The sequence below is a fragment of the Sanguibacteroides justesenii genome, from assembly GCF_003204205.1.
Lineage (GTDB): Bacteria > Bacteroidota > Bacteroidia > Bacteroidales > Marinifilaceae > Gabonibacter > Gabonibacter massiliensis.
In genome coordinates this window covers 1-115,343 of the sequence record NZ_QJPL01000006.1, presented here as the reverse complement: position 1 = coordinate 115,343, position 115,343 = coordinate 1, and the positions used below count along the sequence as shown (strand labels likewise).

Sequence of the window (115,343 nt, the reverse complement as noted above, 5' to 3'; positions counted from 1 at the left end):
CGTCGGAGAAAAGGATATTGTCTATTTTGATGTTATAGGCTTTACTTAAGGATTCGACAGCGTGTCCCAATGCCCTGACTTGTCCGATACCGGTCGCCGGTCTGAGGTATTTTCCCGTGTTCGTTTTGGTGGATGTTGCCGTACAAATAATCAGCTCTTGCGGATGCGAGATCCGCCAGAGTTTTTTAACGGGTCTGACGGTGTTGACCGTACGATATACCCAGGAAGCAAGGCTTCCCAAAAAAACAAATGCAATGCTTGAACCGAAGTTGACCAAAAAATCTTCTATCATTACGCGTCGGTTTTATGATACAAGATCACGTCCTATTCCCCGTGTTTATAAACCATCATAGTAAAATTTTCCGAATTCACTGATAATGGTGAGCTCATTCTTTTCACTGTCGTAGCAACGTCCTACGATTTGTGCGTCGATATGGAAGCTTTGGGAAATAGCGATGATTTCATCCGCGATCTCTTCATTTACATATATTTCCATCCGGTGACCCATGTTGAATACCTTGTACATCTCCTCCCATGGCGTGCCGGATTGTTCCTGTATCAATTTGAATAGAGGCGGAACGGGGAAAAGATGATCTTTTACGATATGCATTTTTTCGACAAAGTTCATCACTTTGGTCTGGGCTCCGCCGGAACAATGCACCATGCCGTGTATCTCTTTCCGGTATTTATCCAATACCTGCTTTATGACCGGAATATAAGTCCGCGTTGGGGATAATACCAGTTTTCCGGCATCTATTCCTAACTCTGCTATTTTATCCGTTAGTTTGCATTTTCCGGCGTATACCAACTCCTCGGGAACGGCATTGTCATAACTTTCCGGGTACTTGACGGCCAGGTATTTGGCAAAAACATCGTGTCGGGCGGAAGTAAGTCCGTTAGACCCCATGCCGCCATTGTACTCGCTTTCGTAAGTCGCTTGGCCGTAAGAGGAGAGGCCTATAATGACATCTCCGGCTTTTATCCGGTCATTCGAAACAACATCTTTCCTCTTCATCCGGCAGGTAACCGTGGAATCCACGATGATAGTCCGTACGAGATCTCCCACATCGGCGGTCTCTCCTCCCGTGGAGTAAATATTTACTCCTAATTTTCGATACTCTTCGATTAATTCTTCCGTTCCGTTGATGATAGCGGCGATGACTTCACCGGGGATCCGGTTTTTATTTCTTCCGATGGTAGAGGATAACAAGATATTGTCCACGGCTCCAACGCAGAGAAGATCATCAATATTCATGATTAAAGCATCCTGCGCGATACCTTTCCATACCGAAATATCTCCGGTCTCCTTCCAATAGAGGTAAGCCAAAGAGGATTTCGTACCGGCTCCGTCCGCATGCATGATGTTGCAATAGCTTTTTAAACCGCCTAAATAGTCGGGGACAATTTTACAGAATGCCTTTGGAAATAGGCCTTTATCCAAGTTTTTGATAGCATTATGAACATCTTCCTTAGAAGCTGAAACTCCCCTCTTATTGTATCTTTCGTCTTTTCTCATAACGGACAGAATCGATAATTTATGATGTTAATGATATTATTATCAGGAAATTAATTCTCCTTACTTGCACGTGCGTACAATCTTTTTGTCTTTTGCAAAGTTAGGATAATTTTCAATAATAATCGAAACTATGTTTAGAATTTACTCGATGGATACTTCCGGGAATTGCTCTTAATTTAAGGCTCTTCGTTCCAATAATTCCGTAAAATGGTCTTTATATGAATCCGATACGGGAATATAGAGTTTACCGAAAACGATCCGATTGCGTTCGATTGTTTTGATCTTGTTTATATTGACGATATAAGAGCGATGTACCCGGATAAAAGTATCGGAGGGAAGATATTCTTCGATTGTTTTCATGCTCATCAGGGTAAGAATACCTTTTTCCGAATCGTCGGTTTGTATTTTAATGTAGTCTTTCACTCCCTCGATGTACAAAATGTGTTGTACTTCTATTTGGATGAGTTTATAGTCGCTTTTTACAAATATGCTTTCCGGATTTTTGCGGGGTACGGAGCCTCGAGTCATTTCATACCAGTGCAATGCTTTCGTGGCGGCTTTTAAAAACTCGGCATAATTGAAAGGTTTTAACAGGTAATCCAACGCGTCGACCTTGAAGCCTTCTATGGCATATTGCTCGAAGGCGGTAGTGAAAATGACTTTTGTTTTATTTCCGATAATACGGGAGAGTTCCAGGCCGTTCAAGTCGGGCATCTGTATATCCAAAAAGGCTACTTCTATCGATTCTTTCTCCAGTAAAGAGATGACATCCAAAGCATTATCGTATCGTCCGACAAGGTGCAGGAAAGGGGTTCTCCGGACATAACTTTCCAACAGATCCAAAGCTAAAGGTTCATCGTCTACGATAATACAATTTAATGTCATATCAGTTGAATATTAGAAGTTAATAATGAGTCGGGCCATGAAACGGTCGTCTGCCCTTTCGATTTTTAAAATGTATTTTCCCGGATAGAGTAGTTGCAAACGTCGTTGTAAATTTTGGATTCCGATTCCGGAACCGCTTCTGTCTTCGTCATTTTTAGGAAAATAACTGTTTTCCACGATGCAGCTTACTCTTTGTGACTCCTGCAATTCCATTCGTATACGGATAAAAGAATCTTGAGTATTGCTTATCCCGTGTTTGAAGGCATTCTCGATCAATGTGATAAAAAGTAACGGGGCAATCATGACGCCTTTCCCCTCTTCCGGTATGTTTACTTCCAGTCGGGTGTGTTTGGGGAGGCGCAGGCTCATCAGTTCGATATAGCTTTTCATGAATATGAATTCCCGGTCTATGGAGACGAGATTTTGGTTGTTATCATACAACACGTGACGTAACAATCGGCTCAGATCGTGAACCGCGAGCTGGGCCCGTTCCGGGTCGATGGCAATCAACGAGTAGATGTTATTAAGCGTATTGAATAAAAAATGAGGATTTAATTGACTCTTCAGGTTTTTTAATTCCGCTTCTGCCTTTGCTTTTTCCAACTCTCTTTTTTCACCCTCCGTTTTATACCAGTTACTGGTCATTTTGATGGCCATGCTTAGGGCAACCGTGAGCCCCATTAATAGCATGTCCCGACTTAAAAAGAGGAAACGGGGTGGTTTGGGGAGTACTTTTCGTAAGGCTACCACTTCTTCCGGTTCGGGAGGGCTGATGTAGGTACGATAAAACTCTTGCCAAAAATGTAAAAGTAGTCCGAGTAGTATGATAACTAACAGGTTGATCACGATAAAACGGAAAATCTTTTTAGGGAAAAGAATATTATCGATAAAGTAGAAATAGTTGGTATAGAAAACGATCATGCAGGATAGCGGTAAAAGAAAATATCCTAAATACCATCTTAACGTGACGATGAACTGATGATCGTTTCTGGTAAAGAATAAGGGAAAAGCGAAGAAGATTCCCCAGCCGATCACGTGAATGGCTGCTAATAAATGCTTCCGATTACCGATTTTCTGCATATCGTCTTTATTGAACATAAGCAAAGCTACTGATTTTACGCTATATGTTTTGCTATTTACGGTTAAAAACTTTCGTTTTGCCCTTATTATTCGTATCGGATGGCATCTATGGGATCCAAGTTAGAAGCTTTCTCTGCCGGATACCATCCGAAAAATATTCCGGTGGCCGTACAAACCAAAAAGGATAAGACGACCGAATAGATTTGAATGTAAACGGGCCATCCGATAACGTATTTAATGACCATGGAAGAGCCGATACCAAGGATGACACCGATAATTCCTCCGGTAACGCTAATGATAACTGCTTCTATGAGGAATTGGAAAAGGATATGTCGTCCTTTGGCCCCTATGGACATCCGGAGACCGATCTCCCGCGTGCGTTCGGTAACGGAGACGTACATGATATTCATAATGCCGATACCTCCCACTAACAGGGATATTCCCGCGATACAGGCCAGAAGTACGGTCATTAAATCGGTCGTCGTGCTAAGCATGGAGCTGAGTTCTTCCTGTGAACGGACATGAAAATCCTCCTCTTCTCCGGCAGGAATCTTGTGATTTTGACGGAGAACTGCCGAGATCTCTTCTATGGCTTCTTCCGAGTCTTCTTCCGTAAGTGCGGAGGCGAATATACCGTGTATGTATGTAATGGCCAACAGTCGTTTTTGAATGGTGGTATAGGGGGCTATAATCATGTCGTCCTGGTCTTGTCCCATGGAGTTATAACCTTTGGGTGTCAATACTCCGATGATCCTGAACGGTGTTTTATTGAAACGGATGGTCTTGCCTAACGGGTCTTCTCCTTTCGTGAAAAGATTATTGACGACCGTTTTTCCTACGATACATACTTTTGCCGAGGTTTTAATGTCATGGTCGGTAAACATCTCTCCTTCACCGATAGAAAATTTCCGGATATCTAAATAGTCCTGGTTGACCCCGTATATGGTTGTCGGTGCATTGTTCGCACCGTAGATAACTTGTCCGCCGGTATTGACCGTAGGAGTACATTTGTTGATGAGATCGACGTCTCTTACGATGCTTTGATAGTCTTCCAGCTTTAAGGTTTGCATATCGCTGGCACTTTGGCGTACACCTCCGAATTTTCCGTTACCCGGATGAATCATGATCATGTTGGAGCCCATTTCGGATATTTGGGCGCGGATACTGCGTTTGGAACCTTGGCCGATGGCCAGCATGGAGATCACCGAGGCAACCCCGATGATGATTCCCAACATGGTTAAGAATCCTCTGAATTTGTTGTTATTCAGAGCTCGGAGGGCAATTTGTATCAGATTACCGTAATTCATTGTGAGCTGTTATTAAATTAGTCGTTTTCTTTAGGAAGAGCTTCCAATGCTTCTTTGGCGGAAGCAACATGTCGGTTTGTTTTGTCTTCGATGATATGACCGTCACGCAATACGATGTTTCTACTGCTGAATTGGGCAATCTCGGGGTTGTGGGTAACGAAGATGATCGTTCTCCCTTCCGAGTGGAGTCGTTGAAACAGGGTCAATATCTCGTAAGAAGTCCTGCTGTCCAAATTTCCGGTCGCTTCGTCGGCCAGCAAAATGACCGGATCGTTTACGATGGCGCGTGCGATGGCGACACGTTGTTGCTGACCTCCGGACATTTGATTGGAACGGTGATTGAGACGATCCGACAATCCTACGTCTTCCAATGCTTTGATCGCTTTTTCCTTACGCGCTTTAGAGGATACGGCCGGATTGTACAGGAGCGGAAGTTCCACGTTTTCCAATGCCGTGGTTTTGGGTAATAAGTTGTAAGATTGAAAAACGAATCCGATTTTACGGTTTCGTAATGTGGCCCGTTCGTTTTTGCCCATTTCGCGAGCAGATATGCCGTCTAAAAAATAGTTTCCCGAGGTGGGAGTGTCGAGGCATCCCAAGATATTGAGTAGAGTGGATTTCCCCGAACCGCTCGTTCCCATTATCGTGACGAATTCCCCTTCCTGGATGGAAAATGAAATTCCCCGTAAAGCGTGTACCGTTTCCGATCCTACTTTAAAATCCCTCCTCAGGTCTTCTATTTTTATTATTGTATTCATGAGATCCTATTTTGTTGTATTTATTTCTTTTTACTGCCTGGGCGTTGTGGCATGAACGGATTGGAAGAGTTATCCCCGGGTGCACCCATGGCGGTTTTGTCTCGGGTTATTTCGACAATTACTTTATCGCCCTCTTGTATACCCTCTTTGATTTCCATGTTGATGCCATCCGAAACACCGGTTTTAACGACTTTGGGAATGATCCCTCCGGCCGTTTGTATCCATACCTTTTTTTCTCCTCCAATGGCTACAGCCGGGGCGGCAGCGGCCGGGTTAGCCGTCTCGGGAGTAAAACGGAAGGCTTTTAAAGGGACGAGCATAACATCGTGTTTCTCCATCGTGTAGACCGTAATATTGGCTGTTAGGCCCGGTTTCAGTTTTAAATCCGGATTCGGCGCATCGATAACGACTTCGTAGGTAACAACGTTGTTGGTCGTGGTAGATTGTAGCCGGACCTGGGTGACGTCCCCTTCGAATATATCGTCCGGAAAGGCATCTACGGTAAAAGTTACGCGTTGCCCCTCTTCGACCTGGCCGATATCGGCTTCATCTACATCCGCGATCACTTGCATCTTGCGTAGATCGTTGGCAATGGTAAACATGGTGGGTGTTTCGAAACTTGCGGCAACGGTTTGTCCTTCTTCTACTTCTCTGGAAAGAACGACGCCGTCGATCGGGGAATAGATGGTTGCATAACTTAAGTTGGATTTTGCTTTGACAAGATCGGCGATGGCTTTCTCGTAGGATAGTTTTGCTTTTTCATACTCGTACTGGGCTGTTTCGAATTCCGTATCACTGATCAATCTCTTTTCATGCAAACCGGATAGTCTGGCGAAATTCTTTTTCTGGTATTCGTATTCGCTCTTGCTGGATTCCATGTTGGCCGAGTCGGAAGCCATGGCCGCTTCCAGTAACGTACGATCGAGCTCTGCAATCAGTTGTCCTTTTTTTACGACGGAATTATAATCCACGTAAAGGCGGGAAATCGTGCCGGATACCTGCGTACCTACATCTACTTTCGTAATGGGTTCGATGGTTCCGGTAGCCGTTACTGTCGTGTTGATGGAACCCTTTTTTATCGTGGTCGTTTCGTATGTGACTGTTTTATTCTCTCCTGAACGGAAGATAAAGAAAAGGCCCGCGATAACAGCCAAGACAATGATGATGATCGCTATTTTTTTCATTCTATTTCGGTTTTACGTTATAATTCAATCGGTTGATTTTGGTAGAAATTCAGTAATTTGATGGATAATATCGCATCGTATTTAGCCTGTATTTGTTCTTGTATTGCTGATAAGAAATTATTTTTTTCCGTTAATAATTCAACGGTATTTTTCATTCCTGCATCGAATTGTGCTTGTACCAGACGGTAACTTTCAGAAGCTGATTTTACGCTATTCGTTGCCGCTATGTACCGGCTTTGTGCCGAAATAGCATTTTGGTATAAAGTTTCGATGGTTTTCAGTAGTGTCTTACGGGTATTTATCTCCTCTAACTGGACCGTTTCTGTTTGGAGTTTTGCTTTTTCTACGGCTGATTTTACCTGTCGGTTTTGCGCAATCGGAATGCTGATGTTGATTCCGATATTTTCATTTAATCGGTTATTCAGCTGTTTCCTGAAAGAGTAATCCGAGTCGGAATCGTGGTCGGTTCCTACCGAAGCATTAAACGTGATGCTGGGCAGGCGGTCGGCCGCCGCGATCTTTTCATCCAGATAAGCCGCATCAACCTTTAATTTGCTGCTTTTCATTTCCGGCATAACTTTCAAAGCCGTTTCGTACACCTCTTTCAAAGAGGGAACGAGTGTAAGAACATCGGCATCGGACAGCTCCGGAAAATGGATTTCAAAAGATTCGTCCAATTCTAATTCCAGTAATTGTTTTAATTGTAATTTCGCTAATGCTAACGTGTTTTCCGCTAACGTGACTTGGTATTGATCGTTACTGTATTGAGCCCTGATCTGAGAGCGGTCACTGACAGCGATAGAGCCTGCCTTGTATAATTCTTCGGCTCGGTCTAACTGTGCCTTGGACGTCTCGAGTGTCTGTCTGTTGGTTTTGAGAGCCTCGTTAGCATATAAAATCTGTAAATAATCTTCGGTTACGGAAATTTCAATATCGTTTTCGGCAACGGAAGTTTCATATTCCAATGCTTCTGCCGCAATCTTTTGTTTTTTCACGGAACGAGTCAGTTTACTTCCGTTATACAGGGTCATACCGGCATTTAACGAATAGCTTCCGGTATAAGCACTTCGAGAAGTGAATTTATTACCGGTGTCTTGTGTTTTTTGATGGGACCAACCTTGTGTGCTGGAAAAAACCAATGACGGGAATAATTGGGCTTTGGACTCTAACAAGTTGACAACTCCTGTTTGATTGTTGATGCGGGATGATTGCACCTGAATATTATTTTTTCTGGCATAGTCAATGCATTCCCGGAGAGTCCAAAGGGCCGGCCTTTCTTGGGTAAAGCCGGCCGTGGATGAAATGACTATGAAAAAAGTGGTAAATAATCGTATGTAATTCATGTTATTCATACCTTAATTGTTTATTTCTGAGACGAATTTAGGTATGTCCGGAAAAGGAAACAACTGAATTAGACAAACGGGACGGTTTTGTCGACCACCAGACGTTATTTACCGATGAAATAAAAAAGCCTTACAGCTCTGCTGTAAGGCTTGGGAGCTCCTCAGGTAGGACTTGAACCTACGACCTACGGATTAACAGTCCGCCGCTCTAACCAACTGAGCTACTAAGGAATTTTTCAAAAGCGATGCAAATATAGAAGTTTGTTCGAATTATACCAAATAAAAATGAAAGTTTTTCTTGAAAAACTATTATTGAACGAGGATGGATAAATCCATTCAGAAGATTGCGGCGTGCTGAAAATCTCAAAGTAGGATATGGGCGGAACAGATACCTGAGTGTACCGTTTATACATGCGACTATCGTTGTGAAAGACGATAGGGAAGTTAAAAAAAGCTTTGGAATACAGGTAAATCGGCGATTCTAAATTGCATAGACAGGAGAAATCGAAAAGATTCTTCGTTTTGTCTTTAGTTGTATACCCATAGACGTCAATAAAAATAATTTGTACAATCGATTTATATCCTGTATATTTATATGCTTAAAAATGTTGTAAATATTTGGGGGATTATGTATAGATGTCTGTTGTTGTTATTATTTGGTTTTCAGGTTGTTTGTGCGCAAGAGAAGCCGAATGCTGAATGGTTGAATCAGAAATTTTCCATGTTTATTCACTGGGGATTGTATTCTGAACTGGGAGGCGTGTGGAAGGAGAAGCCGATCATGACCGGATATAGCGAGCAAATCCAATCTTTCGCCTCTATTCCGGCGGATGAATACGAAGCTGTCGCCGCTCGTTTTAATCCTGAAAAATGGGATGCGGAGGCTGTTGTGCGGTTAGCCCGGTTGGCCGGAATGAAGTCTGTTATTTTTACTTCGAAGCATCATGACGGATTTTGCATGTATCATTCGAATTATACGGACTATAACGTGGTAGATGCCACTCCTTTCAATCGGGATGTCATGAAGGAGTTGTCTGAAGCTTGTAGGAAATTCGGGATAAAGTTCGGTGTGTATTTTTCATTGATAGATTGGCATTTTCCCGGTACGAAAATAACTTCGCATAACGCGGATCCGGTTTCACCGGAGCACCATGCTTTCAATATGAAGCAAGTGGAAGAGATTCTGACCAACTACGGCCCCGTCTCGGAGCTTTGGTTCGATATGGGATCCTTGACACCGGAACAGAGTAAGGAGTTATACGATTTGGTCAACCGTTTACAACCGGAATGTATGGTTAGCGGACGTTTGGGAAATAATCAAGGTGATTTCTGCGTGATGGGAGATAATCAGTATCCGGATTATAAAATCGGGATCCCCTGGCAAACTCCCGCATCTTTCTTTCCGGAAACATGGGGATACCGTTCCTGGCAGGAGAGGGGAGATCTGGAGCAAAAGATAAATGAAAAATTACTCGGATTGGTAAAGGTGGTCAGCCGGGGAGGAAATTATTTGTTAAATATCGGTCCCCGGGGGGATGGCTCTATCGTGGAGTACGAGCGGGATGCTTTGTTGAAGATGGGAAGATGGTTGAATAGATACGGTAGAGCTATTTACAATACGCGAGCCAATCCTTTTGAACATGCCGGAGAGTGGGGAGATATGACGATGAAAGGAAACAGGCTCTATTTATTCATCGAACGAATGCCGGACGATCGTTTGATTCGTTTGTCCGGAATTCAGGGAGAGGCCGTTAGGGCTGTTCTTGTCGGAAGGGAAGATCCGTTGCGATTGGATCAGCACGGGAATGACATAACTCTTTATATTCCGGAGACGGTATATCCCGACCGGCATATGATTGTGGCCGAAATCGCATTTGCAGAACCGTTTCAGGTTCTTCCTGTCCGTATGGTCCCTGCAGAGCGTTTAATCGCCTCGAATGCCGTTCCCGCGTACGGGTATTCCAGCATGGATTATTATTCCAGTTTCAGATGTATTGTCGGAAGATCATGGGGATTTCTGTTTGATAAACCATACGCAGAACCGGTTGTCGTTTATACCGATAACGATCGATATAAGACGATAAAATTAACGATCGACAATATAGAGCAAGAGCTCCTTTTGCAAGGAGGAGAGGTAAAACATTTACAAGTTCAGCCGGGTTCGGTACGCTGGGAATCCGTTTATCAAACCAAAATTTCCGATGATCGTTTCGGGAGTTTTTGTTTGGGAGAAAATCATCGTGTTGATCCTGCCCGGGAAGAGAATGGGGTGATTTGGAAAAAAATACCTCGTTTCGGTTTCGGTACTCATTATGTTGTCGCGATGACTCCGAAACAATCTCTTTATTTGTTGTGTTCGATTGAGAGCGATACCGCTCAGTCGATTTTGGTTGAATTGTCTAACCCGGAAGGATTACAGGTCGTGTTAAATGGAAAAACGCTTCGTAAACAAATTTCTGTGGGGGATAAATTCAAGGAGCGGGAAATAGTGATGTTACCTTTGGATAAGGGTGATAATCAGTTAATCGTGAGGTATTATAATCGGAGTGGGGAAACCATGGAATATGGAGTTAACCCGGATGTTCCTCAAATAGTTTATCAGCTTCGATTGAAGCCGCTTCCCCTGTTACCGAGGGAGGTGCACTTTTGTGAACTCAGGTTGCTTAAACCGGAAAACCGGAATTGCGATATGGGATTACAGGATGTATGGATCAGCATGGATTAAATTGTAATGATAAAGAGATGAAAAAGAGATTGCGGAAAAAATTGCATAAAGCAGAATTTCAAGAGTTAGGATTTTCGTTTGAGATAAGATTTAAAGAGAAGGGAGAAGATGCAAAAACTTTTTTGAAGGAGTTTATCGAATTGTTGCGCAGCCATCATCTGGAAATGGGCGGCGGGTGGAATGCGGAAGTCTGCGGCGGATTTGTTACGAGGGAAAAAGGTAGTGTTACCTTGGAGGAATACCATGCTGTAAAGAGTTGGTTGGAGGCTAAAAGCTCCGATATTTACGGCTTTACGATAGGTGAACTGAGGGACGCCTGGTATGGATGGGCATAAGCATAGGAGTAAAAGACAGATTCGTATTCGTTTGAAAAAGATATTTCCTATTTACGTTTTATATAAGGGGTAAAATATTAATTTTGCCGGTCTTCGTGCGAATGGAGTTCGACGGGAGTGAGTTATTTTAAAGAATTGATATATTACGTATGAGAACAAAATGTTATTTATCTTTTATTGCTTTAGCATTGATGATTACAGGTTGCAATAGTAAAAAAGAGACCGTACAAAAAGGAGGTATCGTTATCGCCAATCTTGATACGGCAGCAACGCCTAATGCTGATTTTTATCAGTATGCATGTGGCGGCTGGATGAAAAATCATCCTTTGACCGACGAATACGCCAGATTCGGTTCTTTTGACCTTTTGGCGGAGAATAACAGACAGCAGATAAAAGGTCTGATTGAAGAGTTGGCTGTACAGAAATCCGCTCCCGGAAGCATAGCCCAAAAGATAGGCGATTTATACAATATGGCGATGGATAGTACGCGGCGGAATGCAGACGGAATGAAACCGATTAAAGCCGAATTGGAAAGAATCGCTGCTATTAAGGACAGGGGAGAGTTATCGAAAACGATTGCCGAAATGCGTCGTGACGGTTTTGATCCCTTTTTCGGACTTTACGTGGGTTCCGACGATATGAACAGTGCCATGAATTTGATTATCCTGTATCAAAGCGGTATCAGTTTGGGAGAACGCGAGTATTATTTGGATGATGACGATCACACGAAAGAGATACGGGAAAAGTATCGGCAGCACGTTGCCAAGATGTTTCAGTTAGCCGGTTTTTCTGCATCGGAGGCGAATAAGGCGGCTTCCGACGTTATGACCGTGGAAACACGCTTGGCCGAGAGTGCCAAGAGTGCTGTCGAATTGCGCGATCCGCATGCCAATTATAATAAGATGTCGTTAGCGGATTTGAAAAGAGAGATTCCCGGTATTCAATGGGATCTTTATTTCTCGACATTGGGACTGAAGGAGGTGGAGGAGCTGAATGTGGCGCAAATGGCTGCGGTTAAGGAGAGTGCCGATCTGATGAACGAGATGGATATGAATGTATTGAAGTCTTATTTGGAATGGAAGGTGATTGATGCGGCGGCAGCTTATTTGAGTGACGATTTTGTGGCCCAGAACTTTGAATTTTACGGGAAAACGCTTTCCGGTAAAAAAGAGATGCAACCTCGTTGGAAGAGTGCGGTAAGTGCGGTCAATGGCGTACTGGGAGAAGCCGTGGGACAAATGTACGTGGAAAAATATTTTCCGGCAGAGGCTAAAGAACGTATGTTGAAGCTGATTTCCAACTTGCAAAGTGCTTTAGGAGAACGGATTCAAAATCTGTCATGGATGAGTGATGAAACAAAAACGAAGGCCTTGGAAAAATTATCTACCATATACGTGAAAGTCGGTTATCCCGACAAGTGGAGGGATTATTCCGGTTTGGAGATTAAGAATGATTCCTATTGGGATAATATTGTACGTTCCAATAATTTTGATTACGATTACCTGCTTGCGAAAGCTGGGAAACCGGTCGACAAGGACGAATGGCATATGACCCCTCAAACGGTAAATGCCTATTACAATCCGACGACGAATGAGATATGCTTTCCAGCCGGGATTCTTCAATATCCTTTCTTTGACATGAATGCTGACGATGCCTGCAATTATGGAGCTATCGGTGTGGTTATCGGTCATGAAATGACGCATGGGTTTGATGATCAGGGACGTCAGTTTGATAAAGATGGAAATCTAAAAGATTGGTGGACGGAAGAGGATGCTAAAAACTTTGAAGAGCGTGCTCAGGTTTTAGTGGATTATTTCGATGGTATCCAAGTATTACCCGATTTGAAAGGTAACGGGAAATTGACGTTAGGAGAAAATATTGCCGATCACGGAGGGCTACAAGTGGCCTATGCGGCTTTACAAAAAGCGATGAAAACCGACCCTCTTGGAGTAGATGCGTATGGTTTTACTCCGGCGCAACGTTTCTTCCTGTCTTACGCAAATGTTTGGGCGGGTAATATCCGCGACGAGCAGGTTCGTTTGCAGACAAAATCTGATCCTCATTCTTTGGGTCGCTGGAGAGTGAATGGGGCTCTTCCTCATATCTCAGCCTGGTACGAGGCTTTTAATGTGAAAGAGGGAGATCCTTTGTTCATTCCGGTAGAAAAACGGGCTTCTATTTGGTAAAAAAGAGTTGTATTGTCATAAAAGGGCTGTCCGTCGATTTCGAGGATAGCCCTTTTTGCTGTAAATGGCGGGTCAATAGGATTCCGCGATTCCATGATTCAATTTTAATCCTGCAATCGTCAATCTTTCTATTGTAAATTTTAAATTGTAGATTTTAAATTGGACGTAGTTTTTTAATTTACAATTTACAATCTACAATCGTCAATCCCTTTAATCTCTTAATCTCAAAATCATTTCACCTGTGCTATTGGTTTAATCGAAATAATCTGTAACTTTCGGAAAAATGGAGTAGAAGTTGACCTATGGATGTTGTTAAGCGAGACCGATTTATAGCTCTTTGGCGTCGTTTTTTTAATGATGCGGAGTTACCGATTACTTTTTATTATTCGAAGGATAATTGCCGGATACCCTTAGTGCGGGAGGCAAAAGGACACACGTGTATCATTGCCCAGTTGTTGAAAGTCCGTCGGGGAGAATCGCTCTGTTTCTCGGAGTCTTCTATCGGCTGTGGCGGGGGAAAACATTATTTGGGATATAAGGAAGTTGTAAATGGACGGTTTAATTATTTTTTGTCCCATGGAGAGGATTGGGAATGTGGAGAGCGCTATAAGCGTACTCCGGGGCAAGTCGAGGCAATCATGAAAGAATTACCCTTGCTTCCTCGGGAAGGAGATTTTATTGTGTTTAAGCGATGGGATAGATTGGAAGAGGAAGATTGTCCGGAAGTCGTTGTTTTTATGGGTAATCCGGATGTGATTTCGGGGCTTTTTACCTGGGTTAACTTTGATAGTACGGTGTCAGATGCTGTCATTGCTCCTTTCGGAGCCGGGTGTACTTCCATAATATATCACCCGTATCGGGAACAGATAGAAGGGCGTAAACGGGCCGTGATCGGAATGTTTGATCCTTCGGCTCGAAAATGTATGGATGCCGATTTGCTTTCGTTAGCTATTCCGATGAACAAGTTTATGGAGATGATCGATCAGATGGATGAGAGTTTTTTGATTACGGATACCTGGATGAAAATACAGCGGCGTATTTAATATCGTATGATAAAAAAAAGTGTGAATAAAAAACGGATTATTAGATGGTCCGTATTGGTTTTGCTTATTGCCGGAATCGGATTGGTACGCGGAAATTCTTCTTGGGGGGAGTGGTATGCTCTTCATTTATATCCTGTTGTTTCGGCTTTTTTCTCTTTCTTTTCTTCATGGGTCCCGTTTTCTTTGGGGGATCTTTTTATTTTGCTGATTGTTTCGGGAGGAGTCGGTTATGCGGTATACGGTTTATGGAAAGGCAGGTCTGTAAAACTTATGTTTGTGCGCTTACTTGAGGGGGCGGGGTGGATATACGTGTGGTTTTATATGGCATGGGGAATGAATTATTTTCGTGAGGATTTTTATACTCGATCGGGTGTAGGGCAAGTGCGTTATAATCCTGCGAATTTTCAACAGTTTTTGGAAAACTACCTGACGGGTTTGAATGCGGCCTATGAGTCGGCCGGAGATACGGTGACTCTTTTTTATCCGACGATAGAGTTGCAGGAGGTTGCGGCAGAGATAAAGAAGGGCTATAGCGAGGTGGATTCTTGCTTCGGGTTACTTTCTCCTCGAGAGGAAATGTTACCTAAACCGATGTTGTTTAGCCGTTCCATGTCAAAGATGTCGATTCTGGGGTATATGGGACCTTTTTTCTCGGAATTTAACCTGAACACCGAATTGCCTTTTATACAGTACCCTTCGTGTTATGCTCATGAATTGGCCCATCGATTGGGAATCTCGAGTGAAGCGGAAGCAAATTTATATGCTTATATGATCTGCATACGTTCATCTTCCCCGATAGTTCGTTTTAGCGGGTATTTCTCTCTATTGGGTTATGTAATGCAGAATGCCCGGAATCTATTACCTGAATCAGAATTTCAAAAAGTGGTAAAGCAATTGAATCCCGGTATTGTCGCTTTATACAAAGAGGAGAGTGCTTATTGGCGTTCACGGTATAGTGCTCGGATCGGAAATGCGCAGGAATATCTGTATAATCTTTTTTTAAAGGGAAATCGAGTTCAAAGCGGGGTAAAGAATTATTCGGAGGTTATAGGATTATTAATCTCTTACGAACAATATCGAATCGGGGAAACCGGATACGCGGATCTGAAAAGATTAGAGAAGGAGTATTTGAAAGCAGTTGAAGATGCCCGGATGGTTGATTCTACAAAATTGTGGAATGGTTTGGTTCCTATTATAAGAAAACAGGGTGACTCTCGGATTCAATGGCGGGATCTGGATACGAATCAGATGTTACTGGTCGTATCTATGATGGGGAAGAACGAATTGAAGTACTGGCCCGAGGGGGATGAATTTAAGACTTCGTCTCATGTTAGCTGGGTCGTATTGCCTTTTGAATTAAAGCAGAGAATGGGGGCTCGGTTACTAAAAGATTCTTTGGAGGTTCGGATGCGAATGCTTCAACTTTTGGGGTTGCCACCGACCCGTTCGTATGACATGCTGGTATTCTTTTGGGTAAAAAAGGAGGGACTTCGCCGACCTTCCCGGGATCCTGAGATTGACGATACCGTGGCTTCTTTGGATTATACGATTCGTGCCGATAAAAATTACAGGGAATGGTTCGAGCAAAATAGGCTTCGTTCTTATACGGGTAATCCTCCTTATCCTTGGACGCAGATGGGATATACGTATGATTGGAATCGTTCTGCCGATCGTTATGGAATAAGCGAGTTTATTGTATGGCCGGGGTCATTGGTGAAGGTCGAGCAGATTTTAGGCTGCTGGCAATACTATAAACGATTGAGGCAGGAGGAGAGGGATAATTTGGATGTTGTTGAAATTGCAGAAAAAAATCATTAATTACATCCGGTAAGTTTGTTATTTTTCAGAATAATCTGTACTTTTGTAAAGTAAATGTTTCTTCGGGGCAGGGTGCAATCCCCTACCGGCGGTAATAGTCCGCGACTCTCCTTTAGGAGACTGATTTGGTGCGATTCCAAAACCGACGGTTAAAGTCCGGATGATAGAAGAAATGTAGATTAGGATTATAATAAATTATAGTAATAATAATATATGCCCCGAATATACGATATTCGGGGTTTTTGTATGATGGGAAAAGAGGATTTGATTTATATGAGGCGGGCAATTGAGCTTGCGGATCGGGGATGCGGATTTGTGAATCCGAACCCGTTGGTAGGTGCTGTCATTGTAAAAAACGGAAAAGTGATAGGAGAAGGATGGCATGAGCGATTCGGACAATGGCATGCCGAACGAAATGCACTGCATGCAGCCGAAGAAGACACGACGGGAGCAACGATGTATGTAACACTTGAGCCCTGTTGTCATTATGGGAAAACTCCTCCTTGTACGGAAGCGATCATAGAACATAAGATTGCCAAAGTTGTTGTGGGCATTGCCGATCCCAATCCTTTGGTTGCGGGAAAGGGAATGGCGCTTCTCCGAGAAGCCGGTATCGAGGTCGTTTGTGGTGTGGAGGAGGAACGTATTCGGGAACAGAACCGGATATTTTTGAAATATATTGAAACAGGAATGCCTTGGGTCGTTTTAAAGACGGCATCGACTTTAGACGGGAAGATTGCTACCTATACGGGAGATTCAAAGTGGATCACGGGGGAGGAGTCCCGGGCGAAAGTGCAGGAGATGCGGGCTTGCCTGATGGCAGTTGTGGTAGGTATCGGTACGGTTTTGGCGGATGACCCCATGCTAAATTGCCGGATCGTCGACCGGGAAGTGCGGCAACCCGTCCGGATTATCGTGGATAGTAATGCCCGTGTTCCATTGAGTAGTAAGATTGTACGGACGGCAACGGTTTATCGGACTGTCGTGGCTCATACCCGATTTGCAAAGGAAGAACGATTGCGGCAATTGAGAGCGTGTGGTGTGGAGACTTTGTTGTGTGACGAGGAGAAAGGATTGGTACGGATAGGGGATTTATGTAGAAAATTGGGAAAATCAGGCATTGACTCTGTTCTGTTGGAAGGAGGCGGTTCGTTGAATTTTTCTTTTTTAGACGAGGGGTTTGTAGATGAGGTTTATGCTTTTATCGCTCCGAAAATGATAGGAGGAATGAATGCCAAAACAGGGGTTGAAGGAGAGGGAGTTCCCAAGATGGCCGATGCGATCGATTTGAAGATAACCGATGTGCAGCATGTGGGGCAGGATGTGCTTTTCAAATTGAGAATAAACGGGAAAATAAGATAGATAATTGTAAAGGTGGTTATGATGCATCTAAGGTGCTAAATATAAATTGAAACTGCTATGTTTACTGGAATTATAGAAGAAATAGGCACGATAAAAGGGGTGAAAAGAGGAGATCGTAGCGTCGTACTCGAGGTGGAGGCGCGGAAGATATTGGAGGATGTAAAAATCGGGGATAGTATCGCCACGAACGGAGTTTGCTTGACTGTGGCTGCCATAAAGGGAGATCGTTTTTTTGCAGATGTTATGCCGGAGACCGTTACGAGGAGTAATCTGGGGTGTTTACGGGCCGGAGACCGGGTAAATCTGGAGCGGGCATTGTGCTTGAACGGTCGTTTGGGAGGGCATATTGTATCCGGACACATAGATGGTACCGGAAAGATTGTAAACCGGGAGAAGGATGAGAATGCGATCTGGATAACGATAGAGGCTTCCGCGGCTTTGTTGCGATATGTCGTGGATAAAGGTTCGATAACGATAGATGGGATCAGCTTGACGGTTGCCGGTGTGTTTGAAGACCGTTTTCAAGTGTCGATCATTCCTCATACGCGGGATGAGACTACTTTGGTCAAAAAGGCAATAGGCGAGGTTGTTAATTTAGAAAATGATATTGTTGCGAAATATATTGAGAAATTGTTAAAGTCGACCTCTCCCTCGGATGAAAGGAAGCCGGGGTTGACATTGGACTTTTTGTTGGCTAATGGTTTTTAGAGGTGTAGTTTATTTACAGATAAAGATATGAAAGAATTTGAATTTAGTACGATTGAAGAGGCTGTCGCAGACCTAAGAGCCGGAAAGATGATTATTGCTGTTGATGATCCCGATCGGGAAAACGAAGGGGATTTGATATGTGCGGCTGAACATGCTACGTTGGAAAATGTAAATTTTATGGCTTCCTATGCCAAGGGGCTGATATGTATGCCGATGAGTCGTGAATTAACGACCAAACTGGGGTTAGAGCAGATGGTGGCTACGAACACGGACAATCACTGTACGGCTTTTACTGTTTCGATAGATCATGTTTCTACAACAACGGGAATTTCTGCTTTGGAGCGTTCCGTGACGGCGATGAAATGTGTGGAGGAGGGGGCGAAACCGACTGATTTCCGTCGTCCCGGCCATATGTTCCCTTTGGAGGCAAAACCCGGAGGAGTGTTGGAACGTATGGGACACACGGAAGCGACAGTCGATCTGATGCGTATCGCCGGATTGAAAGAGTGTGGATTGTGTTGCGAGATTATGCGGGAAGACGGGACTATGATGCGGACTCCCGAATTAAAAGAATTTGCCCGCAGGCATGATATGAAAATGATTACGGTATCGGATTTGATTACCTATCGCCGCCGGACTGAAATTTTGGTAGAACGGGTAACGGAAGCGGAAATGCCCACAAAATACGGTTACTTTAAGGCATACGGTTACGTGAATAAAATCAATGGAGAACATCATGTCGCCTTGGTTAAGGGAGACGTGACGGATGGCGAACCCGTGTTGTGCCGAGTACATTCGGAGTGTTTGACGGGAGACGTTTTCGGTTCTCTGCGTTGTGATTGTGGAGATCAGTTGGCTGAAGCTATGAGAAGAATAGCCGAGAATGGACGCGGAGTTTTATTATATATGCGACAAGAAGGAAGGGGTATAGGTTTGATCAATAAATTGAGAGCCTACCATCTGCAGGATGAGGGAATGGATACGGTAGAAGCAAATCTGGCACTCGGTTTCAAGGCCGATTTACGGGAGTATGGTACAGGAGCGGAGATTTTGGCCGATTTAGGTGTGAAAAAAATGATATTAATGACCAATAATCCGCAGAAAATTAGCGGACTGGAAGGATATGGCATTGAGATCGTCGGACGCGAGCCTATTGAGATGACTTGTAACGAGAAAAATGAATTTTACATGTACACGAAGTACAAGAAGATGGGACATATACTTCATGTCCGCGGACGTGAAGAGGTCGAGAAATTGATACAGGAAAAGGAAAACGAAGTAAACAAATAATAAATAATAAAAAATAGAGACAATGAACTTATTGGAAGGAAAATTATTGGCAGAAGGACAACGTATCGGTATCGTGGCCGGACGTTTTAATGAGTTTATCACCAGTAAATTGCTCGGTGGTGCGATTGATGCTTTTAATCGTCATGGCGGTGATGAGAAGAATATCGATTTGGCTTGGGTCCCCGGGGCGTTTGAGATTCCGTTAGTAGCTAAAAAAATGGCTGAAACTCACCGATACGATGCCGTTGTATGTATTGGAGCCGTCATACGCGGAGCTACACCGCATTTTGATATGGTTGCCAATGAAGCGACCAAAGGTATTGCTAACGTGGGACTTCAAACGGGAGTACCTGTTATTTTCGGAGTTTTAACGACCGACTCGATAGAACAAGCCGTTGAACGGGCCGGAACGAAAGCGGGAAATAAAGGTTTTGAAGCTATGACAACAGCTATTGAAATGATCAATTTATTAAAGCAACTGTAAGCTATCGAAGATTTTAAGACAATAGGGTTTGAAAAGAGAAAATCGTTTCAAACCCTATTGTTTATAAGGAAAGCGAATCACTCTAAAAATTCGAGGGCTGCCAATAGTTTGTCGTAAGAGAGTTCCTGTGTGACCTCCGGAACGTATTCAACGTATTTTATTTTCCTCTCTTTACTTATGATAACGATCCCCTGGGTAAGTAAACGTAATTCGTCAATGAGAAAACCGTATTTCAAGCCGAAATCAATGTCTCTGTAATCGGATAACATGGTGATATTACGGATTCCCTCTATTTCACAAAAGCGTTCCTGTGCATACGGGAGATCGCAGGAGATCGCCACGATCATGAGATCTTTGCCTAAGCTTTTCGCTATGTTATCCAATCGATGTAACTGAGCAGCACATGCAGGAATATCAACCGACAGGAAAGAGGTAATAAGGACGTTTTTGTTTTTAAAATCTTCTAAACTAATGGTTTCCAATTGGCGGCCCATTCCGTAAAACCTCAATGCTTCTTCCCCTTTTCGGGTTGTTTTGCCGATTAAAGTAATCGGTTTTCCTTTCATTGTAACTGCTATTCTATTCATATCTTTTTTGTAGACATACGATAAGATAGGTTAAGGGGTTAACGTTTTTTACTATTTTCTACAAAAAAAGTTGTTCCTGATAACAGAAACAACTTTTTAGCATAGAAAGCCTTTTTTTAAAAGGGTACTGTAATCTTTTATTTTTTGTTTTGCCTCCTGTGTTGTTCTTGCTGCCGCTGCATTTCTTCTAATTTTTGTTGGAACCTGGATTTTTTCACAGGTTTTGCTTTGGCCATTTCGATTTGTTTTAAAAGCTTCTCGTCATTGACGAATTTGCGGATAACCCACGTTTGAACAATGGTGATCAAGGTCGCTATGAAGTAATAGTAACTCAATCCGGAGGAGTAGCTGTTAAAGATAAAAAGGAACATAACGGGCATAATGTACATCATCACCTGCATACCTTTCATTTGATCGTTTTGGGGCTGGTTTTTTTGATTCATGACCATATAGATGATGTTTGTGACAGTCATCAGCAAACAAAACAAGCTGACGTGATTCCCGTAGAAGGGAATGTTAAAAGGTAATGTTGCGATGGAATCATAGGAAGCTAAGTCCGTAGCCCATAAAAAGCTTTTTTGTCTCAACTCGATTGCGCCGGGGAAGAAATAGAAAAGAGCGATCAAAATAGGCATTTGTAATAACATGGGTAAACATCCTCCCATAGGATTCACTCCCGCCCGTTTATATAATTTCATCATGGCCTGTTGCCGTTCCATAGCCTTGTCTGCCGGAATCTTTTTATTGATCTCGTCGATTTGGGGTTTCAATACCCTCATCTTGGCTTGTGACATATAGGATTTATAGGTCAACGGGAAAAGAACCAATTTGATGATAAGAGTCAGTAAAAAGATAATTAATCCGTAATTGAGGGTTACGTGTGTTTCCAAAAAGTTGAAAATAGGAATTACCACGTAACGGTTGAACCAAGCGATCCATTTCCAGCCCAAGTCTACTAATTCGGGTAAGTCGATCTCTTTTCCGTATTCCCTTAAAATAGGATAAGAGTTGGGGCCGAAGAAGAAACGCATGTCGTATGCTTCGATAGCCTTGCCGGAATAGGGGAGAGGAATCTCCGCGTAAGCTGTTTTAAGATATCCGGGTGTGTTGTTGATGTTGGAGGATAACATTACGTTAGCGAACGCATCGTCAGCAATAAGTACCGATGAAAAGAACTGTTGCTTGTAAGCGACCCATTTGATTTTGGTCGGCAATTCCGTTTTTTCGTCACTCGAGGGAGAAAGGTGTTCCACGTCGTCGTCGGAGAAGTTGTAATAAACTCCCGTATACCTGTTCTCGAAATCTTTACTTTTTTCTAATTGAGGCATATCAACACCCCAGTATAGAGTCAGAAATGATGTATTTTGCGCGATAACTTCATTTAAGTTGTGCGTGTTGATGTTGAAATTCACCATGTAAGTATCCGGGGCTAATTTGTAAACAAACTCGAGGTATTTGTTATCGTCGATGTAAGCCCTCATGCTTAATACTTGCTCTTGTCGGTCGGCAACCAATTTCTTTTGATCCGTGTTGGGAGTGAAGATCAGCTCTTCCGTGTTGATCTGATGATTTTTTATATAGAAATTTAGCCCCAACGAGCTGGTTTGTGCCTGCCATAAGACCAGAGGTAAAGAATCGTGTGTGCGATATCCTTTTAAATCGACGTAAGTGATTCGTCCTCCTTTACTATCGATGTGGAGTTTGATTTTATTATTTTCCAGGGTAAATTCTTCCGGAGTCAGAGAATCCTGTTTGAATAAAGAAAATGGGGTTTCAGTTTTTGAACTGCTGTCCTGCTGGGAGAGAGCGAAGTCTTCTTTCTGCTGTTTTTCAATAGCTGCTAACCTTTGAGCTTCAACCCTTGCAATGGAATCCCGGATATGCATTTCCCGTAACTCCTCTTTTGACGGGCTCATAAAATAGGAATACCCAACTAATATTAAGGCAATGATAATTAAACCTGAGATTGAATTTTTATCCATAGGGTGATTTTAATTTTAATTTCGATTTCAAATTGATATTTCCAGGTTATTTATATTAAGATAAACAAGCTTTAATGAATGCCACGAATAGAGGATGGGGATTGGTTACCGTACTCTTGTATTCCGGATGGAATTGAGTTCCCACGAACCATTTCAGGGACGGGATCTCGATGATCTCCGTAAGTCCTGTTTCCGGGTTTATGCCTGTGGTGATCATGCCGGCTTTTTCGAACTGTTCGGTAAATTGTCCGTTGAATTCGTATCGGTGTCTATGTCTCTCCTCTATCTCTTTCACTCCATATGCCTCAAATGCTTTCGAGTTTTCTTTCAATACGCATTTGTAAGCTCCTAAACGCATGGTTCCCCCTTTGTTTGTAATCTCTTTTTGAGATTCCATCAGGTCGATTACGGGGTATTTGGTTTTGGGAGACATTTCGACAGAGTCCGCTCCTTCCAAATGGAGAACATTACGGGCGTATTCTATAACTGCCATTTGCATTCCCAAACATATGCCGAAGAACGGGATATTGTTGGTCCGGGCATATTCAATGGCTATTAATTTTCCTGTAATACCCCTGTTACCGAAACCGGGGGCGACCAAAATGCCGTCTACCCCTTTCATGGTCTCTTCTATGTTTTCTTTGGTTAAATTTTCACTATGTACCCATTTTACGTTGACTTTACAGTCATTGACCGCTCCCGCATGTATAAAAGATTCCACGATAGATTTGTAAGCATCGTGCAGTTCAACGTATTTCCCTACCAAAGCGACGGTAATCTGGTGATTGTAGTTTTTGAATTTATATAGAAAACGCTCCCAAGATTCGAGATCCGGTTCGTGTTTCAGTGGTAATCCCAGTTGAGATAATACGATTTCATCTAATTTTTCGTCTCTCATTTTGATGGGCACCTCGTATATCGTGTCTACATCTATGGATTGAATGACGGCTTTCGGGTCTACGTTACAGAAAAGAGCCACTTTTCTCCTGAGATCGCTACTTAACTCGTGTTCCGTGCGTAATACCAAGATATCGGGTTGTACTCCTATTTCCAATAACGATTTTACGGAGTGCTGAGTCGGTTTGGTCTTTAATTCGCCGGATGCCGTTAAGTATGGAACTAATGTCAAGTGAATGAAAACGGATTTTTCTCCTAATTCCCAACGAAGTTGGCGAACGGCCTCGATAAACGGGAGAGATTCGATGTCTCCTACCGTTCCTCCTATTTCGGTAATAACTACGTCGTAATCGCCTTCTGCTCCCAGCAATTTGATATTACGCTTGATCTCATCCGTAATATGAGGAATGATTTGGACCGTTTTCCCTAAATAATCCCCCCGGCGTTCTTTATTAATAACATTTTGATATATTCTTCCGGTGGTTATGTTATTGGCTTGAGAGGTCGGACAGTTGGTGAAACGCTCGTAATGTCCCAGATCGAGGTCCGTTTCGGCTCCATCGTTTGTTACATAACATTCTCCGTGTTCATACGGGTTAAGAGTACCCGGATCGATATTAATGTACGGATCGAGTTTTTGATTCGCCACTTTATAACCTCTCGCTTGTAAAAGCTTTGCTAAAGAAGAAGCAATAATACCTTTTCCTAAAGAGGAGGCCACTCCTCCCGTAACGAAAACATATTTTGTTGACACGATATGTATAGTTTTATAATTATTTTTATTCTTTATTACAAATACCGAAAATCATTGTTACACAGAACTAAACAAAAATTTCCCCGACAAATTAAAACTTAGACGCAAAAGTAAGAAAAAATATAATGTATCGCATAAAAAGAGGCGCTTTTTACAGCGCCTCTATATCATTTGCGTGCATGTCAGATCATGCTGTCTATTACTTTCAACTTCTCGTACATCAGGGATAACTTATGACGGGCAGCTTCTATTTTATTAGAAAATTCTTTGATTAATGTATCCGAGTTGCTTGATTTGGAGAAGAAACCGATGTTGTTTTCCCAAACGTGCAGATCCGTTTCGAGCTGTTTGATTTTGTTCACCAATTTTTCTCTTTCCTGGATGATTTTAGTGTCTTTATCTTCGCTGTTGTCGAACGTATTGACTTTCGACTTGAATTTCTCCAGGTTTTTATCAAATTCATTAATATCAAGTTGATCGAAATGAGAATTCAGCAAATTTCTGAATTCAGCCTGTATGGCATCTTTCTCTTTTATGGGAACGAAGCCGATTTCCACCCAACGGGCCTGGAAATTTTTAAGGGTTTCGATATTTGCTTCATTATTGTCACTTAACGTGAAGTTGCGAACTTCTTCTATCAACGCTTTTTTCATCTCCAGATTTTTTTGCTGGTCGGAGTCTAAATTCTTTAAATGAGCGTTTTTATTGTTGAAGAAAAAGTCGCAGGCCGTTCTGAAGCGATTCCATACTTTGTTCGAGTATTTCTTGGGTGCGGGACCTATTTTTTTCCATTCCCGTTGATAAGCAATGATTTTATCGGTTGTAGTCCTCCATTCCGTGCTGTCCTGGATAGCTTCGACTTTTTCGCACAGAGCGATTTTTAGTTCCAGATTCTTCTGTTGAACTTCCTGGGTCTGTTGATAAAATCTGCGTTTCTTTTCAAAAAAGGCATCACAAGCTGTTCTGAAACGTTTATAGATTTTGTTTCTCTCTTTTTGAGGAATGGTTCCCGAATGTCTCCACTCCTCTTGCAATTCGAGAATTGCTTTCGTCGCATCATTCCAAGAGGATAAATTATTGTATTCTCCCATTGAAATATTTTCAGCCTTGATACATATTTCCTCTTTGATTTTCAGGTTGTTTTCCTGTTCTTTCTTTAAAGACTCGAAAAAGTTGTGATAGGCATCGTTTATTTTATTGGTAGCCTCTTTGAATCGATCCCAGATGGTCTCTTTTTGATCATTGGGGACGGGACCTATTTCCTTCCATTGCTGGTGGAGCTGTTGTAATTGTTTGAATGCGTTTCCTATATTATTCTCTTCGAGCAACTTCTCTGCTTGTTCGCATAAATTGATCTTGCTGTCCAAGTTCTTTTTGAGATCCAGATCCCTGAGTTCTTTGTTGATTTTTATGTAGTTGTAGAAATTCTCCACGTGCAGATGATAGGTCTCCAATAAGTCATTTACATTGGCTTGAGGGACCATCCCCGTGTTTCTCCATTTTTCCTGTAAAGATCTGAATTCTTGAAATGTTTTATTCAATGACTCTTCTTTTTGGACCAATTCCTTTAATTCTTCAATGATTTGAAGTTTGATTTTCAGATTCTCCTCTTTCTCCTCTTCCGTTTTTTTGTAGTATGCCGTTTTCTTTTCCCGGTATTGTCGGTATACACCGTAGAAACGTTCTTTAGAGTCATTCGGGTAATTGAATTCTTCGACGGGATGTCCTGCCTGAACAAATTCATTCCGAGCTTTTTCTTGCTCTTTTTCGTATTGCGTTTCGAATATCTGGGGAAGAGTTTCTAAAACTTTCAACTGGTATACGGGAAAGTTCGTGATCAGTTCTTTGGCATGGGAAATGATCTCTTCGGTGTTAAAACTGGAAAAATCCCATACCGGCGGTTCCTTTACGGTGATTTTCTCTATCGGTGCGGGTTGCCCCTGAACTGAAACCTCGTTTTCTGTTTCGATGTTCGAAGTTTCCGGGGATACGTTATTGTTAACGTTTAATTCCTCGGATTGTTGTAAGTTATCTTGCTCCATATCTATTCGTGTTTTTAACGCATTCAACTCACGAAAATAATTATTAATTCTGAGAATCACAATTAATAATTGAAAATTGAACGTGAGAAGTTTAAAAATAGGGTAAGATTTGAATGCAGGATAAGGTATTTCCGAAATAGGGACGCATCATAAATTCTTTTTTGGAATTCATGTCGAAAGGATTTATCTTTGGCAAGTAATAAAATGCAGCCATGTTTTCATATATCCTGTATGGTATCCTTTGGATCATGAGTTTTTTACCTTTTCCTATTTTGTATCTGATTGCGGATATGAATTACGGATTGCTTTATTATGTTTTTCATTACAGGCGTTCCGTGGTCAGGAAAAACCTTTGTCGTTCTTTTCCGGAGAAAACCGAAAAAGAGATCAGACAGATAGAACGGAAATTTTATAGACACTTGTCGGACCTGTCCATAGAGTTGTATAAATTATGGCATATGTCGGAAAAAACGATCCGGAAACGGTGTGTATTTCGCCATACCTCTGTTCCTCGGAAGTATTTTCAGGAAGGTCGTAGTGTTATCGGTGTTTTGGGACATTACGGAAATTGGGAGTGGATGTCCTCGTATAGTTTATGGAGTGATGGCGTCGATTTTTTGCCTTTGTATAAACCGATTCATGATCCGATCATGAACAAAATGACCCTTCGGATCCGTTCTCATTTTGGCGCCAAGCCGATTCCCAGAGAGGACGTTTTGCGGGTAATTAATCGTTATCGTTCGGAGAAACGTCTGTTTTTGGCTGGTTTTATAGGTGATCAGACGCCTAATCGACGTAATTTGAATTTTTGGATGAACTTTTTAAATCAGGATACTCCTATTTTATTAGGGACGGAAAAGATTGCCCGAAAGTATGATTTTCCGGTTGTTTCCGTGCATATGAGGAAGATTAAACGGGGATATTACGAGGTCGATTTTGTCGATTTGTGTAGTCATCCGGCGAATTTGGCTCCCGGTGAATTGACCGAGATGCATACTCGTTTGTTGGAATCTTTTATTCGGGAGACACCTGAGTATTGGCTTTGGTCGCATAGGAGATGGAAGCATACGAGGCCTGAAGGTACGGGGGAAGACAAACGGGATTCGGGACGGATGCGTTAATAACGGATGAAGATCAATGGATTTTAAAACATGTCGGATGTATAAGGTCGCAGTTATCATATTGAACTGGAACGGGGAAAAATTATTGCGGGAATTTCTTCCTTCCGTTATTCGTAATACTGACGTGGCGCTGGGAGAGATCATCGTTGCGGATAATTGTTCGACCGACGCTTCCGTGGAGTTCTTGAAACGGGAGTTCCCTCGGGTGAAACGGATTTTGTTGGATCGTAATTATGGTTTCGCTGGGGGATATAACCGGGTCATCGAAAAGGTAGAGTCGGAATACGTCGTTCTATTGAATAGTGACGTGGCGGTTACAGAAGGATGGTTAGAGCCTTTGATTGACTTGTTGGATAAAGAACCGAATGTGGTCGGTGTTCAACCGAAAATTCGTTCCTATCGCCAAAAAAATCGGTTTGAATATGCCGGGGCTTGTGGCGGTTTTATCGATTGGTTAGGGTTTCCGTTTTGTCGGGGCCGTATATTGGATAGTGTAGAAGCTGATACCGGACAATACGATGAGGTAATGGAGGTTTTTTGGGCCACGGGTGCCGCTTTGTGCATTCGGCGGCAAGAGTATTTGGATGCAGGCGGATTGGACGAAACGTTCTTTGCCCATATGGAAGAGATCGATCTTTGCTGGCGTTTGAAAAACAAAGGATATCAGTTGAAAGTGATTCCAGATTCTGTCGTTTTTCATTTAGGCGGAGGGTCCTTACCTATGAATCATCCCCGGAAATTGTTCCTGAATTACCGCAATAATTTATTAATGCTGTATAAGAATCTGGGAAGCGGGCATAGATTAAAGGTTTTTACCGTTCGTTTTCTGTTCGATCTATTGGCTGCTTTTCTTTTTTTATTAAAAGGAGAATTCGCCAATGCCCGGTCGGTGTATCGGGCTTATATCGCTTACTATGGACTAAAATCGAAATATGTTCCGGAAGGAAAAAATGTAGTTTGTAAAGGCGTATACGGGAAAAGTATCGTGATAGGCTACTTCTTGTTCGGGAAAAAGAAATTTTCGGATTTGAGATTAAAATAATCGGGAGATATAATAAACCTTCGAAGGTATCTGTTGTCTCAAATAAAAAAGCATATAGATAATATAGTGTAGATTAATGAGTGATGAAGAGATAATAGAATTGTTCCATTCCGAACGTGGAGAGGATCAGGCATTTCGGATGCTGATAAAAGAGTACGGGGAAAGACTGTATTGGCATATCCGGAAAATCGTGATCAACCATGAGGATAGCAATGATATTTTGCAAAATGTTTTTGTGAAAATCTGGAAAGGGATTGAGGAATTTCGTTACGAAGCTAAATTATTTACATGGATGTATAAGGTGGCTACCAATGAAGCGATTAATTTTTTAAATGAAAAACGAAGAAAGCCTTACGGGAATTCCGAAGAGATAACAGTAATGCTGGAAAATCGGTTGGAAAGCGATCCTTATTTTGACGGAGATAATATACAACGGGAATTGCAGAAAGCCGTTTTAAGGTTGTCGGAACGCCAGCGCATGATCTTTAATATGAAATATTATGATGATATGAAGTATGAAGACATGGCAGAGATTTTGAATGTTGCTGTCGGGACATTGAAAGCGACCTACCATATGGCGGTAAAGAAAATAGAAGAGAGTCTGAAAATTTCAGATACATTGCAGGAATTTGAATATTGAAACGACTTAAAATGAACGATCATGGATGATTTGAATGATAAATATAAGAAAAAGAATCCTTTTGCGGTTCCGGAGGGATACTTCGATTCGTTGGAATCCCGGATCATGGATCGGGTGGAGGAAGCGAAGCATCCGGTGAAAACGAGTTATATACAGATGGTAAAACCCTACTTGGGGTTGACGGCAACATTCCTGTTTGCCATTTTCGTTGTCCAATGGATTTTTCCTCGTTTTGTGGATGAAAATAAAAGGTTGCTGAGGGAGGGGAACAGCATTGTAAAGACCGATGAAAGCGGTTTGCACGAAACCGAATTGGACGAAGATTTTAATCCGACCCAGGAAGAAATTATAGAGTATTTGGCACAAGAGGTGGATATGGGTAAATATTTTTTTGACGGTATCAGATTGAGTAACTAAAGAGAATGTTTATGAAAAAAGTAGGTTTGATTATAGGAATGTTGGGAATTACGTTCTCACTTTTTGCGCAAGGAAAATTAAGTGAGGAGAAAAGAAAGGAGTTCGAGGCTCAGAAAGTGGCTTTTTTTACTCAAGAGATGAACCTGACTCCGGAAGAGGCCGTTAAGTTTTGGCCTTTGTATAACGAGATGCAAAAGAAAATTCGAGAAGCGGGAAATGTCATTCGTGATTTGGCAACGAAGTTTTCCGGGGACATAACGGAAAAAGAGGCACAAACCAATATCGAAACGATCTTGAAAGCGGAAGAGCGAATGCAAAGCCTTAAAAGGGACTATTATCAGAAAATCGTAAAAGAGCTATCTGCCCGTAAATTGTGGTTAATGATGGAAGCAGAGCGGAAATTCCATCGTCAGTTGTGGAAAAAGTTGGGAAAATGTCCGGGGAATAAACCGGAAAAAACGACTATGAAGTGAAATATTTAGCGATTAAATCGAAAAATATATAAAAAAGTCCCGTAAAAACTTGCGGGAACGGTAAAAAACGCTACTTTTGTCTCCGCAAATGGAGAGATGGGTGAGTGGCTGAAACCAACAGTTTGCTAAACTGTCGTACGGGATTACTGTACCGGGGGTTCGAATCCCCCTCTCTCCGCCACTGATTTTGAAATCGAATCTTAAGTAATTAAGGTTTCTATCCGGAAAGGTTAGGGAACAATCCTCAGGGGATTTTATTTAGGGGCTACCCAAAATTGATTCGGGGCGTAGCGCAGTCCGGTAGCGCATCTGCTTTGGGAGCAGAGGGTCGCAGGTTCGAATCCTGTCACCCCGACAGTTGAAAAACAGGCAGTTGCATGTAAATGTGGCTGCTTTTTTTATTGAAAAACGATGGTTTATTCCCTTTTTTTTACGCGTTTTTATTGATTATAGGACGATTTTTTGCAAATCTTTTGTAAAAAAGAGAGTGTTTCTTCAAATGTACAGGCGATTTTTCTATTATTTTTATAGATATATAAGTTGTATATAATGTAATGCTTAATTGCATATATTTTCAGGATTTGTTGACTCTATAAGAGGTGATAATTGGTATTTCCATTTGAATGTATTGAAATTCGGATATAATTTTTAACTTTGATGCATGTTTGTTAATGGAAATTGATATGAGTGTTTTTTCAAGGAAAAGGAGTAGAGATTTTAGATTATTCGTGGGGCGTGTTATGTTGCTGTCGGTTACTGTGTTTTTGTCCGTCAGCGAGCTAGAGGCCCAAACATGGTATAAAAAGAGAGTCTGGTATGCTCAACAGGATAGTGTCCCCGTTTATGAAGATAAAAAAATCGGCTCTCGTGTTGTAACGTATATCGTGGGTAAAGGTCGTGTGATTGATCTAAGGCTTTCTTACGATAGTAAATGGCTTATTGTACCTAAAAGAAGTGGTTCCCTTGGAGGCTTTATTCCCGTATCTGTCCTGGGAACCTATTTGGAGGGAGTGCGTAATTATGAAGTTGTACTCGATTCTGTCGTGGGGACGGTGGAAGTTGTTTATGGCAGTTGGTATGAAGGTCTTCCGTTGTCTGTTTCCCAAACCTTTTATAAAGGAGATGTCATACGATTGAATCGAGCCTATCCGGATTATTATGCCAATTATTTTAGTGTTTCGCCCGCGGATAAATCTTACGCTTTTTTGGGAAAGATCGATAAAGAAGCGTTGGTTCCCACGGAGGCGGGATCGACCGTAAAATTTACAGTGCCGAAAGAGATGGTAAAAACCATTCGGGAGCATCATAAGAAATATTACAAGGAACTTACTGCCGCTAAGAAAAACGTTGCCGGTACGTCGTGGGATATTCGGAGAATAATGATCGGTATCGTGTTGGGTTTTATCATTATTGTTTGTATTGTCGGTTTCTACTATTTGAATGTGCGGGTTCTTCGACGTTATTTATTTGATCGTTCCAAAAGTAATGTTTCCATTAGTGGGGCAATGATGATAGGATCGGGGGTATTGATGTATATAGCGGGAGAATGTCTGTGGATACTTGCCGACGGATTCCTGGCCTTTGTGTTGGTTGTCATCTGTGTGTTGCTTTTTTTTGCTGCCCTTTATCATACGGAGTCCCGTCTTCAAAGAAGGTGTGCCAAATGTAATATTTACAATGATTTGAGTTTTCTCGGAATGACTAAAGACGGGACCAAATGGGAGTACGATCATCAATCCGACAGTGTAACTACCCATTATTGGGAAGGGGATACCCTTGTAGAAGAAAGGGTAGATCGCAATCAATGGTTCCGTCGCCAATACCAAATATATGCTTTTAATTACAAATGCCGGCAATGCGGTCATACCTGGAAAGTACGTTACAAGGGAGGATTGATTACTTCTGAAAAACGTACGTTGGAGGAGACGGAAGAGACACGTTTTAAATAGATGATTAGATCCTAAATGATTAAAAATAAAAAAAGCACTTACTTTTGTAAGTGCTTTTTCGTGGAGCGGAAAACGGGACTCAAACCCGCGACCCCCAGCTTGGAAGGCTAGTGCTCTATCGACTGAGCTATTTCCGCAAATATAAGTTCCTGTCCCGTGTGAATGGCCTCACTTCGTTCGGCGATCCTGAGAGGGGGGACCTTACTAATTTTTAATAGCGAAAAGCTATGCTTTTCATGTTGATTGAAAAATATTTAACCTTCCAAAAGCGGACTTTTGACGGTAAACTTTTTTCAATCACGGATGCTTTCAGCATCCGCTATTAAAAATTCGTGGGCAGTGATGGATTCGAACCACCGAAGGCTAAGCCAGCTGAGTTACAGTCAGCCCCATTTGGCCACTCTGGTAACTGCCCTTGTTCAAAGAACGTTTGCTTGTCGTTAGCGGGTACAAAGATAAGTAGTTTTTCGGATAATCCAAATGAATAAAAGGAAAAATTACAAATGGACGATCATGAAATGTTTCCGAATGGATGGTTTTACGGGGCTTGTAAATGTCGGGATGTCATGTTATTTATTGTAGAGGAGAATAGAAGAGCCGCCCGGAATGTCGGACGGCGTATGCACCTTTTCGTCAATTATGAGTTTATTTTCGGGGACGATAGGTTATATCGAAATGTTCTTCTCCGTCAAAACCTTTATACCGTACGCGAAGCTGGACGGAGTCGCCCGTCTCGTTGAAAATCTTGTTTAAGGGAAATGCAACGGCGCTATTGAGTTTATAACAATCCGGATCGTTATTGGCATTGTGATGAAATTCTAACAGTACTTTCCCGTCTTCCGTCAATCCCTGATGTTGCGTTAAGTTGATCAGGTGTTGCACAAGCCCTCCGGCGAAGAAAAATTCGATCGTGAGAAAATCTTGAGCGATCCAATAATCGTTCACGATAACGGGATCATTTCCTAAGCTATCTAAAATCTCTTCCGAATAGGGAAGTATATTTTTGGTTAAAATCCGTTCAATTCCATTGATCCTTACATAATAATCAAATTTGCTGCCGGGTATCGCATCCTGAAGAATAGTGAAATCAACCAATAAACGCGTGCTGTCCTGTAAGTTTTGGGTCGGAACATCGGAGTAGGACGGATATATAACAGAACCGTTATCCAATTTTACGGTATAGCTATCCTCGGCTGATTTATGGATAACTCCATAACTAATCGAAAACTTGCTCAGGCTGTACCCATCGTCATCACAAGAAGCAACGACGAGAACGGCAATGATAAATAGTACGGTCAGACGTAATATTCTTTCGATTTTCATATCCTGTTTACTTGTCGGTTTATTCTGTTTTCTGTTTAATAGATGAGTGGGGAAATAAAAGGTTGCGTGTGAAAATCTTAAATTATAAAAAGGAAGTCTGAAAAATCAAAACTTCCTTTTTGCTTCGAGGCGCATACGTGGGATTCAGAAGAGTTTTTTCCGTAAGGAGAAGAGGAATTCCAAACCTCCTTCTTTTCTGTTTTTGGCGGATATTTCTCCTTTATGGAATAACACGGCGTTCTTTACGATAGAAAGTCCTAAGCCCGATCCTCCCGTTTGGCGGCTTCTTCCTTCGCATACGCGGTAGAAACGTTCGAAGAGTCTGTGCAAGTGCATTTCGTCGACTCCTTGTCCTGTGTCATAATAAGAGAAATAACAAAATTCCTGATCGTTTGTATAGTTATCGATAACAATGATAATGTGATCTCCCGCGTAGTTGATGGAGTTGTCCATTAAGTTACGGAATATGGCGTAAATCAAGGTTTTGTTTCCTTCGATAAACAAATCTTCTTTGATATGGTTTTGTACGGTGATACTATGGGAGGTAAGTGCATCGTTCAGGTCTGCGATAACCTCTTGTACGGTCGTGTATACGTTAACTTCTTCTTTTTGGAAAAGCTCCGAAGCTTCTTCCGTTTTGGTGATTAAAGCGATATCCCGGATCAGGTCGGAAAGCCTGACGACTTGGGAATAGGTTCGCTCCAGGAAGAAATGTTGTTTGTCGGGAGTAATGTCCGGTTGTTCCAATAGGGTTTCGATATAGCCCCGAATGCTGCTTACGGGAGTTTTCAGTTCGTGTGCGATATTATTTGTCATCTCCTGTTTGAGTAATCTGTTTTTTTCATTGTCGGAGATGTTGTTCAGGGTAATCTCGTAACTGTTATCCGTAAACAAAAGTAATTTGAGGGCAAAATGTTTTCCTCCTTTGGAAAGTTTGCATTGAAACACGGGTATGGTATGTGCGTTCGGATTGACAGGTGTGTTGTTCTTTAAGAATTCGTTCAGTTTTATGAAATCGGGTTGCTCCAGAATCCCTTCGAGGCGGAATGTAGGTTCGTCCAATAAGGTGTTCAGGTATTGAATAAAGTGGGTATTGGCGTATATTTTTTCTCCGTTAGCAGCGAATATGGCGATCCCTTCATCCGAGTAATGGAAATGGCGCAGCAGTTTATCCCGTTCGACATTAATTTGGCGGTTACTCTCTTCAAGCAATTGGTAGTTGCGAATGATTTTATTTCCGATCTCTCCGAGTTCCGTATGGGGGAAATGGATATGGTTGTAATCCACCTTGTGATGGTCTGCCGAAACGATGAAATCCTTTAAACCGGAGATGGCTTTTCCAAATCTGTCCGATAGGTAAATGAGGGATATCAGGGCGATGAAAAACAGTAACGTGATGAAATACAGAAAAATATTATCTGTTTTTAGAAAATTCTGAACTTCAATATCATAGGGTAGTGCGACGCGAATAAAAAAATGAGGATACGCTTTTGCATAGTAGTAGTATTCTATGCCCAAGGTGGTCGAGTGGCGAACGGCTGCTCCCGTGGAGTGTATTAACGCAGCCTGGATCTCGGGACGTTGCAAATGGTTTTCGATCTCTTTATCCTGCTCTATGCTATTGTCGAATAATACTTTTCCCGTACGATTAAGCAAGGTTACCCGTAGATTATGGGGAAGAATTTGTAATATATTCTGGATGGAATCGATACGATGATCCCGTACCAGCTGCTTCGTATCGACATATTGGGCAAGAATCGTCGCGTAGTCGTTGAGTGTCGTGCGTAAATTTTCTGTTTTATACGCTTTTTCTCTTTTTTGTTGGAAAAAAATAATTCCTATCGTGAAAATGGAAAATACGACAAAGAAATATAAAAATAATTTTTGTTTATAAGAGAGTTTCATCGAATGATGTTTTTAATGATTTAAATTTCAATACAATACCCATAACCGGAACGGTTCACGATATAGTGTCCTTGTTCCCCGAGTTTTTTTCTCAGGCGGGTGATGTGTACATCTACCGTGCGCTCTAAAACATAACCGTCATCGGCCCATACGTTACGGAGGATAGCTTCCCTCGAAAAGATTCGTCCGGGGGCTTTGGCTAACATATACAATATTTCGAACTCTTTTTTGGTAAGTGGAACAGATTGCTTGTTGACAATAACTTGTTTGGTCACCGCGTTGATAAGAATCTCGCCGATCTCTATCTGTTGTTCCGGGGTAGCGGCCACCCGCTTCAGAACGGCTTTTACCCGTGCGCATACCTCTTTGATGGAAAATGGTTTTGCAATGTAATCGTCTCCGCCGATACTGAACCCGGTAAGCATGTCATTTTCCGTATCCTTGGCTGTAAGGAAAATGATAGGTGTCGTGTTGTGAAGTTCTTTACGAAGCCTTTCCGCCATTTTAAATCCGGAGATTCCCGTCATCATGACATCTAACAAGATCAATTCGTGTTCTTTCGTTAATATTTTTAAGGCCTGTTCCGCTGATTCGGCCGTATCGACCATATAACCCTCGTTTTCCAAGTTGAATTGCAGGATTTCTCGTAAGTCCGCTTCGTCGTCGACGACTAAAATTCGTTTCTTTTCCATAGTTTTATTCGATTGGGAGTTCCGGAGTATCTTCGTTTTTATGTAAATGTTTTGCATTCTTCCCTTCCATTAAATAGATTGCCGCTTCTGCGATATTCGTCGCGTTATCTCCTATCCTTTCTATATTATAGGACATACCGCTTATGGAAAGAGCATCTAACATATCCTGTTCGTTGATCGTCTTACCGACAAAGCAAACCGGAATACCGTGGATGATTTCTTTGTGATGGAAATCCACCCTGTCATCCGTTTGAATGACTTCTTTTGCCAGTTCGGTGTCTTCACAGGTGAAAGCAAAGATAGCATTTTGTGTCATTTTTTTTACTATGGCGAGTTGTTCCCGTATTATTTTTTCATGGGTCAGGAAACATTTGCCGTTTCGATCGGTCTCTTTTAAAAAATCGGCAATGTTGAGAATGAGATCTCCGATTCGTTCCAGATAGGCTGTCATATCGTGGTAGGACATGATCTTTCGGGAATCGGTAGCTCTCGGGGAATAAAGGACGATAGAACGAATCACTTCATCTCTGATTTTTATTTCCATGCCGTCGATGATCGTTTCGTTATGTTCTATTTCCGCGTGTATTTCGGGATTTTTATTATCTACCGTTAGTTGGTTGATATAATCCATTTGAAGGAATACGATTTTGGAGAGTACTTCAAAATCTTCTCTTATTTTTTCTAAATAGTTTTCTCTGATGGTATTCATGTCGTAATGATTAAATGGTCTGACTCTTCTGATTGATTAACCGAATTGCCCGGTGAGATATTCTTCGGTCCGTTTGTCTTGCGGGGCGGTGAACATCTTTTGAGTTTCATCGTACTCGATTAATTCCCCCAAATACATAAACATGGAGTAATCGGAAATTCGGGCAGCCTGCGACATATTGTGAGTAACGATCAGGATCGTAAATTCTTTTTTAAGTTCCAAAAGTAACTCTTCAATCCGGTTGGTGGCGATGGGATCCAATGCGGAAGTCGGTTCGTCCATTAACAAAATTTGCGGTTTTAAAGCCAACGCCCTGGCGATACACAGGCGTTGTTGCTGTCCGCCGGAAAGGAAGGTTCCTTTTTTATAGAGAGCGTCTTTGACCTCTTCCCATAATCCGACATTTTGCAGGCTTTGTTCGACGATCTGATCTTTTTCTTTACGAGGTAAACGAATTCCGTTTAGTTTATAACCGGCAATGACATTATCATATATGCTCATGGTCGGAAATGGATTGGGCCTTTGAAAGACCATACCGGCCATGCGCCTGACTTCCATGGGGTTCGTCTTTAATATGTTTTTCCCGTTTAAAAGGATTTCACCCGTAATGCGGATATCCGGATAGAGTTCGTGCATTCGGTTTATGGCTCGTAAAAGAGTACTTTTCCCGCAGCCGGAGGGCCCCATAATGGCCGTAATCTTTTTTTCTTCGATACGGGCATTCACGCGATTGACGGCGTTTTTGCCGGGGGTGTAGGAGATCGAAACCTCTTGTAGTTGTAATATGGGATTTGCTGTAGATACCATAGGTCGTTATTGATTATATTATTGATTTCTCCATTTATTGGCTATATGTTTGGCTATTAGATTGAGCGATAATATGAGTAATAGGAGGAAAAGCGAGGAACTCCAGATCATATCGATCAGGTTGGGATCGTTATAAAACTCCCAAATTAAAAGGGGAACGGCACTGGTCGGAGCTGTGACATCCCAATTGATGACCGTGCTTCCGAGGGCTGTCAGCATCAATGGAGCTGTTTCTCCCATTACACGGGAAACTGCTAACAATATACCTGTGAACAAACCTCCGAAAGCAGACGGGAGTAGTAGTTTTAAAATTACGCTCGTATAAGAGGCTCCGAGTGCGAGTCCGGCTTCTTTTAACGAACCCGGTAGCATTTTTAATGTCTCTTCGGTGGATCTTATGATCAGGGGGAGCATCATGATGCTTAAAGCGACGCTGCCTGCTAAGGCAGAGTAGCTGCTCAGCGGCTTTACGATCCAACTGTAAGCGATAATACCGATAACGATAGAGGGACTTCCTTGAATCAGGTCGGTAAAGAAGCGGGTAGTGTTTGAAAATAGGGTTCTGGGTTTTTCCGAAAGATGAATTCCGGCCATAATACCAACCGGTATGGCAATAACGGTAGCCATTCCTACCATGAGTAAGGTTCCGGTGATTCCGTTGGCGATACCCCCGGGAATGATTTCTCCCGTGCCTTTGGCGAGCATGGCGTCTAAGGTGCTGGGGGCTGTTTCGGTAAAGAAATTCCAGTTGATCTGTTTGTATCCTTTTTTTATCAATTCCCCGATGATCATAAATAGGGGGATGACGGTCAGGGAGGCTAATGAACAGATGGTATAGAAAAATATCCTGTCTTTGATCGTTCTGTATCTTATGGATGCCATCTTATTAATGAAGTTTTTTGATGATGAGTTTGGCTATCATGTTGATGATAGCGGTAATTAAGAATAGTAATAAGCCGATGGCAATGAGGGAGCTGAGTTTGATTCCGTCGGCCTCCCCGAATTGATTGGCGATGATACTCGCCATCGTGTTTCCCGTGTCTCCCAACGAAAGGGGAACGTTGTTGGTATTTCCGATCAGCATGGTCACGGCCATGGTCTCTCCGAGGGCTCTTCCGAGTGCTAAAATGTAGCTTGCGAAAATACCGGAACCGGCAGCCGGGAACGTGACTGTCCGGATAACGTCATAGCGTGTCGCTCCTAAACTGTATGCCGCTTCTTTCAGTTCGTTGGGGACCATAGCAATAAATTCCCCGCTGAGGGAAGAGGCGTAGGGAATGATCATGATCGCTAATACGATGGAAGAGGTGAGGATACCGAATCCCTGTGAATTGATCCCCCATTCTACCATCAGCGGACGAAGGGTATAAAATCCCCATAGACCGTAGACGATGGAAGGAATCCCCGCTAATAGATCAATGGTGGAGCTGATGAAGACGGCTATTCTTTTGCCTTTGAAATATTCTCCGGTAAAAAGGGCCACGGGCAATGAAAACGGGATGCAGAACAGTAACGCTAAAAATGAAGTAAGCAAGGTTCCTATTATAAAGGATAAAGCTCCGTAAGTTTCGTTGTCTGGATGAGGATTCCAGTCGGCCGTACCGATAAAGTTGAGGAATCCGTAATGATGAAAAGCAGGGAAGGCTCCGCTAACGAGGGAATAGACCATTCCCGCACATATTAAAAGTATGAAAATACAGCAGATGATTAGTAGACGTTTGAATAGATAGTCCGACATATCATTATGTTTAATGTAAGTCTTGTGGCGATAATACATCGCCACAAGATTTTAGTATTACTTCATTGTTTTTCCGTTGAACGTGACGGATTTTAAAAGGGCTTGTGCATTTTTAACGGCAGATGCAGGAAGGGGAGAGTAGTGTACTTTTGTGGTTAAGGCCTGGGCCTCGTCGCTTAGCATCCAGCTCAACAGATCGACGGTGGCTTGTGCTTGTTCTATTTTCCTGTCGTTGTAAGATTGTTCTTTATAGAGAATAATCCAGGTGAAACAACTGATAGGATAGGCATCGACGGCGGGAGAGTTGGTGATCATAGTACGGGTGTCGGCAGGTATATCTCCGGAAGCGGCCGCGGAAATGCTTTCCGTTGTCGGACTGACGTAATTGCCGGCCTTGTTTTGTAATTGGGCCATGGGGATTTTAAGAGAGAAAGCATACTCCGATCCCACGTAACCGATAGACCCTGCTGTTTGAATGATCACTCCGGCTACTCCGGGATTTCCCTTGGCGGCAATGCCTGCCGGCCATTTCAACGATTTGCCGGTTCCTACTTGTTCTTTCCAGTCATTACTGATTTTTGTCAGGTAATCGCTGAATACGAATGTAGTACCGCTACCGTCGGAACGATACACCGGGGTGAGCTCTTTGTCGGGAAGAGCGACTCCCGGGTTAGCGGCTTGTATCCGACGGTCGTTCCATTTCTTGATTTTTCCTAAGTAGATATCGGCAATGATTTCACCCGTAAGTTTCAAATCTTTTACTTCCGGTAGGTTATAAGCCATTACCACGGCTCCCATACAGGTAGGAATATGAATCGTTTCATAAGGCATCTCTTTCAGCTCTTTTTCGGAAAGAAAAGCATCTGTCCCGCCGAAATCTACGATTCTATCTTTTAGACTTCTGATTCCTCCTCCGCTGCCGATTCCTCCGTAGGTGACAGTCGTCCCGTTTTTTTGCTGATAAGTTTTAAATGCCAGGTTATAAAACGGAAGAGGGAAGGTGGCTCCGGCTCCCGTAACCTTTTCTTTTTTGTTTGATGCGGCATCTGCGGGGGTTGCATTGCCGGAGAGCATCGTGGAAATGATAAGAATACTGATGAGTAATAGATTTTTCATGTTTTTCAAATTATGTTTAACACATTCTGTACTTTTTTAGACTTTACAATATTACGTTGATGTTATGACACGTTTGTTACGCGTTTGTTACATTTTTGTTAAGCCTGAACGGAGGAGTCGTTATAGTTTAAATTCGATATTCAAATAGCCGAAGGCCGTTGATTTTCCGGAATAAGGATTCCATGACGTGAAATTGGGAGCGATCTTTAAATATTTGATCGGGGAATACTGAATGCCGGCAAGTATTCTTTGGCCGTCGGCATTGCTCCAGTCGTCTTTGGATGTCAGATTGTCGTATCTTCCGAAGAGGTTGAATTTGGAGGCCAATTTAACAGAGGTATAGATGGAATAACCGGATTGGTCCCGGTCTTTCTTAAATTTCGTGTTATACATTTTGTTGTATTCGGCTCCTAAGGAAAAATGCTCGTGTTTATAACCGGCGAAAAGAGCTAAGTTCTGTTGATCTTTGGTCCCTTCGCCATCGATGTTTTTGTTAGATATGTCAAAATATCCTCTGATCGTTAATGATTTGACCGGATTGAGAGTGACCCCCAAGCCATAGCGGTACTTATTGTCGTTGTTCAGTTTCTTGTACCCCTCTCCGTTGATAAAGGTAATGTCGGCCCGGAGCCAGTCGGTAAATTTGTATTTTCCGATGATTCCCATGTCTGCACTGGATCCGAACTTGTACTCGTCCTGGAAAGATTTCATAATGTAACGGTATCCCCAAAATTTCTCCTGAACATTGAATTGTTCGAGGCCGATCAGACCGAAATCGAGAGTGAGGTCTCCGGTTTTCCAGCTTAACATCGCATTCTTCACGTAAGCGACTCTTTCCAGATCTGAACCCGAAACTTTAGTCGATCCGATATCGAATACCAATTTCCCGCTTAATTTCGGAGATAAGTTGAATTGGTAGCCGAGATAGGAACGGTCCAGTGCGAATCCGGATTCCTTGTTCGCACGCCCTAAGCCCACATGATAGTTTGCAAAAACGGTAACAATCGGTGAACCCGTGATTTTTAATTTGTTTTCTTTTTTTTCTTCTTGTGCAAAACTGCCGATAGATAAAGCAGTTAAAACGATAATAAATAAAATCCTTTTCATTTTGTCTAATTTTAAGGTTCTTTTTTTCGAAAGCGAAAGTAGACTGAAAAGGTTTCTTGAATATTAACGTTTAGTGACGAAATTGTTAAGGATGGTTATTTTCTGAAAAGGGAAAAATTTACACTACCGTATTGCCTATGTTCGAGGAAATGCGGGAAAGAAGAAAAGTCCACCGTTGCGGGGTGTTCTATGACAGCAATGCCGTCGGGGGAAAGTAGGTCGTTATCGAAAATAGCCGCGGGGATCTCTGTGATATTGGGTAGATCATAGGGGGGATCGGCAAAAATAAGTCCGAAATGTTGTCCTTTCAATTTTTTGCAAGCTATAAATGCGTCTGTTTTATATATGGCGATATTTTTGAATCCTAATTGTAGGGCTGTTCTTTTAATGAAAGAGAAGTGATTGTAATTTGCTTCTACAGAAACGATCTTTTCAGCACCGCGGGAAGCTAATTCGTAGCTGATGCTGCCGGTTCCGGAAAATAGGTCTAAGGCTCGAATGTTTTCAATATCGATGTAGTTGTTGAGCACGTTAAACAAATTCTCTTTAGCGAAGTCCGTGGTCGGTCTGGCCTTAAAGTTTTTATCCGGGAATAGTTGTTTCCCTTTGTGTGTACCGCTTATAATCCGCATCTATGAAAGTTTAACAAATGAATGAAATAAGAGTTATTGAATTCCTTATCCTGGAGAAGAGTGTTTAAGATCGGCTCCTGCGGGTAATAGATATGCGGGATATAACTTTCGAGTACCCCTCTGAATTTTTGATCCTTTACGGGTAAACCTGAAATGGAGAGGTGTACGTTGTCTTTTTCCGCACCGGATTCTCTAAGCACATTCAGGATAAAGTAAACGATATCTGTTTGGTGCTGGTAATGAAACGAATTGAAGAGCAGCAATCGGGTATCGCGAAACAAAAGGAGGTCGAAATAGCGGTCCTGAATGTCAACGAATAGTTGCTCCATCTGGCGAAGAGTTTTGGCACTCGCCTGTCTTATGAGATTATAGGCGCTATTGGCTATCTCTATTGCGGGATAATGTTCTCGAAGAAATTGATGAAACTTGTACGGGATACCCTCTACCAAGTAAGCATCGATACGTTCGATATGATGATATATAAGCTCTTCTTCCGGGTTCGTTTCCTGTTGGATCCGGTAGAGTAAACTTAGTGCATCTGTTTGGAAAAAATCGGAAGGGATCAGATTTTTGGCTTTGCTGCAAGGAATGACATAAACCTGTTTGAATTTTAAATTTAGAATGCGGTCGTTGACTATGTAGTTTTCCACTTTTGCCAGGACTGCGTCCGAAGAATCGACTTGAAAAGGCTGGTGAGCGAAAACAACCAACTGGTCTTTTTCGTCATGAACGCAAAATGAAAATCCATCCGTTGCATAACGGATGGATAATATCGATTTTACAGAAGATTCGTAAATATAATTTTTGTCTGTATAATAAACTCCTTGCATGGAATTAAGATTTTACGGATTACTCCCAATTCCCTACGTTATTGTTAGCCTCTTTTACACTTCCTACTTTTAATCCGGGGTATTTATGTAATCTGATTCTTTCACCGTTTTCTTCTAAAACTGCATCTCTGAAATCTTCCATTTTGTCGTCAAAAATAGTCATGTTGGAAGTACTGGCTTCAAAAACAGGGACATCCACGCCTGCTTCTGTCGGAATGATATCCGCTTTTAGAGAAAATTCATATTTTCTGTTGGTGAAGGGAACGTAACGAATGTCGTCGATAGGATAATTTTCTCCGAAGAGCTCCTGTAAGGCGGCTACTCTGATGGTATCACGGATAATAAGGCCTTTTTTCAACGCCTCTTGTTCGGTTATTCCTGCTTCAAGCTGATCGTCTGTCAGTTCGCCGATAGCGCGAACAGTCTTCAGGGAGTCGTGTTTCACAAAATAAATGAGGGTATCGAAACTACCTGTATATCTACCGTAAAGATTCTTATAAGATTCCTGAGCGGTTCTGATATCTTTCAGACGTTGAATGATTCTACTATATCTCTGGTCTTTTAACTTTTGGAATTCCAAAGGATTGTTTACGCTTTCGTAGCATTTGTATGCTAAAAAAATCGCTACAAGAGCTAAAATGACTTGAATAATAATCTTTTTCATTTTTTTTCGTCAGTATATTATTAATACGTTAAACAAGTTAGTTCTTTCTGTTTATGATGACGTTTTTATCTATCTTTGCATAGTTAAAAACGGCACAACACCTACACGATGAATGCGGTAGTGTCCGCAAATATAAGAAAAAAAAGATTCGTAGCCCATTTTTATACATTGAAATTTTGCTATGATTGCAAAACATTTTGAAAACATTGTATTAGAGAAGTTTGGGTTTGATTTTTCCCCGACTCAACAGCAGGCGATGGACTGTTTTCTCTCTTTTTTCTTTTCTCGGGAAGAAGAGAATTTGTTTTTGCTGAAGGGATTTGCCGGTACCGGGAAAACGTCATTGGTTGCCGCGATCGTGAATACGTTATTGCAGTTGAAGTGTCAGGTGGTTTTGTTGGCCCCGACCGGAAGGGCGGCAAAGGTGTTTTCGAGTTATTCGGGGCAGCCTGCTTTTACGATCCATAAAAAGATTTACCGGCAAAAATCAGCCCAGGAAGGAATCGGGTATTTTAATTTGGGATTTAACCCGAATGCCAATACTCTTTTTTTTGTGGATGAGGCTTCTATGATCTCTACCGCTTCTTCGGACAGTAATTTCGGTTCGGGTTCCTTGTTGGATGATTTGTTCGAGTACGTGTATAACGGTCGGAATAATCGCTTGGTTTTGATAGGTGATACGGCACAGTTGCCCCCGATCGGTTCGAGTGTCAGTCCCGCCTTGGAAGCGGAACTGCTGGGCCGTCAGTACGGGGTGAATGTATATGAGGCTCGATTGACCGATATCATGCGGCAATCTGAAGCATCCGGAATATTGTATAACGCAACGCGAGTCCGGGAGATGATAGGTGCTGCGGGAAAATTTTTTTTGCTGAAGGTCGGCGGATTCCCGGATGTCATTCGAATAAGCGGGGGGAATCTGTTGGAGGAGCTGGATAGCTGTTACGGTCGTTACGGGGTGGATGAGACGATGGTTATTTGCCGTTCCAACAAAAGAGCCAACCGGTTTAACGAGGGAATCAGAGCCCGCATCCTTTATCGAGAGGAAGCTTTTACCGGGGGGGACAAGATCATGATCGTGAAGAATAACTATTTTTGGGGTGCGGAGTACGATCATGTCGATTTTATTGCTAACGGCGATATTGCCACCGTGGAACGAATCGGTAAACACAAGGAGTTGTATGGTTTTCATTTTGCGGAGGCTCGTTTGAGTATTTACGGGTACGAGGAGGAGATTACGGCATGGGTTATGCTGGATACGTTGACTTCGGAACAGCCTGCCTTGAGTTATGAAGAGCATAAACGGTTATACGCGGCGATAGAAGAAGATTATATGAATGATATCCCTTCCAAGCAAAAACGTTTTAAGAAGATTCGTGAAAATGAATTTTTTAATGCCTTGCAAATTAAATTCGCCTATGCGGTGACAGGGCACAAAGCGCAAGGAGGGCAATGGGATGCCGTGTTTGTCGATCCGGGGTGGATAACGGACGAATTGCCCGACGACGAGTATTGGCGCTGGCTCTATACGGCTATCACGAGGGCAAGGCAAAAAGTTTTCCTGATCAATTTTAGGGACGATTGGTTCGAGACAAGAGGATAAATGGGGGTGAATTGAAATCGGAAACAGACGCTTTTTCGGTTGCTAAATTTGTAATAACAAAATAAGGAGATTGAATGATTCCATTAAATTCAATCTCCTCATCTTTTCGTTGACCATTGTAGCTTGTCAATCGTTCTTTGTCAGTTCTTTTGCGATCTCGTCTATTCTTGCGTTTGCCTGTTGCTGTGCTTTCTCGAAATCGTGAATATCCTTCATCTGTACTTTCGCTTCAAAATAGAACTTGATTTTGGGTTCGGTACCTGAGGGACGGACTGAAATTTTACTACCGTCGGCTAAAAAGAATTGGAGGACGTCGCTCGTCGTGCTGAAATCCAGGTGTGTTTTTTCCCCGCTACGGAGATCAGTTGCTTCTAAGGTAAGGTAATCTTTTTTAATCACGATATCGCTACCCGCGATTTGTTTCGGGGTATGATGACGCAACTTTTCCATCATAGCTTGGATCTCTTGAGCTCCGGATAATCCTTTGCGAACGATGTAAATCATTTTTTCCTGTGAGAAACCGTATTTCGCGTAAATCTCTTTCAGGAAAGCGTAGAGAGATAATCCGTTCATTTTCGTCCAGGCGGCGATTTCTGCCATAAGAGAGGTTGCGGAAACGCCGTCTTTGTCTCTGGTGAACGAACCCGGCATAAATCCGAAAGACTCTTCTCCGCCTCCGATGAATTTTCCGGCATCTTTTTTCCGGATCATATCGGCAATCCATTTGAACCCGGTATATACATCGTAACACTCGATGTCGTTTCTTTCGGCAATTTCTTTGATCAATTCCGTGCTTACGATCGTTTTGATAGTATATTCTCCTCCTTTCAGAAGCCCTGATTCTCTTTTTCGACGGATGATGTATTCCGTGAAAATGATATTGGTCTGGTTCCCGTTTAACAAGATCCACTCTTCCCGATCATTTTTTACGGCAATACCGATACGGTCTCCGTCCGGATCGCAGGCCATAGCCAGATCGGCATCGACTTTTCTTGCTAAATCAAGAGCCATTTTAAAGGCGGCGGGTTCTTCCGGGTTAGCGGAGGCTACAGTCGGAAAATCTCCGTTCGGAATGCTTTGCTCGGGTACGGGGTGGATGTTGGTAAATCCCCAGTTCCGGAGAGATTCCGGTACTAATTTGTAAGTGGTTCCGTGGAGAGGGGTAAAAACGATCTTCAAATCGTGTTCTTTCCGGATGGCTTCCGGTGAAAGACTTAAAGTTTTTACCTTGTCCAGGTAAATACGGTCGAAATCTTCGCCGAGTATTTTAATCTTTTCGGTGACTTTATCGAATTTGATGTCACCGACCTTTACTTTTTGGACTTCTCGAATCACGTTTTTGTCGTGGGGAGGAACTAATTGGGAACCATCGTTCCAGTATGCTTTGTACCCGTTGTACTCTTTGGGGTTGTGAGATGCGGTAATGATGACTCCCCCTTTGCATCCTAACTCGCGTATGGCGAACGATATTTCGGGTGTGGGGCGCAGGTCTTCGAAAAGATAGACGTAAATACCGTTGGCCGAAAAAATATGGGCGACGGTTTCTGCGAAATAGCGGGAGTTGTGGCGGCAATCGTGTCCGATACATACCGATTTTTCCTCGTTCGGGAAAGCCTGATTGATGTAGTTGGCAAATCCCTGGGTGGCGGCACCGACGGTATATATGTTCATCCGGTTACTTCCGACCCCCATAATTCCTCGCAATCCTCCGGTTCCGAATTCCAAGTCGTTGTAAAACGAATCGATCAGTTCGGCGGGATTTGTATCGTTTAGCATGCGGGAAACTTCGGTGCGAGTCGTTTCGTCGTAGTTTCGGTCCAACCATTTTTCTGCTTTTTCTTTTGCCGTTTTTATGATATCCTTGTTGTTCATATCGTCATTGTTTTTGGTTCAGATAACAAAGTTATGATATTTTGCGTTAATAAAAAAGGCCTTGCATTGCAAGGCCTTTTTTATTCCGTAAGCATGAATTAAAATCTCTTTTCTTTAATTTTTGCTTTCTTACCGGTAAGTTTACGGAAATAGAATATTCTGGACTGTCTTACGGCACCTCTCTTGTTTACTTCAATCTCTTTGATATAAGGAGAGTTCAGAGGGATAATACGTTCAACTCCGACGTTACCGGACATTTTTCTCACGGTAAAAGTTTTCGTGGAACCCGTTCCGCTGATTTGGATAACGATTCCTTTGAATACCTGTACACGCTCTTTGTTTCCTTCGATAATTTTATAGTGTACGCTGATGGTATCACCTGTGTTGAATGAAGGAATTTCTACTCTGTTTTCATTTGCAAAAGCTTCCTCTGCAATTTTAATTAAATTCATCGTTTTAATTTTATAAAGTTCATTTATCGAACGCAGTATTACGACCAGAGTCTTTTTTGTAAGAGACTACGTACGTTTTTAATTCGAGCTGCAAATGTAAGGAAAAAAATAAACTCTGCAAATAATTCGAGGTTTATCCTTCGTAAAACAATTCAAGCTCCGATTTATAATTTTATTCAATCACTTCCAGTTTGTTTCCGGTCTGTTTGATCAACATGCGCAAGAACCAATCCGGAAGAGGTTTGTTTTCCACTTTGGGATTTTTTTCTCCCGGAACGGCTGTTTTAATGTTACCATCCATGTATTTGCAGAACAGATAACCGTAGAATTTTCTCCATTGGTCGACTAAACTGTTTCCCGTGTTGCAGGAGAAGTCCGTCAGGAATTGGACTGCTGTCGCTTTGTCTTTGGCCAACATCTCTTTGGCTCCCGCATCCGCGATCTGAACAAAGTTTTGATATTGCATTTCCAAGCCTTTTTGTTTTTCCCGGATTTCAGGATGAATCAGGTCGTAGCGTGTGTAGGCAAAATTGCTGACCTGACTGAATACCCAAAAGGCTGCTTCGTTCGTGAACTCCATCATGCTCCCGTTTCCTACGGCATAGGCTTCCGGAACGGCTGTAGAAGAGGAGTACATCGGGAAATAAACGGTATTGGCCGCATCGTCCACGGCAAACCAGAGTATGCCTCCGATTTCGTCCGGTAACCAGCTACGGCTTTGGGTTACGAACGTGAATCCGGTTTGTTGAGTAGCTGTCGTTCTCTCGTGTACATACTCTTTTCCGTCTACTTTCCACTGCATGGGACGCCATCTGTAAGGACACCCGTAAGGACCGGCACCCAAATCCTTGCTCATATCCAATTCCGTGCCTTCCAAATGGTCACGCATGAAATCCATGGCATCCAGAACGTCTAATTTGCGATTAGGCTTAATCCATAACGGCATGCGGTTGGTTGCGTAACCTTTGGAGTCTTTCATGATGTTTCTTCCGGTAGCGTAGTCCCAGTATTGGGCCATGTCCGAGCTTACGGCATTGAAGAAGGCCCATACCCGGATTTCACAGAAACGGGCGGCACCGAAATCCACCGGAGCGTAACTGTCGGAAAAACTGAAATCGGAATTTTTAGCATCTTTGGGGTAAAATCCTTTTTCTTTGGCAAAAGAGATTACGTCTTTTGAATAGACGGTAGTTACTTCCGGATTGTAAATCTTATTCATTTTATCGGAAGAGATGGATGTTTTCCCTTCTAACGGGAAAGTGGTAATACGAGCTTGATTAGCATGAGCGGATACGTATCCGTCCGGAACCATCCGGGCTACCCAAACGGCACCTTTTTCTCCTTCCCCTTTGCCGATAATCTCTAAAATCCAGACTTCATTGGGATCGCTGATAGAGATGGATTCTCCGGAACTGGCCCAACCGTATCGGGTGAAAAGGTCGGTCATAACCACGATAGCTTCGCGTGCGGTTTTGGCTCGTTGGAGGGTCAGATAGATGGCACTGCCGTAGTCGATGATAGCTCCGCTTTGGGTCTCTAACTCTTTACGTCCTCCGAAAGTCGTTTCGGAGATAGCCAACTGGTGTTCGTTCATGTTACCTACGACATTATAAGTATGGGCTACCTGGGGAATTTTTCCCAAAAATTTGCCGGTATCCCACTCGTAAACGTCCACCATGCTACCGGCGGGCCAATCTTGAGCGGGCCAATGGTAGAGCTCTCCGTACAATACGTGTGAGTCGGCGGAATAAGTGATCATGGTTGAACCGTCTTTGGTAGCTCCTTTCGTGAATAGAAAGTTCGTACAAGCCATAGTGTATGACGTGCAGCATAAAAATACTAACGTGACAAGTAGGTGAATTTTTCTCATATTCGTTTTATTTATTTTGTGAAAGAATTAACGGATCCGATCGTAAGATTTTAAAAGCTTTATATCTTTTACGATGCCTCGTATGGCCATGTATGTGAAAATGATGCATACGACAGGAAGAATAAAGCTGAATTTATACAATACCGTTGCATCAGCTCCGAATTGCCGGATGTGATACCACATCAGAATGCCGGACCCGATCAACAGAACGATCTCTACGATGCAAAGCCTTACTTGTAAAAAGCGTTTTTTATACAGAAAGATCGTGATCAAAGGCAATAAAATGGTGAACAGACTTAAAATGAACAACGCCCAGTAATAACTTACGAAGGAAGTTTCTGCGCTTTTTTCTACTATACCGTACGCGAAAAAGTCGTAATTCGTATCGTTGGGAACCACGACCCGGGCGATGGGAACACATAGGGGCAATACCATCAAAATGCCTATTACAAACAGGTATACGGATTGAATTCTTTGTATCATATCAAATGGCTGATTAATATTAACGTGTCAGTTTATCTAAAGTGTAGTTTACTAATTTTTCCATGTAAGGTTTATAGTCGGGAGAGGCGTCGCCGGTGGCCCGGTTGGCAATGATCAGGCAGATGGTGGCCGCATGGTGTCCCATGAGGGCAGACAGGCCGGCAATAGCAGCGCTCTCCATCTCGTAGTTTACGATTTTACGACCGTTGTAACGAAAACGGGCGATTCGGTCGTTTATTCCCGACATTTGCAGCGGCAAACGGAGTACGCGTCCCTGGGGACCGTAAAATCCGTTGGCCGTCAATGTTACTCCCTTTACGGTCGTGCCTTCCGAGTGTAATTTGTTGACCATCTCCGGAGATGAGTTTACGGCATACGGGCGGGCGGCTTGCGGGGCCCATTGGCATTGATTGACGAATGCGTCTTCGAATGCCGCGTCGCATATTTTTTCGTTATCCTGATAAAAACGCAGAACCCCGTCAATACCCACGCTCATTTCCGAGATAACGAAGGCGTGTACGGGAACATCTGCCTGTACGGAACCGGAAGTGCCGATCCGTACTATATTCAATGCTTTTTTCTCCGGTTTGATTTGTTTGGTTTCCAGATCTATGTTGGCTAAAGCGTCCAATTCGTTCACTACAATATCAATATTGTCCGTACCGATTCCCGTTGAAATAACGGAGAAGCGTTTTTGGCGGTAGGTCCCGGTAATCGTATGAAATTCCCGATTCCCGCGTGTCAGTTCGATCGAGTCAAAACGGGAAGCGATCATCTCTACCCGAGAAGGATCGCCGACAAGTACCACGTTATCCGCTAAATCTTCAGCGTGCAGGTGAAGATGGAAAATCGTTCCGTCTTCGTTCGTGATGAGTTCCGATGATTTAATAGCATTCATAACCTTAATTTTGAGCTACCAAAAATAGTGATATTCATGGTATAAACCAATAAAGCTCCGGCAAAAAGTAAAATAAAAACGATTAATCTGCGGTTATAAAAAAACGAACCGGAATTTCCGGTTCGTTTTAGAGTGATTTATGCTTGGATCTGTTTTGGACAGATCGGTTATTTCGCGTAGTTGATGGCCCGGGTTTCCCGGATAACGGTTACTTTTACCTGTCCGGGGTAGGTCATCTCGTCCTGGATGCGTTTGGCGATATCGTAAGAGATCTTTTCTGCTTCCGTGTCTGAAATTTTTTCGCTACCCACGACTACCCGAAGTTCGCGTCCGGCCTGGATGGCATAGGTCTTAACAACTCCGTTGTAGGAGAGAGCCAAATCTTCCATCTCTTTCAAGCGTTTGATATAGGATTCCACAACCTCTCTTCTGGCTCCCGGACGTGCACCTGAAATAGCATCGCAGGCTTGTACGATCGGCGCGATAAGGGTTGTCATCTCTACCTCTTCGTGGTGAGCGCCGATAGCATTGCAAATATCCGGTTTTTCCTTGTATTTCTCCGCTAATCGCATTCCCAATATAGCATGCGGCAGTTCCGGTTCATCATCGGGTACCTTACCGATATCGTGCAAGAGTCCGGCCCGTTTGGCTTTCTTCACGTTGAGTCCCAGTTCTGCAGCCATGATCGCACATAGATTGGCTGTTTCACGGGCATGTTGCAATAAGTTCTGTCCGTAAGAAGAACGGTATTTCATCTTACCTACCAAACGGATCAATTCCGGATGCAAGCCGTGAATACCCAAGTCTATGGTGGTACGTTTCCCGGTTTCTATGATCTCCTCTTCGATCTGTTTTTTTACTTTGTTAACGACCTCTTCGATGCGTGCCGGGTGAATGCGTCCGTCCGTTACCAATTGGTGTAGGGAGAGACGTGCGATTTCGCGGCGTACCGGATCGAAACCGGATAATACGATGGCTTCCGGAGTATCGTCTACGATGATTTCTACTCCCGTCGCAGCTTCCAATGCCCGAATGTTCCGACCCTCGCGACCGATGATTCGTCCTTTTATTTCGTCCGAGTCGATGTGGAAGATGGAAACTGCATTTTCCGTTGCCGTTTCTGTCGCGACCCGTTGAATGGTTTTGATGACTACTTTTTTAGCCTCCATGTTGGCTGTCATTTTAGCCTCTTCCATGATTTCATTCACGTAAGAGATAGCTTCCGTTTCAGCTTCCTCTTTCAGGGAGTTGATTAATTTTTCCTTGGCCTGATCGGCAGACATTCCGGATATGGCTTCAAGCTGCTCTATCTGTTGTTTCTTTAATTTTTCTAACTCGGCATGTTTCTTTTCCCACAACTCTTTTTGTCCTTCGAGAGTCTCCTGTTGGGTTTCGGCCTCTTTGATTTTCCGTTGACACTCCTCTATCTTACGAGCTAATTCGGCATCCCGTTGTTTGAGTTTGTTCTCGGCAAGTAAAATTTTGCTGTTTCTGGCGTTGACTTGCTTTTCGTGTTCCGCTTTTATTTGTAAGAATTTTTCTTTGGCTTGAAGGATTTTATCCTTTTTGATCACTTCCGCTTCCGCTTCTGCTTCTTTGATGATATTCTTGCTTCTGTATTTAAGGGTCATGTTGATCAGTAAATATCCGATCGCCAATCCGACCAACAAAGCAATAACACCCGTAACTATTGTTGTTATCATATTCCGATAATTAGATTTGATGTTAATTATATATTGATTGGTTTTCTATTTTCATAATAAAAAACCCGCACTATTTCTCTTTAAAAAACCCCTGTTAGACACGGGTAGAGCTGCCGTCGGATTCAGATGTCCACCGTCCCGAAGGAACTCCGAAGAGTTGAGGCCTATCTTGTGCCAACTAAGCTTTGCTCTAATTGGTTAAGTGTTGAGTTTTCCAGTTAAATACGAAATAATGCGGGTATATCTATTTCTTTTCAAAGAACGCTTTTTCACTCTTTTACGAATTCGTCTAACCTTTTGTTCGCTTTTTCTATTTCATTCAATATCGGTTCGACATCATTCCGTTGCTCGGCTTCCAACATTTTGGCTGTAAATTGCAGGGCCGTGGCGACTAAAAAATCCATGGGGTCAATATTTGAATATTTTTCCCTATATTGAGAAATCTTACCATTAATCAACTGTGCCGCTTTTCTGATTTGCTCCTCTTCCTCTCTCTCTATCGTCAACGTGCAAATCCGTCCTGCAATGTTCACATTAATCGTAAGTTTATCATTCATATTTAGTTATTCAAAAGAGCAATACATTTGTCAATCTCCCGCACCAGTTGGCTGATTCTTATTTTGGCCTCAGAGCTTCCATCTCCGGTCGAAATAGCATTAGCCACTTTCAAAGCTTTTATGTTCTCGTTTAATCTGCTGTTCTCGCCTTTCAGCTGCTCAATCCGGTTTCTGAGAGCTTGGATCTCCGCTTCCAGATTTTTGTTTTTGTCCAGCGAGGATATATATCGTTTTATTAGTTGTTCAATTTTTAAGTTTAGCTCTTTTATTATGTTTTCTTCTTTTTCTGTCATAACCTAAACTTTACACCACAAAGATAGGACAATTTCTTTTAAATACCAAGAGTGTTGTTATTTTTGCAACGGTTTTGTCATTTTTAGTAGCCGATATAATATTATGAAAAAAGGAACGGTCATGATTGCGGGAGTTTTACTCCTTTTAACGTCAGTCGCTTGGGGACAATCGTCCGGGTGGCTAAATCCTTTACGCGTCAAGCCCTTGTTGAGTGGTAATTTCGGAGAATTGAGAGATTCGCATTTTCATTCCGGATTGGATTATAAAACGGAGGGCCGGGAAGGATTGCCGGTAATATGCGTGAAAGACGGGGTGTTGGCCCGGGTTAAGGTTTCAGCGACGGGTTACGGAAATGCATTGTATATCGAACATGCTGACGGATACACGACGGTTTACGGGCACCTGCAACGTTTTGTCCCCCGGGTGGAGGAGATCGTTCGGGATATGCAATACGCGAAAGAGTCATTCGCTATCGACGAAAATTTTGAAGCGGAAGCGATTGTTTTCAAAGCGGGGGATACTATTGCTTATAGTGGAAACAGCGGTTCTTCCATGGGACCTCATTTGCATTTCGAGGTGAGAAGTTCTCGGGACGAACGCCCGTTGAATCCGTTGCTCTTCCTGAGAATAGAGGATACCATGGGACCGACTCTTCGGGCTCTTTATCTTTATGGGTTTACAGAGGAGGGGGTGTTGTCGGGGCGTAGTCGCGTTGCGGTAAAGAATACGGGAAACAGGAATTACAGTGCCGGGAGGGTACGGTTTCCTGCCGGAAAAGTCGGTATCGGCATACAGGGTGATGATTACATGAACGGATCATGGAATAAATTGGGATTGTACGAGTTGAAGTTGTGGGTCGGAGGGCGGTTGATATCCCGAATGAAGATGGATACCACCTCTTTCGATCAAAACGTTTTGGTGAATGAGGTAAAGGATTTTCAACTTTATAGGGAGAATAAGGTCGTCTACACGACGTTTGGAAATTACCGGGATGAATTACCGGGAGTTTTTACCTCGCTCGCTCGCGGGTTTATTACGTTGTATCCGGATACTATCCGGCAAATCCGTTTGGAGTTGCGGGATATGAACGGTAATGTTTCCCGGCTCTCCTTTGAGTTGATCGGAAGAGAGAGGGAACGTGAGGTTGAAAGTTCGGAGAACGTGATTTGGGATAACCGAAAAGGACATCGGATGGTTTGTGAAAATTATGTGCTGGAGTTGGAACCGGATGCGTTACAGTATCCGATATCGGGTAAACCGCAACTCGTTTCTTGGCATAAAGACAGCACAGAAACGATGGAGGTGTTTTGTTTGGCAAGAGAGGAGTGGCCTTTGTTAAAGAAAGGAAAATTGCAGGTGACGGGTCCATTTCCGGAGAAAAGCGTGCTATGTATGGTAGGAAAAGGGAATAAGTTATTGCCGATGAAAACTTGGCGGTCGGAAACGGGGCTTTGGGCTTATCCCCGCGTGTTGGGACGTTATACGGTGAGCCGGGATACGGTAGCTCCTCAAATCGATTATTTGGGAAAGGTTGCCGGGAAAAGCGTGCGTTTTAAAATAAAGGATGAATTGACGGGTATTGCTTCTTACCGGGTTGAGGTGAACGGGAAATGGTGTCTGTTCTCTTATGATGCCAAAAAGAATATGCTGGAGGGGCGTTTAAGCGAGCCTGCTTTTACGAAGGGGAAAAACAGGCTCGTGTTAAAGGTGACGGATGGTGTGGGAAATGTTGCTACCTTTGAAACCCATATTGTAAAATAGGAGTATTAGTTATAAAAAGTATATGATATGCATACGATAATAGCAAAAGCCAGGGAGCTGGCAAAAGAGAAGAAAACGGAAGAGGCTGTTGCCTTATTGGAAGAACAGGTGGTCGGAGAAAAAGAGGGGCCGGAAGAGATATTGATGGAGTTGGGAATTATTTATAACGGCAAGGCTGATTTTACTCGGGCTTTGAACTATTTCAATGCGGTGTTGCGTTTGAACCCGGATAACGGTAAAGCTCGTACTTACGTGAACATGATCAACGGTATTTTGGATTATTATTGCAAGGATCTGTTGAATCCCTGATTGTGTCGCGTGAAAAAAAAACAGGGAGGGGATAACACGGATACGGTAAAATGGGTAAAGACAGGCTCTTAAAGTAGATTTTTATTTCGTGCGTTGTAATTCTCGATTAATTCATTTACCTTTGCGGCAGTTTTCGAATTGTTAAATTTACGTTTCAATCCGCTTGAAAGGGGGTGGTCGATTATTTTCGAGATAAATAAATGATATAATATTCAATAGGAAAGAGGACACGCGATGGTGTCGTCGGTTATTTTTTTAGTAATTAAATTATTCATTTTTAAAAATAAAAGATCATGATTATAGTTCCATTAAAAGAAGGCGAGAATATTGAAAGAGCGTTGAAAAAATTCAAAAGAAAGTTCGAAAAAACCGGTGTTATTAAAGAGTTGAGAGACCGTCAGGCTTTTACCAAACCTTCAGTGAGAAATCGGATGGCTCGCATGAAAGCTGCTTACCGTCAATCTTTACAGCAAGCAGAAGAATAAAAGACTTACATAATGTTGTTTTTCAAAAACAAAAAGCGTAATTTAGTTACGTCTTTAAAATTTTGAAAATGATGCAACTTCAGGCTTTTTTGAATTATCTCGGTCGTGTAAAAAGATATTCTCCTCGCACGATAAAAGCATACCAAATGGATTTGCGTCAATTTTTTGATTATTGTAAGTTGAGCGATTCGGAGGAGGATATTTTAAAAATAACTACCAAGTTAGTGAGGGGATGGCTTATGGCGGAGATGAGCGGGAGTATGCGGAAAGTAGAGACCGGGGAGAAACTGAAGGGCACTTCCGGGAAGCGAAAGTTGAGCAGCTTAAAAGCTTTTTTTCGTTTTTTACTGAAAGAGGGAGTGTTGGAGGTGAATCCGGCGGAGGGAATTAGCGGTCCTAAAACGGCTAAGCGGTTGCCTGTTTTCGTGAAGGAGGAGGAGATGGCCGCAGTGTTGAATGTGGAAAAGGAGGATTTTCCTTGCCTGCGCGATTGGTTGATTTTGTTGATGGCCTATGACACGGGGATGAGGCGTTCGGAAATAGTAGGGTTGAAGGTGTCGGATGTCGATTTTTCCCGGCGGTGTATTCGGGTGACGGGAAAAGGGAACAAGCAACGGGAGATTCCGGTCGTGAACGAGTTGGAGAAAGCGATGGCGCATTATTTGGAGAGGAGGCGGGAGGTCGTTATTCAGGAACACGGTTTTTTTTTCGTGACTGACAAGGGGTTGCCTATTTACGATAAATTTGTTTATCGGCTGGTTACCGCAAAGTTGTCGAATGATACCACTTTGTCCAAGAGAAGTCCGCATGTGTTGCGTCACTCTTTTGCGACTCATTTGTTGAATAACGGGGCGTCCATAGAGGGGATCCGGGAGCTTTTAGGGCATTCGAGTTTAGCTGCCACCCAGGTCTACACGCACAACTCGGTAGAGAGTATGTTGAAGATTTTTAAACAAGCTCACCCACGAGCATAAATTATAGGAGGAAACGGTATGGAAATTAGAATTAATCCTGTAGGTTTTTCAGTAAATCCGGTTTTGGAAGAGTTGATCAATAAAAAATTCTCGAAACTGGAAAGGTATCACGACGGCATTATCGCGATTGTGGTGACGTTGAAATTGGAAAAGGATGACAATCTTGAAAACAAATTGATGGAGGTGAACGTTGACGTGAAGGGACAGGATGTTTTCGTAAAGAAGAATGCTAAAACTTTTGAGGAGACGGTGGATGAGTTGTATGACGTGTTGAAGCGTCAGTTGACGAAGGCGAAGGAAAAGAGAGAAAATTAAAAAAATGATCTCATTTATTGTGAGATATGATTTTTAATTTGTACATTTGCAAGCCAAATTAAATGGATTTTTCTCGTTTGGACTGGTTAACATTCAGTCGTTCAGAGGATTTTCTATGGTATGTTATAGAGTTTTTGTGATAAATTGTTTAATAATAAAATTGTTTTAGAGTTATGGCTAAAGAACATTTTGACAGGTCAAAACCACACGTAAATATTGGTACTATTGGTCACGTTGACCACGGTAAAACAACCTTGACTGCTGCGATTACGACAGTTTTGGCAAAAAAAGGTCTTTCTGAATTGCGTTCATTCGATTCTATCGATAACGCTCCGGAAGAGAAAGAGAGAGGTATTACCATCAATACTTCGCACGTAGAATATGAAACTGCAAATCGCCACTATGCGCACGTTGACTGTCCGGGACACGCCGACTATGTAAAGAACATGGTTACCGGTGCCGCTCAGATGGACGGTGCTATTCTGGTTTGTGCCGCTACAGACGGTCCGATGCCCCAAACACGTGAGCACATCCTTTTGGCTCGTCAGGTAAACGTACCGAGAATGGTCGTTTTCTTGAACAAAGTGGATATGGTGGATGACCCTGAAATGTTGGAATTGGTTGAGATGGAGATGAGAGAGTTGTTGTCTTTCTACGGATACGATGGAGACAATACTCCTATTATTTTAGGTTCTGCCCTCGGTGCTTTAAACGGAGAACCGAAATGGGAAGAGAAAGTAATGGAGTTGATGGATGCAGTGGATTCTTGGATTGAACTTCCGGAACGTGCTGTAGACAAACCGTTCCTGATGCCTGTTGAGGACGTATTCTCTATTACCGGTCGTGGTACTGTTGCTACCGGTCGTATTGAGACGGGTACCGTTCACGTGGGTGATGAGTTGGAAATGATCGGTTTGGGTGCTGACGGGAAAAAGACCGTTTGTACCGGAGTTGAGATGTTCCGTAAGATTCTGGATGACGGAGAGGCCGGTGATAACGTAGGTTTGTTGCTTCGCGGTGTCGATAAAAACGAAATCAAGCGTGGTATGGTTTTGGCAAAACCGAAATCAGTAACCCCGCATACGAAATTCAAAGCCGAGGTTTATATCCTGAAAAAAGAAGAAGGTGGTCGTCACACTCCGTTCCACAACAGATACAGACCGCAATTCTATATCCGTACATTGGACGTTACCGGAGAGATCACTTTACCGGAAGGACGCGAGATGGTAATGCCTGGTGATAACTTGACCATCACGGTTGATTTGATCACCCCGGTTGCTTGTTCGTTAGGTTTGCGTTTCGCTATCCGTGAGGGTGGTAGAACCGTGGGTGCCGGACAGATTACCGAAATCTTAGGCTAAGATGATTGCAGGTTTATGATTTGGTCGATTCGCTCTGGAATCGCTCGGTCGTGAATCCAAGATAAATGGAGTTGACTTCGGTCAACTCCACATACGGGAGTGGCTCAGTTGGTAGAGCATCGGTCTCCAAAACCGAGGGTCGGGAGTTCGAACCTCTCCTCCCGTGCAATTTAAAAAGAAAGAAACAGATGAGAATTAAGAGTTATATATCAGACGTTTACAACGAACTGGTAAATAAAGTATCCTGGCCCACATGGTCTGAACTCCAGAGCAGTGCAACGATTGTGATGATTGCTTCCGTTATCATAGCTCTTTGTATATTTGCGATGGACTTCTCGTTCAGACACATAATGACAGGTATATATAGTTTGTTTTATTAAAAATCTTGGAGGTCTGACACATGGCTGAAATAAAAAAAAGATGGTATGTACTTCGAACAATTGGAGGCAAGGAGAAAAAGGTAAAGGAGTACATCGAAAATGAAATTGCCAGTTTAGGGCTTCAGGACTATGTTTCACAGGTTTTGGTGCCGGCCGAGAAGGTTTATCAAGTACGTAACGGGAAAAAATTCAGTAGTGAACGGAATCTATACCCGGGTTATGTATTGATAGAGGCTGCTCTCGTTGGTGAAATTCCCCACATGCTTCGTGATATTACGAACGTGATTGGCTTCCTGGGGGAGACCAAGGGTGGAGATCCTGTGCCGATGCGTCAAGCGGAGGTAAACCGGATTTTAGGTACGGTGGATGAACTCGCGGAACAACCAGAAGAAATAAGTGTCCCTTATTTCGTGGGCGAGTCGGTTAAAGTGACCGACGGGCCTTTTAACGGTTTTACCGGCGTGATAGAGGAGGTGAATTCGGATAAGAAGAGATTAAAAGTAATTGTTAAGATCTTCGGACGGAAAACGCCACTTGAACTAAGTTTCATGCAGGTAGAAAAAGAATAACAATTATTGATTAAAAAAAATCATGGCAAAAGAAGTTGAAGCAATTATCAAGCTACAAATTAAAGCCGGAGCAGCAAATCCTTCTCCTCCAGTAGGTCCTGCGTTAGGTTCAAAAGGGGTCAATATCATGGACTTCTGCAAGCAATTCAACGCAAGAACTCAGGATCAGGCAGGAAAGATTATCCCGGTGATTATTCAGGTGTACGGTGATAAGTCATTTGATTTTATCACGAAACAACCTCCTGTTGCGGTTCAGCTTTTGGAAGTAGCCAAATTGAAATCCGGATCTGCTGAGCCTAACCGTAAAAAGGTGGCTTCTATTACTTGGGCTCAAGTAAAAGAGATCGCAGAGTCTAAGATGAAAGATTTGAATGCTTTTGAAGTAGAAAAAGCGATGAGTATGGTAGCTGGTACTGCCAGAAGTATGGGTATCACCGTTGATGGTGAAAGACCTTTTTAATGAATTTGTAATACTTCAAACGTAATGAGTAGACTGACAAAAAATAAGAAGTTAGCTTTAGAAAAGATCGAAGGTGGAAAAGTGTATTCTATCGACGAGGCTGCACAACTTGTAAAAGAGATTACTTTTACCAAGTTTGATGCGTCAGTAGACCTGGACGTTCGATTAGGAGTGGATCCGCGTAAAGCCAATCAAATGGTTCGCGGTGTATGTACTTTACCTCATGGTACCGGAAAAGAAGTAAAAGTGTTGGTTTTGTGTACGCCTGACAAGGAGGATGAAGCTAAGGCTGCCGGTGCGGATTACGTGGGATTGGATGATTATATCGAGAAGATCAAAGGCGGTTGGACCGATATAGATATCATCATTACGATGCCTTCCGTAATGGGTAAAGTGGGTGCTCTTGGTAGAATATTGGGTCCTCGTGGATTGATGCCTAACCCGAAAAGCGGTACGGTAACTCCGGAAATCGGAAAAGCTGTTACTGAAGTAAAGCAAGGTAAGATCGACTTTAAGGTTGACAAATTTGGTATTATTCACGCCTCTATAGGTAAGGTATCATTTGATGCCGTTAAGATTTTAGAAAACGCGAGAGAATTCTTGAACGTGATCAACAAATTGAAACCGGCAGCCGCGAAAGGAACCTATGTTAAGAGTGTGTATCTGTCAAGTACGATGAGTCCCGGTATTCAAGTAGAACCAAAGTCATTACTTGATTAATTTTGTAACCTTAAAAAGGACCTCAGTAGTATGAAAAAAGAAGAGAAAAAAGTCATTATAGACAGCTTGACGGAGCAGGTTAACGAATATAAGCATCTTTATGTAACCGATATTGCGGGTCTGGATGCAGTCGCCACTCAGGCGTTGCGTAGGGCTTGTTTCGATGCTAACATAAAGCTTATACAGGTTAAAAATACCTTGTTGAAAAAGGCTCTTGAGAACGCAAACAACAATTACGAGGAGATCTTCGTTTCTTTGAAAGGAAGTAGTGCCGTAATGTTGTGCGAGACAGGTAATGCGCCTGCCAAATTGATCAAAGAGTTCCGTAAAGATAAGGATAAACCTGCATTTAAAGCCGCTTTTGTTGAGGAATGCGCTTATGTAGGCGAAAATCAATTAGACGCGTTGATCAATATTAAGTCTAAGGAAGAGTTGATTGGAGATATCATCCTGATGCTTCAGTCTCCGATGCAGAACGTTATTTCTGCTTTGCAATCCGGACAAAATACGATCGCCGGTGTTGTTAAGACACTGTCTGAAAAAGAATAATTTTTTAAGTTAAGTAACAAACAATTTTAAATTAGTATAGAAATGGCAGATTTGAAAAAACTTGCAGAAGAGCTAGTAAACCTTACCGTAAAAGACGTAAAAGAATTAGCTGATATTTTAAAAGAAGAGTACGGAATTGAACCTGCAGCTGCTGCTGTGGCTGTGGCTGCTCCTGCTGCTGGTGGCGCCGGTGCCGCTGCTGCTGAGCAAACGGAATTCGATGTAGTTCTTAAATCAGCTGGTGCCTCTAAATTGGCTGTTGTTAAGTTGGTAAAAGAGTTGACCGGTCTTGGTTTGAAAGAAGCTAAAGAATTAGTTGACAAAGCTCCGGCTCCATTGAAAGAGAAAGTGTCTAAAGAAGAAGCTAACAGCTTAAAAACTCAACTTGAAGAAGCAGGAGCTGAAGTTGAACTTAAATAAAGAATAAAACCGGTAGGTTTTGGGGGTTAAGAGTCTCATGTGGACTCTTAACCATTTTGTTGTTATGATTGTTTAGGTTCAAAAAAATTAATAGATGTCTTCATATAATTCAAACAATAGAATAAGCTTTGCGTCGATAAAAAATCAATTGGATTATCCTGATTTTTTGGAGGTGCAATTAAAGTCGTTCAAAGACTTTTTTCAATTAGGTACCACGCCTGAGAACAGAAAAAATGAAGGCCTTTACACGGTTTTCAAGGAGAATTTTCCTATAACAGATACACGTAATAACTTTGTTTTAGAATTTTTGGACTACTTTATAGATCCGCCGCGCTATACCATTGACGAGTGTTTAAGTCAGGGATTGACGTACGGAGCTCCGCTGAAAGCGAAGTTAAAGTTATACTGTACTGATCCGGAACATGAAGATTTTGATACGGTTATTGAGGATGTGTATTTAGGGAATGTTCCTTATATGACTCCGAAAGGTACTTTCGTGATCAATGGAGCAGAGCGTGTCGTCGTTTCTCAGTTACACAGGTCTCCCGGTGTATTCTTCGGACAGAGTATTCACGCGAATGGTACGAAGCTTTATTCAGCCAGAATTATTCCGTTTAAGGGGTCCTGGATCGAATTTGCCACGGATATCAATAACGTGATGTACGCGTACATCGACCGTAAAAAGAAATTGCCCGTGACAACCCTGTTGAGAGCCATCGGTTTTGAAACGGATAAAGATATTCTCGAAATTTTCGGGTTGGCAGATGAAGTGAATGTTTCCCGTACGGGATTGAAGAAAGTCATTGGTCGTCGTTTAGCTGCTCGTGTTTTGAAATCTTGGGTAGAAGATTTCGTGGATGAAGATACCGGAGAAGTCGTTTCCATCGAACGTAACGAGATTATCGTGGATCGGGAAACTGTATTGGAACCTGAGCATATAGATGCGATCGTTGAATCGGGTGCGAAAACGATCCTTCTTCACAAGGAGATTCAAAATTTGGCGGATTATGCCATTATATATAATACGTTACAGAAAGACCCCTGTAATTCGGAGAAAGAGGCCGTTATGCATATTTACAGGCAATTGCGTAGTTCGGAACCACCAGACGAAGCAACTGCCCGCGATGTAATCGATAAGCTTTTCTTCTCGGATAAACGTTACGATTTGGGTGACGTGGGGCGTTACAAATTAAACAAGAAGTTGAATCTTTCCACGGATCCGGATATTCGGGTTTTAACGAAAGAGGATATTATCGAGATTATCAAGTATTTGATTCGTTTGCTGAACGCCCGTACGGATGTGGATGATATCGACCATTTGAGTAACCGTCGCGTTCGTACGGTAGGCGAACAATTATATAATCAGTTCGGAGTGGGACTTGCCCGTATGGCCCGTACGATCCGGGAACGGATGAATGTTCGGGACAACGAGGTGTTTACTCCGGTGGATTTGATCAATTCGAAGATTTTGTCTTCCGTGATCAACTCTTTCTTCGGAACCAATGCTTTATCTCAGTTTATGGATCAAACGAATCCGTTGGCCGAGATCACGCACAAAAGACGTATGTCTGCTTTGGGACCCGGAGGTTTGTCCAGGGATCGTGCCGGATTTGAGGTTCGGGATGTGCACTACACGCATTATGGCCGTTTGTGTCCCATCGAAACCCCGGAAGGTCCGAATATCGGTTTGATCTCTTCTCTTTGCGTTTATGCTAAAATCAATGACCTCGGATTTATCGAGACTCCTTACCGGAAGGTAAATGACGGGGTGGTGGATTTGTCCGACGAGGGGGTGAGGTATTATTCGGCAGAGGAGGAAGAGGGATTGGTTATAGCACAAGCCAGTTCTCCGATAAACGACGAAGGTTTATTCCTGGATAAACGGGTAAAAGCCAGACAAGATGCGGATTTTCCGATGGCAGAGGGAGAGAGCGTGGATCTGATCGATGTGGCGCCGAATCAAATTGCCTCTATTGCCGCTTCTTTGATTCCTTTCTTGGAACATGATGATGCTAACCGCGCTTTGATGGGATCCAACATGATGCGTCAGGCTGTGCCTATAATTTGTCCGGAGTCTCCGATCGTGGGTACCGGTTTGGAGGCAAACCTGATCAAGGATTCCAGAACGCAGATCGTTGCGGAAGGACCGGGAGTCGTGGATTATGTGGACGGTCGTAAGATCGTGATCAAATACGATCGTACGGAGGAGGAGGCTTATGTGAGCTTTGACAATGATACGAAAGAGTATTATCTGCCTAAATATAAACGTACGAACCAGAGTACGACCATGACCTTGAAACCTATCGTGAGAAAAGGCGATCGGGTGGAAGAAGGCCAGATATTGACGGAGGGCTATTCTTCCGAGAAGGGAGAGTTAGCTTTGGGACGTAACTTGAAAGTGGCTTTCATGCCGTGGAAGGGTTATAACTACGAGGATGCCATCGTTATTTCGGAGAATATCGTGCGCAACGACGTGTTTACTTCCGTGCACGTGGATGAGTATTCGTTGGAAGTGCGGGAAACCAAGCGCGGTTTGGAAGAGTTGACCGCCGATATTCCGAACGTTAGCGAGGAAGCTACCCGCGATCTGGATGAAAACGGTATTATCCGCATAGGAGCCCGTATTAAACCGGGCGATATCATGATCGGTAAGATTACCCCGAAAGGAGAATCGGATCCGAGTCCGGAGGAGAAATTGTTACGGGCTATTTTCGGAGATAAGGCCGGAGACGTGAAAGATGCTTCGTTGAAAGCTTCTCCTTCGTTGAGCGGAGTTATTATCGACAAGAAGTTGTACCAACGCACGGTAGGGGATCGCAAATCCAAAGCTGCAGGAAAGAATCTGTTGGCAGAATTTGACGAACAATTCCAACGTAAAGTGGGTGATTTGACCTCTCTGTTGATCGACAAACTGTTCGAGTTAGTGAACGGGAAGACCTCTCAGGGCGTGAAAAATTATCTGAACGAGGATATTGTTCCGAAAGGGGTGAAATTCTCTTACAAGATGCTCCAGAATATGGATTTCTTGCAGATCAACCCGAACAAATGGACGACCGATAAGCAGAAAAACGATATGATCCGCGACTTGTTGCATAATTACATCATCAAGTACAAAGAGATCGAAGGTCAAATCAAACGTAAGAAATATAATGCTACCGTCGGTGACGAGTTACCTTCCGGAATTATCAAGATGGCAAAGGTATACGTGGCTAAAAAACGTAAATTGCAGATCGGGGATAAGATGGCGGGACGTCACGGTAACAAAGGTATCGTATCCCGCGTAGTAAGAGTGGAGGATATGCCCTTCCTGGAAGACGGAACTCCGGTGGATATTTGTTTGAATCCGTTAGGTGTACCTTCCCGTATGAACCTGGGACAGGTATTCGAAACCGTACTGGGTTGGGCCGGGAAAAAATTGGGAGTAAAATTTGCGACTCCGATTTTTGACGGGGCTACCTTGGAGGAGATAAACGGGTATACGGATAAGGCCGGATTGCCGAGAAACGGTACTACCTACCTGTATGACGGGGGAACCGGAGAGCGTTTCGACCAGCCTGCCACCGTGGGAGTGATCTATATGTTGAAGTTGGGTCACATGGTAGATGACAAGATGCATGCCCGTTCTATCGGACCGTATTCTTTGATTACTCAGCAACCTCTTGGAGGTAAGGCTCAGTTCGGAGGACAACGTTTCGGAGAGATGGAGGTTTGGGCATTGGAAGCTTTCGGGGCTTCTCATATCTTACAGGAGATTCTGACCGTGAAGTCGGACGATGTAATGGGTAGAACCAAGACGTATGAACACATCGTGAAGGGAGAACCGTTACCTACACCGGGTATACCGGAATCCTTCAATGTATTGTTACATGAGTTGAGAGGTTTGGGATTGAGCGTTAACTTGATATAATTTTTGATTTACGATTTCGGATTTGGGACGGGTTGCATTGCCGGGGTCTAAAATCTGAAATCTAAAATTCATAAATATGGCATTCAGAAAAGAGAATAAAACAAAAACTAGTTTTACAAAGATTGCTATTGGTTTGGCTTCTCCGGAAGAGATTCTGGAGCGTTCCAGTGGTGTGGTGTTAAAACCGGAGACCATAAACTATCGTACCTATAAACCTGAACGGGATGGTTTGTTCTGTGAACGAATCTTCGGGCCGGTGAAAGATTACGAATGTCATTGCGGTAAATACAAACGTATTCGCTATAAAGGGATTGTGTGTGACCGATGCGGTGTTGAGGTGACGGAGAAAAAGGTTCGTCGTGAGCGGATGGGACATATTCAATTGGTTGTTCCCGTGGCACACATTTGGTATTTCAAATCCCTACCGAATAAAATCGGTTATTTGTTGGGATTGCCTTCCAAAAAATTGGATGCGGTCATTTATTACGAGAGATATGTCGTGGTAAACCCGGGAGTTATGGCCGAGTCCGGAATTAAAACACTGGATTTCCTTACGGAGGAGGAGTACCTTGATATTTTAGATAAGCTTCCGAACGAGAATCAGTATTTGGATGACGATGATCCCAATAAGTTCATCGCCAAGATGGGTGCTGAAGCTATCTCCATGTTGTTGGAACGTTTGGATTTGGATGATTTGTCTTACGAATTGAGAAATAAAGCCAATACCGAGACGTCTCAACAGCGGAAAAATGAAGCTTTAAAACGTCTTCAGGTGGTTGAGGCTTTCCGGGAAAGTAAAGATATCAATAAACCGGAATGGATGATCGTGAAGGTGGTTTCCGTGATCCCTCCCGAATTGCGTCCGTTGGTTCCGTTGGATGGTGGTCGTTTTGCCACGTCCGATTTGAACGATCTGTACCGGAGGGTAATTATCCGTAACAATCGTTTGAAACGTTTGATTGAGATTAAGGCTCCGGATGTGATTTTGCGGAATGAAAAACGTATGTTGCAGGAAGCTGTTGACTCGTTGTTCGACAATTCCCGTAAATCCAATGCGGTGAAAATCGAAAACAACCGGCCGTTGAAGTCTCTTTCCGACAGTTTGAAGGGTAAGCAAGGACGTTTCCGTCAGAATTTGTTAGGAAAGCGTGTCGATTATTCGGCTCGTTCGGTTATTGTCGTGGGACCCGATTTGAAGATGCACGAATGCGGTCTTCCCAAGGATATGGCGGCAGAACTTTATATGCCGTTTATCATCCGGAAATTGATTGAACGGGGTATCGTGAAGACGGTGAAGAGTGCCAAAAAGATCGTGGATCGCCGTGATCCGATCGTGTGGGATATCCTGGAAAACGTGTTGAAAGGTCATCCGGTTTTGTTAAACCGTGCTCCGACCCTGCACCGTTTAGGTATTCAGGCATTCCAGCCGAAATTGATCGAAGGAAAAGCTATCCGTTTGCATCCCTTGGCTTGTACCGGATTTAATGCCGACTTCGACGGTGACCAGATGGCAGTTCATTTGCCTTTGGGTAATGAAGCTATTTTGGAAGCTCAGATTCTGATGTTGTGTTCCCACAATATATTGAATCCTGCTAACGGAGCCCCTATTACGGTTCCTTCTCAGGATATGGTATTGGGGTTGTATTATATCACTAAACCCAGAAAAGGCGCCCGGGGAGAAGGATTGAAATTTTATTCTCCGGAGGAGGTTATTATTGCCTTTAACGAAAGGGCGGTTGATTTACATGCAGAGATCAAAGTGAAGATCGACGACGTGGATCAAGAAGGGAACCCTATCCGTCACACGATAGATACGACCGTCGGTCGGGTATTATTGAATCAATATACTCCGAAGAACTACCCGTATATCAATACGTTGATTACGAAAAAAGCTTTACGTGACATCATCGGGGACGTGTTCAAGCGTTGCGGCGTGGATGTAACGGCCAAGTTCTTGGACGATATTAAGGATTTGGGATATCGGAAAGCGTTTGAGGGTGGTTTGTCCTTTAATTTGGGAGACGTTATCATTCCGGAAGAGAAACAATCTCTGTTGGAAGAAGGTTACAATCAGGTAGACGAGGTAATGTCGAACTATAACATGGGATTCATTACCAATAACGAACGTTACAATCAGATTATCGATATTTGGACGCACGTGAATGCTAATTTGACGGCTACTTTGATGAAGCAGTTGGCTTCCGATGATCAGGGATTCAATTCCATCTATATGATGTTGGATTCGGGAGCCCGCGGTTCTCGCGAACAGATCCGTCAGTTGGGAGGTATGCGTGGATTGATGGCTAAACCCCAGAAATCAGGCGCAACCGGCGGACAGATTATTGAAAACCCGATTTTAGCTAACTTTAAAGAGGGATTGTCCGTGTTGGAGTACTTTATTTCAACTCACGGTGCTCGTAAAGGTTTGGCCGATACGGCGTTGAAAACGGCAGATGCCGGTTACTTGACTCGTCGTTTGGTCGATGTGGCCAATGATATTACGATTACGGAAGAGGATTGCGGTACGTTGCGCGGTATTACCATTTCGGCGATTAAGAATAACGAAGAGGTGGTTGCTTCTTTGTCCGAGCGAATCCTTGGACGTGTTTCCGTACATGATATTTATCATCCGAATACGGGTGAGTTGATCGTTGCTTCCGGGGAGGAAATTACGGAAGTCATTGCCGATATTATCGAAAAATCACCGATCGAACGCGTAGAGGTTCGTTCCGTGTTGACTTGTGAGGCGAAAAAAGGAGTTTGTGCCAAATGTTACGGACGTAATTTGGCCACGAGCCGGATGGTGGAGAAAGGTGAAGCTGTCGGAGTTATCGCGGCACAATCCATTGGAGAGCCTGGTACGCAGTTGACCTTGAGAACGTTCCACGTGGGAGGTACTGCCGGAAATATTTCCAGCGAGAACTCTCTGAAGGCAAAATACGAAGGTTATGTGGAGTTTGAAGAGTTACGTTCCGTGGAACATACTTTGGACAACGGTACCGTGTGCGATGTTGTGGTAGGACGTTTGACAGAATTACGCATTGTCGATAAGAATACCAATATTATATTGGTTTCTCATGCAATTCCTTACGGAGCGAAGCTGTTCGTAAAGGACGGTCAGGAAGTGAACAAGGGTGATTTACTTTGTGAGTGGGACCCGTTCAATGCATTGATTATCACCGAATATTCCGGAACGATAGGATTGGAAAATCTGATCGAAGGAGAGACTTATAAGGAGGAGTCGGATGAGACTACCGGATTCCGGGAGATGATCATCATTGAATTCCGGGATAAAACGAAAGCTCCTGCTTTATGTATTAAAGAGGCGGGAGATAATGTCGTGAAGAGTTATAACTTACCGGTAGGTGCTCACATCGTGGTGAAAGAGGGGGCACAGGTAACAGCCGGTAGCACGATTGCCAAAATTCCGAGAGCTGTCGGTAAGGCCGGTGATATCACGGGAGGTCTTCCGCGTGTTACCGAGCTATTCGAAGCCCGTAATCCGTCGAATCCGGCGGTTGTGTCGGAAATTGACGGAGAGGTGACCTATGGTAAGATCAAACGCGGTAATCGAGAGATCATCGTTACTTCTAAGGCCGGAGAGGTGAAGAAATATTTGGTTTCTTTGTCTAAGCAGATATTGGTTCAGGAAAACGATTATGTGCGCGCGGGAACCCCGTTATCCGACGGAGCGATTACTCCGACCGATATATTGAATATCGAGGGACCGATAAAGGTACAGGAATATATCGTAAATGAGGTGCAGGATGTATACCGGATGCAGGGAGTGAAGATCAATGATAAGCATTTTGAGATCATTGTTCATCAGATGATGCGTAAGGTATTGATTCAGGATGCCGGTGATACCAAATTCTTGGAGAGCCAAATCGTGGATAAATCCGAATTTATGGAAGAGAACGACGCCATGTACGGTAAGAAAGTCGTTCTGGATCCGGGTGATTCTGACCGGGTGAAAGCGGGACAGATTATTACCGTGCGTATGCTTCGGGATATTAATTCCCAATTGAAACGTCGTGATATGAAAGTCGTGGAGGCCCGTGATGCCGTACCTGCAACATCTGCACAGGTGCTTCAAGGAATCACGAGAGCTGCTCTACAGACTGCCAGCTTCATTTCGGCTGCTTCTTTCCAGGAGACGACCAAGGTATTGAACGAGGCGGCTATTCACGGAAAAGTAGATCCTTTGGAGGGATTGAAAGAGAACGTGATTTGCGGTCACTTGATACCGGTAGGAACCGGAATGAAGGAGTTCAGAAGTTTGATCGTCGGTTCGAAAGCGGACTTCGAAAAAATAGAGAATAAATAAAAGAAAAAGGACCATCGGTTTTCCGGTGGTCTTTTTTTGTTCGATTCGGCAAGGCGATGATTGCGATAAGTTTTTAGTAGTTCTGAGATTGTAATTTCTGTTAATCATTATCTTTGTTTTCGAACTTAAACGCAAACGAAAAGTTATGGAAGAGAAAAAAAATCAGTTGGATATAGAATTAAGTCATGAAGTGGCTCAGGGAACTTATGCTAATTTGGCGATTATTTCCCATTCGAGTTCGGAGTTTATCGTGGATTTTATCCGGATTATGCCGGGAGTGCCGAAAGCGGATGTGAAAAGTAGGATTATTCTTACTCCTGAACACGCGAAACGCTTGATGTTGGCGCTTCAGGATAATATCCGGAAATTCGAGCAGGGGTATGGCCGTATAAATATTCCGGAAGGAGAGCCCATGGGGCCGATGTTTCCCATGGATGTGGAACCGAAAGGACAAGCTTAATTATTGATTAAAGGATTTTGTGATTCTGTGATTGGGGATTTCGGATTTTTGATTGATGATTTTGAGATGACAAGATCGGAATTGAATTTGATCCAATTTACAATTAAACGGTTTTGGTGGCCGGAAGATTGTAAATAACATCCGGTGACGGGTGCAACGGGTTATTCAGAAAGTACGCGACTTTCTGAATAATTTTTTTGTTATGCTGCCTTGATAAGACTGCGTCCCAGCCAAACCAGAATAATACCTAAAATAATACTTAAGCCGAGATAAAGGGAGAAATAGAGCCAATGTCTATTCTGGATCAGTAAAAACATATCGTCGGCAAAGGAGGAGAACGTGGTAAATCCCCCACAGAAACCTGTGATTAAGAAGACATTCATGTTGGTTGAAATCAGGTGGTTTTTTTCTGCTAACCCGAAGAAAATACCGATTACGAAACTGCCGATAATGTTTACTGCAAACGTACCCCACGGAAAAGGTGAAGTTGTAACAAAATGACATAATTTCCCTACTAAGAAACGCAGGCAGGTACCGATAAAGCCTCCTATTCCTGCAATAATCATCGCTTTGAACATAGTTTTCCTAATTTTAATTGTTAGACATATTTCCATATTTATTTCGGAAGTTGTTTGAAAACCATCGGACCGACAATTGCGGTAATTACTCCTCCCAATATTAGGGTTCCGATGGCAACCATCAACACTAATTTTCCTCCTCCTAAGTTCAGGAGAAGGGGTATAATAAAGGTGGCAATGATGGCTCCGAGTTTGCCCAGGGCAGAGGCTACCCCTTCGCCGCTGGCTCTCGTCTGAAGATCGTAAATTCGGCTGGGTAGTATGAAGGTCATCATGTGTGGCCCGGCATTTAAGGCTATTTCGAAAAGCATAAACCCGACAAGGATAACCCAGGCGGATGAATGGTATATATAGCCTAAGAGAACAATGAATAATCCGATGGCACTTACAAAAAATCCTAAGGACTGGTCTCTGATCGGGTTAATCTTGTTGATAAAGCTGATACCCAGTATAAAGCCGGAAATAACGGCAAAGTTAATATATAGCGTGATTTTCAGTGCATCTGTTACCCGGTCGAAGGGAAGTGTTTCCGGGGGAATGAATCCCAGGGAAAGCAACAGGATCGGAGTGAATATTCCGATTCCGTATACGCCCATTCCCTCGCATCCCCAGGGAATTCCGCTTAAAATAATTTTTTTGATATTTCCCCGGACGAAAAGTTCCTTCCATGAGCTTTGAGGCTGATGCCTTATTTTAGATTTGTTCGCTAATTCTCCGATGTAGACATCGTTCCCCAAAAAGAAACGGACACTTTTTTCTGCTTCCTGAATTTTACCGTGAATAGCTAACCATTCGGGGCTTTCGGCAAAATGAATGCGGGAAAGAAAAGTAATTGCTGCAAAAATAGAGATGAATAGAAAAAGTTTGTTCCAAATTTCGGGATTGGCGGTGTTTTTCAGTACGAAGTAAGCGACGATAATCATTATTATGTTACCGAGAGCCGAGGTAGCCTTGGATATTCCTAACATTTGTCTTTTCCATTTCTTGGGCATTGTTTCCGATACATAAGAAGGATCGAGAGCGTAACCTCCTCCGATTCCGAATCCGATGATCAGTAAACATATCGTCAGAACAAGTATGGATTGAGAGAAAAAAATCCATAAAGAGGCAAATAAAATGAGTAACGGGCATAGTCGGAAAAAAAAGAGGTAGCCGTACCGGTCGCTGAAATGACCGAAAAATAGAGATCCTACGGTGATACCTGTTAAGCCTGATGAGAAAACAAGACCTTGTAGCCAAGAGGAGAGTTCCGGATGATGGGTAATTGCTATGAGCGGAGCGATTACTCCGATGAGAACGGCTAATACTCCTCCGAAAAATTGTCCGGCCGATGCTATTACAAGTATACGAATATGTCCCCATCGCAGGGGCATCGTATCCATATTTACCATTTTATCTGGTGTCCTGTTTCCTGTCATATCGTTTATCATTAAGTTTCAATCGGGTTAACATCCTCTCTGTCGTCCCCGAAACAATCGAGACAACAGAGAGTGTATGAAAATTGTGTAATAGGTTATCCTGCTTGTAGTATTTTCTTATCCAGGTTGAGATGAGGCCAGAGGAATAACCAGGTGGCCACGCAGAACGGACCTGTAAGCGTGGGTAATCCGAAAGGGGTAAATAGGGTATCCATACCGGCTTGAATAAACACGGTGGCGAAAATGCCGACGAGACTCCATATGACAGTTCGCCAATTGACCTGATAAAACGTGATGCCTAAGGCGATACCTGTCAATACGGGGCTGAAACCGAATAATCCGTTTGCGATATCGGCGCCGTTGCATTGATATAGGATGGCTGTCGCTAATGATAGAGCCGAGGCGATGGCCGCCCAGATAGCTGCCCATTTGTTACTGATCGCCAATCCGATTAAGAAGAGTATACCAGTTACCCATGAATTGATCAAAAATACCTGACTGATCCCTGTCAACCAATAAATTACGAGATGGGAAAAGCCGGTGTCGAATGTCGAAGAGAAATTACCCGGTAATTCGGGTGCACTTAAACCAGAATCCGGTAATCCGTGCATGATTCGGGCCGCTAATAAAACGAACCAGGTAATCAAGACAAAGGGAAACGTGAAAGAACTGACCTTGTATGGGACCAATAGATGGTTCAGGCCTACCATGACCCAGGTGGTCATGGACGAAAAGATGATTAAGGCTAACCACATCAAAGGAACGTTTCCCAGAAATGTAGGCAGAGCACATCCTACCAGTATTCCGTTAAATCCCCACAGGCCGATCGATCCTTTTTCAGCGGGATACTTCAACAGATATCCGGTGAGGGTGGATACGACGGTCCCTACGATAGCCCCCCAGGCTACGGCCGGATTCCCTGTTGCATAAGATCCGTAAAATATTCCGGCCAGAAAAAACAGCCCCGTCCAGGCGTTGCCTTGGAACATGACTTGTCCGGCTCCTTTTAGTACCACTTTAATGAAACCAAAAGAAAAAATTCTTGGCATAGTAATTTCTGTTTCCATAATATATTCGAAGTTTAGTTATCTCCATACAAATTCGACCGGTACGGGTTTATTTTTTATCTGCATACGGACGACGGAACAAAATTCCCGGATGAAACGTTTTACGGGTTGTGTTTCTTTACCTAATACTTTTAAAATTAATCCGCACTTCTCCGGCAAATGAGTTATACCTGCGGCAAGTTTTCGATGTTTATCCAAAAAAGCCCCGGTGTTTTTATAGATTTGTTCGGCATCTTTTTCCGGAGTTAATACCAGAACGTTGGCAAATACGTCGTAGTCGTGCATTATGCCGATACGACAAAGGGGGTTTTCTTTCGGGGTCGCAACTAATTTTTCTCGAAAAAGAGGAGTGCCGTCCGGTCGATGAGCCCGGGTACAGACGGATAATAGATCGTATTCAAATGATTCGCCCTCACCGTAATACTTGCGTCCGCCCGTGTATATCTCCGAATAAAATAGAGTGGCGGTAGCATCAATTACAATATCCGTATCTGTAATGTAGCGGCTATTTCTGCATGGAATAGTCGGTTCCGGGATGTATTCCAGGTATGCGTTTTCTTCCAGCACAAAAGATTGTTTTAAACCGGAAAAATTATAAACCATTTCGGCAATTTTTGTTGCCGCTCCGGTAGATAGGTGGGCGTATGCGTTTTTACATACCTTGAATTTGTTTACATAGCGGTCTCCGTCGATATTAGGGCCGCCTGAAGAAAGAATGTATACACAAGGCATTTCCGGCATTCCTTCGTCGAAATAGAGTTCTTGCTGTACGATCAGAGGAGCGCGTCTGTCCCAATGACGCATGATGGATTTTCCGTTTTTGTCCAGCTCAAAAACGAGATCCAAAAGCCCGCATTTTCCCGGAGCTCCGACATGCATTGCCCGGGGTTCTGCCAGATAAGGGCGTAGCTCCCGGTTTTGTGAAAACTCTTTCATATTTTCATATCCTCCACCTCTTTTTGTGAAACGCGGTCGAACAGAGCCATATTCCGTATTAATCCGATTAACTCTTTGATTCCTTCTCCCGTCATGCAATTGGTAAAAACAAATGGTTTTCCGGGGCGCATGATTTCGGAGTCCCGTCTCATTACTTCCAAGTCGGCGTGGACATAAGGGGCGAGATCGGTTTTGTTGATGACTAAAATGTCGGAATAGGTTATTCCCGGCCCGTCTTTTCGCGGAATTTTATCTCCGGCAGCCACATCGATGACGTAAATGAAAAAGTCTACCAATGCCGGACTAAAGGTTAAAGTCAGGTTGTCGCCTCCCGATTCGATCAAAACGATATCGCTATCCGGAAATTTCGCTTCCATCTCCTCCACGGCTGCAATATTCATGGAGGGGTCCTCGCGTACGGCGGTATGAGGGCAAGCTCCTGTCTCAACGCCGATTATACGGTCTTCCGCTAAATATCCTTTAAGCATTTTGCGGACATGTTTAGCATCTTCTGTTGTAACGATGTCGTTGGTAATGATTAAAACTTGTAAGCCTAATTTTAATAAATGGGGGGTTAGTGCCTCTATAAGTGCCGTTTTCCCAGATCCTACGGGACCACCGACACCGATTCTGCATGTGTTACTCATATGGGTTTATTTTTATTCGTTAATTCATAAACATTCTCATTTTTCCTTTTTCATGTAATGAAGCCATGATGTCCATTTCCGGAGCAAATGTTCTCATATCGTCGAAAGTCATCTCTTTTATATTCTCATAATCCGAAGCGGCCATGGAACAAAGCCGGTATAGAATGGATTGTGTTTCGTAATGGGATACTTTTACACATCGTAAAGCCGCATTCAGTATCATATTTATGATGCCGTACTCGATAGAGACGAAGAGATCCTTTTCATGCAATCCGTTTTGCTGGAAAAAGATGGCTTGTGCAATCGGATAGGTGCCGGGAACCTTTTGATCAAATATGTCTTTTAACCATTGATTCATGAGAGGAGTTTCGGCGATCTGAATACTTATTTCCGCCATTTTTTTCCCCATTCGGGTAAGCATTAAGCGAGCTTCTTCATTCATTTTGCACCACATGATCTGTTGATCCGCCTCTTTTACGAGTGCGTAGTCGTTTTCGGCGGTTGCCCGAAAGGCGATGAGTGCAGCGATGGCATCGCTATATATGGTTTGTTGGACAGCCGTGCGCGTATATTGTTCGAGACTGTAAGCATCTGATACGATATTTTCAAAGGCAGCTGTTTCCAGTCCGTTGGAAAAAGAGAAGGTACCGACGGGAAATGCGGAGTCCGAAAATTCGAGAAGTCGCATCAACCTGGTAATTTCGTCAATCATAGTATTGAATTTTCAATGTAAAACTTCATGCGAATGACCTGTTTGTCCGTGTTCGTGATGATGATGTGGTATTTCTTGTGTACTTCCTCCGAAAAGTTGGCGAATTTCGTGAGGTGCGAGGAATGGAATCACCTCTTTACCCGGTTGGAATTCATAGGTGATGTCTTCGAAATGATGGGTATCCATAACACTGGTCATTACTTTTTTGTCTACCGTTAACGGTACGTATAATTTATCTTTTTTGACAATGGCCGGCCAGTGTTGGTTACCGATGGCGTGTCCTATTTCGATACATTTACGTATGATTTCTTCCGGTTTTTTCTGTGCTATTTTTTTCAATTCTATGACAAGGACAGGTTTGAGGTCGATTCGAATTACGACAGCGCTATTGCTTTCCGGGTTGTACTCCAGAACATCCCCGTTTTCAATTTGGGAGTGACGTTTCAGGGCGACTGCATATTCGGCATGGTCGCTTTTAGCGATAAAACGACTTTTTTGAGCTGTCCATTGGTCCAAATCGAGGTAGGTTATTGCGCTATTTTTGAGTTTTTCCGCCCAAGTAGGGTCGGATATCATGTTTCCGATAACTTCAGAGAATATTTGCATACGAATATAATTAGTAAAGAAGGTTGCCTTACGAGTTTTCGGACGGAAGACTTAAAGGCAACCTATCGATGAATTTAAATGTTAACTAAACCAATATAATTGTGCCAGCGGGAATTTCTTGGCGGTTGGGATGTAAGCACTTTTACCGTCCACAAGTACCTCGAACGTTTCCGGATTGATATCGATTTTAGGCATGTTCCCGTTGAGTACCATATGGGGTTTGCCGATTTGCCGGCAACCGTGCACGGGGTATACGATTCTTTGGAGTCCGTATTTTTCCTTGATACCCGCATCGTGGGAAGCTCGTGAAACGAATGAGATGCAGCTATTGGGCATAGCTGAACCGAAACTTCCGTACATCGGTCGGTAATACACCGGTTGAGGAGTCGGTAACGAGGCATTCGGATCTCCCATAATTGCCCAGTTAATCATACCTCCCTTGAGAACTAATTTGGGTTTGGTACCGAAGAATTGAGGCTCCCACAGTACGAGGTCGGCCATTTTTCCTTTCTCGATAGATCCTAAAATATCTGAGAATCCGTATGTGATAGCCGGATTGATGGTCAGCTTGGCTAAATAACGTAATACCCGGAAGTTGTCATTCTCTGCGGAATCTTCGCTGAGTTTACCTCTTACCTGTTTCATGTAGCTTGCCATCTGGAAGGCTCTCATGAAATTTTCTCCTACACGTCCCATTGCTTGCGAATCGGAAGAGATCATGGAGATTACGCCCAAATCGTGCAGCACGTTTTCGGCTGCTTGTGTTTCCGGACGAACACGGCTTTCCGCAAAAGATACGTCAGACGGAATCTTGGGGTTCAGATTATGACATACCATGATCATATCGAACAATTCGGCCTGTGAGTTGATACCGAACGGTAGTGTCGGGTTTGTTGAAGAGGGTAACACGTTGGCTAAGGAAGCTACTTTCAGCAAGTCCGGAGCATGTCCTCCTCCGGCTCCTTCCGTGTGATAGGTATGGATAGTTCTACCGTCGATAGCAGCGATCGTGTCTTCAACGAAGCCGCTTTCGTTTAAGGTATCGGTATGAATCGCGACTTGTACGTCGAACTCGTCAGCTACTCCCATGGTCTCCCGAATGGCGGCGGGTGTACTTCCCCAATCTTCGTGAATCTTGAAACCGCATGCTCCAGCTAACATCTGTTCGACTAATGGACGACGTACCGAACAGTTGCCTTTCCCGAGGAACCCGTAGTTTACGGGGAGCCCGTCAATGGCCTGTAGCATCCTTTTCATATTCCAGGTACCGGAAGTTATGGTTGTCCCGTTCGTTCCGTCTGTCGGACCGACACCACCGCCGACGAGGGTCGTAACTCCATTGCTCAAACAATGGTAAGCTTGCTGCGGAGCGATCATGTGTACGTGCCCGTCAATAGCAGCGGCTGTCAAAATAAGGTGCTCTCCCGAAATGGCGTCCGTGGCGGCTCCTGTAACCAATTCCGGGGTTACCCCTTGCATGATATTCGGATTCCCGGCTTTGCCGATTCCGGCGATTTTTCCGTCTTTGATGCCGACGTCGGCTTTGATGACTCCTAATTTCGGATCGATAATCGTTACATTGGTGATGACAAGATCAAGGGTTCCTCCTTCGGAAGTTAAGGTATTTGCCAGTCCCATGCCGTCGCGCAAGGTTTTTCCTCCCCCGTAGATCACTTCGTCCCCGTATACGCAGAGGTCTTTTTCGATTTCCACGTAGAGATCTGTATCGCCTAAACGGATTTTATCCCCTACGGTCGGGCCGTAAAGATCATTATATTGTTGTCTCGTTATCTGTGCCATATTACGTTATTTTTTGGGTTGTTTTTTTAGATTTGCTTCGGCGGTCGTTTCATCTATAACTTTGAAGCCTAACCTTCTGACATTTTCTGTCGCCTGCATTCTCCTCGGGTAATAAGTAGGAGCATCTTCACTTCCGGTATATCCTTGCACGAGTCCGTTAAAGCCTATCACGTATTGTTTACCGGAGTAAGCAACGACTTCTACCTCTTTTTCGTCTCCCGGTTCGAAACGAATGGCAGTCGTGGCAGGAATATTCAAATGGCATCCGAATGCAGCGGCCCGGTCGAATTCCAGATAACGGTTCACCTCGAAAAAATGAAAATGAGAGCCCACTTGAATAGGACGGTCTCCAGTATTACGAACAATTAATTTTGCCGTATATCTGCCTTCATTATACACGATGGGGTCAGTAGATAAGATTTCTCCTCCGACGGGAACATACTGTTTAGGTGTAAATCCCGGTGTAATCTCTTTAGGTGCGGGAGCACCCTTTTGTTTTTTATCCTCCATGATTTTCTACTTGATAGGTTGATGAATACTAACCAGACGGCTACCGTCGGTAAAAACCGCCTCTACCTGTATCAGAGAGATCATATCGGCAACTCCCTCCATTACATCGTCTTTCGTTAAAACTTTAGTGGAGTCGGTCATTACTTCCTCTAATGTTTTGCCTTCTCTTGCCCCCTCCAAAGCTGCTGAACTGATGTAGGCAACAGCTTCCGGATAATTCAATTTAAGCCCTTTTTCTTTACGCCGTTCGGCAATAGCTCCAAGTGATAATAGCATTAGCTTATCAATTTCTTTTGGCGTTAAATGCATACTCTTTTACTTTTAGTGAATAAAATTGATTAAAACTCTCTGATTCATGAAGTTTATACCTCAATGAACTCCACTGTTCATATACGCTTGGGATAAAGTCATGTTTCAAATATCATCAGAAATAATTATAAACATGATTCGGGTTTACGAGATCGTTGTTCGAACATTTAGGATTTGTATGCCGTATGAGTAGGGATAGTCAAATCAAAATTATGTGACATGAAGAAATTTATTTTCGTTCCGTTTCTGTTGTTTGTAGTAAGCGTGTTTGCCCAAAAAGAAAAGGTGGATACCGTATTGAATTTGCAAGAGGTTATTGTGACCGGATCGCGGGCTGAACGTCCATTGAGTCAGAGTCCGGGTCGTATTGATGTTATTACGCCGTTGGTATTGAGGCATAGTCCGGCCTTAAGTGTCGATGACATTCTTTCTATGCTTTCCGGGGTAAACACAACTCGTTCGAACGGTATGAGCACGATGCACACGAATGTCAGTGTCCGGGGATTGGCGGGGGATGAACAGGGACGGACTTTGGTATTGTTTGACGGAATTCCTATCAATACTTCTGACGAGGGGTCCGTGAACTGGAATAGTCTTCCAGTGGACAATATCGAGAGAATAGAGGTGTTCAAAGGCCCCGGCTCTTCTTTATACGGGAATAATGCAATGGGAGGAGTGATAAATATTATAAGTAAAAAAGCGGAACGTCCTTTTTTAGTGAATGCATCCGTGTCTTACGGCTCATTGGCAACCTGGCTTTATCGTTTGGGAATATCGAGCAAGATCAATGATCGGTTTTCACTCTTTGTCTCTGGGTATTACAATAGAAGTAGCGGATTTAATAACGTTCCGGACAGTTTGCGGACCGATCCTGATTACAGTGTAGCTCGCTTTATGAAAGAAGGAGGTTTTTACGGTAAGGTTTTATATACTCCTTCCGAATGGTTTAAAGTGGATGTATCCTATGATTTGTATAAAGATAAGCGTGGGGAAGGGGAAAAAATAAAGGCTCCTGACGGAGAGTATCGCCACTTTAATCATAACCGGTTTCAAGGGAGATTTTACGGGGGGGAGAAATCGTTCACCTATAATGTGGCTTTGTATTTCCAGAGACAAGACTATTTTAAGCTGGATGAGCGGATCACGAAAGATTCCTACCGGCGCTTTGATGTAAAATCGCACCGGGATGATTGGGGAGCTATCCTGCATGTGACTTTTTCCGGCAAGAACAATCATTTCAGCATAGGTGCGGAATATAAAAACGGAAGTGTCGATGGAGGAGATTATTACGTGACTTCTACGGATAAGGTACTGAATAGGGGTACCATGACTTTTCTTTCGGCTTTCGTGCAGGAAGAGCTTCAGTTTTTTAACAATAAATTCTGGTTGCAGGTAGCATTGCGTTACGATAACGCTTATTTTCACAAAGGACGATTTGAAGCGATAGGTGATAACGTGGCTGATTTTAACACGTATAACGGTAATCTGAAAAACAATCGTTGGGAGAATTTTTCTCCTCGTTTGGCTTTACGTTATAATCCGATGGAAAACCTCTCTGCTTATGTCTCTTACTCGAAAGGATTCAGAGCTTCTATCCTCGATGATTTATGCCGTTCCGGTTGGATGTGGGTCGGTCCGAAAATTGCCAATCCCGACCTGGGACCGGAAAAATTGGATAATTACGAAATCGGGGGAACATTCCGCTTTTTAGGAAATTTTTCTTTTTCTCCGTCGTTCTACTATGCCCGGGGAAAAGATTTTTTATACTATATCGCTACCGGAGAAAAAATGTGGGGGAAAAGAGATATTTATCAACGTCAGAATATATCCAAGGTTCACGTGAAAGGATTGGAGATGGATTTGAATTATTCCCTGCCGATAGGATTGCGAATGAATGTAAATTATTCCTATAATGAATCCAAGATAAAACAATTTGATGAAAAACCGGAGCTTAATGACAAGGTGTTGACGTATGCTCCCGAACATCAGGTTAAGGGTACCGTCATGTGGACCGGGCGGATCGTAAACGCAACGATTCGGGGGCGTTATAAAACCAAGCAATACACGACGGAGGACAATCTGTCTTCTATTCCCGGTTTTGCCGTTTGGGACGTGCAATTGTCGAAATGGTTTTTTGACCGTCGGATTTACGTGGGAGGAGAGGTTATGAATATTTTCAACAATCGCCATATGAATACGAAGGATTATATCTCGGCCGGAAGGCTTTTTAATGTTAAACTTGCTGTAAACCTGATGAGATGAATAGATTTGTGTATTTTTTCTGTTTTTGTTTGTTAATATCTTGTGGAGGAGTATCGAAAAAGAGCGGGAAAAAAGCGGTCCGTTCGTTCACGGATGCTTTGCAGCGTGAAGTTGAAGTACCGGATACTGTACGGAAAATCGTCTGTATTAGGGCTTCCGCTATACGTTTGGTGACCTATGCGGGCGGAGTGCCTTTTATTTGTGGAGTCGAAGAGCAGGAGACCAGAGACAATGAATTCACTCATCTTTTCGCTCATCCGGAATTGAGAGAAAAAGCGATCATCGGTCCCTCCATGGGCGGGGACCCCGAATTAATAATGGGGGTTCAACCGGATGTGATCTTTATGTCTACCACTACTGCCGGGGATGCCGACGATTTACAAAGACGTACCGGAATACCCGTATTTACCATCGAGTACGGGGATATAGGAAAAAGGCGGGATGTTTTTTATCATTCTCTTCGGTTGATCGGTAAGGTCCTCCGGACGGAAAACCAGGTCGATTCGTTGATACGTTTTGTAGATCGGCAGATTGAAGAACTCGGAAGAAGAACAAAAGAGACAGATAAATCTAAGCGCGTATACGTGGGAGCTATTTCTTACAAGGGACAAAAGGGGATTACCTCGACGGATCCCTATTATGCCGCGTTTGAATTCTTAGGAGTTGATAATGTCGCCTCCCGGATTGATTCGGCATATACCTCTCCCATTACCGGAACCTACATCGATTGGGAACAACTGGCGGAGTGGGATCCTGAAGTGATATTTCTGGATGTATCGGGTTGGCCTTTAGTACGGGAAGATTTTAACCGTCGGAAAGAATTGAATGAGCTGCTTACGGCATATAAGGAGAAACGGATCTATATGTTGTGGCCTTATAATAATAACCATACTAATTTTGAAGTGATGTTGATTAATGCCTGGTATGCTGGAAAGGTGCTTTTTCCCGACCGGTTTAAAGATATTTCCATTTCCGGCAAGGCAAATGAGATTTTAACCCGTTTCGTGGGAAAACCTGTGGGTACCGTTTTGCGTAAACATTGGGGAGATTATCAGAATATATTCGATAAAGAGCGATGAATCCAAATGTTTTGAAGCAATATAAAGGATACCGGAACAGGAATAAGAAATTTATCTTTTTCCTGTTTATTTTACTGATTCTCATCGGGGGAATATCTATGATTGCCGGGGCTCATCGGATAGGTTGGGAAGATATTGTAGCTTTACTACGGGGGGAAGGGACTTCGCTTAATCGGCAAATTTTGATTAATATCCGTTTACCGAGAATTTTGGCTGCTGTGATTACCGGGATTATACTTTCTATGTCGGGAGCGATCATGCAGATTTTACTGAGGAATCCGTTGGCATCCCCTTATACTTTGGGAATATCGAATGCGGCAGCTTTTGGAGCCTCTTTCGGAATCGTTTTTTTAGAGGCAGGTAGTGAAATTGCCCGTTCTTCGGATCTGTTTTTGATTAGCAATCCTTACACGATTACTTTTTCGGCTTTTTTAGGAAGCCTTTTGGGTTTAGCCATTATATTACTTTTGGCCCAAATAAAAAGGGCTTCCGTAGAGACCATTATTCTTTCGGGGGTCATTATCAACTCTCTGTTCGGAGCAGGTATCGCCGTGATGCAATATTTGGCGAATAATGTTCAACTGGCTTCTATCGTTTTTTGGAGTTTTGGAGATTTAGGACGGGGGGATTGGTATAAACTGATTTTCATGACAGCGGCTTTGATTCCTGCCCTTCTTTACTTTTATTTAAAGCGATGGGATTACAAAGTTTTGAGATCAGGGGATGATTATGCCCGAAGTATGGGGGTGCAGCCCCAAAAAATCCGGATTGTCGGATTAGTGGTCACGTCTCTATGTACGGCTGTCGCTGTTTCGTTTTTCGGTGTTATTGCTTTCGTGGGCCTTGTCGTCCCCCATATCGTGAGAAAGTGCATAGGCAATAACGAGGAGTTTCTGATCACCGGTTCTGCCGTATTCGGAGGTGTATTTCTATTGTTGTGTGACACGGTCGCCCGTACGATCATTTCTCCTGTTATTTTACCGGTCGGGATATTGACTTCATTTCTGGGGGTTCCTTTGTTTTTATTTCTATTAATCCGGAGGAGAACGTCATGCGAATAGAAACAAAGAATATATCGTTTCATTATAATGGCGTACGGGCTTTGAGGAATGTGACTTTCGACGTGGATTCGGGAGATATGATTGCTATTATAGGTCAGAACGGTTCGGGCAAGAGTACTTTGCTGAAATGCCTGAATGGAATATTAAAAGTGGATGAGGGCAAGATAGAGATAGGAGGGCGGTCTTTAGCTCGGATCTCTTCTCGTGAATTGTCCCGACTGATGGCCTATATTCCTCAGTCCGAAGAGATCACCATGGGAATAAATGTTTTTGATACCGTATTGTTGGGTAGGAAACCTTATATCAAGGGAAGACCCTCTTCCGGTGATCTGGAGATCGTTGCCGGTCTGCTTTCCCGTTTGGAACTGGAACCGATAGCGATGAGAAATATGGATACGTTGAGCGGCGGACAGCAACAACGTGTATTCATTGCCAGAGCCTTGGCACAACAGCCTTCCATTTTGTTGCTGGATGAACCGATCGCCAATCTGGATATTAATCACCAGATGAAAGTGATGAATCTTTTGCAACAACTCTCGGCAGAAGGAATAACAGTTGTCATTACCATTCACGATGTGAATATGGCCGCTCGTTTTTGTAATAAAGCGTTGATGTTGAAACGGGGGACTGTGTTCGCTTTTGGTCCAAAATCCGTGTATACGCCGAAGAACATTGAGAATCTGTATGATATTCAGGTTGAAGTACTCCATCATAAAGATTGTATTTGTATTATACCGCAAAATAGTTAATTATGTCGAATTTATTAATGTTTATACTTATGATTGTGTTACAACCGATTGGTTACGTGTCCAATAAATGCACGACGGATCAGGTTCCTGAGCAAATAAAACAGGAGGCTTCCGTCATCGAGATTCTTCCGGAATACGGGGATGGGTTAGATAAAATTGAAACTTGCCGTTACTTAGATATCGTTTTTTACTTTCATCAGAATCATGATATTCATCTAACGGGTAAAATCCGGACGGGAGAAACAAAGGGAGTATTTGCCAGTCGTTCGCCTAATCGTCCGAACCATCTGGGAATAACGACAGTAAAACTTATGAAACGTGAAGGGAATAGGCTGTATATAGAAGGAATAGATGCTTTAAACGGTTCTCCCGTGGTTGACATCAAATCTTGTGATACTTCTGTCTATGATCAGGAAAATATACATAAAACCATACGGGTTGATTCTCCCCGCATTGATATCGTTCGTAACATTATGAGTAATAATTTAAAGGAATTGCTTTTGCAATCGGCCCAATTACATGGACATATCTGTCCCGGATTAGCCCTCGGGGTTATGGGGGCCGCGAGAATCATGCAGCAGTTATATGATAGGCAGCAGGATACAGTTCGTTATACATTGACGGCCGGGATGGAGAATTGTTTGGTTGATGGATTTATGTTTGTCACGGGTTGCACGCCGGGAACACGCCGTTTCCGAACGGGAGATAAAAACGATATGTGTTTTTATTTGAGGGATGAATCCGGGAAAGGATGGAGGATAAAACTCAAAGAATCGAACCGGGATTACATGAAAAAGCATATTCCGGAGTCGTTCTCTCCCGCGGAAAAAGCTTTTGCTGTTTTTGAGCTTGATTTTGATAAACTTTTTGAAATAGAAGCGATTAATAATTGAAGATTGTAGATTGAGAGATTAAAGGATTAGGTGATTGAGAGATATAATGATTAAGGGATTAAAAAGATTGACGATTGTAGATTTAAGAAAATGCGTTCAATTTACAATTAGGAGATTCGAATTAAATCACGGAGATTAAAAGAGAACAAGATCCGAATTCAATAATTCAACTAAAAAGCGCTGCTGAAAAAATCGGCAGCGCTTTTTAAAACGGTTTTATTTCGATTATTTTACTTCCCAAGTATCGCCGCTATTCAGTAAATCGGTAACCGAACGAATATTGGATTTGGCTTTTACCTCTTCAATCTGAGCCTCCAAGGCATCGTTATACGTATCTCCTTCCACATCCCGGATAACACCTAAAGCGACAGGATATTCAGGAGCCTTCATATGTACCAGCATCCAATGAATAGAAGGATTCAAGGAATGGGCATCATGAACCAGAATATCAGCCTCTGTGATCCCGTTCTTACCGATCTCGACCACCTTCAATCCGGTGTTAGTCAACATAAGTCCCTTGTCCCGGTTTTTACCGAAGATCATCGGCTCGCCATGTCTTAAAATCAACTGACGATCTTCTTTGTTCTCCTTATCGGTGATAGCAGCATGAGCTCCATCAGCAAAAATCACGCAGTTTTGCAGTACCTCGATAACAGAAGTACCCTTATGCCGAACTCCGGCTTCGATTACCTCTGCCGTCAAATTGATATTCATATCCAACGAACGGGCAAAGAACTTGCCTTGTGCACCAATAACCAACTCTCCCGGATTAAACGGGGTTTCGATCGTTCCATAAGGAGAGGTCTTGGTTTTTGTTCCCAATTTGGTGGTCGGAGAATACTGACCTTTGGTCAATCCGTAAATTTCATTGTTAAAAACCAACGTGGTAATATCGATATTTCTACGAATAGAATGGATAAAGTGATTACCTCCGATAGCCAACGCATCACCGTCACCGGAGACTTGCAGGATATTAACGTTCGGATTAGCACTTTTTGCACCTGAAGCAATAGCAGCTGCACGTCCATGAATCGTATGGAACCCGAACGTATTCATATAATAGGGAAAACGGGAAGAACAACCGATACCGGATATGACAGCCCACGATTCTTTCGGATATCCCAATTCTGCCATCGCCTTTTGCACGGCATTAATAATTCCGTGGTCACCACAACCCGGACACCACCGGATTTCCTGATTACTCTTAAAATCTTTTGCTGTATATTGTGCCATGATTATTTCGATAATAATTCAAATACTTTTTCTTTTAACTCTGTCACTGTAAAGGGTAATCCGGCTACTTTATTGTATTGGTAATAGGTAAAGTGAGGATATTTACCCCGTAAATATTGTGCGAACTGTCCCAAGTTCAATTCACAAACCAATATTTTCTTAAACTTGGACAATACCTCTTCCGTGTTTTTAGGAAGCGGATTGATGTAATTGAAATGAGCCAAACTGACGTCCTTACCCTCTTTTCTTAACTCGTTGACCGTGGACAAGAGGTGTCCGTATGTTCCACCCCAACCGACAATCAACAATTCTCCCCCGTTTTGGTTTCCAATAATCTCTTGATTAGGAATATAATCGGCAATTTTAGCTACTTTGGCAGCACGTAAATCCGTCATTACCTGATGGTTCTCCGGAACGTAACTGATCTCTCCGGTTATATTTACTTTTTCCAAACCGCCGATTCGGTGTTCCAATCCTTTTGTTCCCGGAACAGCCCATGTCCTGGCCAAAGTTTCCGGATCGCGCGCGTACGGCTTGTAGTCGTCACCTTCCTTGGCCAATCTCGGGGTGATCGAAGGATAGGTGTTCAGGTCTGGAATTCTCCATGGCTGAGCGCCATTTCCCAAATAACCGTCCGTTAACAGAACGACTGGAGTCATATGTTCAATAGCTATTTTACCTGCCATGAAAGCAAAATCAAAACAATTTCCAGGAGTACTGGCAGCTACAACAGGCATGGGACTTTCCCCGTTTCTTCCGTAAAGAGCTTGCAATAAATCGGATTGTTCCGTCTTCGTGGGCAGACCCGTAGAAGGACCTCCTCGCTGTACATCAACAATAACCAAAGGTAATTCAGCCATCACGGCCAAACCGGCAGCCTCACTTTTTAAAGCCAAACCGGGACCGGAGGTCGTCGTCACGGCAAAATTCCCGACGTAACTCGCTCCGATTGACGTACAAATACCGGCGATCTCATCCTCTGCCTGATATGTTTTAGCGCCTAAATCCCTTCTTAATGCCAACTCCTGAAGGATATCGGTAGCCGGAGTGATAGGATAAGAGCCACAGAACAACGGAAGTCCGGCTTTTTCTGCTGCAGCTAAAAGTCCCCAAGCTGTTGCCTTATTACCGGTAATTGTCCGATAACGGCCTTTTTCAATCTCGGCGGGAGCCACGTTAAAATGAGTTGCCAAAGCATGTACGTTTCCGGCATAATTGAATCCGGCTTCCAATACTTTTTTATTGGCAGCGGCAATTTCCGGTTTTTTACCGAACTTCTGGTTAATAAAAGCAACCGTATGTTCCACGGAACGGTCGAACATCCAATAGATCATACCCAACGCAAACATGTTTTTACATTTCACGATAGATTTCTGATCTAAGCCGCTATCTTTCAGCGTCTCTTCGGTCAGGGTGGTTACCTTGACCGGAACAACATTATAATCTTGTAAAAGAGCATCTTCCAACGGATTTATCTGGTAACCCGCCTTCTCGATGTTCTTTTCGTTAAACGCATCCAAATTCACGATGATCGTGGCTCCTTTTTTAGCCCAGCGTAAATTGGCTTTCAAGGCGGCCGGATTCATGGCAACCAACACATCGGCAAAATCCCCGGGAGTCTTTACCGGATTATCTCCGATATGTACCTGAAAGCCGGAAACTCCTCCAACAGTTCCTTGCGGAGCGCGAATTTCAGCTGGATAATCAGGAAACGTCGATACACCGTTTCCAAATAAAGCGGCAGCATCTGAGAATTGCTGGCCAGTTAATTGCATCCCGTCTCCCGAATCTCCGGAGAAACGAATGACAATATTACTCTTTTCGATAACTTTTGTCTTTTCACCCATGACTTAGTTACTTATATTTATTTATTACATTAAAAAAATACACGTTTAACTCCACATTTTATGTTGTAAAACATGCGTAAAGGTAGCCAATACTTATATCTAAACAAGTTTGTATCAGGATTTTTTTCTCGTGAGATATGATATTGACAATCAATTATAAACTTGTTGAAAAACATGTTTTTCAGCAGAAATAAAATAAAAACAATCTAAACAAGGACAGCTTTCACGTCATTTTTCCTATCGTTTCTTGTTTCGATTAAACATTTTCGCCCCCCTTTGTTCTTACAATATAAAACAAATACATCCCTTGAACAGTATAAATAAAATCCAGTGTCTCGTTATCCGGACCGGATACACTATGCCAATTCTGAAGACACGGGTTAAATCAAATGATAATCCGTTACGGATAGAAATCCGTATCCTTTAACTTGAAAACGATTGTTGAGAAATGGAGACAAGTGATAAAATAAAAGCTATAAAACAAAAGGCAACGCTTCAACGTCTACACGTTCGCGAAGTGATACAAGAATTTCGTCATGACGGATCTTTGCAAAAAGAGAAAGCCTTTATCCAGGACATATAATCACTAAATTAAAATTAAGCAAAAATGGAAAAGAAAAGATTGACGTCAGAAAACGGTCGTCCGATAGCGGATAACCAAAACATTCAAACTGCCGGCCCGCGGGGTCCGGTTATGTTACAGGATCCATGGTACATTGAAAAACTAGCACACTTCGACCGCGAGGTAATTCCCGAACGGCGAATGCATGCAAAAGGTTCCGGAGCGTACGGAACTTTTACCGTTACGCACGATATTACCCGGTATACCCGAGCCTCGATCTTTGCCGAAATAGGTAAAAAAACAGATTGCTTCGTCCGGTTCTCAACCGTAGCCGGCGAACGGGGTGCGGCCGATGCAGAACGAGATCTCCGGGGATTTGCCATGAAATTTTACACGGACGAAGGCAACTGGGATTTGGTCGGAAACAATACGCCCGTCTTTTTTATGCGCGATCCGTTAAAATTTCCCGACCTGAACCACGCCATTAAACGGGACCCGCGCACCAACATGCGCAGTGTCAACAATAATTGGGATTTCTGGACCCTATTACCCGAAGCGTTACATCAGGTAACGATCACCATGAGTGACCGAGGTATTCCCGCCTCCTACCGTCACATGCATGGTTTCAGCAGTCATACCTATAGTTTTTACGACAAAAATAACAAACGAACATGGGTAAAATTTCACCTGCAAACATTACAGGGTATAAAAAACTTGACCGATGCGGAAGCAGAGGCTATCGTAGCTAAAGACAGGGAATCGCATCAGAGAGATCTGTTCGAGGCTATCGAACAGGGTCGTTTCCCGCGCTGGAAAATGCAGGTACAGCTGATGACCGAAGAAGAAGCAAATACCTATGCGATCAATCCGTTTGACCTGACAAAGGTGTGGTATCACAAAGATTTTCCTTTACATGACGTGGGCATTCTGGAGCTAAACCGCAATCCGGAAAATTATTACGCCGAAGTAGAGCAATCGGCGTTCAATCCGATGAATATAGTAGAGGGTATCGGTTTCTCTCCGGACAAAATGCTACAGGGACGTCTGTTCTCTTACGGAGATGCCCAACGTTATCGTTTGGGTGTAAATTATAACGAAATTCCTGTGAATAAGCCGCGTTGTCCTTTCCATGCTTTCCACCGCGACGGCATGATGCGGACGGACGGCAATTATGGCGGTGCGAAAGGTTATGAACCCAATAGTTACGGCGAGTGGCAGGACGATCCCACCAAAAAGGAACCGCCCCTGAAATTGACAGGAGACATATTTAACTACGACGAACGCGAATACGACGACGACTATTTCACTCAGCCCGGATTGCTGTTCAGGTTGATGACACCGGAGCAACAACTGGTTTTATTCGAAAATACGGCTCGGGCAATGGGAGATGCGGAACTGTTCATTAAACAACGCCACGTACGTAACTGCTCTTATGCTGACGAAAGGTATGGTCGCGGCGTAGCCAAAGCTCTCGGAATCTCTTTCGACGAAGCGATGATAGCTGAGGATCCGGCGCATCCGGCATGGGACCCGAGGAATAAATAACTGCCGCTTTCAGGAAGGTAATCTTGAGTTACCTTCTTGTTTGTCACGTTCCCATTTCTTCTGAATTACCGCTATGACTCCCTCTTCCACGTAACCCTATCTAACGTTTTTTACGTATCTTTGTGTAATTAACTTCTTAACTCTAACAAAATGGCACGTTTCCTCAAAGATCGTAAAAAGGCGCAAGGGGCAGCCCCGGGCTCTCTGATTTTTATCGGAAAACAGAAAATGGATCGAAATTCCATTCAGGTATTACAATACACTCCCGAAGGATTAAAAGAGTATTTTCCTGAAAATATAGAGAAAATCAAAGAGAGCATATCCAACGATCACATGACCTGGATCGGAATCAGCGGCCTGCACAACACCCAGTTGATCGCCGACTTGGGAAAAGTATTTACGATCTCTCCTTTGATTCTGGAGGATATCCTGAACACGGACCAACGTCCTCGTTTCAGCGAAGAAACAGATCATCTCTATGTTATCATCAAATCGTTCTATATCGGAACGGAAGACCAGGCCGTACATATGGAACAAATTTCCATGATCGTGGGAGACCATTACCTACTCACCATACAAGAGACGGAAACCGATTACTTCAAAGCCGTAAAAAAACGGTTGTATGATTCTCAAAGTAAGATACGAAATTTCGGTCCGGACTATCTCTGTTACGCTTTGTTGGATACCTTGGTAGACAATTATATCATCAATATCGAAAGACTTGGAGTCGCTATTGAAGAGCAGGAAAAAAGAATCTTCTCTTCGGAAATCGAAAACGTGGAAGAGATCTATCATTTCAGAACCGAACTCTCCTACATACGAAAAAACGTACGTCCCGTAAAAGAACTGATGAACCGTTTTACCGGCTGCGATTCTCCTTTGATAGACAAACGCACTTACTCCTACCTTCACGATCTGGACGATCTGGTCGTACAAGTACAAGAAGCCATCGAAATATACTATACCATGACTTCCGACCAGCTAAACCTTTATCAAACAAGCATCAGCAACAGGGTAAACGACGTCATGAAAATATTGACCATATTTTCGGCCATCTTTATCCCTCTTACCTTTATTGCCGGAATCTACGGAATGAATTTCGAATACATGCCGGAACTACATCACCGTTACGCCTATTTCATCCTTTGGGGTATCATGATTGCTGTCACTATTGTCATGCTTCTTTTTTTCAAACGAAAAAAATGGCTTTAATTAATTATAGATCTTTTATGATTTAGTGATTCTGTGATTTAGTGATTCTGTGATTTAGTGATTCTGTGATTCGAATTTAATCCTTTAACCGTCAATTTTTCTATTGTAAATTTTAAATTGGACGTAATTTTTAATCTATAATCTACAATCGTCAATCTCTTAATCATTATATCTCTCAATCCCTTCATCCGCTCCTCTTCCGAACTGTCGATTACAATTGGCTCCTCTCCTTATTTGGGTGTCAATTTCTTCAGTTGATTTCCCTTTTTGTCCGGTGATGTTCTAATTTTTCAGTAGAAATTAGTAATTTTGTTGAGAAAAACGGAATTCCATTTAATTAATATAATAATTATGCTGATTCAGATATTGTTGGGGATTACTTTGCCGTTGAATAATCCGGTGCTGATTTTTTCTGTCATTTTGTTTATTATTTTGCTGGCTCCTATTTTGTTGCATCGGTTAAAGATTCCTGATCTGATCGGTTTGATTCTTGCCGGGGCTTTGATCGGTCCCAACGGACTTCATATCATGGATAGGGACAGCAGTATTATTCTTTTCGGAACGGTGGGGTTGTTATATATCATGTTTATGGCCGGATTGGAGATCGATATGGCTGATTTTAAGAAAAACAGCGTCCGTGGCTTGACTTTCGGTTTATATACTTTTTTGATTCCCATGTTAATGGGTACGGCTGCCGGCGTCTATTTGTTGGATTTTTCCTATCCGACCTCGATTTTGTTAGCCAGTATGTTTGCCTCCCATACGTTGATTACTTACCCGATCGTGAGTAAATACGGGGTGACGAAAAACCGGGCTGTAAACGTGACGATCGGAGCGACTATCGTTACTTGTATTTTGGCATTGCTGGTACTGGCTGTTATCGTCGGAATGTCCAACGGAGTTCTTTCTCATGAATTCTGGATTCGGTTAAGTGTTTCTACTATACTCTTTGCTGCTGTCGTAATTTTTATTTTTCCTATTGTAGGACGTTGGTTTTTTAAGCGTTATGATGATAAGATCGGGCAATATATTTTTATTTTAGGATTGGTTTTTCTTGCTTCGTTTTTGGCAGAGGCTGCCGGATTGGAGGCAATTATCGGGGCATTTTTAGCCGGGTTGGCGTTGAATAATCTGATCCCTAACACTTCTGCCCTGATGAATCGAATTGAATTTGTGGGGAATGCTTTTTTTATTCCTATTTTCTTGATCGGAGTGGGAATGTTGGTCGATTTTCATGTGTTCGTAGCAGATTGGACGACAGTTTGGGTTGCCGCCGTTATGGTTGTGGTGGCAACACTTGCGAAATACGTGTCTGCTTGGCTTGCCTATAAAAGTTTTCGTTATACCAAATCGGAGTTTGTCTTGATGTTCGGGTTAACGAATGCCCAGGCAGCGGCAACGTTAGCTGCGGTATTAGTAGGCTATCAGGTTATCATAGGGACGGATGCGAACGGGGATCCGATTCGTTTATTGAACGAAAGCGTGTTAAACGGTACGATTGTAATGATATTGGTAACTTGTATCATTGCTTCCTTCGCTACCCAAAAAGGCGCACAGGAAGTGGCTTTGGCGGATTTGGCGGAAGAGGAGATTGTGGATAGTGATGATACGGAAGATCGTATTTTGATTCCTTTGAGTAATATCGAGAACGTGGAGGAGTTGATCAATCTGGGAGTTACCGTAAAATCGAAAAAAGGAAAAGCCTCTTTGACGGCTTTGAGTATTATTCAATCGGATAATGCGGATTCCTCGGCTGAAAAGCGATCGAATCTATTATTGGAAAAAGCCACGAAAACCGCCGCGGCGACCGATAATTTGTTGACAACCTTATTGCGGTATGATTATGATGTGGCCAACGGTATTAAAAATGCCGTGAAGGAACATAAAATTACGGATATTGTATTAGGACTCCGTAAGGAGGGACAGATCTCAGATACTTTTTTAGGTAATCTGACGGATCGGGTGTTGAGTAAATGTGCGACGACGACTTTTGTCTATCGTCCTTCCCAACCCTTCTCAACCTTGAAACGTTGTATTGTTGTTATACCTTTTCATGCGGAACGGGAGATCGGTTTCCCTTATTGGCTGGTCAGGATATGGAATATCGGAAAAAACACGGGAAATAAAATGGTGTTTTACGCTTCTTCTTCCGTTCTTTCCGTTTTGAAGGAGACCCATGCGAAACATCCGATAGATGCTATTTTCAACGAATTTGATAATTGGGATGATTTTTTGATTATATCCCGGGATATAAGGGATAACGATGCATTGATGATTGTCATGAGCCGTAAGAATTATCCTTCTTATGCTAAGAATATGACACAGGTTCCGACTTATCTTAATAAATATTTCTTTCAGAATAATTGTATTTTGGTTTATCCTATGCAAATGGGAGTTGGAGAACAGGAGGTGGGAGTATTCAAGAGTATTCCTCATGCCGAACCTTTCGAAAATCTGGAAGATATGGGAAAGGTTCTGGGAAAGTTATTCAAGAAAAATAAATGATTTAATTGTAGATTGACGATTGTAAATTGTAGATTAGGAGGATTAAGTGATTGGGTGATTCTGTGATTCAATGATGGGGTGATTGAAATTGAATCATTCAACCGTTTAAGCGATAATCATGGAATCCTTCTGGTTTGCAATTTGAATAGGCTTCGGCCTATTGATATACTAAAAAAGAGCCATCAAATGACGGCTCTTTTCATTATTTTATTCGGATTTATTTTTCTAATGCTTTTTTGATCTGACGTTTGGCCAAAGTTAGCGGAGCTAAAGAACAAGGTCCGTTAACACATCCTCCGTCGCAAGCCATTACTTCGACGAATTGAGCTTCCGGCTTTTTCGCCATCATCTTTAAGCTGGTCTGGTTCTTTTTGTCCAGTCCTTCTATAGATAGGGTGGTGTAACCGTTCCCCACGGCATTTACGATGGCATCCCGAACACCTCCGGCTTGTGCGTATCCCCGGCTGAATTTAGTCACTTCCGGGTTAAGCGGCAATTCTTCACAACTTTCCACGTTGATATCGTAGGCTACCATAAAAGCTCCCAGCTCTTCGAAGCTCATCACGTAGTCGACTTCGGGTACGGATTCGGCCTCGTAACGTTTGGCCAGACACGGTCCGATAAATACCACTTCAGCATCCGGATATTGAGCCTTTACCCGGCGTGCCGCGTAAACCATAGGACTGCGGGTATCGGAAACGAAGGGTTTCAGCATCGGGGCATGTTTGTTTACCCATCCCACGTAGGCCGGACAGCAAGAGGTCGTCATGAAAGGCTTACCCTCGTGCATCCGTTCCAAAAATTCTGCCGATTCGTTGTTTGAAGTATCTTCTGCTCCTAACGCAACTTCAACAACCTCATCGAAACCGATTTGTTTGATGGCATTCAGTATTTGTCCCGGACTTGCGTTGAATTGACCGTATATGGCCGGGGCGGGAATGGCAATGATCTTTTTCTCCGGGTTGGAAATGCTCTTGTATACATCGATAACCTTGGAACGTTCCATAATTGCTCCGTAAGGACAAGTCTGCATACATTTTCCGCAATAAATACATTTATCCTTATCGATGTGTTCCACTCCGTCCGGGCCTTTGGTGATAGCTTTCACCGGGCATACGTCCTCGCAGGGAACCGGAGTGTAGACAATAGCGTGGTAAGGACAGACTTTGGAACAAAGTCCGCAACTCACGCAATCCTCCTGGGTAATGGTTGCCTTACCTCCCTTGAAAGAGATGGCGGCTTTCGGACAGTTCATCAGACAGGGACGTCCCTCGCAACCGCGACACATGTTGGTCACAAAATATTGCGATTGCATACAAGCACTGCATGCCTCGTGTACTACCGAGAGTATGTTCTCTTTCGTGTTTTTATTGTCTAACGCTTTTTGGGCAAAATCACTCAATGGAATGAGGTCGATCTCTTCGTCTGTAATTTCGAAACCGAGAATGGAGATCACTTTGTGTTTCAAAATGTACCGGTCTTTATGCACGCAACATTTGATCGGCTTTTTGTTCCTGGGTCTCATTTCCACCGGGATATATTTAACCCCGTCAACTAAATTTTTTTCTTTTAATAGCTTTACGATTCTAATCAGCAGCTCACGTTTCGTGAGCATTGCAAAATTATCATACAACATCTCTTACTTCTTCTTTAACTATTTGTATCAAATTAACTTTACTAACACCTGCTATTATTTGCCCGTTTAATTCGATAAACGGCGGTTCCTGCCTTTCCGTGCAGCAACCGAGACATGGAGAATAGCTAATGTTTAAATGTTCTTTGATGTGTTGGGGAAGAGAATCGATAGCATCTTTTAACTCGGCTCCTCCCATTACGTAACACATGGTACCCATGCATATTTTCAAATCGATTTTTTTCATAGCCCTTGTAGATTATTTAGAGATTTTACACGCTAAATATACATAATCTCCACGTCTTTTAAATATTTTGTTTCTAATAAATATTTTATTTTTTTTACTACATTTCTTCTGATTTCCAATTCAACCGGCAGATTGGGGTCTTGGTGTGCCGTGTTGATTCTTGTTCCTACTAAAAGTGTGATTTTATCACTATCCAATAAATATTTTACTAACATTTCAGCCGGGCCGTACTCTTTGGGATGTTCATTTTCATTCGCGGTGAGTATGCGTTCCACCTTGCTCAGCGTCAATATTCCTTCGGTTACCAAATCCACTCCTTCCATCCTGGAAATAGGAGGGAGGTTCTTGTCCACGATGTTCATGTCGATTTCCATCTTTGCCCCGAGTTCCCTGGAAACAATGGTGGCTGTCGTCCCCCCGCAAAGGATCTTCTTTCCTTGAAATTCACGTACTCTGCTGGCCAGGTACTTATCATTCTTTTCGTCGTAGGGAGGACCTGTACAAATTAGGAGATTGCGGGGCTTTCTCATGTAGATGACACAGCAACTCGTGTCATCTTTTAATTTGTAACCGTCGTTTTTTTCGGCTTGAATGACAATCTTGTGAGCCAATTCTTTGGCTGAAATATCGTTTTTTTGTTCTACCAATTTGGCAATATACTCTTTTGCCCCGTCTTCCCATCCGAAAGGCATCCTGTTGGTTCCCATTCCCGACTGGCTGACTCCGTCGCTGAAGAATATAATCCGGTCTTCTTTCTCTAAATTGAATTCCGAAATCCAAAGATAGGTATTGTCCAGATCTTCTCGTTCAACGGGGATCTTTTGTTTGGGGACCTTTACAAATACTCCTTTCCGGTATAGATAGAAGGAGGGAGATTCGTATTCGATGATTTTGACATACCCAAAGCAATCGATGTCGCAGATACAAAAGGTGGAGTAACTGATCTTTCGGACCATATCCCGGGGGAGGGTATTCATGATAGAGGTAGATGTTTTGAGGATACTTTCGTTCATAGCCGTAAAACGCATGGCCATAGTGGCTGTCATGGTCGAAAGAACACATGCCTTAATGCCGCTACCCAATCCGTCCGATAATACGCTGATAACCCTTCCTTCCCCTTTCAATTTTTGAGACATAAAACAATCTCCGCAGACTACGTTGCCTGCTTTATTCTTTTGAAAGAACTCGACCTCTATGAAATTACCGTTGTTTCTCAAGGGATAGTGTTTTTTAAAGGGTTGTCAGATCATCTTGCTTTTTATAGGCTTCCATGACTGTCCTCAAGGTGGCATCCGTGAATGCTGCATTTTCTCCTAACAGGCAGGCCACTTGCTGCACGGTCTCCATGTGTTTTTTTATCACTTCCTGCGTCTTTTCCAGCATCCACTCCTTTTGTACGCCAGGCTCTCTCAAGTCTTGCAATAGACCGAATACCAACCGATGAGGCTGTATGTTGTAAATGGACAAGATCCAGGTTTTGTCGTCCTCCCGGATCTGACGTTCCGTGATCTCTTTGCCCGTGGTGAGAACAGCTCTGAACAGATCCTCGAAAGAACATATATTTTTTAAATCCACTCCGTATAAACCGGGGTCCACTTCATAAATGGAAGCGATATCTTCCCCCATCAGCGTAGCACACCTTTGATTCATGTCCATCACTTTCAGCTCCGCGTTGACGAGCAGGACTCCGGCTGGGATTTTTTGTAAAAGCACTGTCGCCTTATCATGGGCGATTTTTCGCATGTAGGAGACACACATGTTCTCTTCGGCCCGTCCTTCCAACATGGCGATGGCAAAATCCCGGCATGAATCGTAACCGCAACCGCTGCAATTCAGCTCGTCTTCCGGCCCGTTCTTCCCCACGACGGCCATAGCCTGTTTAATCTCTTCTTCCGTGTATTGGTGCTCTACAATATGAGGGTCTTTACAGAACAGAATTTGTAAGTCGATGTCTTTGAAGTCTTCTTTCGGATTACCTAAGTCGGCTTTATGTATGATTTCATACCGTTTTAAAGCGGGAGACACATGGCTCAATTTGGCCGGTCCGTTGATACAGCCGCCTTTACAAGCCAACAATTCCAAAAAGATAGAGTCTTCCTTACGCTGAGAATCCAAATGTTTGAGGACGTCTTTTATCGTGGATAAATCGGAAAAGGCCATGTTGTGGACGGGCTTTTTCGGTTTATGCATTCCTTGTAACATACCTCCTTCAATCGGATAATAGGCTCCGAGACCGGAACGGTAAGGAACGAATTTTTCTTCGGATTGCTCTAAAGCCTTATCTTTTAAGTTGATTTCCGCTTTCTCCAACCATTCTTTCAAATCTTTGAATGTGATTACAACATCCACTAAGTTGTTGAAGTAGTCGGCTTCTAATTTTTTACAGATACAGGGTCCCGCGAAGACGATTTTTATATCTTCTCCGTATATCTTTTTTAAAATTTTAGCGTGGGCCAGCATCGGGGAAACGATGGGGGTGATATTCCGCACATGCTCGGAAGAGTATTTGCGAATGTACTCGACAACCACGGGACAGGCAGAAGAGATATAAACACCGTTTTCGGCCTGTTCCAAGAATTTTTCCGTCCGGTCGGAAACAATTTCAGCTCCCAAAGCGGTTTCTGAAACGGCCGTAAACCCCAAACGCTTGATGGCGGCAATAAGGACATTGGCGGCGATACCTTCAAATTCACTCACGTATGACGGGGCCAAGGACAGAATGACCTTGGGATACTTCTCCAATGTCAGCTTTGCCCGGGTAAGTCCGTCCCGTACTTTTTTCGCTCCGGTCGGGCATACTTGTGTACAATGCCCGCAATAAATACAACGGTCTTCGATGATAGAAGCTTTATTGTCTTCGATGCGGATTGCCTTTACGGGACATTCCCGGATACATTTATAACAATCCTGACAGTTGTCCGGTACGGTGTAAATAGGTCTTAGTTGCATGGGAACTCCTCTTGTAAGATTTTATATAAACGGGAGAGATTAACCTCTTCATACACTTTATCGTCTATTCTGATAATCGGTCCTTTACTGCATAGTTCTTCACAGAGATGACCGCAGAAATCGATTTCTGCCTCCAAATGATTCTCGCTCAGGTATTTTTTTATGATTCCCAGGTTCGTGTTGTTTCCTCTGGAAAAGCAAGAACTACCTAAACAAATTCTGATTTGACGCTTTGCCATAATTGTAAAACTTTGATTATCGAATAGATGCCATCCACGCTACAAAAGTATAATTCTTTTTGTAATAAAACCAATTATCTTGTAATTTTAATATGATTTCCCTTGATTTGGTTTCAGATTGTAAGTTTTTTCCCCTCGCAAGAGAAATTAAGGGCAAAATTACCGGATGTTTTTAAAAAGGAAAGGTACTGTCCTTTTTCATGGGACAGTACCTTTTGTATTTCGTTTATAAGTACTTATTCTTTTCCTTTTATCTCTTTTTTATCGAACTTCCGGCTCAAATCGAAAGAGATGGGAGTGGCGATAAACAAAGAAGAGTAAGTTCCGACAATGATACCGATTAACAAGGCGAATATGAATCCTTTAATAGATGCACCGCCGAAGATGAAAATCGCTAACAATACGACGATGGTAGATAATGAGGTACTGAATGTACGACGTAAAGTCGAATTCAATGCATCGTTAACCACGATTTCATCGTCCCGTTTCGGGTATAGTTTCCGGTATTCGCGGATACGGTCGAACACGACTACCGTGTCGTTGATGGAATAACCTACTACCGTTAGAATTGCCGCAATAAATGCCTGGTCTACCTCCAACGAGAAGGGAAGAATACCGGCAAACAGGGAGAACATACCGATAACGATAATGGTATTGTGTGCCAAGCCGACGACAGCTCCTGCACCATATTGCCATTTAGAGAACCGGATCATAATGTAAAGGAATATTCCGACCAGTGCGAATAGAACGGACCAGATAGCGGCTCTTGTCATGTCTTCGGCAACGGCCGGTCCGATCTTCTGTGACATCTGTAAATTGACATCGCGGAAAGTCGGGTAGTCTGTTCCGGCGGGTATGTATTCCTGTAACCCCACGTATAGAAGTGAATCTACTTCCGCATCTACATCCGCACCGTTCTCGTCGATTTTGTATTTGGTCGTAATCTTTACCTGATTGGCCGTACCGAATGTTTTTACCTCCGGAGCACTTCCGTATACTTTCTCTAAGCTGGAAGCGACATCATCGACCCGTACGCTTTCATTGAAGCTGACGGTATAAGTTCTACCTCCCACGAAGTCGATACCCTTGTCCAATCCCCTCGTGAACAGAGATATGAAGCAGATTAAGATAACGATTCCGGATAATGTATAGCTGATCTTCCGTTTGCTCAGGAAAGGGAATTTCGTGTCTCTCAACCAATTGGCCGTAGCGCTTGTGGTGAAGGTTACGTTATCGCTCTTTGATGCGGCCCTTTCGAGTATCAGACGGGTGATAAAGATAGCTGTGAACAGAGAAGAGAGAATACCGATGATCAATGTCGTGGCGAAACCTTTAATAGGACCTTCTCCGAAATAATAAAGGATAAAACCGGTCAACAAAGTGGTAAGGTTACCGTCAATAATGGCAGAGTAGGCGTTGTTGTAACCCTCTTTGATGGCTAACTTCAATCCCTTGCCCGAACGTAGCTCTTCCTGTATGCGTTCATATATCAATACGTTGGCATCTACCGCCATACCCATCGTCAATACGATACCGGCAATACCCGGTAACGTTAATACGGCCCCGATAGAAGCCAAGATACCGAACAAGAAGAATAGATTGGCGAATAGAGCGATATCGGCGGCCAAACCTGCGTTCTTGCTGTAGAAGAATAACATGTAAGCCAATACCAGTGTGAAGGCGATGATGAATGACCACATACCGGATTGGATGGCTTCCTGTCCCAAAGACGGTCCGACTACTTCATCGGCTATGATCCGGGCAGGAGCGGGTAATTTACCGGATTTTAGAATGTTGGCCAAGTCTTCCGCTTCTTTTACGTCGAAACGACCTGAAATTTGAGAGCTACCGCCTTTGATTTCGTCGTTTACATTAGGAGAGGAAGCTACTAAACCGTCCAAAACAATAGCAATACAATGTCCGATGTTTTCTTTTGTCAGTCTGGCCCAGGTTTTGGTTCCTTCTCCGTTCATGTTCATGGAGACAACGGGAGCTCCCGATTGGTCGAAATCTTTGCGGGCATCGACGATAGCATCACCTTCCAACGGGGCTTTTCCGTTACGGGTGGTGATTTTTATAGCGTGCAAGGCGACCGCTCCGTTTACACTTTTCATTTCCCACAAAAGTCGGGAATTACGAGGTAACATGGCTCTTACCTGCGGCATTGCCAGGTATTTGTTCACTTTGGAGGTATCTTTTACTAAGGCATAACCTACCGTAGATCCGTTGCCGGGACCTTGTTGGGTGATGTTGGGTTGAAGAACGGCGAACAAAGGATTGTTTTTAAAAAATTCGCTTTCTGACGTGTTGGCCAAAGAGTCTTGTCCCTCTTTCAAGGCACTTAAAATGGCTGATTCCTTGTCTTCGCTTTTCGCTTGATCCGCCTCTGTTTTTTCCGGGGTAGCCGTTGCGCTTTCGGTCAATGCTCCTTGAGCTTCTAATACTTCCCGCAATTTGTCGTTGGCTGCTACTAAATATTGGTAATATTCAGGATTGTCATAGGTTTCATAAAATTCAAGGGCAGCGGTTCCCTGCAATAACTCCCTTACCCGTTGCGGATCTTTAATACCCGGTAACTCGATAACGATTCTTCCGGATATATCGGCTTTCCGAATATTCGGTTGAGCTACGCCGAAACGGTCGATACGGGTACGTAAGATGTTGAATGTGTTATCTATCGCTCCGTCCGCTTCTTTTCTGATGATGTCCAGCACCTCTTTATTCGTGGCTCCGATTTTGATTTTTTCTTTCATTTCGTGCGTACCGAATATAGCCGGAGAAGCCAGTTGTGCTCCCGGGGCAATTTTTTCGAAAGCCTCACCGAAAAGAGTTACGAAATCTTTCGGGCTGGAAACCCTCATCTTAATAGCTTCGTTGATAGCCTGATTAAACGCGGGATCCGCACTATGGTTGGCTAAACTTCTTACCACGTCAGCCACATCGACTTCCATGGTCACGTTCATACCGCCTTTTAAGTCCAAACCTAAATTTAATTCCAGCTCTTTACACTCTTTGTAAGTGAATTTGGCTATTCCCAGAAAATTGTAAACAGGTTGATTCGCAATGGAATCCAAATAGGCTTTTTCTTTGCCCGGGTCTCCCTGTGCAAATACTCTTGCCGCCTTCTCTACCTGGTTTGTTTTATAAGTAAAAAACAACTGATAAAGACTCACCAATGCCAAGGCAACAGCGAGTAATGTGATCGCTCCTTTATTCTGCATTTGTTTAATAATTTTATAATTACTTAAGCTCCAATAATTCTTTTAACTGTTATTTAGTGCGCAAAAGTATAACATTTTTTTTAAATATCGGCACACTTAGACAGATACTTTTAATGTTAATACCTTATTTTCATAATCGATGACCGCATTGTATTTCACACAAAAATCGCAACCTAATAGCCCGGCAACTCTTCGTTGGAGGTGTTTTTCGTATAAAGAATTCACGTATTGCAGGTCTATCAGGGCCATATGAACATTTTCAAGGGTATGATCGCCGATTTGCAATGCGGCAATGTTTACCAACTGAACCTCGTTGATTTCTCCGTTTACTCCTCCGGAATTTATTTCCGAAGCATCTTCTACCGGTTCGTAATTGAAAGGGGTGTATTTGTCTATAACCGAGACGGAAGCACCTGTATCAATAATAAAATCTCCCTCTAAACTGCCGATCTGCAACACGGTGATGATATGAAAGCTGTTCTCTTCCAATTCTACCACCTCTATCGGTACTTTTACTTCATATCTTTTCATTAACGCAAACATAAACATTTTCGGCGAAATCCGAAAAATCAAGATGTTAATTTCAAAAAGAAATAGTTATGAAGATAAAAGAGGATAATTGACTTTCCCGGATTCGTAAAATAATAGTAATTAGAACGGTTGTAAAAAATAGGGTGAAATTCGTATCGTTATGACCGTTATCTGCCTTACGGTAATGAATCTACTTCGCTTTGTCTTGTACTGATAAAGTAATATCCGAGTTTATTCTGTCGTATTTCGTATTTTCCCGGATGATGTACGGGAAGAAAAGAGCGGCAATGATTTCGGTAAGGTATCCTTGAAATAGTTTGTGGTGTTTTATCTTTTGCGGTTTGATACGGTTCTTTTTTCACTTCCTTAACGTTATGATTGGTCGTGGTATCGGCTTTGAAATAGATTTCCGGACACGAAAACGGAGGAGTACCCGGAAATCGAAGATGGAATTGTCGGATTTAATTTAGTGGGTGACAAATTCCCAAGTTTGCATGGAGTCTTCCTCCAAGGATAGAATAAATCCTATTCCTTCTTTGGTAAACCCTATTCCTTTACTGACAGGATGCGGAAATGAGGCGACCTTTACCCAAGTTTCTATTTTGGGATCTAAGCCCCAGCAGTCGGATAACGGTTTGTATTCGGTCGGAGTATCGGTTTTTGCCCCTCCCGCGATATAGGGATAGTCGGTGCCGTTTTGCCGGATGACGAAAGAGGCGGCGTTTATGCATATCGGGCCTTCTTCCGTGGCAACCGTCGTGAAAATGCCTTTCCAGGTTTTGGTTTCCGGAATGAATTTAGTTACATGACGGATATAACCGTTCTCTGTTTTTCCGAGGCAGACGTATGCCGTTCCGTTGGCAACGAATGCGGTGGCTCCGTAACGTCTTTCGTCGATATCGGCAATACGTTTCCAGCCCGTTGGGGGATCGAATTCGTAAAAATCTCCCAAGATTTTACGCTCTGCCGACAGTCCGCTCCCCACGTACCCCTTCCCGTTCAGGCTAAAGGCGACTGCCTGTTGGCGGGGAACTCCCGGAAAATCATAGGGCAACCGTGTCCAGGTCTTTTCCTGACTGTCGTATACCCAAAAATCCGTAAAATATCCTGCCGAAGGATCGTCTGTCGAGTAAAAAGTATAGCCTAAACCCACGTAGGCTTTATGCCCGATGGTAAAGGCAACAGCTTCTCCTCTGCCTTTACCGGGAAAAGGCGGAAGGTGTTTGTTGGGGTTCCAGCCCGACTTCAGATCGAAATTTACGAATTGATTGAAGTGTTGTGGCCAAAGGGCATTATAATGTCCTAATCCCAGGCAAATCTCCTCGTTTACGGTGAAGATAACAGGTTCGTTCCTTGCTTCTATCGAGGGCGCTCTTCCTTTTTCCCAGTTTCCCTGGGGAACGGACGGTTTTATCTCTTCTTTATCGCATGCGATAAGAAAGAGGAAGAAAAACATGTAAAAAAAATATTGAGGCATGATTAATTAGGTATTTCTGTAAAGTCTTTAACTTCATAAGTTGAAGTGGTTCCACGTTCAATATTTCTGAAAAAAACGTCCGAAATGGAAGATCTTGTGAAACCAAGCATGCTAAAAGCTACCGGATCAGTTAACTCTAAATATGGATAGGCGGTTAAAACATATGTATACGGTTCATTTGTTGTTACGGGATTCTTTCCGTCTAAAAATAAATTATAAGACGGGTAGATGGTAAACCATACATTTGACCCTGTATTGAACGAGTATAGAATGATTTCATTACTTCTAACACCATTTGTCTCAGTTGTTAACTTTATGCCTATTTTGAAAGCAAACGATTTAAAATTATAAGAATTTGTTCCGTTAATTTTTTCTTGTCCAATGGCACGCATGTACAGTTCTCTAATATAGTTGTCTGGAAGAGCTAAGGCCATTTTGTCATAATAAACAAAAGAATATCGTTTATTGTCTTTTATGATTGATAGTCCAGATGTAATATTGGGTGGAGATGCAGGGAAAGATATTGTACGAGCTTGTGGTTTTGAAGTATAATCATATACGAGAATATTTTTTTTAGGATCAGAGATTTTGCATTCAGATAGGAGTTTGGTGTTTTGGATATCACCTTGAAACCATATTTTGAATTGATTTGCTGTGACTTGGAATATGGTGTCATTGACGGCAAAGAAGCCTTCATTATTGACTACTTTTGCATAATATGGAGCAGCAAGGTTAAGATCGTAGGAAGATGATCCATCGGTATAGAATACTTTTCTTATGACCCCTTTTTTTAGTGCTTCGTTATAAGTGTCACTATGTTTCGGAGCTTGTTCCAATGCTTTTCCGCTTAGTTGATCTAAATAATCCATTTGTTTACGTTCGGCTGCAATAATTTCGTCCAATAGATTTTGTTGAGAAGTAAATTTAGTTACAAAATTATTTGTGGATATTTCTATCTTATCATTAAGAATTGAAGTTAATACTTTATGATTAGGTAAAATTAATATCCCATTTGTTATTTTCATTTCTGATGGAGAGGGTGTCGCGTTGGCAATTCCTTCTTCTTTTATTGTACAGCAATGGAATAATCCAATTGTAAATAATAATGTAAACAGTTTGATTGAATTGATTTTCTTCATGATATATGAATTTTTATCATTGGTGATGATAATATCATTGTTGGTGTAAATTAAGTGTAAAGATAATAGATAAAATATTATATCAAACAATATTCGTATGAAATATTATATCATTATAGATCAATAATGGGTTTTGCGTAAACAAAAAACCGTTCCGGTACCCCGGAACGGTTCTAACAGAATGATCGTGAAGTATTATTGTTAGTTAAAGATTTTCATGTTGTCCAAAACATCCATTACGGATCTCACGGCTTTAGCCGATTGTTCCAACAAAGCTTTTTCTTCTTTGTTCAAGGAAACTTCGATAATTTTTTCAATACCGTTTTTACCCAAGATGACCGGAACACCCAAATAGATGTTTTTCATGCCGTATTCGCCGTTCAGCATGGCACAAACAGGGAATACCCGTCTTTGGTTGCGGATGATGGCTTCGACCATTTGAGCTGCAGCGGCACCCGGGGCATACCAGGCGGAAGTTCCCATCAGTTTTACCAGTTCGCCACCGCCCACTTTTGTTCTTTCGATGATGGCATCCAACTTCTCTTTTTCAATCAATTCGGTAACGGGGATACCGCCGACAGTCGTGTAACGGGGAAGCGGAACCATGGTGTCGCCGTGACCACCCATCAACAAGGCCTGAATGTCTTTCGGAGAAACATTCAACGCTTCGGCTAAGAAAGCCCTGTAACGGGCCGTGTCCAGAATACCGGCCATACCGAATACCCTGGAAGAGTCGATTTTGGCAGTCAGGTAAGCGCAATAACACATCACGTCCAACGGGTTGGAAACGATGATAATGATGGCTTTCGGTGAGTGCTTGATGATATTTTCGGTTACTGATTTTACGATACCGGCGTTGGTTGAGATCAAGTCGTCGCGGCTCATACCCGGTTTGCGGGGAAGACCGGAAGTGATGACTACTACATCCGAATTGTTGGTTGCTTCGTAATCGTTGGTAACTCCCTTGATACGGGTGTCATAAAGATTAATCGGAGCGGTTTGCCACATATCCAAAGATTTTCCTTCTGAAACACCTTCTTTGATGTCCAAAAGAACCACTTCGCCGACGATGTCTTTTTCGGCGATGCAATTGGCGCAAGTAGCACCAACATTTCCTGCTCCTACAACTGTAACTTTCATTTTTGCAATTTTTTTATTGTTATACTATCCTGTTTTATTTAGTGTCAGCTTTAATGCCGACCCAAATGTATACCTTATTTTTTACATCAACAATCTTTATACCGAAAAATTACAGAATTTTTTCTGTAATAATAGAGATATCTTGGTCGGATATATTATTTCTTACTCGGGACAGGGGTTTTGAAAAAAAAGTATAGGGATGGAAACCGTATGAATTAGTCGTTTTATTCGTCTGTTTTAGAATCTATTTTTCTCTTTTCGTTAAATTGAAAGAAGTCGGTCGTTATTCTGGAAATGCTGTCAAGGGAGGATTTCAATTGAATTGTTGCCAGAGACGGGTGGCAACGGCTTGCATGCGTCCGAGGATACCGATGGAATGGAAGCGGATACGGGGTAAATTCTTTTGGAATGAGTGATACCAGACGGCTAATACGACGCCTTTCAGCACGCTGGAAAAAGAGATACTCCACCAGATACCGTTCAGTCCCAAAGCGGGGAGGGTGATGAGGTAATAGGCCATGGGAATCCGGGCTCCCGTGAGGAGAATACCCACGATAGCCGGAGGAGTAGTGCGGCCGCATCCGTTGAATGCTCCGGCCGTGACGGTCTCGATCGCGGAGAATATTTGCGAGATGGCCAAAATCTTCAGGTAGTCGCTTCCGGCATCTAAGGTGGCGGGATCGTTGATAAATACGCTGAAAATACTTCTGCTGCCGAATAAAAAGGCGGCTCCGGCGAAGAAAGCGATACTGACGGCTAATTTAAGGGTATAATGATACCCTTGTTTGATCCGGATGTAGTCGCGTGCCCCGTAGTTTTGTCCGACAAAAGCGGCAAGTGCCGTGGAGAATCCGGCAGCGGTCATCCAGGTAACGGCTTCGATCTGGGCTCCCACGCTTTGTACGGCGACCCCGATATGTCCCCATTGGGCGGCCACGGTGGCTAACGTGAGCGAGAACATGGCGAAAAGTCCGCTCTGCATACAGACCGGTAATCCTAATAGGGCAATTCGTTTGGTAAAACGGATTCTTAACCGGGTAATAAAATAGAGTTTTCCGATGGAAGATTCCTTTAAGTAGAGGTTCCTGATAAAGATAGAGAAGACAACGAGCTGGGAAAATACGGTAGCGATAGCAGCTCCGGCGGTACCCATGGCCGGAATAAATCCGTACCCGTAGATCAGAAGCGGATCGAGGACGATATTGCATAACAAACCCGTAGCCACGATCTTCAACGGTGTTTTGCTGTTTCCCTGCCCGTTGTACAGCCCGCTATAGGTATTGTTGTTGAAGGTAAAAAAGATACCGGGGACGATGATGCGCATGTAGGTGACCGATAGGGAGGAGATGTCGGACTCCAGGTGGAATACACCCACCAGCAGATCGGCAGCAAACCAGATAAAGCAGGCGTAGAGTAAAGCGATAATGGAAGATAATTGAGCGGCTTGGTTGGCATAAATTCTGGCCCGGGTTCTTTGCTTTGCTCCCAAAGATTGGGCGATGGTGACTTCGGCTCCGATCTTACTGATAAAAGAGAGCGCATTGCAAAGCCAGGTAAAGAATCCGGCAACCCCGACGGCGGCGACACTCTCACTACCCAGGTGTCCCAGCCAGATCATATCGGTCATGCTGTAAGCCATCTGTACGAATGAGGCGGTAATCAAAGGAATGGCCATGCTCCATATGCCTTTGCTGATACTTCCCCGAGTAAGATCGTTTGTCTGAGCCATAGTCGTTTTTTAGAGTTGCAAAAGTATAAACCTTTTGCTAAAAGTCTAACTCTTTTTTATACTTTTGTCCGTGAGTTTACAAATTTATTGACGGATGAAAAATGTTGTGGTAATAGCGGGAGGCAATTCCTCCGAGTACGTGGTCTCGATAAAGTCGGGAAGTTATGTATATGAAATGATCGATGAAACCCGATATAATAAATATTTGATGTTGTTGAAAGGGCGGGATTGGCATGTGGTGATCGGGGAGAAGAATTATCCCGTGGATAAGAATGATTTCTCTTTCACGAAGGACGGAGAAAAAGTAATTTTTGATTTTGCTTATATAACGATACACGGAAATCCCGGTGAAAACGGCATGTTGCAAGGGTACTTGGATATGATGGGGGTTCCTTACGGGGGATGCGATACGCTTTGTTCCGCGTTGACTTTCGACAAGCATACCTGTAACACCTATTTGAAAAGTTTTGGGGTAAACGTGGCTAATTCGGTATTGTTGACCCAGAAAATGGAGTATGAGGTAGAAGAGATTATTGAGGAAGTCGGTCTTCCCTGTTTTGTAAAACCCAATGCCGACGGTTCCAGTTTCGGTATATCGAAAGTAAAAGAGACCGGAGAGATGAAAGCTGCTTTAAAAAAGGCTTTTGAGCATTGCCATGAGGTGTTGATCGAAAGTTTTATCGACGGCACGGAGTTTACCTGTGGCGTGGTGAAGGGTAGGGACATGGAGTTGGTGATGCCTATTGCAGAGGTCATTTCTAAAAAGGAATTTTTCGATTTTGAGGCGAAATACGACCCCAAAATGGCCGATGAGATCATTCCCGCTCCGATACCCGACGAGTTGACGGACCGGATAAAAAGCTTATCTTCCGCTGTCTACGACATCCTGCGTTGCAGGGGAATTATTCGTGTCGATTATATCGTGCGGGATAACGAGATTTTTATGTTAGAGGTAAACACCACTCCGGGTATGACCTCCAATAGCTTCATTCCCAAGATGGTCCGTGCTATGGGCGGTTCCATACGGGATATATTCACGAAAATAATTGACGACTCTTTAATGATTCGGTGATTGAAAAGATTGACGATTGTAGATTGTAAATTGGGTATTGTTTTTTTAATCTGCAATCGTTAATTTACAATCTACAATTTAAAATTTACAATGAAGGGATTGAGAGATTAGGTGATTGACGATTTCGGGATTAAAATCGAATCACTAAATCGCAGAATCATTAAATCATAGAATCCGTTAGTCTATAATCGAATGATTCCTCCCCCGACGACATCTGTTCCTTCGTAAAAGACGGCGCTTTGTCCGGGGGTGATGGAATCCATGCCTTCGCGGAAAACCACCCGGAATTTTTTTCCTTCAGGATAGACGGAGGCGAGGGCTCCCTGGTTGCGGTAACGAATCTTGGCCGTGACCTCGAAGCCCGGGGGAAGCGAGGGATATTTCATTAAGTTCGCCTCTTTTATATAAAACTCTTTTCCTTGAAGTTCTTCTTTGGTTCCTAAAACGACTTCGTTTTTTTCAACGTCGATGGAAACGACAAACATGGGGTGTCCCAAAGCGATACCCAATCCTTTTCGTTGGCCGATGGTGTAGTTCGGGAATCCTTTGTGTTCTCCTAATTTTTTACCTGAGGTATCGACGAAAAGCCCCGGGCCGTATTTTTCCGTAAAATTTTCTACCTTTTCGTTTAGAAAGGTGCGGTAATCGTTGTTCGGAATAAAACAGATCTCCTGGCTTTCGCTTTTTCGGGAGAGTTGTTCGTATCCCCGTTCCAGGGCAATCCGACGCACCTCGGGTTTGGTCAGTTCTCCTAACGGAAAAATTGTCCGGGCTAAGTTTTCCTGCGTGAGCGACCATAGAAAATAGGTCTGGTCTTTGCTTTCGTCTATGCCTTTCCGGAGAAAATAACGTCCGTTCTCCTGACCGATGCGGGCGTAATGTCCGGTGGCGATATAGTCACAACAGAGGGAATCGGCCATATCCATCAGTTTCCCCCATTTTATGGTGGAGTTGCAAAGAACACAGGGGTTGGGAGTACGGCCATGCAGGTACTCGTCGATGAAATTCCGGATGACTAAGGCGTCGAACTCTTTTCGGATATCCAAAATATGATGTTCGAATCCTAATTGACGGGCCATGTTTTTGGCTTCAAAAAGAGCGTTGACACTACAACACCCTTTCTCTTTTTCCAGGCATCCTTGTGCAATCTGATCGTAAACCCGGTAGGTTACTCCGACCAACTCGTATCCTTGTTCTTGCAGCAGCATGGCTCCGACGGTACTGTCTATTCCTCCGCTCATGGCCATTAAAACTCTTTTTCCCATATGATGTTGATTAGTGAAAGGAAGTGAACATTCCTTCTGTTACGGGTTGACTTTTTTATTCATAAACCGGGCTTCGCTGTGGTAATCGTCTTTTTCCAGTTCGATATCGGGTTCAATCCATTCCGTCGCATGTTCTAATGTGAATTGCAGGTATTTTATCGTTTTGCCGCGTGCAAGCCATTGTTGTTCGTAAAAAGTTCTTATATTCAGTATCTTATCGTTATATCCGGAATGATACAGATCATCCGTGTTGACGAAATAAGGCAGGTGATTTACCCGGATTGCCTCATCCGTGTAACGGTATAGAAAAGGACTATCTGTTTTTAAATGGATGATTCCGTCGGGTTTCAATATTTTTTGGTATAGTGCTAAAAAGCGGGTACCGGTCAGTCGTTTTCTCGCTTTAGCCATTTGCGGATCGGGAAAGGTAATCCAGATTTCCGAGATTTCGTCCGTTGCGAAAATAGATTCCAGTACTTCGGCGTGCGTGCGGAGAAATGCCGCATTTTTCAGTTGTTGTTCCTGAGCCGCTTTGGCACCGGTCCACATCCGGGCTCCTTTTATATCCAATCCGATAAAATTTTTTTCGGGATACAACCGGGCCAGGCCTACCGTGTATTCTCCTTTCCCGCAACCCACTTCCAACACGATCGGGTGGTCGTTTCCGAATACCGTTTCGTTCCATTTTCCTCTAAGCACGTATTCGGTACGAAAAACCTCTTCGTGAGTAGGCTGGAAAACGTTTTCCAGCGTCTCCATTTCAGCGAATTTGGCTAATTTGTTTTTTCCCATGTATTCTTATTTGAAAAATTACTCTTTTGTATTGCCGAAAGCCTCTAACTCGATGCCTATATTTTTTATTCCTTTTAACTCCTTATTTCGCATGCTGTGCCACAAGTAGAAGGTATAGCTGCAGCATGAGTCCGGCGGGGCAATTTTCCCGACAGGCTGAATAATTGTTTTCAAACCTTTCATCCCGTCTCCTAACCAATCTCCGTTATCATCGGCCAGAATGAGGTTGATCGTGTCTATTTTGATCGGTTGATTGTTGCGGTGGATGGACAGGAAACACCTTAAATTGGCGTACATATAGTCTGTCGTGTGCCGCAGTCCGATTTTCAGTTGGTATTCTCCGGGAACCAGATCCTGTGCTTTAAATGCGATGACACTATCCCGTATCCATCTCTCTTTTGATAAGGTGCGGTAGCTTTTATAGGAAGAGAGGTCTAAATGGCATCCTGTGCATCCCAGTAATATTATCCAACAACAGATCTTATTCTTCATTCTTATCTAAACGGTTTTACATCCTCTTTTAGCAAATATTCCAATTCGGCGATCATCATGGCTGTCGCTCCCCATATGAAATGTTCCCTGACCCTGTAACCGGGAGCGACGATTTCATAATCGTGACGGAAAAAAGAGAGGGAAGTTTTATTCCTGTCGTCGAATAGCTCGCTTAACGGGACGAGAACCACTTCTTCCACTTCATTTTTCGAGAGCACAAAATTAGGTATTTTCGGTGTGGTTCCAACAAACGGCGTAATATTAAAGTTACTCAAAGGGATATAAACATCGCTTAACCTTCCCATGATCGTCACTTCTTCGGGAGGTACGCCGATCTCTTCCTGACACTCCCGGAGGGCCGTACTTCGGCTATTGATATCTTCCCGTTCGCTTTTTCCCCCGGGGAGGGCCATTTGTCCTCCGTGGTATTTTCCGGCTTCTCCGCGTTTGATAAACGGAATAGCCCACTCGTCCCGATAGGGTACCAACAATATCATAACGGCACTTTTAATCGGGGGAACCGTGTGTATTCCGTCGACCCCTTCGATAAATTTGGGATAGGGGGCCATGCGAATGTGTGCTTTTTCGCCGGGAAGGGTCTGGTCTAATTTTTCTTGTATATGGGATAGTGTCACTTTTTTCTGCTGTTTTTTACGGGTGTTTTTACTCTTGATATTGTTGCGCCTGGTTCAGAACCCGCAATAGGTTGTCTCCCCATAGTTTGTCCAACTCTTCAGGTGTATATCCCTGGCGGAGTAATTCTACCGTTAAGGAAATCAATTCGTTGGAAGCCTTGCAGCCCTTTAGCTTTTCCGTGTCGTCGCCGTCGAAATCCGTACCGATACCCACGTGGTCTATTCCCACGAGGCGAACGATGTGATTGATATGGTCGATGGCGTCTGAAATATTCGGATTCGGTTGCTTACCGATAAACCAATTGTATAAACATACTTGTACGACACCCCCTTTTGCCGCAATCGCTTTGATCTGATCGTCCGTCAAATTACGGGGATGATCACAAAGGGCTTTGGCAGAAGAGTGGGAGGCGATGACGGGAACTTTACTTGTTTCCAGTACGTCGTAAACCGTTTTCTCGCTGGCGTGGGAAATGTCGATCATAATTCCCAAACGGTTCATTTCCCGGACAACCTCTTTCCCGAATTCGCTTAATCCGTTGTGTTCCTCCTCGCCTTTGGCAGAATCGCAAATATCGTTGCTTCCGTTATGACATAAAGTAATATAGGATATTCCCATCTGTTTGAAAAGTGTTAAGTTGCGTATCTCCTTTCCGATTGCATAACCGTTTTCGATCCCCAAGAAAATGGCTTTCTTGCCTGCATTCTTTAATTGGATCAGATCGTCCGACGTATAGGCTAAGCCGATCCGGTCGGCGTTCCGCTCCACCTGTTCCGCAATTTTGTAAAGAATGTCGATTGCCTTTTGGGTGGCAGCCCGGGAGGCTGTTTCGCTCCGATCCTCCTGTTTTAGATAAGCGACCATAAATACGGCGTCAACCATTCCTTCTTGCATCTTGGGAAGATCGATCTTTGTAAAAGAGGTACGTTTTCCCAAATCGAAGTCATCCGTAAATTTCATCGGGGTGTCGCAATGGGAATCGATGATAAAACTTCTTTTGTGTACCGCTTTTGCCCGCTTGAACAGGTCGGCTTCTTTCATGAAATGGCGGAATAATCCGAGCATTTGTTCGTTGGGAAGAGGGGCCATTTTTTCCGGATGCCATTGTACGCTGAATATCGGATATTCCGGCATGCCTTCCATGGCCTCGATGATTCCGTCCGGGGAGGTTGCCGTTACCTTGAATCCGGGAGCCACCTCTTTTATCGCTTGGTGGTGAAAGGAGTTGACGATTATGCTTTTTTGGCGGAATATGTCGGCGAGTACGCTTCCTTCTTCAATGTTTACGGAATGAGATCCGTACTCCCTGTTCAAGCTTTGGCTGTGCTTGAGGAGTTTTCCGGGGCACTGGGAATAGATATCCTGGTAATTGGTGCCCCCCAAGGCGATATTAATGATTTGGTGTCCGCGGCATATGCCGAACACCGGAATTCTTCGGTCCGCAGCTAATTTTACGAGTGTAAAATCGTATTGGTCCCTGGCGGCATCCATCTCCTGCAGAGCCGGAATCGGTTCCTCGCTGGCATATAGCGGATTTATATCTCCGCCGCCTGTTAGTATAAGTCCGTCCAACCGGGAAACAATATCCTTCAGGGAATCGATGTCCGTATGCATGGGAATCAACAGGGGGATTCCCCCTGCTTGCAGGATGGAGTGTACGTAGGTATTATCAATGCAAGAGTTGTCTTCCTTGAAGTTGGAAGAGATACCGATCAAAGGACGATCGTTATTTGAAATTCGGTTATCGATGGCATCGTTTAAAATTTTAAGATTTGCCGGATAGATAGGTGTATTCATTAGATTGAACAATATTACTAAAATTAATTTCATGATTAAGTAAAACGAATCTCGCAATTTTCAGGAGTTACGGAAAGTACGGTATCGGCTCCTAATATAACCGGAAAATTATTCCGAATGTGTCCTGCGGGAAATCCGAAACAAACCGGATAGCTGTACTCTTCCACTGCCTTTCGAATAAGGTGATAAACCTCTTCTGTGAATCCGGGATTTTCGTTTTCCGCGAATTCTCCCACGATTAATCCCTGAAGGTGTTGTAATTGCCCGGCATATTTCAGACATTGGATGCTGCGGTCGATGTCGTATATATTATCTGCTTTCTCTTCTATGAAAAGAATGGTTCCCCTCGTATTATGATCTATACTGGTATCATGTAAGCTGTGTACCCAGTTCAACATGCCTCCGACCATTTCCGTTTCAGCGAATCCGGTTCGATTTAACGGGTGAGCTGGGATGGAATATGAAGAAATGATTCCGAACAGGAAATTTCTCAGTTGAGTCATCGCCTCCGGTGAAGTCATCGAGTAATCTTCCGGCATAAAGGCGTGTAGACTCTCGATTCCTAAAAAATGAAGTTTTGCATGAAGAATGGTGATGTCGTCCATCCCGATTATCCATTTGGGATTTCCCTGGAAGGTGGAGTAATCGGCTTCTTCGACGAGACGAAGAGTTCCGTATCCTCCTGTCGTACACCAGATAGCCCGTATCTCGTCGTCATCGAGCATAACCTGTAAGTCTTCTAATCGTTCTTGATCCGTTCCGGCGAGTTGGCCGTTTCGGGCGTAGATGTGCTTGCTTAAAACCGGAATAAGTTCCCAGGAACGCAATAAGTTTACGGCATAGTCAATGTTGTCTGTTTTCGGAACTCCCGCCGGGGAAATCAAAGCGACTTTATCTCCCGGTTGTAAATATATAGGTCGTAACATAATTGAACGTGTTTATTTTTGTACGAAGATAAGATTTTTAATTGTAAATTGACAATTGTAGATTGACGATTGTAAATTGTAGATTCAAAGATTAAAGAGATTAGGTGATTTCGGATTCTTAACGATCGAGGACTGAAGAAGCGGGGATAAAAACGAAGGGGCATACATAGTGGACGGCGAGCGTCGTGTTTGCTTTTAGGAGCGACCGGACGACGGATTGTCCGAGCATGGCGAGTCCCGGAAGAGTTATCCCCTTTGCGATTGCAGATGGACGATTGTAAATTGTAGATTCAAAGATTAAAGAGATTAGGTGATTTTGGATTCTTGACGATCGAGGACTGAAGAAG

The 115,343-nt window shown here is 43.1% G+C and carries 102 protein-coding genes, 6 tRNA genes and 1 riboswitch (1 of these 109 running past the window's edge); of the genes, 44 read left to right on the top strand and 64 right to left on the bottom strand.

What is annotated here, in order from left to right; genetic code table 11:
- From DMB45_RS10935 to DMB45_RS10895, 9 genes are all read right to left on the bottom strand, one after another.
- Window positions 1–292, bottom strand: partial view of a hypothetical protein gene (locus DMB45_RS10935; protein ID WP_041504145.1) — the 5' portion only. 443 nt of this gene lie to the left of the window's left edge; only the first 292 of its 735 coding nucleotides appear in the window; it begins with the start codon at window positions 290–292; its stop codon lies off the left edge, out of view.
- A 45-nt stretch (window positions 293–337) separates the two neighbouring features.
- Window positions 338–1,516, bottom strand: coding sequence for an AIR synthase related protein (locus tag DMB45_RS10930; RefSeq protein ID WP_041504146.1), 1,179 nt, complete (start codon window positions 1,514–1,516; stop codon window positions 338–340).
- A 171-nt stretch (window positions 1,517–1,687) separates the two neighbouring features.
- Window positions 1,688–2,401 carry a LytR/AlgR family response regulator transcription factor gene (locus tag DMB45_RS10925; RefSeq protein ID WP_041504147.1) on the bottom strand — a complete coding sequence of 238 codons (714 nt, stop codon included), beginning with the start codon at window positions 2,399–2,401 and terminating at the stop codon, window positions 1,688–1,690.
- A 12-nt stretch (window positions 2,402–2,413) separates the two neighbouring features.
- Window positions 2,414–3,499, bottom strand: coding sequence for a sensor histidine kinase (locus DMB45_RS10920; protein WP_235375099.1), 1,086 nt, complete (start codon window positions 3,497–3,499; stop codon window positions 2,414–2,416).
- Between the two features lie 68 nt (window positions 3,500–3,567).
- The gene (locus DMB45_RS10915) at window positions 3,568–4,788 is read right to left on the bottom strand and encodes an ABC transporter permease (protein WP_041504148.1); all 1,221 of its coding nucleotides are present in this window, start codon (window positions 4,786–4,788) and stop codon (window positions 3,568–3,570) included.
- 17 nt (window positions 4,789–4,805) lie between these two features.
- Complete coding sequence (locus DMB45_RS10910; RefSeq protein ID WP_041504149.1) at window positions 4,806–5,546, bottom strand: ABC transporter ATP-binding protein; 741 nt, start codon at window positions 5,544–5,546, stop codon at window positions 4,806–4,808.
- A gap of 20 nt (window positions 5,547–5,566) precedes the next feature.
- A complete protein-coding gene (locus DMB45_RS10905) occupies window positions 5,567–6,730 on the bottom strand; it encodes an efflux RND transporter periplasmic adaptor subunit (protein WP_110688767.1) in 1,164 nt (387 codons plus the stop codon).
- Window positions 6,731–6,747: 17 nt separating this feature from the next.
- Entirely contained in the window at window positions 6,748–8,073 is a 1,326-nt protein-coding gene (locus DMB45_RS10900) for a TolC family protein (protein WP_041504430.1), read from the bottom strand.
- Window positions 8,074–8,230: 157 nt separating this feature from the next.
- Window positions 8,231–8,304: transfer RNA gene (locus DMB45_RS10895), tRNA-Asn, on the bottom strand.
- A 397-nt stretch (window positions 8,305–8,701) separates the two neighbouring features.
- On the opposite strand from DMB45_RS10895, the gene DMB45_RS10890 reads away from it, so the two are divergent.
- From DMB45_RS10890 to ribH, 9 genes are all read left to right on the top strand, one after another.
- A complete protein-coding gene (locus tag DMB45_RS10890; RefSeq protein WP_041504431.1) occupies window positions 8,702–10,798 on the top strand; it encodes an alpha-L-fucosidase in 2,097 nt (698 codons plus the stop codon).
- 17 nt (window positions 10,799–10,815) lie between these two features.
- A complete protein-coding gene (locus DMB45_RS10885) occupies window positions 10,816–11,133 on the top strand; it encodes a 50S ribosome-binding protein YggL (RefSeq protein WP_041504432.1) in 318 nt (105 codons plus the stop codon).
- Window positions 11,134–11,282: 149 nt separating this feature from the next.
- Entirely contained in the window at window positions 11,283–13,319 is a 2,037-nt protein-coding gene (locus DMB45_RS10880) for a M13 family metallopeptidase (RefSeq protein WP_041504151.1), read from the top strand.
- A gap of 302 nt (window positions 13,320–13,621) precedes the next feature.
- On the top strand, window positions 13,622–14,362 hold the full coding sequence (locus tag DMB45_RS10875; protein ID WP_041504152.1) for a DUF169 domain-containing protein: 741 nt from the start codon (window positions 13,622–13,624) through the stop codon (window positions 14,360–14,362).
- 6 nt (window positions 14,363–14,368) lie between these two features.
- Window positions 14,369–16,180, top strand: a complete 1,812-nt coding sequence (locus tag DMB45_RS10870; RefSeq protein WP_052634781.1) for a DUF3810 domain-containing protein — start codon at window positions 14,369–14,371, stop codon at window positions 16,178–16,180.
- A gap of 54 nt (window positions 16,181–16,234) precedes the next feature.
- Window positions 16,235–16,356, top strand: a riboswitch (FMN riboswitch).
- 37 nt (window positions 16,357–16,393) lie between these two features.
- Window positions 16,394–17,542: a bifunctional diaminohydroxyphosphoribosylaminopyrimidine deaminase/5-amino-6-(5-phosphoribosylamino)uracil reductase RibD gene (gene ribD, locus DMB45_RS10865; RefSeq protein ID WP_235375100.1), complete on the top strand. Its 1,149-nt coding sequence runs from the start codon at window positions 16,394–16,396 to the stop codon at window positions 17,540–17,542.
- Between the two features lie 57 nt (window positions 17,543–17,599).
- Complete coding sequence (gene ribE / locus DMB45_RS10860; RefSeq protein WP_041504153.1) at window positions 17,600–18,250, top strand: riboflavin synthase; 651 nt, start codon at window positions 17,600–17,602, stop codon at window positions 18,248–18,250.
- A 27-nt stretch (window positions 18,251–18,277) separates the two neighbouring features.
- On the top strand, window positions 18,278–19,540 hold the full coding sequence (locus tag DMB45_RS10855) for a bifunctional 3,4-dihydroxy-2-butanone-4-phosphate synthase/GTP cyclohydrolase II (protein WP_041504154.1): 1,263 nt from the start codon (window positions 18,278–18,280) through the stop codon (window positions 19,538–19,540).
- A 22-nt stretch (window positions 19,541–19,562) separates the two neighbouring features.
- Window positions 19,563–20,024, top strand: a complete 462-nt coding sequence (gene ribH / locus DMB45_RS10850) for a 6,7-dimethyl-8-ribityllumazine synthase (protein WP_041504155.1) — start codon at window positions 19,563–19,565, stop codon at window positions 20,022–20,024.
- Window positions 20,025–20,101: 77 nt separating this feature from the next.
- Here the strand turns inward: ribH and tpx are convergent, their stop codons facing one another.
- The 4 genes from tpx to DMB45_RS10830 all read right to left on the bottom strand — a co-directional run bounded on the left by tpx (window position 20,102) and on the right by DMB45_RS10830 (window position 26,286).
- Window positions 20,102–20,611, bottom strand: coding sequence for a thiol peroxidase (gene tpx, locus DMB45_RS10845; protein WP_041504156.1), 510 nt, complete (start codon window positions 20,609–20,611; stop codon window positions 20,102–20,104).
- A 137-nt stretch (window positions 20,612–20,748) separates the two neighbouring features.
- Window positions 20,749–22,593, bottom strand: coding sequence for a membrane protein insertase YidC (gene yidC / locus DMB45_RS10840; protein ID WP_041504157.1), 1,845 nt, complete (start codon window positions 22,591–22,593; stop codon window positions 20,749–20,751).
- Between the two features lie 55 nt (window positions 22,594–22,648).
- The gene (locus DMB45_RS10835) at window positions 22,649–24,244 is read right to left on the bottom strand and encodes a CTP synthase (RefSeq protein WP_041504158.1); all 1,596 of its coding nucleotides are present in this window, start codon (window positions 24,242–24,244) and stop codon (window positions 22,649–22,651) included.
- A 182-nt stretch (window positions 24,245–24,426) separates the two neighbouring features.
- A complete protein-coding gene (locus DMB45_RS10830) occupies window positions 24,427–26,286 on the bottom strand; it encodes a DUF349 domain-containing protein (RefSeq protein ID WP_041504159.1) in 1,860 nt (619 codons plus the stop codon).
- Window positions 26,287–26,498: 212 nt separating this feature from the next.
- Between DMB45_RS10830 and DMB45_RS10825 the strand changes: the two genes are divergently transcribed.
- From DMB45_RS10825 to DMB45_RS10790, 8 genes are all read left to right on the top strand, one after another.
- Complete coding sequence (locus DMB45_RS10825) at window positions 26,499–27,407, top strand: lysophospholipid acyltransferase family protein (RefSeq protein WP_052634783.1); 909 nt, start codon at window positions 26,499–26,501, stop codon at window positions 27,405–27,407.
- A 37-nt stretch (window positions 27,408–27,444) separates the two neighbouring features.
- Window positions 27,445–28,449, top strand: coding sequence for a glycosyltransferase family 2 protein (locus DMB45_RS10820; RefSeq protein WP_110688782.1), 1,005 nt, complete (start codon window positions 27,445–27,447; stop codon window positions 28,447–28,449).
- 76 nt (window positions 28,450–28,525) lie between these two features.
- A complete protein-coding gene (locus DMB45_RS10815) occupies window positions 28,526–29,089 on the top strand; it encodes an RNA polymerase sigma factor (RefSeq protein WP_110688766.1) in 564 nt (187 codons plus the stop codon).
- 21 nt (window positions 29,090–29,110) lie between these two features.
- The gene (locus DMB45_RS10810; RefSeq protein ID WP_041504162.1) at window positions 29,111–29,506 is read left to right on the top strand and encodes a hypothetical protein; all 396 of its coding nucleotides are present in this window, start codon (window positions 29,111–29,113) and stop codon (window positions 29,504–29,506) included.
- Window positions 29,507–29,517: 11 nt separating this feature from the next.
- Entirely contained in the window at window positions 29,518–29,979 is a 462-nt protein-coding gene (locus DMB45_RS10805; protein WP_052634785.1) for a hypothetical protein, read from the top strand.
- A 90-nt stretch (window positions 29,980–30,069) separates the two neighbouring features.
- Window positions 30,070–30,160: transfer RNA gene (locus DMB45_RS10800), tRNA-Ser, on the top strand.
- A 100-nt stretch (window positions 30,161–30,260) separates the two neighbouring features.
- Window positions 30,261–30,334 (top strand) — tRNA-Pro (locus DMB45_RS10795).
- Window positions 30,335–30,662: 328 nt separating this feature from the next.
- Entirely contained in the window at window positions 30,663–31,928 is a 1,266-nt protein-coding gene (locus DMB45_RS10790; protein WP_146216440.1) for a hypothetical protein, read from the top strand.
- Window positions 31,929–31,989: 61 nt separating this feature from the next.
- On the opposite strand, the gene DMB45_RS10785 is transcribed toward DMB45_RS10790, so the two are convergent.
- The 14 genes from DMB45_RS10785 to DMB45_RS10720 all read right to left on the bottom strand — a co-directional run bounded on the left by DMB45_RS10785 (window position 31,990) and on the right by DMB45_RS10720 (window position 43,451).
- A tRNA-Gly gene (locus DMB45_RS10785) sits at window positions 31,990–32,065 on the bottom strand.
- 196 nt (window positions 32,066–32,261) lie between these two features.
- A tRNA-Tyr gene (locus DMB45_RS10780) sits at window positions 32,262–32,343 on the bottom strand.
- A gap of 230 nt (window positions 32,344–32,573) precedes the next feature.
- Complete coding sequence (locus DMB45_RS10775; RefSeq protein ID WP_041504164.1) at window positions 32,574–33,251, bottom strand: NigD1/NigD2 family lipoprotein; 678 nt, start codon at window positions 33,249–33,251, stop codon at window positions 32,574–32,576.
- Between the two features lie 144 nt (window positions 33,252–33,395).
- The gene (locus DMB45_RS10770) at window positions 33,396–35,156 is read right to left on the bottom strand and encodes a sensor histidine kinase (RefSeq protein WP_041504165.1); all 1,761 of its coding nucleotides are present in this window, start codon (window positions 35,154–35,156) and stop codon (window positions 33,396–33,398) included.
- Window positions 35,157–35,176: 20 nt separating this feature from the next.
- Window positions 35,177–35,848: a response regulator transcription factor gene (locus DMB45_RS10765; protein WP_041504166.1), complete on the bottom strand. Its 672-nt coding sequence runs from the start codon at window positions 35,846–35,848 to the stop codon at window positions 35,177–35,179.
- A gap of 4 nt (window positions 35,849–35,852) precedes the next feature.
- Complete coding sequence (locus DMB45_RS10760; RefSeq protein WP_041504167.1) at window positions 35,853–36,557, bottom strand: phosphate signaling complex PhoU family protein; 705 nt, start codon at window positions 36,555–36,557, stop codon at window positions 35,853–35,855.
- A gap of 36 nt (window positions 36,558–36,593) precedes the next feature.
- Window positions 36,594–37,364 (bottom strand): phosphate ABC transporter ATP-binding protein PstB, encoded by a 771-nt coding sequence (gene pstB / locus DMB45_RS10755; RefSeq protein ID WP_041504168.1) that lies wholly within the window; start codon window positions 37,362–37,364, stop codon window positions 36,594–36,596.
- 18 nt (window positions 37,365–37,382) lie between these two features.
- Window positions 37,383–38,246, bottom strand: coding sequence for a phosphate ABC transporter permease PstA (pstA, locus tag DMB45_RS10750; RefSeq protein ID WP_041504169.1), 864 nt, complete (start codon window positions 38,244–38,246; stop codon window positions 37,383–37,385).
- Window positions 38,247–38,250: 4 nt separating this feature from the next.
- Complete coding sequence (gene pstC / locus DMB45_RS10745) at window positions 38,251–39,102, bottom strand: phosphate ABC transporter permease subunit PstC (RefSeq protein WP_041504170.1); 852 nt, start codon at window positions 39,100–39,102, stop codon at window positions 38,251–38,253.
- A gap of 57 nt (window positions 39,103–39,159) precedes the next feature.
- The gene (gene pstS, locus DMB45_RS10740; RefSeq protein ID WP_235375111.1) at window positions 39,160–40,176 is read right to left on the bottom strand and encodes a phosphate ABC transporter substrate-binding protein PstS; all 1,017 of its coding nucleotides are present in this window, start codon (window positions 40,174–40,176) and stop codon (window positions 39,160–39,162) included.
- 162 nt (window positions 40,177–40,338) lie between these two features.
- Complete coding sequence (locus tag DMB45_RS10735) at window positions 40,339–41,325, bottom strand: hypothetical protein (protein WP_041504172.1); 987 nt, start codon at window positions 41,323–41,325, stop codon at window positions 40,339–40,341.
- A gap of 95 nt (window positions 41,326–41,420) precedes the next feature.
- On the bottom strand, window positions 41,421–41,957 hold the full coding sequence (locus DMB45_RS10730) for an RsmD family RNA methyltransferase (RefSeq protein ID WP_041504173.1): 537 nt from the start codon (window positions 41,955–41,957) through the stop codon (window positions 41,421–41,423).
- The gene (locus DMB45_RS10725) at window positions 41,945–42,787 is read right to left on the bottom strand and encodes a DUF3822 family protein (RefSeq protein WP_041504174.1); all 843 of its coding nucleotides are present in this window, start codon (window positions 42,785–42,787) and stop codon (window positions 41,945–41,947) included. The genes DMB45_RS10730 and DMB45_RS10725 overlap by 13 nt, the downstream gene beginning before the upstream one ends.
- Before the next feature lie 19 nt (window positions 42,788–42,806).
- Window positions 42,807–43,451, bottom strand: a complete 645-nt coding sequence (locus tag DMB45_RS10720; protein ID WP_041504175.1) for a hypothetical protein — start codon at window positions 43,449–43,451, stop codon at window positions 42,807–42,809.
- 181 nt (window positions 43,452–43,632) lie between these two features.
- Between DMB45_RS10720 and DMB45_RS10715 the strand changes: the two genes are divergently transcribed.
- On the top strand, window positions 43,633–45,054 hold the full coding sequence (locus tag DMB45_RS10715; RefSeq protein ID WP_041504176.1) for an ATP-dependent DNA helicase: 1,422 nt from the start codon (window positions 43,633–43,635) through the stop codon (window positions 45,052–45,054).
- A 126-nt stretch (window positions 45,055–45,180) separates the two neighbouring features.
- Here the strand turns inward: DMB45_RS10715 and DMB45_RS10710 are convergent, their stop codons facing one another.
- The 8 genes from DMB45_RS10710 to DMB45_RS10675 all read right to left on the bottom strand — a co-directional run bounded on the left by DMB45_RS10710 (window position 45,181) and on the right by DMB45_RS10675 (window position 53,182).
- Window positions 45,181–46,926 carry a phospho-sugar mutase gene (locus DMB45_RS10710; RefSeq protein WP_041504177.1) on the bottom strand — a complete coding sequence of 582 codons (1,746 nt, stop codon included), beginning with the start codon at window positions 46,924–46,926 and terminating at the stop codon, window positions 45,181–45,183.
- Between the two features lie 98 nt (window positions 46,927–47,024).
- Entirely contained in the window at window positions 47,025–47,378 is a 354-nt protein-coding gene (gene rplS / locus DMB45_RS10705; protein ID WP_041504178.1) for a 50S ribosomal protein L19, read from the bottom strand.
- 172 nt (window positions 47,379–47,550) lie between these two features.
- Window positions 47,551–49,248, bottom strand: a complete 1,698-nt coding sequence (locus DMB45_RS10700; RefSeq protein ID WP_041504179.1) for a dipeptidase — start codon at window positions 49,246–49,248, stop codon at window positions 47,551–47,553.
- Between the two features lie 27 nt (window positions 49,249–49,275).
- Window positions 49,276–49,731: a DUF4293 domain-containing protein gene (locus DMB45_RS10695; RefSeq protein ID WP_041504180.1), complete on the bottom strand. Its 456-nt coding sequence runs from the start codon at window positions 49,729–49,731 to the stop codon at window positions 49,276–49,278.
- A gap of 19 nt (window positions 49,732–49,750) precedes the next feature.
- Window positions 49,751–50,629 carry a nucleoside phosphorylase gene (locus DMB45_RS10690; protein ID WP_041504181.1) on the bottom strand — a complete coding sequence of 293 codons (879 nt, stop codon included), beginning with the start codon at window positions 50,627–50,629 and terminating at the stop codon, window positions 49,751–49,753.
- A 167-nt stretch (window positions 50,630–50,796) separates the two neighbouring features.
- Window positions 50,797–52,332 (bottom strand): ribonuclease Y, encoded by a 1,536-nt coding sequence (rny, locus tag DMB45_RS10685; RefSeq protein ID WP_041504182.1) that lies wholly within the window; start codon window positions 52,330–52,332, stop codon window positions 50,797–50,799.
- Between the two features lie 269 nt (window positions 52,333–52,601).
- Window positions 52,602–52,889: a cell division protein ZapA gene (locus DMB45_RS10680; RefSeq protein ID WP_041504183.1), complete on the bottom strand. Its 288-nt coding sequence runs from the start codon at window positions 52,887–52,889 to the stop codon at window positions 52,602–52,604.
- A 2-nt stretch (window positions 52,890–52,891) separates the two neighbouring features.
- The gene (locus tag DMB45_RS10675; RefSeq protein ID WP_041504184.1) at window positions 52,892–53,182 is read right to left on the bottom strand and encodes a hypothetical protein; all 291 of its coding nucleotides are present in this window, start codon (window positions 53,180–53,182) and stop codon (window positions 52,892–52,894) included.
- Between the two features lie 103 nt (window positions 53,183–53,285).
- On the opposite strand from DMB45_RS10675, the gene DMB45_RS10670 reads away from it, so the two are divergent.
- The 16 genes from DMB45_RS10670 (at window position 53,286) to DMB45_RS10595 (ending at window position 70,180) form a co-directional block, all read left to right on the top strand.
- The gene (locus tag DMB45_RS10670) at window positions 53,286–54,944 is read left to right on the top strand and encodes a M23 family metallopeptidase (RefSeq protein ID WP_041504185.1); all 1,659 of its coding nucleotides are present in this window, start codon (window positions 53,286–53,288) and stop codon (window positions 54,942–54,944) included.
- Window positions 54,945–54,971: 27 nt separating this feature from the next.
- Complete coding sequence (locus DMB45_RS10665; protein WP_041504186.1) at window positions 54,972–55,253, top strand: hypothetical protein; 282 nt, start codon at window positions 54,972–54,974, stop codon at window positions 55,251–55,253.
- Between the two features lie 293 nt (window positions 55,254–55,546).
- On the top strand, window positions 55,547–55,738 hold the full coding sequence (gene rpsU, locus DMB45_RS10660) for a 30S ribosomal protein S21 (RefSeq protein ID WP_041504187.1): 192 nt from the start codon (window positions 55,547–55,549) through the stop codon (window positions 55,736–55,738).
- Between the two features lie 68 nt (window positions 55,739–55,806).
- Window positions 55,807–56,712: a tyrosine-type recombinase/integrase gene (locus tag DMB45_RS10655; protein ID WP_316929918.1), complete on the top strand. Its 906-nt coding sequence runs from the start codon at window positions 55,807–55,809 to the stop codon at window positions 56,710–56,712.
- An 18-nt stretch (window positions 56,713–56,730) separates the two neighbouring features.
- Window positions 56,731–57,027, top strand: a complete 297-nt coding sequence (gene hpf / locus DMB45_RS10650; RefSeq protein ID WP_041504188.1) for a ribosome hibernation-promoting factor, HPF/YfiA family — start codon at window positions 56,731–56,733, stop codon at window positions 57,025–57,027.
- A 173-nt stretch (window positions 57,028–57,200) separates the two neighbouring features.
- Window positions 57,201–58,388 (top strand): elongation factor Tu, encoded by a 1,188-nt coding sequence (tuf, locus tag DMB45_RS10645; protein ID WP_041504189.1) that lies wholly within the window; start codon window positions 57,201–57,203, stop codon window positions 58,386–58,388.
- A gap of 93 nt (window positions 58,389–58,481) precedes the next feature.
- Window positions 58,482–58,554, top strand: a tRNA-Trp gene (locus DMB45_RS10640).
- A gap of 22 nt (window positions 58,555–58,576) precedes the next feature.
- The gene (gene secE, locus DMB45_RS10635) at window positions 58,577–58,768 is read left to right on the top strand and encodes a preprotein translocase subunit SecE (protein ID WP_082027514.1); all 192 of its coding nucleotides are present in this window, start codon (window positions 58,577–58,579) and stop codon (window positions 58,766–58,768) included.
- Between the two features lie 20 nt (window positions 58,769–58,788).
- Window positions 58,789–59,337, top strand: a complete 549-nt coding sequence (gene nusG, locus DMB45_RS10630; RefSeq protein WP_041504190.1) for a transcription termination/antitermination protein NusG — start codon at window positions 58,789–58,791, stop codon at window positions 59,335–59,337.
- Between the two features lie 22 nt (window positions 59,338–59,359).
- A complete protein-coding gene (rplK, locus tag DMB45_RS10625; protein ID WP_041504191.1) occupies window positions 59,360–59,797 on the top strand; it encodes a 50S ribosomal protein L11 in 438 nt (145 codons plus the stop codon).
- 24 nt (window positions 59,798–59,821) lie between these two features.
- Window positions 59,822–60,517: a 50S ribosomal protein L1 gene (rplA, locus tag DMB45_RS10620; protein ID WP_041504192.1), complete on the top strand. Its 696-nt coding sequence runs from the start codon at window positions 59,822–59,824 to the stop codon at window positions 60,515–60,517.
- Between the two features lie 30 nt (window positions 60,518–60,547).
- Entirely contained in the window at window positions 60,548–61,066 is a 519-nt protein-coding gene (rplJ, locus tag DMB45_RS10615; RefSeq protein ID WP_041504193.1) for a 50S ribosomal protein L10, read from the top strand.
- A gap of 42 nt (window positions 61,067–61,108) precedes the next feature.
- The gene (rplL, locus tag DMB45_RS10610) at window positions 61,109–61,486 is read left to right on the top strand and encodes a 50S ribosomal protein L7/L12 (RefSeq protein ID WP_041504194.1); all 378 of its coding nucleotides are present in this window, start codon (window positions 61,109–61,111) and stop codon (window positions 61,484–61,486) included.
- Between the two features lie 94 nt (window positions 61,487–61,580).
- Window positions 61,581–65,393 (top strand): DNA-directed RNA polymerase subunit beta, encoded by a 3,813-nt coding sequence (rpoB, locus tag DMB45_RS10605; protein ID WP_041504195.1) that lies wholly within the window; start codon window positions 61,581–61,583, stop codon window positions 65,391–65,393.
- A 76-nt stretch (window positions 65,394–65,469) separates the two neighbouring features.
- A complete protein-coding gene (gene rpoC, locus DMB45_RS10600) occupies window positions 65,470–69,720 on the top strand; it encodes a DNA-directed RNA polymerase subunit beta' (protein ID WP_041504196.1) in 4,251 nt (1,416 codons plus the stop codon).
- Window positions 69,721–69,865: 145 nt separating this feature from the next.
- On the top strand, window positions 69,866–70,180 hold the full coding sequence (locus DMB45_RS10595; protein ID WP_041504197.1) for a DUF3467 domain-containing protein: 315 nt from the start codon (window positions 69,866–69,868) through the stop codon (window positions 70,178–70,180).
- 200 nt (window positions 70,181–70,380) lie between these two features.
- Here the strand turns inward: DMB45_RS10595 and crcB are convergent, their stop codons facing one another.
- From crcB to DMB45_RS10545, 10 genes are all read right to left on the bottom strand, one after another.
- A complete protein-coding gene (crcB, locus tag DMB45_RS10590; protein WP_041504438.1) occupies window positions 70,381–70,758 on the bottom strand; it encodes a fluoride efflux transporter CrcB in 378 nt (125 codons plus the stop codon).
- A gap of 38 nt (window positions 70,759–70,796) precedes the next feature.
- Window positions 70,797–72,176, bottom strand: coding sequence for an MFS transporter (locus DMB45_RS10585; RefSeq protein WP_235375101.1), 1,380 nt, complete (start codon window positions 72,174–72,176; stop codon window positions 70,797–70,799).
- Between the two features lie 95 nt (window positions 72,177–72,271).
- Window positions 72,272–73,243, bottom strand: a complete 972-nt coding sequence (yut, locus tag DMB45_RS10580) for an urea transporter (protein WP_041504199.1) — start codon at window positions 73,241–73,243, stop codon at window positions 72,272–72,274.
- 18 nt (window positions 73,244–73,261) lie between these two features.
- A complete protein-coding gene (locus DMB45_RS10575; RefSeq protein ID WP_041504200.1) occupies window positions 73,262–74,179 on the bottom strand; it encodes an urease accessory protein UreD in 918 nt (305 codons plus the stop codon).
- Window positions 74,176–74,826: an urease accessory protein UreG gene (gene ureG, locus DMB45_RS10570; RefSeq protein WP_041504201.1), complete on the bottom strand. Its 651-nt coding sequence runs from the start codon at window positions 74,824–74,826 to the stop codon at window positions 74,176–74,178. Before ureG ends, DMB45_RS10575 begins: the two co-directional genes overlap by 4 nt.
- A gap of 19 nt (window positions 74,827–74,845) precedes the next feature.
- Entirely contained in the window at window positions 74,846–75,538 is a 693-nt protein-coding gene (locus DMB45_RS10565) for an urease accessory protein UreF (protein ID WP_041504202.1), read from the bottom strand.
- A gap of 12 nt (window positions 75,539–75,550) precedes the next feature.
- Window positions 75,551–76,144, bottom strand: coding sequence for an urease accessory protein UreE (gene ureE, locus DMB45_RS10560; RefSeq protein WP_041504203.1), 594 nt, complete (start codon window positions 76,142–76,144; stop codon window positions 75,551–75,553).
- Between the two features lie 81 nt (window positions 76,145–76,225).
- Window positions 76,226–77,944 carry an urease subunit alpha gene (locus tag DMB45_RS10555; RefSeq protein ID WP_041504204.1) on the bottom strand — a complete coding sequence of 573 codons (1,719 nt, stop codon included), beginning with the start codon at window positions 77,942–77,944 and terminating at the stop codon, window positions 76,226–76,228.
- 6 nt (window positions 77,945–77,950) lie between these two features.
- Window positions 77,951–78,454, bottom strand: a complete 504-nt coding sequence (locus tag DMB45_RS15120) for an urease subunit beta (protein ID WP_041504205.1) — start codon at window positions 78,452–78,454, stop codon at window positions 77,951–77,953.
- Window positions 78,455–78,460: 6 nt separating this feature from the next.
- Entirely contained in the window at window positions 78,461–78,763 is a 303-nt protein-coding gene (locus DMB45_RS10545) for an urease subunit gamma (RefSeq protein WP_041504206.1), read from the bottom strand.
- 219 nt (window positions 78,764–78,982) lie between these two features.
- Between DMB45_RS10545 and DMB45_RS10540 the strand changes: the two genes are divergently transcribed.
- From DMB45_RS10540 to tsaA, 5 genes are read left to right on the top strand one after another with little or no spacing between them, the layout of a single operon-like run.
- Entirely contained in the window at window positions 78,983–81,025 is a 2,043-nt protein-coding gene (locus DMB45_RS10540; protein WP_041504207.1) for a TonB-dependent receptor plug domain-containing protein, read from the top strand.
- Entirely contained in the window at window positions 81,022–82,104 is a 1,083-nt protein-coding gene (locus tag DMB45_RS10535; RefSeq protein WP_041504208.1) for an ABC transporter substrate-binding protein, read from the top strand. The genes DMB45_RS10540 and DMB45_RS10535 overlap by 4 nt, the downstream gene beginning before the upstream one ends.
- Complete coding sequence (locus DMB45_RS10530; RefSeq protein ID WP_041504209.1) at window positions 82,101–83,165, top strand: FecCD family ABC transporter permease; 1,065 nt, start codon at window positions 82,101–82,103, stop codon at window positions 83,163–83,165. Before DMB45_RS10535 ends, DMB45_RS10530 begins: the two co-directional genes overlap by 4 nt.
- Window positions 83,156–83,914, top strand: a complete 759-nt coding sequence (locus tag DMB45_RS10525) for an ABC transporter ATP-binding protein (protein ID WP_041504210.1) — start codon at window positions 83,156–83,158, stop codon at window positions 83,912–83,914. The genes DMB45_RS10530 and DMB45_RS10525 overlap by 10 nt, the downstream gene beginning before the upstream one ends.
- Window positions 83,915–83,916: 2 nt before the next feature.
- Window positions 83,917–84,807: a tRNA (N6-threonylcarbamoyladenosine(37)-N6)-methyltransferase TrmO gene (gene tsaA, locus DMB45_RS10520; RefSeq protein WP_052634787.1), complete on the top strand. Its 891-nt coding sequence runs from the start codon at window positions 83,917–83,919 to the stop codon at window positions 84,805–84,807.
- A gap of 225 nt (window positions 84,808–85,032) precedes the next feature.
- Here the strand turns inward: tsaA and DMB45_RS10515 are convergent, their stop codons facing one another.
- Together DMB45_RS10515 and DMB45_RS10510 are read right to left on the bottom strand one after the other, a co-directional pair.
- Window positions 85,033–86,040 (bottom strand): 2-oxoacid:ferredoxin oxidoreductase subunit beta, encoded by a 1,008-nt coding sequence (locus DMB45_RS10515; protein WP_041504211.1) that lies wholly within the window; start codon window positions 86,038–86,040, stop codon window positions 85,033–85,035.
- Window positions 86,041–86,042: 2 nt separating this feature from the next.
- Window positions 86,043–87,887, bottom strand: a complete 1,845-nt coding sequence (locus tag DMB45_RS10510) for a 2-oxoacid:acceptor oxidoreductase subunit alpha (RefSeq protein ID WP_041504212.1) — start codon at window positions 87,885–87,887, stop codon at window positions 86,043–86,045.
- Window positions 87,888–88,335: 448 nt separating this feature from the next.
- Between DMB45_RS10510 and DMB45_RS15010 the strand changes: the two genes are divergently transcribed.
- The 4 genes from DMB45_RS15010 to DMB45_RS10495 all read left to right on the top strand — a co-directional run bounded on the left by DMB45_RS15010 (window position 88,336) and on the right by DMB45_RS10495 (window position 93,711).
- Window positions 88,336–88,470, top strand: coding sequence for a hypothetical protein (locus DMB45_RS15010; RefSeq protein ID WP_262509237.1), 135 nt, complete (start codon window positions 88,336–88,338; stop codon window positions 88,468–88,470).
- A gap of 24 nt (window positions 88,471–88,494) precedes the next feature.
- Window positions 88,495–89,994: a catalase gene (locus DMB45_RS10505; RefSeq protein WP_041504213.1), complete on the top strand. Its 1,500-nt coding sequence runs from the start codon at window positions 88,495–88,497 to the stop codon at window positions 89,992–89,994.
- A 150-nt stretch (window positions 89,995–90,144) separates the two neighbouring features.
- The gene (gene corA / locus DMB45_RS10500; protein ID WP_041504214.1) at window positions 90,145–91,206 is read left to right on the top strand and encodes a magnesium/cobalt transporter CorA; all 1,062 of its coding nucleotides are present in this window, start codon (window positions 90,145–90,147) and stop codon (window positions 91,204–91,206) included.
- 351 nt (window positions 91,207–91,557) lie between these two features.
- Window positions 91,558–93,711, top strand: coding sequence for a cation:proton antiporter (locus DMB45_RS10495; protein ID WP_041504215.1), 2,154 nt, complete (start codon window positions 91,558–91,560; stop codon window positions 93,709–93,711).
- Between the two features lie 217 nt (window positions 93,712–93,928).
- Here DMB45_RS10495 and DMB45_RS10490 read toward each other — a convergent pair whose 3' ends face one another.
- From DMB45_RS10490 to DMB45_RS10440, 11 genes are all read right to left on the bottom strand, one after another.
- Window positions 93,929–95,326 (bottom strand): monomeric [FeFe] hydrogenase, encoded by a 1,398-nt coding sequence (locus DMB45_RS10490; protein WP_237143304.1) that lies wholly within the window; start codon window positions 95,324–95,326, stop codon window positions 93,929–93,931.
- Window positions 95,327–95,336: 10 nt separating this feature from the next.
- Window positions 95,337–95,591 carry an NAD(P)H-dependent oxidoreductase subunit E gene (locus tag DMB45_RS10485; RefSeq protein ID WP_041504217.1) on the bottom strand — a complete coding sequence of 85 codons (255 nt, stop codon included), beginning with the start codon at window positions 95,589–95,591 and terminating at the stop codon, window positions 95,337–95,339.
- 32 nt (window positions 95,592–95,623) lie between these two features.
- Complete coding sequence (locus DMB45_RS10480; RefSeq protein ID WP_041504218.1) at window positions 95,624–96,808, bottom strand: SpoIIE family protein phosphatase; 1,185 nt, start codon at window positions 96,806–96,808, stop codon at window positions 95,624–95,626.
- 13 nt (window positions 96,809–96,821) lie between these two features.
- Window positions 96,822–98,540, bottom strand: coding sequence for a [Fe-Fe] hydrogenase large subunit C-terminal domain-containing protein (locus DMB45_RS10475; protein WP_041504219.1), 1,719 nt, complete (start codon window positions 98,538–98,540; stop codon window positions 96,822–96,824).
- Complete coding sequence (locus tag DMB45_RS10470) at window positions 98,531–98,779, bottom strand: (2Fe-2S) ferredoxin domain-containing protein (RefSeq protein WP_041504220.1); 249 nt, start codon at window positions 98,777–98,779, stop codon at window positions 98,531–98,533. Before DMB45_RS10470 ends, DMB45_RS10475 begins: the two co-directional genes overlap by 10 nt.
- 236 nt (window positions 98,780–99,015) lie before the next feature.
- Entirely contained in the window at window positions 99,016–102,000 is a 2,985-nt protein-coding gene (gene secDF / locus DMB45_RS10465; protein ID WP_041504221.1) for a protein translocase subunit SecDF, read from the bottom strand.
- A gap of 96 nt (window positions 102,001–102,096) precedes the next feature.
- On the bottom strand, window positions 102,097–102,531 hold the full coding sequence (locus tag DMB45_RS10460; protein ID WP_041504440.1) for a retropepsin-like aspartic protease: 435 nt from the start codon (window positions 102,529–102,531) through the stop codon (window positions 102,097–102,099).
- Window positions 102,532–102,997: 466 nt separating this feature from the next.
- Window positions 102,998–104,008: a Kelch repeat-containing protein gene (locus DMB45_RS10455; protein WP_052634791.1), complete on the bottom strand. Its 1,011-nt coding sequence runs from the start codon at window positions 104,006–104,008 to the stop codon at window positions 102,998–103,000.
- A gap of 2 nt (window positions 104,009–104,010) precedes the next feature.
- A complete protein-coding gene (locus DMB45_RS10450) occupies window positions 104,011–105,147 on the bottom strand; it encodes a hypothetical protein (RefSeq protein ID WP_041504222.1) in 1,137 nt (378 codons plus the stop codon).
- A gap of 201 nt (window positions 105,148–105,348) precedes the next feature.
- Window positions 105,349–106,287 carry a malate dehydrogenase gene (gene mdh, locus DMB45_RS10445; protein WP_041504223.1) on the bottom strand — a complete coding sequence of 313 codons (939 nt, stop codon included), beginning with the start codon at window positions 106,285–106,287 and terminating at the stop codon, window positions 105,349–105,351.
- A gap of 313 nt (window positions 106,288–106,600) precedes the next feature.
- A complete protein-coding gene (locus tag DMB45_RS10440; protein WP_041504224.1) occupies window positions 106,601–108,016 on the bottom strand; it encodes an MATE family efflux transporter in 1,416 nt (471 codons plus the stop codon).
- Window positions 108,017–108,110: 94 nt separating this feature from the next.
- Here DMB45_RS10440 and DMB45_RS10435 point away from each other — a divergent pair, with 94 nt between their 5' ends.
- Entirely contained in the window at window positions 108,111–109,088 is a 978-nt protein-coding gene (locus DMB45_RS10435) for a D-alanine--D-alanine ligase (protein ID WP_041504225.1), read from the top strand.
- 182 nt (window positions 109,089–109,270) lie between these two features.
- On the opposite strand, the gene mnmA is transcribed toward DMB45_RS10435, so the two are convergent.
- Genes mnmA through DMB45_RS10405 form a run of 6 tightly spaced genes read right to left on the bottom strand, consistent with a single transcriptional unit; the run spans window position 109,271 to window position 114,996 of the window.
- Complete coding sequence (gene mnmA / locus DMB45_RS10430; RefSeq protein ID WP_041505081.1) at window positions 109,271–110,353, bottom strand: tRNA 2-thiouridine(34) synthase MnmA; 1,083 nt, start codon at window positions 110,351–110,353, stop codon at window positions 109,271–109,273.
- A gap of 39 nt (window positions 110,354–110,392) precedes the next feature.
- Window positions 110,393–111,145: a tRNA (guanosine(46)-N7)-methyltransferase TrmB gene (gene trmB, locus DMB45_RS10425; protein WP_041504227.1), complete on the bottom strand. Its 753-nt coding sequence runs from the start codon at window positions 111,143–111,145 to the stop codon at window positions 110,393–110,395.
- Between the two features lie 18 nt (window positions 111,146–111,163).
- Window positions 111,164–111,637 carry a gliding motility lipoprotein GldH gene (locus DMB45_RS10420; RefSeq protein WP_041504228.1) on the bottom strand — a complete coding sequence of 158 codons (474 nt, stop codon included), beginning with the start codon at window positions 111,635–111,637 and terminating at the stop codon, window positions 111,164–111,166.
- A 2-nt stretch (window positions 111,638–111,639) separates the two neighbouring features.
- Window positions 111,640–112,272, bottom strand: a complete 633-nt coding sequence (locus DMB45_RS10415) for an NUDIX hydrolase (RefSeq protein ID WP_041504229.1) — start codon at window positions 112,270–112,272, stop codon at window positions 111,640–111,642.
- A 28-nt stretch (window positions 112,273–112,300) separates the two neighbouring features.
- On the bottom strand, window positions 112,301–114,070 hold the full coding sequence (locus DMB45_RS10410; protein WP_041504442.1) for a gamma-glutamyl-gamma-aminobutyrate hydrolase family protein: 1,770 nt from the start codon (window positions 114,068–114,070) through the stop codon (window positions 112,301–112,303).
- A gap of 35 nt (window positions 114,071–114,105) precedes the next feature.
- Entirely contained in the window at window positions 114,106–114,996 is an 891-nt protein-coding gene (locus DMB45_RS10405; protein WP_041505083.1) for a S66 peptidase family protein, read from the bottom strand.
- Between the last annotated feature and the right edge of the window lie 347 nt (window positions 114,997–115,343).

Coding starts and splice junctions, on each gene's coding strand:
- DMB45_RS10725 (WP_041504174.1), bottom strand. CDS start 42,787: ATGCAAGGAGTTTATTATACAGACAAAAATTATATTTACGAATCTTCT.
- tuf (WP_041504189.1), top strand. CDS start 57,201: ATGGCTAAAGAACATTTTGACAGGTCAAAACCACACGTAAATATTGGT.
- DMB45_RS10770 (WP_041504165.1), bottom strand. CDS start 35,156: ATGAAACTCTCTTATAAACAAAAATTATTTTTATATTTCTTTGTCGTA.
- DMB45_RS10530 (WP_041504209.1), top strand. CDS start 82,101: ATGAATCCAAATGTTTTGAAGCAATATAAAGGATACCGGAACAGGAAT.
- DMB45_RS10490 (WP_237143304.1), bottom strand. CDS start 95,326: ATGCTCACGAAACGTGAGCTGCTGATTAGAATCGTAAAGCTATTAAAA.
- corA (WP_041504214.1), top strand. CDS start 90,145: ATGGCACGTTTCCTCAAAGATCGTAAAAAGGCGCAAGGGGCAGCCCCG.
- DMB45_RS10410 (WP_041504442.1), bottom strand. CDS start 114,070: ATGAATACACCTATCTATCCGGCAAATCTTAAAATTTTAAACGATGCC.
- rplL (WP_041504194.1), top strand. CDS start 61,109: ATGGCAGATTTGAAAAAACTTGCAGAAGAGCTAGTAAACCTTACCGTA.
- DMB45_RS10735 (WP_041504172.1), bottom strand. CDS start 41,325: ATGAAAAGGATTTTATTTATTATCGTTTTAACTGCTTTATCTATCGGC.
- tpx (WP_041504156.1), bottom strand. CDS start 20,611: ATGAATAGAATAGCAGTTACAATGAAAGGAAAACCGATTACTTTAATC.
- DMB45_RS10535 (WP_041504208.1), top strand. CDS start 81,022: ATGAATAGATTTGTGTATTTTTTCTGTTTTTGTTTGTTAATATCTTGT.
- rplA (WP_041504192.1), top strand. CDS start 59,822: ATGAGTAGACTGACAAAAAATAAGAAGTTAGCTTTAGAAAAGATCGAA.
- DMB45_RS10885 (WP_041504432.1), top strand. CDS start 10,816: ATGAAAAAGAGATTGCGGAAAAAATTGCATAAAGCAGAATTTCAAGAG.
- DMB45_RS10905 (WP_110688767.1), bottom strand. CDS start 6,730: ATGAAAAAAATAGCGATCATCATCATTGTCTTGGCTGTTATCGCGGGC.
- pstS (WP_235375111.1), bottom strand. CDS start 40,176: ATGCTCTCCGGCAATGCAACCCCCGCAGATGCCGCATCAAACAAAAAA.
- DMB45_RS10920 (WP_235375099.1), bottom strand. CDS start 3,499: ATGTTCAATAAAGACGATATGCAGAAAATCGGTAATCGGAAGCATTTA.
- DMB45_RS10900 (WP_041504430.1), bottom strand. CDS start 8,073: ATGAATTACATACGATTATTTACCACTTTTTTCATAGTCATTTCATCC.
- DMB45_RS10670 (WP_041504185.1), top strand. CDS start 53,286: ATGAAAAAAGGAACGGTCATGATTGCGGGAGTTTTACTCCTTTTAACG.
- mnmA (WP_041505081.1), bottom strand. CDS start 110,353: ATGGGAAAAAGAGTTTTAATGGCCATGAGCGGAGGAATAGACAGTACC.
- DMB45_RS10505 (WP_041504213.1), top strand. CDS start 88,495: ATGGAAAAGAAAAGATTGACGTCAGAAAACGGTCGTCCGATAGCGGAT.
- DMB45_RS10760 (WP_041504167.1), bottom strand. CDS start 36,557: ATGAATACCATCAGAGAAAACTATTTAGAAAAAATAAGAGAAGATTTT.
- tsaA (WP_052634787.1), top strand. CDS start 83,917: ATGTCGAATTTATTAATGTTTATACTTATGATTGTGTTACAACCGATT.
- pstC (WP_041504170.1), bottom strand. CDS start 39,102: ATGTCGGACTATCTATTCAAACGTCTACTAATCATCTGCTGTATTTTC.
- DMB45_RS10855 (WP_041504154.1), top strand. CDS start 18,278: ATGAAAGAATTTGAATTTAGTACGATTGAAGAGGCTGTCGCAGACCTA.
- secDF (WP_041504221.1), bottom strand. CDS start 102,000: ATGCAGAATAAAGGAGCGATCACATTACTCGCTGTTGCCTTGGCATTG.
- DMB45_RS10715 (WP_041504176.1), top strand. CDS start 43,633: ATGATTGCAAAACATTTTGAAAACATTGTATTAGAGAAGTTTGGGTTT.
- trmB (WP_041504227.1), bottom strand. CDS start 111,145: ATGGGAAAAAACAAATTAGCCAAATTCGCTGAAATGGAGACGCTGGAA.
- DMB45_RS10510 (WP_041504212.1), bottom strand. CDS start 87,887: ATGGGTGAAAAGACAAAAGTTATCGAAAAGAGTAATATTGTCATTCGT.
- DMB45_RS10680 (WP_041504183.1), bottom strand. CDS start 52,889: ATGAATGATAAACTTACGATTAATGTGAACATTGCAGGACGGATTTGC.
- DMB45_RS10830 (WP_041504159.1), bottom strand. CDS start 26,286: ATGGAGCAAGATAACTTACAACAATCCGAGGAATTAAACGTTAACAAT.
- DMB45_RS15010 (WP_262509237.1), top strand. CDS start 88,336: ATGGAGACAAGTGATAAAATAAAAGCTATAAAACAAAAGGCAACGCTT.
- DMB45_RS10870 (WP_052634781.1), top strand. CDS start 14,369: ATGATAAAAAAAAGTGTGAATAAAAAACGGATTATTAGATGGTCCGTA.
- DMB45_RS10720 (WP_041504175.1), bottom strand. CDS start 43,451: ATGAAAAAGATTATTATTCAAGTCATTTTAGCTCTTGTAGCGATTTTT.
- DMB45_RS10585 (WP_235375101.1), bottom strand. CDS start 72,176: ATGACAGGAAACAGGACACCAGATAAAATGGTAAATATGGATACGATG.
- DMB45_RS10455 (WP_052634791.1), bottom strand. CDS start 104,008: ATGCCTCAATATTTTTTTTACATGTTTTTCTTCCTCTTTCTTATCGCA.
- DMB45_RS10470 (WP_041504220.1), bottom strand. CDS start 98,779: ATGGCAAAGCGTCAAATCAGAATTTGTTTAGGTAGTTCTTGCTTTTCC.
- DMB45_RS10435 (WP_041504225.1), top strand. CDS start 108,111: ATGAAAAATGTTGTGGTAATAGCGGGAGGCAATTCCTCCGAGTACGTG.
- DMB45_RS10825 (WP_052634783.1), top strand. CDS start 26,499: ATGTTTTCATATATCCTGTATGGTATCCTTTGGATCATGAGTTTTTTA.
- yut (WP_041504199.1), bottom strand. CDS start 73,243: ATGGAAACAGAAATTACTATGCCAAGAATTTTTTCTTTTGGTTTCATT.
- DMB45_RS10915 (WP_041504148.1), bottom strand. CDS start 4,788: ATGAATTACGGTAATCTGATACAAATTGCCCTCCGAGCTCTGAATAAC.
- rny (WP_041504182.1), bottom strand. CDS start 52,332: ATGATAACAACAATAGTTACGGGTGTTATTGCTTTGTTGGTCGGATTG.
- DMB45_RS10545 (WP_041504206.1), bottom strand. CDS start 78,763: ATGCATTTAACGCCAAAAGAAATTGATAAGCTAATGCTATTATCACTT.
- DMB45_RS10790 (WP_146216440.1), top strand. CDS start 30,663: ATGAGTGTTTTTTCAAGGAAAAGGAGTAGAGATTTTAGATTATTCGTG.
- pstA (WP_041504169.1), bottom strand. CDS start 38,246: ATGGCATCCATAAGATACAGAACGATCAAAGACAGGATATTTTTCTAT.
- DMB45_RS10775 (WP_041504164.1), bottom strand. CDS start 33,251: ATGAAAATCGAAAGAATATTACGTCTGACCGTACTATTTATCATTGCC.
- DMB45_RS10810 (WP_041504162.1), top strand. CDS start 29,111: ATGGATGATTTGAATGATAAATATAAGAAAAAGAATCCTTTTGCGGTT.
- DMB45_RS10695 (WP_041504180.1), bottom strand. CDS start 49,731: ATGATACAAAGAATTCAATCCGTATACCTGTTTGTAATAGGCATTTTG.
- DMB45_RS10700 (WP_041504179.1), bottom strand. CDS start 49,248: ATGAGAAAAATTCACCTACTTGTCACGTTAGTATTTTTATGCTGCACG.
- DMB45_RS10450 (WP_041504222.1), bottom strand. CDS start 105,147: ATGAAGAAAATCAATTCAATCAAACTGTTTACATTATTATTTACAATT.
- DMB45_RS10555 (WP_041504204.1), bottom strand. CDS start 77,944: ATGGCACAGATAACGAGACAACAATATAATGATCTTTACGGCCCGACC.
- DMB45_RS10440 (WP_041504224.1), bottom strand. CDS start 108,016: ATGGCTCAGACAAACGATCTTACTCGGGGAAGTATCAGCAAAGGCATA.
- DMB45_RS10460 (WP_041504440.1), bottom strand. CDS start 102,531: ATGAAAAGATATGAAGTAAAAGTACCGATAGAGGTGGTAGAATTGGAA.
- DMB45_RS10405 (WP_041505083.1), bottom strand. CDS start 114,996: ATGTTACGACCTATATATTTACAACCGGGAGATAAAGTCGCTTTGATT.
- DMB45_RS10765 (WP_041504166.1), bottom strand. CDS start 35,848: ATGGAAAAGAAACGAATTTTAGTCGTCGACGACGAAGCGGACTTACGA.
- ureG (WP_041504201.1), bottom strand. CDS start 74,826: ATGAGTAACACATGCAGAATCGGTGTCGGTGGTCCCGTAGGATCTGGG.
- DMB45_RS10595 (WP_041504197.1), top strand. CDS start 69,866: ATGGAAGAGAAAAAAAATCAGTTGGATATAGAATTAAGTCATGAAGTG.
- DMB45_RS10665 (WP_041504186.1), top strand. CDS start 54,972: ATGCATACGATAATAGCAAAAGCCAGGGAGCTGGCAAAAGAGAAGAAA.
- rplJ (WP_041504193.1), top strand. CDS start 60,548: ATGAAAAAAGAAGAGAAAAAAGTCATTATAGACAGCTTGACGGAGCAG.
- DMB45_RS10420 (WP_041504228.1), bottom strand. CDS start 111,637: ATGAAGAATAAGATCTGTTGTTGGATAATATTACTGGGATGCACAGGA.
- DMB45_RS10675 (WP_041504184.1), bottom strand. CDS start 53,182: ATGACAGAAAAAGAAGAAAACATAATAAAAGAGCTAAACTTAAAAATT.
- DMB45_RS10575 (WP_041504200.1), bottom strand. CDS start 74,179: ATGAAAGAGTTTTCACAAAACCGGGAGCTACGCCCTTATCTGGCAGAA.
- mdh (WP_041504223.1), bottom strand. CDS start 106,287: ATGAAAGTTACAGTTGTAGGAGCAGGAAATGTTGGTGCTACTTGCGCC.
- DMB45_RS10690 (WP_041504181.1), bottom strand. CDS start 50,629: ATGAATGCTATTAAATCATCGGAACTCATCACGAACGAAGACGGAACG.
- DMB45_RS10495 (WP_041504215.1), top strand. CDS start 91,558: ATGCTGATTCAGATATTGTTGGGGATTACTTTGCCGTTGAATAATCCG.
- DMB45_RS10710 (WP_041504177.1), bottom strand. CDS start 46,926: ATGAACAACAAGGATATCATAAAAACGGCAAAAGAAAAAGCAGAAAAA.
- ureE (WP_041504203.1), bottom strand. CDS start 76,144: ATGCAAATATTCTCTGAAGTTATCGGAAACATGATATCCGACCCTACT.
- DMB45_RS10890 (WP_041504431.1), top strand. CDS start 8,702: ATGTATAGATGTCTGTTGTTGTTATTATTTGGTTTTCAGGTTGTTTGT.
- rpoB (WP_041504195.1), top strand. CDS start 61,581: ATGTCTTCATATAATTCAAACAATAGAATAAGCTTTGCGTCGATAAAA.
- DMB45_RS10730 (WP_041504173.1), bottom strand. CDS start 41,957: ATGCGGATTATAAGCGGTACACACAAAGGGAAACAACTATTCCCGGAT.
- DMB45_RS10925 (WP_041504147.1), bottom strand. CDS start 2,401: ATGACATTAAATTGTATTATCGTAGACGATGAACCTTTAGCTTTGGAT.
- yidC (WP_041504157.1), bottom strand. CDS start 22,593: ATGGATAAAAATTCAATCTCAGGTTTAATTATCATTGCCTTAATATTA.
- DMB45_RS10910 (WP_041504149.1), bottom strand. CDS start 5,546: ATGAATACAATAATAAAAATAGAAGACCTGAGGAGGGATTTTAAAGTA.
- pstB (WP_041504168.1), bottom strand. CDS start 37,364: ATGGTATCTACAGCAAATCCCATATTACAACTACAAGAGGTTTCGATC.
- DMB45_RS10540 (WP_041504207.1), top strand. CDS start 78,983: ATGAAGAAATTTATTTTCGTTCCGTTTCTGTTGTTTGTAGTAAGCGTG.
- DMB45_RS15120 (WP_041504205.1), bottom strand. CDS start 78,454: ATGGAGGATAAAAAACAAAAGGGTGCTCCCGCACCTAAAGAGATTACA.
- rplS (WP_041504178.1), bottom strand. CDS start 47,378: ATGAATTTAATTAAAATTGCAGAGGAAGCTTTTGCAAATGAAAACAGA.
- ribE (WP_041504153.1), top strand. CDS start 17,600: ATGTTTACTGGAATTATAGAAGAAATAGGCACGATAAAAGGGGTGAAA.
- DMB45_RS10805 (WP_052634785.1), top strand. CDS start 29,518: ATGAAAAAAGTAGGTTTGATTATAGGAATGTTGGGAATTACGTTCTCA.
- DMB45_RS10565 (WP_041504202.1), bottom strand. CDS start 75,538: ATGATTGACGAAATTACCAGGTTGATGCGACTTCTCGAATTTTCGGAC.
- DMB45_RS10655 (WP_316929918.1), top strand. CDS start 55,807: ATGATGCAACTTCAGGCTTTTTTGAATTATCTCGGTCGTGTAAAAAGA.
- DMB45_RS10815 (WP_110688766.1), top strand. CDS start 28,526: ATGAGTGATGAAGAGATAATAGAATTGTTCCATTCCGAACGTGGAGAG.
- hpf (WP_041504188.1), top strand. CDS start 56,731: ATGGAAATTAGAATTAATCCTGTAGGTTTTTCAGTAAATCCGGTTTTG.
- ribD (WP_235375100.1), top strand. CDS start 16,394: ATGCCCCGAATATACGATATTCGGGGTTTTTGTATGATGGGAAAAGAG.
- DMB45_RS10930 (WP_041504146.1), bottom strand. CDS start 1,516: ATGAGAAAAGACGAAAGATACAATAAGAGGGGAGTTTCAGCTTCTAAG.
- DMB45_RS10485 (WP_041504217.1), bottom strand. CDS start 95,591: ATGAAAAAAATCGATTTGAAAATATGCATGGGTACCATGTGTTACGTA.
- DMB45_RS10525 (WP_041504210.1), top strand. CDS start 83,156: ATGCGAATAGAAACAAAGAATATATCGTTTCATTATAATGGCGTACGG.
- secE (WP_082027514.1), top strand. CDS start 58,577: ATGAGAATTAAGAGTTATATATCAGACGTTTACAACGAACTGGTAAAT.
- DMB45_RS10875 (WP_041504152.1), top strand. CDS start 13,622: ATGGATGTTGTTAAGCGAGACCGATTTATAGCTCTTTGGCGTCGTTTT.
- DMB45_RS10820 (WP_110688782.1), top strand. CDS start 27,445: ATGTATAAGGTCGCAGTTATCATATTGAACTGGAACGGGGAAAAATTA.
- nusG (WP_041504190.1), top strand. CDS start 58,789: ATGGCTGAAATAAAAAAAAGATGGTATGTACTTCGAACAATTGGAGGC.
- DMB45_RS10515 (WP_041504211.1), bottom strand. CDS start 86,040: ATGGCACAATATACAGCAAAAGATTTTAAGAGTAATCAGGAAATCCGG.
- rpsU (WP_041504187.1), top strand. CDS start 55,547: ATGATTATAGTTCCATTAAAAGAAGGCGAGAATATTGAAAGAGCGTTG.
- DMB45_RS10880 (WP_041504151.1), top strand. CDS start 11,283: ATGAGAACAAAATGTTATTTATCTTTTATTGCTTTAGCATTGATGATT.
- rplK (WP_041504191.1), top strand. CDS start 59,360: ATGGCAAAAGAAGTTGAAGCAATTATCAAGCTACAAATTAAAGCCGGA.
- DMB45_RS10475 (WP_041504219.1), bottom strand. CDS start 98,540: ATGCAACTAAGACCTATTTACACCGTACCGGACAACTGTCAGGATTGT.
- ribH (WP_041504155.1), top strand. CDS start 19,563: ATGAACTTATTGGAAGGAAAATTATTGGCAGAAGGACAACGTATCGGT.
- rpoC (WP_041504196.1), top strand. CDS start 65,470: ATGGCATTCAGAAAAGAGAATAAAACAAAAACTAGTTTTACAAAGATT.
- crcB (WP_041504438.1), bottom strand. CDS start 70,758: ATGTTCAAAGCGATGATTATTGCAGGAATAGGAGGCTTTATCGGTACC.